The organism is Salinithrix halophila (genome assembly GCF_042650125.1).
Lineage (GTDB): Bacteria > Bacillota > Bacilli > Thermoactinomycetales > DSM-45169 > Salinithrix > Salinithrix halophila.
The window spans coordinates 57,672-172,619 of sequence record NZ_JBHSAP010000015.1 but is presented as its reverse complement, the minus strand read 5'-3'; the positions used below and the strand labels follow the sequence as shown (position 1 = coordinate 172,619).

General features: G+C 52.7%; 112 protein-coding genes (1 of these 112 cut by a window edge). 29 read left to right on the top strand and 83 right to left on the bottom strand.

Annotation, left to right across the window (positions count from 1 at the left end):
• Positions 1-328: 328 nt before the first annotated feature.
• The 7 genes from upp to ACFOUO_RS11035 all read right to left on the bottom strand — a co-directional run bounded on the left by upp (position 329) and on the right by ACFOUO_RS11035 (position 5,738).
• A complete protein-coding gene (upp, locus tag ACFOUO_RS11065; protein ID WP_380705178.1) occupies positions 329-958 on the bottom strand; it encodes a uracil phosphoribosyltransferase in 630 nt (209 codons plus the stop codon).
• Positions 959-1,121: 163 nt separating this feature from the next.
• On the bottom strand, positions 1,122-2,369 hold the full coding sequence (locus tag ACFOUO_RS11060) for a serine hydroxymethyltransferase (RefSeq protein ID WP_380705177.1): 1,248 nt from the start codon (positions 2,367-2,369) through the stop codon (positions 1,122-1,124).
• 193 nt (positions 2,370-2,562) lie between these two features.
• Positions 2,563-3,123: a TIGR01440 family protein gene (locus ACFOUO_RS11055; RefSeq protein WP_380705176.1), complete on the bottom strand. Its 561-nt coding sequence runs from the start codon at positions 3,121-3,123 to the stop codon at positions 2,563-2,565.
• Positions 3,120-3,569 (bottom strand): ribose 5-phosphate isomerase B, encoded by a 450-nt coding sequence (rpiB, locus tag ACFOUO_RS11050; RefSeq protein WP_380705174.1) that lies wholly within the window; start codon positions 3,567-3,569, stop codon positions 3,120-3,122. The genes ACFOUO_RS11055 and rpiB overlap by 4 nt, the downstream gene beginning before the upstream one ends.
• A gap of 75 nt (positions 3,570-3,644) precedes the next feature.
• The gene (locus ACFOUO_RS11045) at positions 3,645-4,283 is read right to left on the bottom strand and encodes a low molecular weight protein arginine phosphatase (protein WP_380705172.1); all 639 of its coding nucleotides are present in this window, start codon (positions 4,281-4,283) and stop codon (positions 3,645-3,647) included.
• Between the two features lie 155 nt (positions 4,284-4,438).
• Positions 4,439-5,164: a ZIP family metal transporter gene (locus ACFOUO_RS11040; protein WP_380705170.1), complete on the bottom strand. Its 726-nt coding sequence runs from the start codon at positions 5,162-5,164 to the stop codon at positions 4,439-4,441.
• Positions 5,165-5,174: 10 nt separating this feature from the next.
• Positions 5,175-5,738, bottom strand: a complete 564-nt coding sequence (locus tag ACFOUO_RS11035; protein ID WP_380705168.1) for a manganese efflux pump MntP — start codon at positions 5,736-5,738, stop codon at positions 5,175-5,177.
• Between the two features lie 281 nt (positions 5,739-6,019).
• On the opposite strand from ACFOUO_RS11035, the gene ACFOUO_RS11030 reads away from it, so the two are divergent.
• The 3 genes from ACFOUO_RS11030 (at position 6,020) to ACFOUO_RS11020 (ending at position 8,522) form a co-directional block, all read left to right on the top strand.
• Positions 6,020-6,514: a GNAT family N-acetyltransferase gene (locus ACFOUO_RS11030; RefSeq protein ID WP_380705166.1), complete on the top strand. Its 495-nt coding sequence runs from the start codon at positions 6,020-6,022 to the stop codon at positions 6,512-6,514.
• Positions 6,515-7,079: 565 nt separating this feature from the next.
• Positions 7,080-7,835: a 2OG-Fe dioxygenase family protein gene (locus ACFOUO_RS11025; protein WP_380705164.1), complete on the top strand. Its 756-nt coding sequence runs from the start codon at positions 7,080-7,082 to the stop codon at positions 7,833-7,835.
• 69 nt (positions 7,836-7,904) lie between these two features.
• The gene (locus ACFOUO_RS11020) at positions 7,905-8,522 is read left to right on the top strand and encodes a LysE family translocator (protein ID WP_380705162.1); all 618 of its coding nucleotides are present in this window, start codon (positions 7,905-7,907) and stop codon (positions 8,520-8,522) included.
• A gap of 820 nt (positions 8,523-9,342) precedes the next feature.
• Here the strand turns inward: ACFOUO_RS11020 and ACFOUO_RS11015 are convergent.
• The 5 genes from ACFOUO_RS11015 to ACFOUO_RS10995 all read right to left on the bottom strand — a co-directional run bounded on the left by ACFOUO_RS11015 (position 9,343) and on the right by ACFOUO_RS10995 (position 13,716).
• On the bottom strand, positions 9,343-10,764 hold the full coding sequence (locus ACFOUO_RS11015) for a hypothetical protein (RefSeq protein WP_380705160.1): 1,422 nt from the start codon (positions 10,762-10,764) through the stop codon (positions 9,343-9,345).
• A gap of 605 nt (positions 10,765-11,369) precedes the next feature.
• Positions 11,370-12,098 carry an ABC transporter ATP-binding protein gene (locus ACFOUO_RS11010; RefSeq protein WP_380705158.1) on the bottom strand — a complete coding sequence of 243 codons (729 nt, stop codon included), beginning with the start codon at positions 12,096-12,098 and terminating at the stop codon, positions 11,370-11,372.
• A gap of 155 nt (positions 12,099-12,253) precedes the next feature.
• Positions 12,254-12,400 carry a hypothetical protein gene (locus ACFOUO_RS11005; protein ID WP_380705156.1) on the bottom strand — a complete coding sequence of 49 codons (147 nt, stop codon included), beginning with the start codon at positions 12,398-12,400 and terminating at the stop codon, positions 12,254-12,256.
• Between the two features lie 547 nt (positions 12,401-12,947).
• Entirely contained in the window at positions 12,948-13,445 is a 498-nt protein-coding gene (locus ACFOUO_RS11000) for a stage II sporulation protein M (protein ID WP_380705556.1), read from the bottom strand.
• Positions 13,435-13,716, bottom strand: a complete 282-nt coding sequence (locus tag ACFOUO_RS10995; RefSeq protein WP_380705154.1) for a class IIc cyclic bacteriocin — start codon at positions 13,714-13,716, stop codon at positions 13,435-13,437. Before ACFOUO_RS10995 ends, ACFOUO_RS11000 begins: the two co-directional genes overlap by 11 nt.
• 385 nt (positions 13,717-14,101) lie before the next feature.
• Here ACFOUO_RS10995 and ACFOUO_RS10990 point away from each other — a divergent pair, with 385 nt between their 5' ends.
• The 5 genes from ACFOUO_RS10990 to ACFOUO_RS10970 are packed head-to-tail and all read left to right on the top strand — an operon-like array spanning position 14,102 to position 18,064.
• A complete protein-coding gene (locus ACFOUO_RS10990) occupies positions 14,102-14,779 on the top strand; it encodes a YIP1 family protein (RefSeq protein ID WP_380705152.1) in 678 nt (225 codons plus the stop codon).
• A 19-nt stretch (positions 14,780-14,798) separates the two neighbouring features.
• On the top strand, positions 14,799-15,914 hold the full coding sequence (locus ACFOUO_RS10985) for an efflux RND transporter periplasmic adaptor subunit (RefSeq protein ID WP_380705150.1): 1,116 nt from the start codon (positions 14,799-14,801) through the stop codon (positions 15,912-15,914).
• On the top strand, positions 15,911-16,600 hold the full coding sequence (locus ACFOUO_RS10980; protein WP_380705148.1) for an ABC transporter ATP-binding protein: 690 nt from the start codon (positions 15,911-15,913) through the stop codon (positions 16,598-16,600). Before ACFOUO_RS10985 ends, ACFOUO_RS10980 begins: the two co-directional genes overlap by 4 nt.
• Positions 16,597-17,793 carry an ABC transporter permease gene (locus ACFOUO_RS10975; protein ID WP_380705146.1) on the top strand — a complete coding sequence of 399 codons (1,197 nt, stop codon included), beginning with the start codon at positions 16,597-16,599 and terminating at the stop codon, positions 17,791-17,793. The genes ACFOUO_RS10980 and ACFOUO_RS10975 overlap by 4 nt, the downstream gene beginning before the upstream one ends.
• Positions 17,794-17,800: 7 nt before the next feature.
• Positions 17,801-18,064, top strand: a complete 264-nt coding sequence (locus ACFOUO_RS10970; protein WP_380705143.1) for a response regulator transcription factor — start codon at positions 17,801-17,803, stop codon at positions 18,062-18,064.
• Positions 18,065-18,123: 59 nt separating this feature from the next.
• Here the strand turns inward: ACFOUO_RS10970 and ACFOUO_RS10965 are convergent, their stop codons facing one another.
• Positions 18,124-19,185, bottom strand: coding sequence for an L-threonylcarbamoyladenylate synthase (locus ACFOUO_RS10965; protein WP_380705141.1), 1,062 nt, complete (start codon positions 19,183-19,185; stop codon positions 18,124-18,126).
• 120 nt (positions 19,186-19,305) lie between these two features.
• Positions 19,306-19,767: a GNAT family N-acetyltransferase gene (locus tag ACFOUO_RS10960; RefSeq protein ID WP_380705139.1), complete on the bottom strand. Its 462-nt coding sequence runs from the start codon at positions 19,765-19,767 to the stop codon at positions 19,306-19,308.
• Between the two features lie 169 nt (positions 19,768-19,936).
• Here ACFOUO_RS10960 and ACFOUO_RS10955 point away from each other — a divergent pair, with 169 nt between their 5' ends.
• Complete coding sequence (locus ACFOUO_RS10955; RefSeq protein WP_380705137.1) at positions 19,937-20,443, top strand: hypothetical protein; 507 nt, start codon at positions 19,937-19,939, stop codon at positions 20,441-20,443.
• A 111-nt stretch (positions 20,444-20,554) separates the two neighbouring features.
• Positions 20,555-20,830 carry a YrhK family protein gene (locus tag ACFOUO_RS10950; RefSeq protein WP_380705135.1) on the top strand — a complete coding sequence of 92 codons (276 nt, stop codon included), beginning with the start codon at positions 20,555-20,557 and terminating at the stop codon, positions 20,828-20,830.
• A 30-nt stretch (positions 20,831-20,860) separates the two neighbouring features.
• Here the strand turns inward: ACFOUO_RS10950 and spoIIR are convergent, their stop codons facing one another.
• The 3 genes from spoIIR to prfA form a co-directional block, all read right to left on the bottom strand.
• Entirely contained in the window at positions 20,861-21,565 is a 705-nt protein-coding gene (spoIIR, locus tag ACFOUO_RS10945) for a stage II sporulation protein R (protein ID WP_380705133.1), read from the bottom strand.
• Positions 21,566-21,803: 238 nt separating this feature from the next.
• Positions 21,804-22,688: a peptide chain release factor N(5)-glutamine methyltransferase gene (gene prmC, locus ACFOUO_RS10940; protein WP_380705131.1), complete on the bottom strand. Its 885-nt coding sequence runs from the start codon at positions 22,686-22,688 to the stop codon at positions 21,804-21,806.
• Between the two features lie 90 nt (positions 22,689-22,778).
• A complete protein-coding gene (gene prfA, locus ACFOUO_RS10935) occupies positions 22,779-23,846 on the bottom strand; it encodes a peptide chain release factor 1 (RefSeq protein ID WP_380705129.1) in 1,068 nt (355 codons plus the stop codon).
• Between the two features lie 279 nt (positions 23,847-24,125).
• Between prfA and ACFOUO_RS10930 the strand changes: the two genes are divergently transcribed.
• Positions 24,126-25,160 carry a CPBP family glutamic-type intramembrane protease gene (locus ACFOUO_RS10930; protein ID WP_380705127.1) on the top strand — a complete coding sequence of 345 codons (1,035 nt, stop codon included), beginning with the start codon at positions 24,126-24,128 and terminating at the stop codon, positions 25,158-25,160.
• A gap of 49 nt (positions 25,161-25,209) precedes the next feature.
• Here ACFOUO_RS10930 and ACFOUO_RS10925 read toward each other — a convergent pair whose 3' ends face one another.
• The 25 genes from ACFOUO_RS10925 to ACFOUO_RS10805 form a co-directional block, all read right to left on the bottom strand.
• Positions 25,210-25,701 carry a hypothetical protein gene (locus ACFOUO_RS10925; protein ID WP_380705125.1) on the bottom strand — a complete coding sequence of 164 codons (492 nt, stop codon included), beginning with the start codon at positions 25,699-25,701 and terminating at the stop codon, positions 25,210-25,212.
• A 30-nt stretch (positions 25,702-25,731) separates the two neighbouring features.
• A complete protein-coding gene (locus ACFOUO_RS10920; RefSeq protein WP_380705123.1) occupies positions 25,732-26,340 on the bottom strand; it encodes a thymidine kinase in 609 nt (202 codons plus the stop codon).
• Between the two features lie 87 nt (positions 26,341-26,427).
• Entirely contained in the window at positions 26,428-26,625 is a 198-nt protein-coding gene (gene rpmE, locus ACFOUO_RS10915) for a 50S ribosomal protein L31 (protein WP_091736469.1), read from the bottom strand.
• 163 nt (positions 26,626-26,788) lie between these two features.
• Positions 26,789-27,790, bottom strand: a complete 1,002-nt coding sequence (locus ACFOUO_RS10910) for a peptidoglycan DD-metalloendopeptidase family protein (RefSeq protein ID WP_380705121.1) — start codon at positions 27,788-27,790, stop codon at positions 26,789-26,791.
• Positions 27,791-27,884: 94 nt separating this feature from the next.
• Positions 27,885-29,135 (bottom strand): transcription termination factor Rho, encoded by a 1,251-nt coding sequence (rho, locus tag ACFOUO_RS10905; RefSeq protein ID WP_380705555.1) that lies wholly within the window; start codon positions 29,133-29,135, stop codon positions 27,885-27,887.
• Positions 29,136-29,221: 86 nt separating this feature from the next.
• The gene (gene glpX, locus ACFOUO_RS10900; RefSeq protein WP_380705119.1) at positions 29,222-30,184 is read right to left on the bottom strand and encodes a class II fructose-bisphosphatase; all 963 of its coding nucleotides are present in this window, start codon (positions 30,182-30,184) and stop codon (positions 29,222-29,224) included.
• A gap of 149 nt (positions 30,185-30,333) precedes the next feature.
• Entirely contained in the window at positions 30,334-31,581 is a 1,248-nt protein-coding gene (locus tag ACFOUO_RS10895) for a UDP-N-acetylglucosamine 1-carboxyvinyltransferase (protein WP_380705117.1), read from the bottom strand.
• A 165-nt stretch (positions 31,582-31,746) separates the two neighbouring features.
• Entirely contained in the window at positions 31,747-32,400 is a 654-nt protein-coding gene (gene fsa, locus ACFOUO_RS10890; RefSeq protein ID WP_380705115.1) for a fructose-6-phosphate aldolase, read from the bottom strand.
• Positions 32,401-32,429: 29 nt separating this feature from the next.
• Positions 32,430-33,284: a class II fructose-1,6-bisphosphate aldolase gene (gene fba / locus ACFOUO_RS10885; RefSeq protein ID WP_380705113.1), complete on the bottom strand. Its 855-nt coding sequence runs from the start codon at positions 33,282-33,284 to the stop codon at positions 32,430-32,432.
• 395 nt (positions 33,285-33,679) lie between these two features.
• Positions 33,680-34,534: a 3-keto-5-aminohexanoate cleavage enzyme gene (kce, locus tag ACFOUO_RS10880; protein ID WP_380705111.1), complete on the bottom strand. Its 855-nt coding sequence runs from the start codon at positions 34,532-34,534 to the stop codon at positions 33,680-33,682.
• A gap of 94 nt (positions 34,535-34,628) precedes the next feature.
• Complete coding sequence (kal, locus tag ACFOUO_RS10875) at positions 34,629-35,024, bottom strand: 3-aminobutyryl-CoA ammonia lyase (protein WP_380705109.1); 396 nt, start codon at positions 35,022-35,024, stop codon at positions 34,629-34,631.
• A gap of 19 nt (positions 35,025-35,043) precedes the next feature.
• Positions 35,044-35,418 (bottom strand): response regulator, encoded by a 375-nt coding sequence (locus tag ACFOUO_RS10870; RefSeq protein ID WP_380705107.1) that lies wholly within the window; start codon positions 35,416-35,418, stop codon positions 35,044-35,046.
• 358 nt (positions 35,419-35,776) lie between these two features.
• Positions 35,777-37,393, bottom strand: a complete 1,617-nt coding sequence (locus ACFOUO_RS10865) for a CTP synthase (protein WP_380705105.1) — start codon at positions 37,391-37,393, stop codon at positions 35,777-35,779.
• Between the two features lie 240 nt (positions 37,394-37,633).
• Positions 37,634-38,110 carry a DNA-directed RNA polymerase subunit delta gene (gene rpoE / locus ACFOUO_RS10860; protein WP_380705103.1) on the bottom strand — a complete coding sequence of 159 codons (477 nt, stop codon included), beginning with the start codon at positions 38,108-38,110 and terminating at the stop codon, positions 37,634-37,636.
• A 151-nt stretch (positions 38,111-38,261) separates the two neighbouring features.
• Complete coding sequence (gene icmF / locus ACFOUO_RS10855) at positions 38,262-41,522, bottom strand: fused isobutyryl-CoA mutase/GTPase IcmF (RefSeq protein WP_380705101.1); 3,261 nt, start codon at positions 41,520-41,522, stop codon at positions 38,262-38,264.
• Position 41,523: 1 nt separating this feature from the next.
• The gene (locus ACFOUO_RS10850) at positions 41,524-42,168 is read right to left on the bottom strand and encodes a TetR/AcrR family transcriptional regulator (protein WP_380705099.1); all 645 of its coding nucleotides are present in this window, start codon (positions 42,166-42,168) and stop codon (positions 41,524-41,526) included.
• Positions 42,155-43,123, bottom strand: a complete 969-nt coding sequence (gene meaB, locus ACFOUO_RS10845; protein WP_380705097.1) for a methylmalonyl Co-A mutase-associated GTPase MeaB — start codon at positions 43,121-43,123, stop codon at positions 42,155-42,157. Before meaB ends, ACFOUO_RS10850 begins: the two co-directional genes overlap by 14 nt.
• A gap of 32 nt (positions 43,124-43,155) precedes the next feature.
• Complete coding sequence (locus ACFOUO_RS10840) at positions 43,156-44,298, bottom strand: acyl-CoA dehydrogenase (protein ID WP_380705095.1); 1,143 nt, start codon at positions 44,296-44,298, stop codon at positions 43,156-43,158.
• A gap of 56 nt (positions 44,299-44,354) precedes the next feature.
• Positions 44,355-45,497 (bottom strand): acyl-CoA dehydrogenase, encoded by a 1,143-nt coding sequence (locus ACFOUO_RS10835; RefSeq protein WP_380705093.1) that lies wholly within the window; start codon positions 45,495-45,497, stop codon positions 44,355-44,357.
• A 51-nt stretch (positions 45,498-45,548) separates the two neighbouring features.
• A complete protein-coding gene (locus tag ACFOUO_RS10830; protein WP_380705091.1) occupies positions 45,549-46,406 on the bottom strand; it encodes a 3-hydroxybutyryl-CoA dehydrogenase in 858 nt (285 codons plus the stop codon).
• A gap of 55 nt (positions 46,407-46,461) precedes the next feature.
• Entirely contained in the window at positions 46,462-47,640 is a 1,179-nt protein-coding gene (locus ACFOUO_RS10825; protein ID WP_380705089.1) for an acetyl-CoA C-acetyltransferase, read from the bottom strand.
• Between the two features lie 472 nt (positions 47,641-48,112).
• Entirely contained in the window at positions 48,113-48,667 is a 555-nt protein-coding gene (locus ACFOUO_RS10820) for a GNAT family N-acetyltransferase (RefSeq protein WP_380705087.1), read from the bottom strand.
• A 698-nt stretch (positions 48,668-49,365) separates the two neighbouring features.
• A complete protein-coding gene (locus tag ACFOUO_RS10815) occupies positions 49,366-50,001 on the bottom strand; it encodes an LPXTG cell wall anchor domain-containing protein (RefSeq protein ID WP_380705085.1) in 636 nt (211 codons plus the stop codon).
• 249 nt (positions 50,002-50,250) lie between these two features.
• Positions 50,251-51,993 carry a VanW family protein gene (locus ACFOUO_RS10810; RefSeq protein ID WP_380705083.1) on the bottom strand — a complete coding sequence of 581 codons (1,743 nt, stop codon included), beginning with the start codon at positions 51,991-51,993 and terminating at the stop codon, positions 50,251-50,253.
• 246 nt (positions 51,994-52,239) lie between these two features.
• On the bottom strand, positions 52,240-54,345 hold the full coding sequence (locus ACFOUO_RS10805; RefSeq protein WP_380705081.1) for a heterodisulfide reductase-related iron-sulfur binding cluster: 2,106 nt from the start codon (positions 54,343-54,345) through the stop codon (positions 52,240-52,242).
• Positions 54,346-54,773: 428 nt separating this feature from the next.
• Here ACFOUO_RS10805 and ACFOUO_RS10800 point away from each other — a divergent pair, with 428 nt between their 5' ends.
• Both ACFOUO_RS10800 and ACFOUO_RS10795 read left to right on the top strand, forming a co-directional pair.
• A complete protein-coding gene (locus tag ACFOUO_RS10800) occupies positions 54,774-55,289 on the top strand; it encodes a matrixin family metalloprotease (RefSeq protein WP_380705079.1) in 516 nt (171 codons plus the stop codon).
• Between the two features lie 22 nt (positions 55,290-55,311).
• On the top strand, positions 55,312-55,866 hold the full coding sequence (locus tag ACFOUO_RS10795; RefSeq protein WP_380705077.1) for a hypothetical protein: 555 nt from the start codon (positions 55,312-55,314) through the stop codon (positions 55,864-55,866).
• A gap of 603 nt (positions 55,867-56,469) precedes the next feature.
• On the opposite strand, the gene ACFOUO_RS10790 is transcribed toward ACFOUO_RS10795, so the two are convergent.
• From ACFOUO_RS10790 to ACFOUO_RS10730, 13 genes are all read right to left on the bottom strand, one after another.
• Complete coding sequence (locus ACFOUO_RS10790) at positions 56,470-57,768, bottom strand: YncE family protein (RefSeq protein WP_380705075.1); 1,299 nt, start codon at positions 57,766-57,768, stop codon at positions 56,470-56,472.
• A 308-nt stretch (positions 57,769-58,076) separates the two neighbouring features.
• Positions 58,077-58,283, bottom strand: coding sequence for a helix-turn-helix transcriptional regulator (locus ACFOUO_RS10785; protein ID WP_380705073.1), 207 nt, complete (start codon positions 58,281-58,283; stop codon positions 58,077-58,079).
• A 3-nt stretch (positions 58,284-58,286) separates the two neighbouring features.
• Positions 58,287-58,646 carry a hypothetical protein gene (locus tag ACFOUO_RS10780; RefSeq protein ID WP_380705072.1) on the bottom strand — a complete coding sequence of 120 codons (360 nt, stop codon included), beginning with the start codon at positions 58,644-58,646 and terminating at the stop codon, positions 58,287-58,289.
• Between the two features lie 207 nt (positions 58,647-58,853).
• Positions 58,854-59,477 carry a class I SAM-dependent methyltransferase gene (locus ACFOUO_RS10775; protein WP_380705070.1) on the bottom strand — a complete coding sequence of 208 codons (624 nt, stop codon included), beginning with the start codon at positions 59,475-59,477 and terminating at the stop codon, positions 58,854-58,856.
• Positions 59,478-59,531: 54 nt separating this feature from the next.
• Positions 59,532-59,978 (bottom strand): hypothetical protein, encoded by a 447-nt coding sequence (locus ACFOUO_RS10770; RefSeq protein ID WP_380705068.1) that lies wholly within the window; start codon positions 59,976-59,978, stop codon positions 59,532-59,534.
• A gap of 17 nt (positions 59,979-59,995) precedes the next feature.
• Positions 59,996-61,366: a VWA domain-containing protein gene (locus ACFOUO_RS10765; protein WP_380705066.1), complete on the bottom strand. Its 1,371-nt coding sequence runs from the start codon at positions 61,364-61,366 to the stop codon at positions 59,996-59,998.
• A gap of 905 nt (positions 61,367-62,271) precedes the next feature.
• Positions 62,272-63,036, bottom strand: a complete 765-nt coding sequence (gene kamE, locus ACFOUO_RS10760) for a lysine 5,6-aminomutase subunit beta (RefSeq protein WP_380705064.1) — start codon at positions 63,034-63,036, stop codon at positions 62,272-62,274.
• A complete protein-coding gene (gene kamD / locus ACFOUO_RS10755) occupies positions 63,002-64,618 on the bottom strand; it encodes a lysine 5,6-aminomutase subunit alpha (RefSeq protein ID WP_380705062.1) in 1,617 nt (538 codons plus the stop codon). Before kamD ends, kamE begins: the two co-directional genes overlap by 35 nt.
• Positions 64,619-64,633: 15 nt before the next feature.
• Positions 64,634-66,271 carry a lysine 5,6-aminomutase reactivase ATPase KamC gene (gene kamC, locus ACFOUO_RS10750; protein ID WP_380705060.1) on the bottom strand — a complete coding sequence of 546 codons (1,638 nt, stop codon included), beginning with the start codon at positions 66,269-66,271 and terminating at the stop codon, positions 64,634-64,636.
• A 20-nt stretch (positions 66,272-66,291) separates the two neighbouring features.
• On the bottom strand, positions 66,292-67,329 hold the full coding sequence (gene kamB / locus ACFOUO_RS10745) for a lysine 5,6-aminomutase reactivase subunit KamB (RefSeq protein ID WP_380705058.1): 1,038 nt from the start codon (positions 67,327-67,329) through the stop codon (positions 66,292-66,294).
• A gap of 1 nt (position 67,330) precedes the next feature.
• Positions 67,331-68,653, bottom strand: a complete 1,323-nt coding sequence (kamA, locus tag ACFOUO_RS10740; RefSeq protein WP_380705056.1) for a lysine 2,3-aminomutase — start codon at positions 68,651-68,653, stop codon at positions 67,331-67,333.
• A gap of 70 nt (positions 68,654-68,723) precedes the next feature.
• On the bottom strand, positions 68,724-69,788 hold the full coding sequence (gene kdd, locus ACFOUO_RS10735; RefSeq protein ID WP_380705054.1) for an L-erythro-3,5-diaminohexanoate dehydrogenase: 1,065 nt from the start codon (positions 69,786-69,788) through the stop codon (positions 68,724-68,726).
• A gap of 336 nt (positions 69,789-70,124) precedes the next feature.
• On the bottom strand, positions 70,125-71,516 hold the full coding sequence (locus ACFOUO_RS10730; RefSeq protein ID WP_380705554.1) for a sigma-54 interaction domain-containing protein: 1,392 nt from the start codon (positions 71,514-71,516) through the stop codon (positions 70,125-70,127).
• 573 nt (positions 71,517-72,089) lie between these two features.
• On the opposite strand from ACFOUO_RS10730, the gene ACFOUO_RS10725 reads away from it, so the two are divergent.
• The 3 genes from ACFOUO_RS10725 to ACFOUO_RS10715 all read left to right on the top strand — a co-directional run bounded on the left by ACFOUO_RS10725 (position 72,090) and on the right by ACFOUO_RS10715 (position 73,213).
• Positions 72,090-72,218, top strand: coding sequence for a hypothetical protein (locus ACFOUO_RS10725; RefSeq protein ID WP_380705052.1), 129 nt, complete (start codon positions 72,090-72,092; stop codon positions 72,216-72,218).
• A gap of 395 nt (positions 72,219-72,613) precedes the next feature.
• Complete coding sequence (locus ACFOUO_RS10720) at positions 72,614-72,889, top strand: hypothetical protein (protein ID WP_380705050.1); 276 nt, start codon at positions 72,614-72,616, stop codon at positions 72,887-72,889.
• 105 nt (positions 72,890-72,994) lie between these two features.
• Positions 72,995-73,213: a hypothetical protein gene (locus ACFOUO_RS10715; protein WP_380705048.1), complete on the top strand. Its 219-nt coding sequence runs from the start codon at positions 72,995-72,997 to the stop codon at positions 73,211-73,213.
• 97 nt (positions 73,214-73,310) lie between these two features.
• On the opposite strand, the gene ACFOUO_RS10710 is transcribed toward ACFOUO_RS10715, so the two are convergent.
• Entirely contained in the window at positions 73,311-73,613 is a 303-nt protein-coding gene (locus tag ACFOUO_RS10710) for an MTH1187 family thiamine-binding protein (protein WP_380705046.1), read from the bottom strand.
• A 95-nt stretch (positions 73,614-73,708) separates the two neighbouring features.
• Complete coding sequence (locus tag ACFOUO_RS10705) at positions 73,709-74,992, bottom strand: M14 family metallopeptidase (protein ID WP_380705044.1); 1,284 nt, start codon at positions 74,990-74,992, stop codon at positions 73,709-73,711.
• Between the two features lie 273 nt (positions 74,993-75,265).
• Between ACFOUO_RS10705 and ACFOUO_RS10700 the strand changes: the two genes are divergently transcribed.
• Positions 75,266-77,005 (top strand): hypothetical protein, encoded by a 1,740-nt coding sequence (locus tag ACFOUO_RS10700; protein ID WP_380705042.1) that lies wholly within the window; start codon positions 75,266-75,268, stop codon positions 77,003-77,005.
• A 477-nt stretch (positions 77,006-77,482) separates the two neighbouring features.
• On the opposite strand, the gene ACFOUO_RS10695 is transcribed toward ACFOUO_RS10700, so the two are convergent.
• The 5 genes from ACFOUO_RS10695 to speE all read right to left on the bottom strand — a co-directional run bounded on the left by ACFOUO_RS10695 (position 77,483) and on the right by speE (position 81,672).
• Complete coding sequence (locus ACFOUO_RS10695; protein ID WP_380705040.1) at positions 77,483-77,680, bottom strand: XapX domain-containing protein; 198 nt, start codon at positions 77,678-77,680, stop codon at positions 77,483-77,485.
• Positions 77,681-77,743: 63 nt separating this feature from the next.
• Positions 77,744-79,414: an arginine--tRNA ligase gene (gene argS, locus ACFOUO_RS10690; RefSeq protein ID WP_380705038.1), complete on the bottom strand. Its 1,671-nt coding sequence runs from the start codon at positions 79,412-79,414 to the stop codon at positions 77,744-77,746.
• A gap of 1 nt (position 79,415) precedes the next feature.
• Positions 79,416-79,844: a DUF1934 domain-containing protein gene (locus ACFOUO_RS10685; protein ID WP_380705035.1), complete on the bottom strand. Its 429-nt coding sequence runs from the start codon at positions 79,842-79,844 to the stop codon at positions 79,416-79,418.
• A gap of 113 nt (positions 79,845-79,957) precedes the next feature.
• Positions 79,958-80,830 carry an agmatinase gene (gene speB / locus ACFOUO_RS10680; protein ID WP_380705033.1) on the bottom strand — a complete coding sequence of 291 codons (873 nt, stop codon included), beginning with the start codon at positions 80,828-80,830 and terminating at the stop codon, positions 79,958-79,960.
• Positions 80,831-80,835: 5 nt separating this feature from the next.
• On the bottom strand, positions 80,836-81,672 hold the full coding sequence (speE, locus tag ACFOUO_RS10675; RefSeq protein ID WP_380705553.1) for a polyamine aminopropyltransferase: 837 nt from the start codon (positions 81,670-81,672) through the stop codon (positions 80,836-80,838).
• Positions 81,673-81,959: 287 nt separating this feature from the next.
• On the opposite strand from speE, the gene ACFOUO_RS10670 reads away from it, so the two are divergent.
• Positions 81,960-84,008, top strand: coding sequence for a transglycosylase domain-containing protein (locus ACFOUO_RS10670; protein ID WP_380705031.1), 2,049 nt, complete (start codon positions 81,960-81,962; stop codon positions 84,006-84,008).
• Between the two features lie 94 nt (positions 84,009-84,102).
• Here ACFOUO_RS10670 and ACFOUO_RS10665 read toward each other — a convergent pair whose 3' ends face one another.
• The 5 genes from ACFOUO_RS10665 to ACFOUO_RS10645 all read right to left on the bottom strand — a co-directional run bounded on the left by ACFOUO_RS10665 (position 84,103) and on the right by ACFOUO_RS10645 (position 89,874).
• Positions 84,103-84,690, bottom strand: coding sequence for a PepSY domain-containing protein (locus ACFOUO_RS10665; protein ID WP_380705030.1), 588 nt, complete (start codon positions 84,688-84,690; stop codon positions 84,103-84,105).
• A gap of 114 nt (positions 84,691-84,804) precedes the next feature.
• Positions 84,805-86,160, bottom strand: coding sequence for a sensor histidine kinase (locus ACFOUO_RS10660; protein WP_380705028.1), 1,356 nt, complete (start codon positions 86,158-86,160; stop codon positions 84,805-84,807).
• Positions 86,157-86,867: a response regulator transcription factor gene (locus ACFOUO_RS10655; RefSeq protein ID WP_380705026.1), complete on the bottom strand. Its 711-nt coding sequence runs from the start codon at positions 86,865-86,867 to the stop codon at positions 86,157-86,159. The genes ACFOUO_RS10660 and ACFOUO_RS10655 overlap by 4 nt, the downstream gene beginning before the upstream one ends.
• Positions 86,868-87,521: 654 nt before the next feature.
• Positions 87,522-88,034, bottom strand: a complete 513-nt coding sequence (locus ACFOUO_RS10650) for a YwhD family protein (protein ID WP_380705552.1) — start codon at positions 88,032-88,034, stop codon at positions 87,522-87,524.
• Positions 88,035-88,101: 67 nt separating this feature from the next.
• The gene (locus ACFOUO_RS10645) at positions 88,102-89,874 is read right to left on the bottom strand and encodes an ATP-binding protein (protein ID WP_380705024.1); all 1,773 of its coding nucleotides are present in this window, start codon (positions 89,872-89,874) and stop codon (positions 88,102-88,104) included.
• 348 nt (positions 89,875-90,222) lie between these two features.
• Here ACFOUO_RS10645 and ACFOUO_RS10640 point away from each other — a divergent pair, with 348 nt between their 5' ends.
• Together ACFOUO_RS10640 and murQ are read left to right on the top strand one after the other, a co-directional pair.
• Positions 90,223-91,611, top strand: coding sequence for a PTS transporter subunit EIIC (locus tag ACFOUO_RS10640; protein ID WP_380705022.1), 1,389 nt, complete (start codon positions 90,223-90,225; stop codon positions 91,609-91,611).
• A 68-nt stretch (positions 91,612-91,679) separates the two neighbouring features.
• Complete coding sequence (gene murQ, locus ACFOUO_RS10635; protein WP_380705020.1) at positions 91,680-92,579, top strand: N-acetylmuramic acid 6-phosphate etherase; 900 nt, start codon at positions 91,680-91,682, stop codon at positions 92,577-92,579.
• Between the two features lie 151 nt (positions 92,580-92,730).
• Here murQ and ACFOUO_RS10630 read toward each other — a convergent pair whose 3' ends face one another.
• Both ACFOUO_RS10630 and ACFOUO_RS10625 read right to left on the bottom strand, forming a co-directional pair.
• Positions 92,731-93,429 (bottom strand): hypothetical protein, encoded by a 699-nt coding sequence (locus ACFOUO_RS10630; protein ID WP_380705018.1) that lies wholly within the window; start codon positions 93,427-93,429, stop codon positions 92,731-92,733.
• A 212-nt stretch (positions 93,430-93,641) separates the two neighbouring features.
• The gene (locus ACFOUO_RS10625) at positions 93,642-94,382 is read right to left on the bottom strand and encodes a YheC/YheD family protein (RefSeq protein WP_380705016.1); all 741 of its coding nucleotides are present in this window, start codon (positions 94,380-94,382) and stop codon (positions 93,642-93,644) included.
• Positions 94,383-94,580: 198 nt separating this feature from the next.
• Between ACFOUO_RS10625 and ACFOUO_RS10620 the strand changes: the two genes are divergently transcribed.
• From ACFOUO_RS10620 to ACFOUO_RS10595, 6 genes are read left to right on the top strand one after another with little or no spacing between them, the layout of a single operon-like run.
• Positions 94,581-95,456, top strand: coding sequence for a peptidase MA family metallohydrolase (locus ACFOUO_RS10620; RefSeq protein ID WP_380705014.1), 876 nt, complete (start codon positions 94,581-94,583; stop codon positions 95,454-95,456).
• A gap of 28 nt (positions 95,457-95,484) precedes the next feature.
• Positions 95,485-96,192 carry a response regulator YycF gene (yycF, locus tag ACFOUO_RS10615; RefSeq protein WP_380705013.1) on the top strand — a complete coding sequence of 236 codons (708 nt, stop codon included), beginning with the start codon at positions 95,485-95,487 and terminating at the stop codon, positions 96,190-96,192.
• 5 nt (positions 96,193-96,197) lie between these two features.
• Positions 96,198-98,021, top strand: coding sequence for an ATP-binding protein (locus ACFOUO_RS10610; RefSeq protein ID WP_380705011.1), 1,824 nt, complete (start codon positions 96,198-96,200; stop codon positions 98,019-98,021).
• Positions 98,018-99,409, top strand: a complete 1,392-nt coding sequence (locus ACFOUO_RS10605; protein WP_380705009.1) for a YycH family regulatory protein — start codon at positions 98,018-98,020, stop codon at positions 99,407-99,409. Before ACFOUO_RS10610 ends, ACFOUO_RS10605 begins: the two co-directional genes overlap by 4 nt.
• Positions 99,379-100,131 carry a two-component system regulatory protein YycI gene (gene yycI / locus ACFOUO_RS10600; RefSeq protein WP_380705007.1) on the top strand — a complete coding sequence of 251 codons (753 nt, stop codon included), beginning with the start codon at positions 99,379-99,381 and terminating at the stop codon, positions 100,129-100,131. The genes ACFOUO_RS10605 and yycI overlap by 31 nt, the downstream gene beginning before the upstream one ends.
• An 18-nt stretch (positions 100,132-100,149) precedes the next feature.
• Entirely contained in the window at positions 100,150-100,953 is an 804-nt protein-coding gene (locus ACFOUO_RS10595; RefSeq protein ID WP_380705005.1) for an MBL fold metallo-hydrolase, read from the top strand.
• Positions 100,954-101,198: 245 nt separating this feature from the next.
• On the opposite strand, the gene ACFOUO_RS10590 is transcribed toward ACFOUO_RS10595, so the two are convergent.
• Positions 101,199-101,426 carry a hypothetical protein gene (locus ACFOUO_RS10590; protein ID WP_380705003.1) on the bottom strand — a complete coding sequence of 76 codons (228 nt, stop codon included), beginning with the start codon at positions 101,424-101,426 and terminating at the stop codon, positions 101,199-101,201.
• Positions 101,427-101,728: 302 nt separating this feature from the next.
• Between ACFOUO_RS10590 and ACFOUO_RS10585 the strand changes: the two genes are divergently transcribed.
• From ACFOUO_RS10585 to rlmH, 3 genes are all read left to right on the top strand, one after another.
• On the top strand, positions 101,729-102,910 hold the full coding sequence (locus ACFOUO_RS10585) for a S1C family serine protease (protein WP_380705001.1): 1,182 nt from the start codon (positions 101,729-101,731) through the stop codon (positions 102,908-102,910).
• A gap of 118 nt (positions 102,911-103,028) precedes the next feature.
• Positions 103,029-103,217: a CxxH/CxxC protein gene (locus ACFOUO_RS10580; RefSeq protein WP_380704999.1), complete on the top strand. Its 189-nt coding sequence runs from the start codon at positions 103,029-103,031 to the stop codon at positions 103,215-103,217.
• Between the two features lie 21 nt (positions 103,218-103,238).
• Positions 103,239-103,718 (top strand): 23S rRNA (pseudouridine(1915)-N(3))-methyltransferase RlmH, encoded by a 480-nt coding sequence (rlmH, locus tag ACFOUO_RS10575; protein ID WP_380704997.1) that lies wholly within the window; start codon positions 103,239-103,241, stop codon positions 103,716-103,718.
• Between the two features lie 56 nt (positions 103,719-103,774).
• On the opposite strand, the gene ACFOUO_RS10570 is transcribed toward rlmH, so the two are convergent.
• From ACFOUO_RS10570 to ACFOUO_RS10510, 13 genes are all read right to left on the bottom strand, one after another.
• Positions 103,775-105,061: an adenylosuccinate synthase gene (locus ACFOUO_RS10570; RefSeq protein ID WP_380704995.1), complete on the bottom strand. Its 1,287-nt coding sequence runs from the start codon at positions 105,059-105,061 to the stop codon at positions 103,775-103,777.
• A gap of 298 nt (positions 105,062-105,359) precedes the next feature.
• On the bottom strand, positions 105,360-106,712 hold the full coding sequence (dnaB, locus tag ACFOUO_RS10565) for a replicative DNA helicase (RefSeq protein ID WP_380704993.1): 1,353 nt from the start codon (positions 106,710-106,712) through the stop codon (positions 105,360-105,362).
• A 73-nt stretch (positions 106,713-106,785) separates the two neighbouring features.
• Positions 106,786-107,235 carry a 50S ribosomal protein L9 gene (rplI, locus tag ACFOUO_RS10560; protein WP_380704991.1) on the bottom strand — a complete coding sequence of 150 codons (450 nt, stop codon included), beginning with the start codon at positions 107,233-107,235 and terminating at the stop codon, positions 106,786-106,788.
• On the bottom strand, positions 107,232-109,190 hold the full coding sequence (locus ACFOUO_RS10555; protein ID WP_380704989.1) for a DHH family phosphoesterase: 1,959 nt from the start codon (positions 109,188-109,190) through the stop codon (positions 107,232-107,234). The genes rplI and ACFOUO_RS10555 overlap by 4 nt, the downstream gene beginning before the upstream one ends.
• A gap of 98 nt (positions 109,191-109,288) precedes the next feature.
• Positions 109,289-110,200: a DUF2232 domain-containing protein gene (locus ACFOUO_RS10550; protein WP_380704987.1), complete on the bottom strand. Its 912-nt coding sequence runs from the start codon at positions 110,198-110,200 to the stop codon at positions 109,289-109,291.
• Positions 110,201-110,207: 7 nt separating this feature from the next.
• Entirely contained in the window at positions 110,208-110,519 is a 312-nt protein-coding gene (locus tag ACFOUO_RS10545) for a MazG-like family protein (protein WP_380704985.1), read from the bottom strand.
• Between the two features lie 141 nt (positions 110,520-110,660).
• Complete coding sequence (rpsR, locus tag ACFOUO_RS10540) at positions 110,661-110,888, bottom strand: 30S ribosomal protein S18 (RefSeq protein WP_380704983.1); 228 nt, start codon at positions 110,886-110,888, stop codon at positions 110,661-110,663.
• Positions 110,889-110,926: 38 nt separating this feature from the next.
• Positions 110,927-111,391 carry a single-stranded DNA-binding protein gene (ssb, locus tag ACFOUO_RS10535; RefSeq protein ID WP_380704981.1) on the bottom strand — a complete coding sequence of 155 codons (465 nt, stop codon included), beginning with the start codon at positions 111,389-111,391 and terminating at the stop codon, positions 110,927-110,929.
• A gap of 226 nt (positions 111,392-111,617) precedes the next feature.
• The gene (gene rpsF / locus ACFOUO_RS10530; protein WP_380704979.1) at positions 111,618-111,911 is read right to left on the bottom strand and encodes a 30S ribosomal protein S6; all 294 of its coding nucleotides are present in this window, start codon (positions 111,909-111,911) and stop codon (positions 111,618-111,620) included.
• Positions 111,912-112,074: 163 nt separating this feature from the next.
• A complete protein-coding gene (gene ychF / locus ACFOUO_RS10525) occupies positions 112,075-113,178 on the bottom strand; it encodes a redox-regulated ATPase YchF (RefSeq protein ID WP_380704977.1) in 1,104 nt (367 codons plus the stop codon).
• A 163-nt stretch (positions 113,179-113,341) separates the two neighbouring features.
• Entirely contained in the window at positions 113,342-113,551 is a 210-nt protein-coding gene (locus ACFOUO_RS10520) for a DUF951 domain-containing protein (protein WP_380704974.1), read from the bottom strand.
• A gap of 55 nt (positions 113,552-113,606) precedes the next feature.
• Complete coding sequence (locus ACFOUO_RS10515) at positions 113,607-114,224, bottom strand: lysophospholipid acyltransferase family protein (protein ID WP_380704972.1); 618 nt, start codon at positions 114,222-114,224, stop codon at positions 113,607-113,609.
• Positions 114,225-114,310: 86 nt separating this feature from the next.
• Positions 114,311-114,948: the 3' portion of a YkvI family membrane protein gene (locus ACFOUO_RS10510; protein WP_380704970.1), read on the bottom strand. 412 nt of this gene lie beyond the right edge of the window; the window shows 638 of its 1,050 coding nt (coding positions 413-1,050); its start codon lies beyond the right edge, outside the window; its stop codon occupies positions 114,311-114,313.

The window sequence follows — 114,948 nt, the reverse complement described above, 5'->3', positions numbered from 1 at the left end:
TGAAACCGGCTGAAATTCATGGAACAATTGGCGCAAAACGGCTTTACACCCTGTTTTTTTAATCCTTATCTAATCTTCCCCGTCTATACTACCGAAGCCCGATATTGCTTGTCAACGCATACGAAAAAGCGGATGTGAACAGTTATTCACAATTTTAAAGGGCGGGTGAACAGTTGGTTCCGGATCTCTATGGATGAGTTGAACACCGGCTCAATATTCCGAAAACGAAAGAGACCGAGGGGGAACAAATTAACCTTGGTACAGAATACGTTCTCTATTCCCCCGTTTTCTCCATGTCTGTGAACGACCGGTGACGAACCGGACCCGGTTACCGGGTGCCGAAGAGACGGTCCCCTGCATCCCCCAGTCCGGGGATGATGTAGCCTTTGTCATTCAGCTTCTCGTCGACAGCAGCGACATAGATGTCTACATCAGGATGATCCTTTTGTACCCGTTCAATCCCTTCCGGAGCGGCGATCAGACACATCATGCGAATACTCCGCGCTCCCATCTCTTTGATCATCCGAATCGCTTCCGAAGCGGAGCTTCCAGTTGCCAGCATCGGGTCGATGACAATCAACTCCCGCTCTCCGATATCCGAAGGCATCTTTGAATAGTATTGAACCGCTTCCAGGGTGTCCGGATCCCGGTAGAGGCCGATATGGCCCACTTTAGCGGCGGGAATCAGGCGCAGGATCCCGTCCACCATGCCGAGACCGGCTCGCAGGATGGGGACGAGCCCCAGCTTTTTCCCAGAAAGGATTTTGCAGCTGGCCTCGGTAACCGGCGTTTCTACCGACACGTCTTGTAGCGGCATATCCCGGGTGATCTCATAAGCCATCAGAGCGGCCACTTCATCCACCAGTTCGCGGAATTCTTTGGTCCCAGTATGCTTGTCCCGGATATACGTCAGTTTATGTTGAATCAGCGGATGATCAAAAACGTATACGTTCCCCATGATTTCGTCACACTCCCTTCAAGTTCCCTGTACATTGTAATGTTCTTTTTATCCCCTGTCTATGTATCGATCTATCCTCCGCAACACAAAAAAGACACCCCCGTGAGGGGTGTCCCTGGCTGGAGTAATGACGCCCGGCAACGCAGACGCCCTTCAGCCACATTCAGATTTCCATATCCGCGTACAACGGAAACTTGCCCGTGAGGGAGGCAACACGTTGGCGGGCTTCCTGCTGGGATTGGTCGTCTTCCGGATTCTTCAGCACCTGGGCCATGATATCGGCAATTTCCTCCATCGCCTCGCCATCCATATGACGAGAAGTGACGGCGGCGGTGCCGATCCGCAGGCCGCTAGTGACAAAGGGGCTTTCCGGGTCGAAGGGAATCGCGTTTTTGTTGCCGGTGATCCCCGCTTCATCGAGGAGATGTTCCGCTTTCTTACCCGTAAGACCCAGATTACGGACATCGATTAGGACGAGATGGTTGTCCGTACCGCCGGAGATGAGATTGAAGCCGCGTTCGGTAAGGGATTCCGCCAACTTCTTGGCGTTTTTCACAACCTGTTCGGAGTAGCTTTTGAAGTTATCGCCGAGGGCTTCCTTCAAGGCGACGGCTTTAGCGGCGATCACATGCATAAGGGGGCCGCCTTGAATTCCAGGGAAGATCGACTTATCAATCTGCTTGGCATACGGTTCTTTACAGAGAATCATGCCGCCCCGGGGACCGCGCAGGGTCTTATGCGTGGTGGTAGTGACGAAATCCGCATAGGGCACAGGGTTGGGGTGGTGACCCGTCGCTACCAGTCCGGCGATATGAGCCATATCCACCATCAACGGACAGCCCGCTTCATCGGCGATCTCTTTCAGCTTAGCGAAGTCAATGGTGCGCGGATAGGCACTGGCACCGGCCACCAGAAGCTTCGGCTTGTGCTCCAGAGCCAATTTACGAACCTCTTCATAGTCGATGCGATGAGTCTTTTCATCCACCCCGTAAGCGACAAAGTTATACAGGTTGCCGGAGAAGTTGACCGGACTTCCGTGGGTGAGGTGACCGCCATGGGCCAGGTTCATTCCCAAAACTGTATCCCCCGGATTCAACACAGAGAAATAAACGGCCATGTTGGCCTGGGCACCGGAGTGGGGCTGCACATTGGCATGTTCGGCGCCAAAGAGTTTCTTGGCGCGATCACGTGCCAGATCCTCCACGATGTCTACATACTCACAGCCCCCGTAATAGCGTTTGCCGGGATACCCTTCCGCATATTTGTTGGTCAACACGGTACCGAGCGCTTCCAGCACCCCACGGCTGACGAAGTTTTCCGACGCGATAAGTTCAATTTTCCCCTGTTGCCGACCCAGTTCCTGACTGATCGCCGATGCGACTTCCGGATCAAACTGCCGTACGTGTTCCAACGAATGATTCCTCCTCTTTTACCTCTTTGCAATATACCCCATTGTAACAGATTGAAGCCCCTTATCCCATGGGAATTCGGGGAAAAGAAAGGCTCCGCTCCCCGAGTTCCGCCTGCTTATAAAGCCCGAACGAATAAGAAGATTTTCTTTCTATCATTCGCTTTCTTCCGAATTACCCACACGGGATGGACAGTTAATCCGGCTTGTCCCCCTCCAGCACATAGACAGCCCGTGCCCCGCCGATCAGTTTTGGGCGCGTTTTCGCCATGGTGACGAAAGCCTCTCCCACCTGCTTCTGTGTCGGTCGGACAGGAACGGCGACAGGTTTCAGGTGCATACCGATCAGCGTGCTACCAATATCGATCCCAGCATCGGCCTGGACCGACTCCACCAGGACCGCCTCGGGCAGGCGACGAAAAACAGAAGAAGCCATCGCCCCGCCCGCTCTGGGAACGGGAATCGCGTTTACCTCCGTCAGGCCGAAAGCCTCCACCGTCATCCGTTTAACAACCAGAGCCCGATTTAGATGCTCACAACATTGGAAGGCGAGGTGATAGCTATGCCGGGACTGGACAGCTAGAGCCCCTTCCAGAACAGCGGCAGCTGCCTCATCACTCCCGAAAGTACCGATTCGCCTTCCGACAATTTCACTGGTACTCACTCCCATGACCAGTAAGTGCCGAGAGGTGAGGGGCATGGCCTCCAGCAGTTCTTCCGTCACGCCCACGACCTGGTCCCGGATCTCCCGGTTCACGTGTCTTCCCTTCTCTCCAGTGCCTCGATTTTATCCACCCGTTGTCGATGGCGACCACCGGCAAATTCCGTTTCCAGCCAGGCACGCAGGATCTTTGCAGCCAACCCCGGCCCCACTACCCGTTCTCCCAGGGCGAGGATGTTGGCATTGTTGTGCTCCCGGCTCATCTGGGCGGAAAATTCATCGCTCACGACAGCGCAACGGACCCCTTTCACTTTGTTAGCAGCGATGGACATGCCGATCCCTGTCCCGCACACCAGTACGCCCCGGTCAAATTCGCCCTTTGCTACACGTTCCGCCACAGGCAAAGCGTAATCAGGATAATCGACCGAGTCGACACAATCACATCCGACATCTTCTACCTCTGCCCCGTATTCTTCCAATATGGGCTTTAAGGCTTTCTTCAGCTGAAGCCCGCCATGATCCGAACCGATCACCACACGCATTGAAATGAAACCCCCTCGCGTCCTTTTCGCCAAGTATAACGCTTCTCCCACCCCAGGTAAAAGGGGCTTTTCCTTTTATCTTCCGGTCTTTTCGACCCATTTCCCCACGATGCGGCGAAGAGCTTCCTCCATCTCCCCGGCACATCGCCGGTACTCCGCTTCATCCCCTCCGAAAGGATCCATCACGTCACCAAATGCCTGTTTTTCGACTTCTTGCCGCAAGGAACGGTATTCCATCTCAAGCCGGTCCATTTCCGCCTTCAAAGGCTTTCTCCCCTCCTCATCCCTTTCTTTTTCGGTCTTCTTCAAGATCGCCCGATTCATCTCCAATTCCGCACCCATCCGGTCCAGCTCTGCCAACCGTTCCCCCAGTTCCTCCTGGGCCAGCCCTTTCAGGGTATAGGCTTTGTCGACAGCTTCGGGAAAAGCCCTCGCCAGGCTGTACTGATGGGCGGCAGTCATCGTAATAATCACGTCTGCCCACTCCACCAGCTCTTTGGTGACCTGTTGGGAGCGGTGACTGCTGTGATCAATCTCCCGGTCCCGCATCACCCGTACAGCATGGTCCGACGCTGATACTCCTGGCAGGGCAGATACACCGGCAGAGCGAACCTCCACACCCAGGCCGGCCTCCTGGGCGATTTTTCGAAACATGGCCTCCGCCATCGGACTGCGGCAGGTATTTCCGGTACAAACAAATAAGACCCTTTTCATTTCCCCCACCTCTGAAAAAACCTCCTCCAGCAAACTCAGACTATGGCCATAGTCACTACGCACAATGGTTTATCCAAATGATACCGCTATTTGGCAAAAAGTAAACGGCCTTTCAGCCGTAAGGGAAAGGAAGAGGATATTCGGAAAATTTACCCTTACCCATGAAATAGGTGAATTCCCCAAGCGAGTACTCCCCCTAAGACCAGCCCGATCCATGCCGATCTTCGTTGAATTTCCAGCGCTCGGGGCATGACTTCCATCGTTACCACCCAAATCATGGTGGTCGACGCGAAGAAAAGACCCGCGGCCACTGCGTCCGGGGAGTGCAGCAGGAAGCGGAGGCCGAACCATGTTCCGAAAGGAAGGGCCCCGCCAGCTAAGAGACTGATCCCTAACACGGAGATGACGGATCGTCCGGAAGCCAACAGAGGGGCCGCCATTCCTACTCCCTCGGGGATATTGTGAATAGCCATCGCCATCGCGAGGGTAAGGCCCAGCTCCCTCTCCGTCCCGTATCCAATTCCGATCGCCATCCCCTCCGGGACATTGTGGGCAATGATCGCCACCGCCAAGTACCATCCCAACCGGCCAAAGCGGGCAGCATCCGTATCCGGGGAGTCAGCGCGTTCCAGCAGGTAGTGGATACTCAGCATCACCAACAGGGCTGCCGCCATCCCCAGCCCCACGTGGACAAATGAGGCACGCACTCGGACAGCGGTCGGGAGCAGATCGAATAGAGCGACAAGGAGCATCACCGTCGCCGATAGGCTGAGTGCAGCGGCTATTAAACGGTTGGAAAGGCGGGGGAAAAACAGCACTGCTGCCACCCCGAGAAAGGAAGACAGACCGGAGAGGGCACTTAACCACAGGGCTTCCTTCATCGCAGATCCCTCACATCAGAAAGCGGAGGCCAAGGAAAAACAAAATCACTCCGCCAACCGCTTCCCCGTAGTCACCGATCCATCCACCCACGGATTGCCCAAGAAAAAAACCCGCCCCTGCCATCAAGCCCCCCGCTAACCCAAACAGGACCACCGTCAACCATACATCCGCCTCGAATAAACCCAGAGAGAGACCCGCTGATAAAGAATCCAGACTGACGCTGACCGAAAAAAGGAGGACCCCCAACGTCCTCCCCGTGTCGAAGATGGTGGCCTCCCGACTGTCGCGAAAGGCCTGCCATACCATGTTGATTCCCAGAAAGCAGAGGAGCCCCCCTCCCACCATGACGGCTATGTTCTCCACAAAGGTTCCCAGATAACGGCCGATCATGATCCCGGTTAGAGGCATCAATATATGAAACAGGCCGATAGTACCACTGATGGTGACGATCTGTCGGTGTAAAACCCCCTTCATCCCCATGCCGATCCCGAGAGAGAAAGCATCCATCCCCAAGGCAATCGCTACCATCGACAGGGTAAAAAGCTGCCCCCACTGAGGCAAGGAGAGTTCCATGAGTCACGCCTCCCCATCCGAGCTTGTCTTTGACAAGATATGCTGGGGGTTGGCCAAAAAGAACGGAGGTTATGGGGAGGACTCTCATTTCTAGGACTAAGAGGGAGTATCCTTTTCCGGAGCAGCGTATATACTACCATACCTTTTTAACGTGAAACGCTCCCGTGGGATTCGGGAGCGTTTTTTTGTGTATTCCGTTTAACATAATCCGATGATACAATAATTTTCCAACATCAATTTATCTAATTATTATAAATCATGGGCTCAAAGGAGGTGGTAGTATGCAGATTCGTCCAGTTAGGGAAAGTGATTTATCGGAGATACAGAAGGTAGCACGGAAAGCTTGGCTTCACACCTATCGTGGAATCTTGCCGAAGGAATCCATTTTAAAATTCATATCACATGCGTATTCCTTAGACAATTTGAGAAAAGCTTGGAAGAAAGATTGCAACAAGCCACAACGTCAGTTTTATGTTGCTACAGAAAACAACCGCATTGTCGGTTATGGGGAGATGGTAGAAAGGGAGCCTGGTAAGTATGAATTAACGCGCATTTACATTCTTCCAGAGTTTCAAGGACGCGGGATAGGTAAACGCCTTTTGAATCAATTGATGGAGACCGCTGATCCTCTCCAATGTATGTTTGCCTGGGTAGAAAAGGAGAACATCAGCGGACGTTCCTTTTATCAATCGATGGATTTTCACGCGGAAGAGGAGGTGGAGGATAACTTTTTTGGTACGGTGACGAAATTGTTAAAATACGTTCGGAATTGGTAAGAAAAATAGGCGTGGAAAAAAATCAATAAGACAGCCCGTCTTCTAGGGGTCACAGGACCGAAAAAAACTGTACCGATTTGTCCTTGGCCTTGGTTCCGGTGTGCAAGTGGGTGAAGTGACGGTTGAACCGGGTTCAGCCGTCCACCTCCACCAATAGATCGGTCAGCCTGATCCGGGGCAAAAGGTCATAGGCTCGCCGGGGCAAATTCTCCACCCCGTAAGGGACAACCTTTTTCAAAGGGAAATCCGTAGTTCCCCATTGGTTAGGGTGACGTCCGGCAACTGATCTTTCCGGATCAACTCACTGACCTTCAGCGCTTCCTCCTCTATCTTTCGGGACCGTTCCTCCAAATAAACGGCATCGTGCAGAGATTCGGAAGTTCTTTGGATTTCGTAAACATACAGCAGAAGACCTTCAGGTGATTTCCCAGTGGCTAGCAGATAAAGTGTTTGAATTAAAACCGGCTTCTTGGGGATAAATCATTTAATACTGCTTGCTATATACTATATATTTTGTTATTGTTATTTTGTCCTAAACATCATGAATCGAGAGGGGAAGTTTTTGATGAACAATTTTAGCAAAGTGGAAAACGAAAAGGGATTAAATATAGACGACTTATGTAAACGTGTCATGCGCAATGATTACCATTTTATACCATCCAGTGTTTTCAAAGATTTTTTACATAGAGAGTATGCCTATGACACTGATGATTTTATTAATTTTAAGAACAGTTGGGATAATTTAAAAAGGGACGATTACATGGCAGACGGCGGATCCTATCGTTTTCGACGTCACGCTACGCTAAGCGCTCTCCCGTCTGGCAAAACTTTCCACGAAGAACCACATCAACCTCATTACCAGAGTATATCTTACAACAACCTAAATGGTGGCATTGCAAGACACTATGAACCTGTTGAAACTCAAGTCATGCAAGGAAAGACAATGACCAGCATATTATCCTTCTGTTGCAATATCTTTGGACGTCTTTATCCCTATGCACATTGGCATATCGAGGTTCATCAATTTCGGATTGTGGCCGATAAAGCTAAAGAGGGTAAACCAACACCTGAAGGTATTCACAATGATGGTGTCAGTTTTGTTATGATGATGATGGTTAACCGCGAAAATATCACAAATGGTAATACAACCATTTATGATAACGAAAAACAACATTTGGATGAATTTACACTTACTGATTCTTTTGATGCAGCAATTGTTAATGACGATCACGTTATGCACGGGGTAACACCGATTGTTCCACTTGATCCTGACCAGCCAGCTTTTAGAGATGTGCTGGTTGTGACATTCCGTAAAAAATGAGACTGGATACAAACTTCGTAGTGACCACTTTATGCCTGTAATCATCAAAAATGTTTGGAGACGTATAACATGGGGGAGCTTTTTGCTGTTGCTTTGATTACAACCCTGGCTACGATCAGTCCAGGACCAGATTTTGCGATCGTCACACGAAATAGCTATCTGTATGGCAGGCATTCTGGAGTATTGGTTGCTATAGGGATCGCACTGGGTGTCCAGTTGCATGTTTTTTACACCATCTTCGGAATCGGACTGATTATTTCACAGTCTGTCACACTGTTTACATTGATTAAACTGATAGGGGCAATATACCTCGTCTATATCGGCTGGAAGACCTTTTTTAACAAAGCGCAGCTAACCATCGATCTGCAGGGTGACCAATCTATCTCCCCATTTTCCTCCTTGAAAACGGGATTTTTGACAAACGCGCTGAATCCAAAAACCACCTTATTTGTGGTCAGCACCTATACACAAGTCGTTCATCCCGATACACTGTTCGTCACTCAATTTGCATACGGACTATTGATGTCGGGTGCGCATCTCATATGGTTCGGATTGGTTGCCCTGTTTTTTTCCCAGGAACGCTTCCGTGCTAAACTGATACGACATCAGCCTATCATCGACAAACTGATCGGAGCCGTTTTAATGGGTCTAGGTATCGGCCTTTCATTTGCAAATATTCCCCGCTAAACAAAAAATGACTTGAGGACTTATCCCTGACAAATAGGGGTCACCGACCGAAGAAAGAAAATTGTACGCTAAGACAATATCTCCGTAACAAAAACCCGGCTCCCTGTACACTAAGGGGGCCGGGATGCTTTTTGAGGAGAGAATCACAAGTTAAGCTTGATGAACACGTCATCCATATCGTCCTTGGTAATTCCGATGTATCGATTAGCAAATAAATCACTCTACTGACTCAGGAAAATACCCCTCGATCACACCTTGAGAAGTCTCTTGATTCTTCGCATGATATACCTTGCATATACCTCAACACCAGTGACTAGGGTTGTTGGACCTCCTGATTACAGATTTGACAAGCCCCGAAGCAGGGGCGCCAAGCTGGATTCCCGAAGGGCACCACTCCCCTTTGCAAGCTATATGAAAGTCGCTGAAAAACTGTTAAACTGTAACCAAAAATAAGAAAAGATGTGGTTCTTTGAAGGTGGTCAAGTATGGATTCGTCGTGCTATTGTCCCTGTTTGTTCTATACACCTTCTATTCCGCTTTCTTTCTTGGTGACCAGGATCTGCGGTTCATCACAACGGGATCGACGATTATTCTAATCATCACCTTGTTGTATCCAGCAATAAAAAAAACTCGAAGGAAAAGCATAGTGGCCACAAAGCGGTTGGAACCTCCGGATACTCCGCTGGGTGGTCGGTCCAACAGGCGCTTCGCCGGAAACCGGCCACCCTTTGGGGTGGGAAAGGACTTTGTCATTAACCTCGCTCGATCATTAACGATCGAGCTTTTTTGCTTCTCTATCTTTCCGGTGAGATCCGAAACTTCATGAAATAATATCACTCCGGTCAATCATTTTCGTCACCTTTCTTTTCGCATAATGCGTGATGGTATAGAAAACGACCAGAACTATCCCGAGCCATGCGATCGAAGCGGCCACATAAATGGGTACACGGATCCCTTCCAAAGCTATCGAAACCAAAATAGGGGCTAGGCACAGATAAGTGAGCCAATCCCTCCCCTTTTCAAACACTCCCTCATCCAACCATGCTTGCTCTTGATATTCCTCCCCTTCGGTATAATGCTGTCGTTTAAAGTGAGGGCTGATATAGGAAGGCATCGTTGCCAAATGGGGCGTTAAGATGAAATGGAGTACAACGATCCCCCCAGCTAGAAGAAGAAAGAACAGGTTCCCTTTTAATATCCACGTAACCAAAATGACTCCCGCTACAGCGATGTGGATGCCCAGTAACCGTTGCGTCCAGATTTTCGCCTCATAAAGCTGGGAATAGGATTGGCCGGATAGACGAAACAAGCGGGAAGCCTTCCCATCGGCATCGAACTTCAACTTTCCCGGAAAAGAATCGATGCTATAAAAAGCATCACGCGCCATTCCATTGACTAAGAAATGAAACACCAGAATCATGGCCCAATCGGGCATCGCAACCGTTGTGGCGCCCATCGCAAACCCGACAAACATCCAAACACCGAAATCCAAATAAAAAAAGGAATAGTCGGAGGAAAGCTGCTCCGAGTCTCGTACCAGATTTCGCAATTGAACCCGTACGAGCCCGTTCTTCGTCCATCTCTCGAGCAATCTTCCGTACCAAACAATCCAACCCCGTTCTGCTGTGGCATAGGAAGAAGGAAGCTTTCGATACCAACGGCCTGCCAACCCATACGAAATCAACAGCGCTGTAAACAATAGGAGGATTTGTAAGACAAACAGGAAACTGTCCGTCTCCTCGGGTCTTTGAAAGAGAAAGCGGGTCGCGATCCCATTGAACAGCCAAAACCCGTATTGCTCCACCAAGCGATGGGCGTCTGCCAAGACGTGAATCAATAAGTCGCCCATCGCTGGAAAATGATTAGGAGCCCCCTCCCCATTGCGAATCCCATCGATCAGCATATCCATGGAGGGGAAAAACCATTGCAAAGCAAACTTAGAAGCGAATAGGCAAACCACCAACATAATGGCCCCGCTCATGGATGAAGTCAACCACGCATCCCAGCCAAATCCCTTTTGCATTCTCCTTGTTTTCAACGCGAGAGCCACGCACTGGATGATATAAGCCACTACAGCCGACAAGAGCCATAGTCCAAGCGTGATCAAAAAGAAGGGAATCTTTTGATCTGGAGGAAGGGAGAAGCTGATCCCAAGACCGAGAAGAAGGACGTAAAGGTCATCTTTATTACGAATGAGATGCTGGGTCGTCCATAAAACCGTAAAGATTTGGCGATTGGTCATCGGAGCTTTAAATAACCATTGTCGATCAACGGGGTTCAGCAAACGATGACTATTGTTGAAGCCTGCGATTATACCAGAAACCAAGAAAATATCTAGATAGTAATAGAAAACCAAGGATTCGATTGAAAAGTATTGCGTAAGAAAGCTGGTCAAGAAAGTAGACAAAATTACAGCAAGCAACATTTCTATACATAAAAACAATCCTAGAACCACAAGGATATATTTTTTTAAGTCGATTCCCCATTTTCGGCTCCATTTCGCTAAAGTCCGTCTTTCTAAACCCTCAACACGCCTCATCACTATATACTTCAATTTATGTCTTATGTATACGTTCAATATATTAAACATAAGGACCCCTTCAAGGAGATAGTGTATTGCGATGAAATGCCACGGCTATTTTTCTGTTTTTTTAAATCTATTGAACACGATGGATACGGCCAAATATAAGAAAGTAAATATTAACGTCTTCTTTAAATCCTTATTTATCAACCAAAAAACCAATACAGCAAGAAAAAAGGTGACATCCAAACTCTTCACAATCCTGTTTCCAATCATCAAAGCCTTGTTTTTCATTATTGCTTCTTCCCCCATTCATCCATTGATTTTCAGCCATATTGGCTTTCTTGCGTAATAAGGGCCGTTCGCTTGTGATACCACTCCTGGAGGTATGGCACATCTACCCTATCATCCAGTTGCAGCTCGTCCACCATGGTACCCTCGTTTAAAAGGAGAACACGATTCGCCAAAGGAAGGATGGTCTCCGGTAAGTGACTGGTAAACAAAATCCCCCGCCCTTGTTGGAGCAAGGAGTGCAGCAGTGATTGAAACCGCCTCGTAGCCCCAAGGTCTAATGCGTTAAACGGCTCATCCAACATCAACAATTGGGGTTGATGAATCACCCCAGAGGCAAAGGTCAATTTCTGCTTCATCCCAGACGAATAGGTACCGACAGACTTACGCACATCAGCCTCTGAAAGACCAACCTCGTCCAGAACCTCAAGGATGTGAGACCGACTTTTTTTGACTTGATAGAGAGAAAGAAGCATCTCCAAATTCTCCACGGCATTTAAATGATCATAAGCAAAACCGTCTACAGGAATGAACCCGATATGCCGCCTGGCCTTCACATGCTCAAACGGATTAACCCCCTGCACCAAAACTTTTCCTCCATCGGGAACCAGCAACCCTGCGATCACATTGAGCAAGGTGGTTTTTCCCGCCCCATTGGGCCCCATCACCGCAGCAGCCTCTCCAGCTTCTACAGATAGATCTAATGAACGTAAGATATCTTGGTTTCCTAGACCCTTCGTTAAACCTTGTACTTGGAGTAACATATTCACTTCCACCTTTACATCAATGGGCGTATTCGATTACCATTCATGGGATCAAAAGCCTACAGAGAACCTTGCAAAAAAAGCGCCTGGAACATGTTCACGGGTTCCAGGACGCTTTTTTCTTTTTTGCGTTTGTCTTCTAGACTGATGTCTTCTTACTGCTTCAACTTGCCTCTCTTCTTTAAAACAAAAATGGCCATGACTACGGCAACCAGGTTTATGACAGCTCCTAATTTATTACCTGCTGTAAGCAACCCCGTCCCCGCCAGCAAGAGAACAAGTATGAGCGTGTTCATCCACATAACTTTTCATCTCCTATGTATAAGATATGACATAAATAAGGTTAACAGAATTGATTATAAAAAGGCTAGGAAATGAGACAAGGTTTAACACTTTTCGGCGATGCATGTATAGGGCTAAAGTTATGGTTGAAAGGATAATGACGGATGCATTGGAAATCTTGAATATTTGGTTGAATTCACTAAGGCTGATGGTTGATTGAAACAGCAGTACAAGGAGGAGAAACACAAAGTGAACCAAGTAATAGATTAAATTGATAATATAGTAGTCTAGTTTATTAACATCAGGGTAATCGTTAATAATTTTGCTTTTTCTAAGTGTAATCCCGACGGTTGTAGCAAACCAACTTAGATTCACAATGATTAACAAAGCAAATAGGTTGATCAAAAACCCGATGATATTAACGAATACAATAGGTATACCCAACTGAGCGAAGTCATCCCTGATTGTATTGGTTGCCACAATATTATACAAGCTGTAGATCAGTATGTATAGGGATAATACTAAAATAAACCAAGTTTTACGATTCATTCTTTCTCTTCCTCACTATCAACTCCCAAAAATAGCGCTCACCACTTCTGGGGTAATATATGCTTCAATAACCGCACCCAGTATCAATAAGAACACCGAGCCTAAAATTCCTTTTAAGGTGGTTAGGTTAAACGAGTTGGCATGATCGGCTTTCAGTAAGATATATCCCAAATACAAAAATGCAGGGATTTCCACCAAGCCATGAGGAAGGATCATGATAACGTAGCTAATCGACTGAAATTTCGAGATGGTTAAGCCAATGACTAAACCATTTACCATGTAAAAAACCTTGATAAAGATCGTCCCTATAAAAATGGTAATGACTAGCGTCCCAACACAGGTGATATTTCTAACCAAAATCGAATAAAGGGCCTGTATTTTGTCGATAGTCTTTATTTCCGCTTCAACCGGTTCAAGAAATATCCAACCGTAAAACAACCCTGCGAATAAGGAGAAAAAAAACGGAACAAAAATGTTTTGAGACATTTTTATTCCGTTTTTTACATTAAGCAGCATAAATTCCAAAGGCAGCTGCTGCTGAGGCAAGCCAAGCAGGTACCGTAATACCAGCAATTACGGCAAACCCAGTGGCAAGTGAACCACCTGCTGCAACATAGTCCGTGATTTTACGCCACTCTGGACCCGTAATGGTCACGCCTAATTGATCACAGATAAAATTAATGTTCATCGTTGCAGATAAAAGTACAGAAGCTCCTACACCAATGACTAATACGGCTGTTTCCCAAGAAAGCAAGTTAAGATGTTGACGCAAAAAGTTTGTTTGCACAATCTCATCCCCCTTGATGATATCAGTCACGCGCTGTAAAAAACACCGCGTGTATCTGTATTTATTAGTTTAATTATCCTCTAACTTTTTGTAAACTTCCTTAAAAGGAAATTTTCCTTAATCATATATTCCCCACTATTTTGCCTCTTTACCATTTATAAATTGACACTATCCGTTTTTGTGCAAGTAAAAAATGCAGGACAAACTGGGAAAGGACGTTTTATTTTTTATTAGGGTAAGAACTCAATACCTTATACCTATTGATATACCTATGTTTAGGTGTTAGAATTTCATTGTTTACCAATTTTTCCGGAAGGAGAGCTAAGCTACTTTTAACTAACCTAAATCCCATATAAGCTTATCCACATTCATGGAGGGAAAAGAAATGCAAGATTCGCAAGAAACGCACCCACCTGAAACAACGGTCACCGCTGTTCCAAAACCTTCGTTGCTGGGGGTGTTAACGGATCCCACTACCCAATTCCAGCGAATCGCGAAGCGACCCGTCTTCGGGAAGGCCCTCTTTATCATTCTCGTGCTGTCGATGATTTTTTCCGGCATCAGTATATATATTACTGTCCCGAATCCAATCGGGGTCCTCGCAGTGATCCCCGGGGTTCTTATTGGGTTTCCGCTTACCCTTTTGCTGACCGCTCTGCTCCAATGGCTCTTTCTCCTGCTTCTGGCGGGAGAAGCTTCCTATCGACAGGTTTTCTCCTTCAATGTATACCTATCTGTCGTCGCCCTTTTGGCTGCGGCGGTACAGGCGGTTGCCTTGATCATCATGGGAGCGCCCACCGATCCGGAGGCTCCGGCTCGTGTGACGAGCTTGGTCTCCCTCTTCCCGACGGAGAGCCAAGCGATGAGAGCGCTGCTAGGGAAATTCGAAGTCTTTTCCATTTGGCAATGGATCCTGACAGGTATGGGCCTGTCCATCGTCGGGAACGTGAGCCGGGCTAAAGGATGGGCTGTGGCAATTGTCTTGTTTGTGTTGGGAGTCGCCTATGCCGCCGGTATGGGGGCCCTGGGAGATAGCTTGAAAGGTATCGTCCCCGCCCAATAATGGAAGGAAAGGTGAGGAAATGAAACACAAGAAGATATGGATCGGAACCGGTATCGGGTTGCTGGTATGCGGGTTAGTCACTGCCTCTATCTTGCAGGCCCAACCCGGGGAGAAACCCTTCAAAACCGTCACCCTCGAGGAGAAAGAATTTAATGAGTCGGTTCTGACATCCGGTCATCTGGAATCGGAAGAACAGCAAAATGTCTATATGCAGCCCGGCGGCGGGGAAGTAGAACGGATTTTCGTCAAACCCGGTGAAAAGGTGAAAAAGGGTGCTCCGCTGGTCAAGTTCAAATCTTCCGGTGAAGTGGACATCGACCAGGTCAAGCTGGAAGTGGAACGGGCGCGGGTGAACCTGAACCAGCTGAACGATCAACTCCGGGAAATGCAGAAAGGCGGCTCCCCAGCCGCTTCGCCGCCAGCTCAGAATGCAGAGGCCGGCGACGGGAATCCGCCTCCCTCCTCGGAAAAAGAACTTCGTAACCAGATCCATCTGGCCAACTTGGAGTACAAACAGGCGCAAGAAAAACTGAACCAAGCGCAATCCCAATTGGCGGATCTCACCGTGCGCAGTGAGCAAGTGGGAACGGTCATTCGTGTCAACTCCTCCCAGAAAACAGAAGAAGGAGCAGGCCCCCTTATCACCGTGGCTAACTTGAAGGAGTTAAAAGTGAGCGCTGAAATCTCCGAATACGATGCCCTAAAGATCAAGGAGGACCAGCGGGCGACTGTTCGTTCCGACGCCCTCCCCGATAAGGAATGGTCGGCACAAGTAACAGATGTAGGGCTGTTGCCGAAGGAAGGAAAGGCGGGGGAAGGATCCCAGCAGGTGATGTATCCGGTTGAAATCAGCCTGAATGAAAAGGCCCCTCTCAAATTGGGCTCCCGTCTGATGGCGGAAATCATTCTGTCCGCAGAAAAAGCCCCCTCCCTCCCGTCTAAGGCGGTTATCAAGGGCGGGAAAAAGGATCATGTCTTTGTCGTCAAAGGCAAGAAAGCGTACAAACAGTCGGTGAAAACCGGCAAAAGCGGTAACGGCCACATCGAAATCGTCTCCGGACTGAAACCAGGTGTAAAGGTGATCGCCAACCCCTCTGCTGACTTGAAAAATGGCACGGAAGTGACTGTTCAGTGATCCGCATCCACGATCTGGACAAGTCGTATGGCACCGGAAAGTTAACAGTGGAGGTCCTGCGAAACATCAACCTAACGGTGTCCGAAGGGGAATACGTCGCGATCATGGGGCCTTCCGGCTCAGGGAAATCCACCCTGATGAATATCCTAGGATGCCTCGACCGGCCGACCCGGGGAACCTACTACCTGAGTGGGCGGGATATTTCTAAAGCCGAAGAGCCGGAGTTGGCCCGCATCCGCAACCAATCCATCGGTTTCATCTTTCAGCAATTCCAACTGCTGTCGCGGATGACCGCACAGAAAAACGTGGAGCTTCCCTTAACCTATGCCGGAATTAAGGGGAGTCGCCGCCGGAGAATGGCCGCCTCCTCCCTGGAACGAGTCGGACTCGCAGATCGCCGGCATCACCTTCCTTCTGAACTATCCGGGGGGCAACAACAACGTGTCGCGATCGCTCGAGCCCTCGTCAACCATCCTGACTTGTTGTTGGCAGACGAACCTACCGGAGCGCTGGACACCGAATCCGGCATGAGGGTACTCGATCTCTTTGCCGAACTTCACCGGGAAGGGAAAACCATCGTCATGATCACTCATGATCCCGAAGTGGCGGCCTGTGCGGACCGCCGGATCGACATCCGGGACGGACAGATCCTGGAAAAACGTCGTTCAGGGGGACATGCCTTATGAGTGTTTGGGAAAACATCAAAATGGCCCTGGACGCCATTCTCGCCCATAAAATGCGTTCGATCCTAACCATGTTGGGGATTGTAATTGGTGTCTCCTCCGTGATCGTGATTGTCTCCATCGGACAAGGAGGGGAAGCGAAGCTATCGGAATCCTTCACTGGGGCTGGCAACACGGTAACCATCACCCCTAGTGCCAAAGTGTATGAAAGGACGGAGGGAGAACTCCCCCCCGGATTTTTCACCCAGGAAGACATTCGCCGGATTGAACAGATCGATGGCGTGGATGCCGTCGTTACCAACAACATGCAATCCGGGGACCTCTTTTATCGGGATAAGGATCTGAAAGGGGCTACCATCAATGGCATCAACAACAATGAACCCCTTCACGCTGAAAATCGTCAGGTGGACAAAGGCCGTCCTCTTGAAGATTCCGACTTTCAGGGAGGAAGCGCAGTCGCCTTAATCACCCCCGACGTCCAAGAAAAGCTTTTCAAAAAAAAGAGCGGAATTGGCGAGATTATCCGCGTGGGAGATCAACCGATTCAAGTCATCGGAGTCTTGAAGGAAGCGGATGGCCTCTTCGGAATGATGGGTGAGGAGAGTATTTACCTTCCTGATAAGACCTGGATTCGCATCTTTGGACAAAGTGAACTGAGTGGAATCACCGTGAAAGTAGATGACCCGAAATCAATCCAACCGGTCGGCAAAGAAGCCGTTCGAGTGTTGAATGACAACCACGACACCAAAGGGGACTACGAGGTACAAAACCTGGAGGAGATCCAAAAGGGCCTCAGCAAAGTGACCAACATCATGACCGCCGTAATCGGCAGTATCGCCGGAATTTCCCTGTTGGTCGGAGGGATTGGAGTCATGAACATCATGCTTGTGTCCGTGACCGAACGGACCAAGGAGATCGGTATCCGTCAATCCCTAGGCGCCACCCGGTCCAACATCTTGGTACAATTCCTAACGGAATCGGTCACCCTATCCCTGATCGGCGGATTGATCGGCTTATTGTTAGGAGCGGCTACAGCGGGTTTGATCAACCTCTTTAGCCCATTGCCCACCCTGATCTCTTTCCCAGTCGCCGCGGGCGCTGTCTTGTTCTCCATGGTTTTCGGCGTCGTATTCGGGATCTTGCCTGCTAACAAGGCCTCCAGATTAAACCCGATCGAGTGTTTAAGGAGGGATTAAGCCTCTAATGGAAGAGCACCAAGTAGACCTGACCCCCATGGAAAGAAAAGTGGCTATACAAATTGCCAAAGGTAAAACCAATGCAGAGATTGCCGATCATTTATTTATCAGTCAGCGCCGGGTCGGTCAATTGATATCTTCTATTAAGCGTAAGTGGCAAGTCCATTCCCGCGTTCTCATCGGCATGATGGCTCTCCATCTGGGCTGGGCCACCTTGGCGATTCATCCGAGAACCGTAGAGGTTCTTGAAAAGAAGGTTCACGTTCGATAGATCCATAAGTTCCAAAAAAGGAAGCCCCCGGAATCCGACGTCCCGGAGGGCTTCCTTTTCTATTCCGCAGGGATGACACGTCCCTCTGCGGCTTTTAACAGCCGGTTCATCACGGAGTGATAGACGCCCTCCATGGGAAAGGCCTCCGCGTAGATCACATCCAAACGCGCATCGTCACAGGTACGCAGAGCCGCGTAGAGGTTTCGAGCCACGGAGGCGGGGTCCTTCCGGCTCCCGAGGGATAGCACCTTGTCTGCCTGGTAAACGCTCTGATTCTCTTCCGTGGTAAGAATGCCAACGCGATTACCTGCTTGAGAAGCCTGTCTCGCTAACTCCGCCATCCTTCGGCGCAGGGCCTCCCCCTCGCCCATCACCAACCACATCTCTCCCTGGGGAGCGTAATGGCGATACTTCATGCCAGGGGAACGTGGGGCTTCCCCTTCCTGTTCTAAACCCGGATCCACATCCACTCGTCCTGCAACTTTCCGGAGCCTGTCCAGCGTTACACCGCCGGGACGGAGTAGGATCGGTACTTCCCCTGTTACATCAACGACGGTAGACTCCACCCCGACCCCCGTGGGCCCCCCGTCCAAAAGTCCGTCAATGCGCCCGGCCAGATCGTCCCAAACATGGTCCGCCTCGGTGGGACTGGGTTTTCCCGACTGGTTCGCACTCGGTGCCGCTACCGGTACCCCTGCTGCCCGCAACAGGGCCAGGGACACCGGGTGGGCGGGCATCCTCACACCCACCGTGGAAAGGCCTGCCGTCACCTGGGAAGCGAGTCCCCTCCGATACCGCAAAACCAGCGTCAGGGGCCCCGGCCAAAAACGACGGATCAAGGCCTGTCCCAGAGGAGGCACCTTCCCTACCCATTCTTTCAATTGGTTGAGATCAGCGATATGGACGATCAGGGGATTATCCGACGGCCTCCCCTTGGCCCGGTAAATGGCAGAGACCGCCTCCTCCGAGCGGGCATCGGCTCCTAGTCCGTATACTGTTTCCGTCGGAAAGGCCACCAGCCGCCCTTCTCGCAAGAGGGCGGCGGCTTCCCGAATACCGGGATCATTTATCAGGATTCCTTCGTCTAGTTCTTCGTCCACTGTCCATCGTGTCGTCTCCATACCATCCGAACCTTTCCATACGAACGCAAGTTTCACCCTTTATCATACCACATCGAAGCGAACACAATGGAAGGAACGGTCCCTAGTCGGCCTTTTCACCGATCCGATCATCTACAAGGATTAGGATTCCGCAACGTTCGCCCTCCGGTAAACCATCGGCTGGCCCCCTTCCGTTTTCGACTGATGGACATGTTCCGACTGTCGGACATCAAGAGGGAGGTCCTCCCAAGCAAGAGGCCGGAAACCGAAGTATTCGAAAATGTTACTGGAAATACCCGCAAGCAAATATATTTCGGAAAGCCCGCTCTTTCGGGCAAATTGAAGGACTAATTCAATCAGTTCCATACCTGTTCGTGCGTTCCACGACTGATTATCCATCACAAAAGAGCGCAATAAACCGCGATCCCCGTAAACTTCCAGCCCTACCGTTCCCACCATACGCTTGGGTGTCACCGATGGATCCTCCACCACGAGAAAACGCTCCACATGCTTGTCCACACCTTTCTCATTCACCCCGGCATTCCGAAGGATGCCCGTAATTCGTTCCACATCCTCCGAAACTGCTCTCCGTACTGTAAACATCTTTTCGCCTCCTTCAACCTGGACAGAATCCTTTCTTCTTTCACCCTATGCACCGACAACACCTCTCAGAACTTGCACTCTGCGCTGTCCCTGTTGGTTGCAGAAATTACCGTGTCTAAGGGGGGCGCACCCTTCGAAGACTATGCCTAATTACTGGGAGGTGAAAGGTTTGCCGGGACCGGATGATTTCGGGAGGGGTTCGGAACGCTGGTTTTTGCGAGGAAACGGATTTCAAAAACAGACTCTGTCACCAGTTTACATCGTCTTATCCGTAGAAATGAGAGTGGCAGAACGGGAATCCATCGCTTCCTCTTCCCTTGGCAGAAGCGGGAAGATCGCCCACTACCATTGGGAGCATCAGGCTCACCGATTGACTTACGATGTAAGGGTCACCCCTTCAGGCGGACCTCTACTTCCCTCCGTATGGCCCTGTGAAGTACGTACAGGTTCGGTTCATTTGAAAACCTGGATCTGGGTAAGTTTCCTTATGGACGAACAGGTCCAAGTCCGAGGTACGGTTTCGCTTCAGGCCAGGAAAACGATCTCCGAGCACAGGGAGTTTTCCTTCCTTATACAGGCGGAGAAGTTGCGCACCGAAGTGATCCCCGTGGGAAAGATCAACGAAGACCGAGGCGAAGTGCGGATTCACGCCCGTATCACGGAGAAAAGGAACTAAACCCACCAAAAAAGATGCTCCAAAGGCGTCCCTAATCGGCGAATCGTTTTACTTAATAAACCAACGGGTATTATTTTAAAAAACCGACGGAAAACAGATAAGGAGGATTGGATGGGCAATCTGAGCCGTCAGAATGATATCGATTGGGTCTTCGGCAAGCACGAATTGATCATCCACCGCCGTTACGAATTTTTCTATAACCTGAATGACGTTCTGATCGCCCTTTGGTTTTTAGTGGGCAGTATCCTTTTCTTTTGGAAAGGGACGCAAGAAGCTGGGACTTGGTTGTTTGTCGTGGGAAGTATCCAACTGTTGGTACGGCCCACCATCCGGATCATCCGGAAGGTTCATCTGCACCGCCTCCAAATGGAGCTCCAAGAAAAATAGGACGCCTCGAAGGCGTCCCTTTTTTTGAGATTACCAATCAAACAGGCCGGAGAAGAAGTCTTCCAGGGAATCGAGGAAAAAGAACCGGATTTCCAAGCGGTCTTCTTGCGGCAACTGTTTCTTTTCAACGGGTGCGGCCAAAACCTGATTGGCAGCCACCGCTTGGGCGGTGAAGGTATTCTCCTCCTTTTCCTCCTCGGGAACAGCGTCACCGTTGCTCATGTCAACAAAGCAGAGAGGCGGAAACAGAACACACCACCAGTTGTCTCCTTTTCCTTCACCAATCGTAATCAAAAGCGCCTCATACTCACCCGCAGGATAAACTTGATCTCCGTACAATTTTGTCGGGAAGGGCACCTGGCCGAAATCCAGCCGTACCGGGTAGGAGAATCCGTGCTTTTTCACCGTCTGCTGAGCAATCCGTTCCAGCTTCGGCAAATCAGCTTGCAACATGGAACGGGCTTCCTCCAGACTCTTCGGCTTCTCCGCCCAGGTCCCCATTTCCTTTAGGATCGAATCCCGCACCTGCCGTTTGAGCCATTGGTCCCGGGCATTATCACTGTTAGCCAAAATTCGGAGGCGAATGGCCTGCTCAGGAATGCTTGCTTTCTCACTATCAGCAGAAACTGGGACAGCACCATTACCGGTCAAAAATCCGTCCGTATCAGCAGACTGAACAAATAGATACGTGGCCGCAGAACAAAGGATGAGAACAATAATAGTCCGAACCTTCAAGATAAACCCTCCTCAACCGATCTATTCACCAGTATGGACAGGCCGGTTGAGGTTTAGTCATCCACAAGCAAAAACTATGAAGAGACTGCTGACAATGCCCTTCCATACCACAAAGGGGCTGGTTTCCAACGGAGGCCTGTGGCATAGCATCCAGCGAGGTGGACTCTTCTACGGGGGTAACACTTGGCACGAAGTGGGAAATCCGGATCCACGCCCCGTGCCGGCGTTTATCCATAACTCAACGGTTTACCCTCATGACAACCACGCGGTCACGCCCTGCCAGATCAGTCAGAACAGTGGATTCAGCAGCTCCCGGCAGAGAGCTGCCCATTTGGGTTACAGCGGAGCCCTGATCCCAACCGATCTCAAAGGCAACAACCCCCGGTTTATTTAGCACCGATGGAGCCTGTTTCAGGATCTCACGATAAGGAGTTAAACCGTCAACACCTCCGTCTAAGGCGATTCGAGGCTCATGTTCCCGTACTTCCCGATCCAACCTTTCCACTTCAGGGGTTGGGATGTACGGCGGGTTGGAAATGATTAGGTCCGCATGAATCCCCTCCCGGATCAAAGGTAAAAGCCAGTCCCCTTCCTGGAAGGCGATATGGGATGAGACGCCGTGGCGTTCGGCGTTACGTTTGGCCATAGCCAACGCCGAGGGAGAGCGGTCGACGGCAATCAGCGACCAATCAGGGCGTTCCGCTGCCAGAGTGACTGCGAGAATGCCGCTTCCTGTGCCAATATCCGCCACAGTTATCGGTTGCTCCCCCCAAATAGCTTGTGCTTTCTGCAAAACGGCTTCCACCAATGTTTCGGTATCGGGCCGGGGAATGAGTACTTGCGGGCCGACACAAAAAGAGCGCCCGTAAAACTCCTGTTCCCCGGTCAGATATTGCAGGGGAACCCCTAGTTTCCGTTTTTCTACCCAATCTTTTAAGGTATGTAGGGTTTCTTCATCCAACGGCCGATCCATCTCCATAAAGAAACGAGTTCGCTCCCACCCGAGTATGGACCGAAGCATAACCTCCACTTCAAACGAGCCGTTCTCCACCCCCGCGTTGACCAACCGGTGTGCCTCTTCACGCCAGGCTTTCAACACGGTTGTTTCTTGTCTTTTTTTCATTGAGTCACCCCTGTCCCCCTTATTTTCCCCATGTGGATCCCCAGCAACCGATCAAATCATAACAAAACCAGGCAAAAGCCTGGCCGATTTTCATTCCGCTTTTTTCAGGATTTCCGACTGTTCTTCAAGGACCAGTGCATTGATGATTTCATCCAAGTCCCCGTCAAGCACCAGATCCAGTTTGTGAAGGGTAAGCCCGATCCGATGGTCAGTCACCCGGCTTTGGGGGTAGTTGTAGGTGCGGATTCGCTCGCTACGATCCCCGGTTCCCACCTGGGTCTTGCGGGCGTCGGCCATGCGTGCGGCTTCTTCCCGCTGTTTCTGGTCAAGCAGACGGGCACGGAGTACCCGCATAGCCTTTTCGCGGTTTTTTATCTGGGACTTCTCATCTTGACAAGAAACGACGACCCCTGTGGGCAAATGAGTGATCCGTACCGCTGATTTTGTCGTATTAACGCTTTGCCCCCCAGGTCCGCTGGAGCAAAAAGTATCAATACGCAACTCTTTCTCCTGTACTTCCACATCAACTTCTTCCGCCTCGGGCAATACAGCGACAGTGGCAGTAGAGGTATGGATCCGACCACCGGATTCCGTGGCGGGAACCCGTTGTACCCGATGGGCCCCGCTTTCATATTTCAACCGGCTATAAGCACCCTGGCCCTGCACGGAAAAGACCACTTCCTTAAATCCGCCCATACCCGTCGTACTGGCCTCCAGAATCTCAGATTTCCACCCCTGGCGTTCCCCGTAGCGGGTGTACATCCGATACAAGTTGGCGGCAAAAAGGGCTGCTTCTTCACCACCTGCCGCTCCCCGGATTTCCACGATCACGTTTTTATCGTCGTTGGGGTCTCGAGGAAGGAGAAGCAAACGGATCTCTTCTTCAAGGGCCGTTTTCCGGTGGGAAAGCTCTTCCAATTCCCCTTTCACCATTTCCAACATATCCGGATCCGTTTCTTCCTCCAGCATTGATTTGGCATCGGCATGCTGGGCGGCAATCTCTTTGTAATTGCAATATGCCTGGTATTTCGGCTCCAAATCCGACTGCTCTTTGGAGTATTTGCGAAGTTTTTCCGAGTTGGCGATCACTTCTGGATCACTCAACAAGCGGTTCAGTTCCTCGTACCGGCTTCGGATGGATTCTAAACGCTCCAACACACCGCTTCACTCCCAAACATTCTGATGGGGTTTTTCAACTGCATCCCCCGCTTTTCCAATGGATAACATATTTATTATAGGGGATCCGATTCAGAGCGTCAAAAATGCTTCCTTCCTCTTTGTTTTCATTTCCCGGGAAATGAAAACAAGCCGACATTCATTGGGAGAACGGACACATTTCTTTTTCTGTGTTATCATAAGCCTCAGATACGGGGGCCGCGGCCTCTTTCCCATTATACGGTCTCGCCGGCGAAGCGTCCGGCGGCAAGGAGATGGATTATGGCAGAAGTGTTTTGGACCGCAATTCAATTTATCCCGTTCATTCTGATCTTGTGGTTGGTCAACCAAGCTGAAAGCCGTCGGCTTTCTCAAGAAGGCCATGGCGGTAAAGGGTGGACCATCACGGTATACGGACTTCTCTCCCTCGGATTTTTCTTGCTATTTTTGGCCGGACTTCTATTCATCCTGGGCGGTATACTAGTAAAAACTATGCCAGGAACACCCATTTCAGAAATGGAAGCTGGTCTAGCGGCAGATAAGGTGCTCCTGCTCGGCTTGAGCCTTCTCATCCCCGCCGTTTTCGGACCGCTTCTGCTGATTCCCGCCATCAGGCGAGGGGTCTCTCGTTTTCTTCCGATCGATCCGGACAGCAGGGTTCATGCAGTCAGCCTTGCCTTGTCCATGGTGGTCTGGGCTTATGTGTTGTTTCTTCTCTCCCTGGGGTTGGAGAACCTTGCCAAACTAACCGAGAGTCAGAGGACCACAAACCCGATGCCCTCTTTGTGGGCTCAACAGATCACCTTTTTCCTTATAGCTCTCATCGGTGTCGGTTGGCTTTCCCGGCGCAGTCTGAAGGCAGCACTTCATCGACTGGGTTTGGTTAAACCGACAACACGGCAGGTTTGGATTGGGATCTTGGCCGGGTTTGGCTTGGTGGCGATGGCAACCCTCCTGCAGTATCTGCTCGGACTAGTAGGCGTCACCACTGATCCCAATGTGGAGAAGATGACCGAAGGATTAATGGGGCCCCTTTACGGCTCGGTATGGGGAATCCTGACGCTGGGTCTATCTGCAGCCCTCGGGGAGGAAGCTATATTCCGCGGTGCTCTCCAGCCCCGACTCGGCCTGTTTCTGACAACGCTTCTCTTCGCAGTCGTTCACAGCAATTACGGCCTCAGTCTCTCCACGACAATCGTCTTTATGGTAGGGCTTACCCTTGGCTGGCTACGCATGAAGCACAATACATCGACGACGATGATCGTACACGCCACCTACAATATGACCCTGGGAATCCTGGCGGCCTGGGCCTCCTAAAGGAAACAACCCGGACGAAAAAGCCTGAGCGTTGGCCGCTCAGGCTTTTTCATCGATTCCTTCCGGGAAGATACTGCATCGGATCCCATCTGCTCCTACCGACCCGTACCCGGATTTCATAACGGGGCATCTCGAAGCTGATGCGCCGTAAAACATGTTCCTGCAAGGCTTCATAATCCTTCCTGGGCACATTCCGTTCCGGGGTAACCAGGATCGCGACGTGCCCGCCCAGAATGCTGACTCTAGCGTCCTTCACGCCATGGATACGACGGACCGATTTCCGAATCCGGGTTTTATCATCGGTGTCCGTTGGCCTCGACCAGTCACTGGTCTCCAGGTTGGGGCTGGCATTCCGGATACCAAAACGCCCGTCATCATGCATGAAGTCGTAATTGTTGGTGTTGTACCGCCGTCCGATATGGCGGTCCACCTTAGCCCGTTCCATGGTGCGACCGGGTTTTTCCGAGCCGATATTGGATGCACAGGCAACGGAAGTGAAGAGGAGGAAAACGGCGAAGATGAAAAACCAACGACGAGCCATAAAAAAGCACCTCCCTGACAGTAGTGTGCGTCAGGAAGGTGAAAAACTCTTCGGAAATGATTCCCTCCGATTTGTCTTGTGACAATGACGGCACCGAGCTTCGTACTGTTCCGCTGCCCCCACCTGGATCACCGGCTCATCCTCTCCAGCCGGCCTTCCGTCGATCAAACGCTGGGTACGACCTGCCGCAGCCCCGCACTGGATACAGATCGCCTGCAACTTGGTCACGTATTCAGCGATAGCCAGCAGGGTGGGTGTCGGGCCGAATGGGCGGCCACGAAAGTCTTGGTCCAGCCCGGCGCAGATGACGCGCATTCCCTGGTAAGCGAGGGCCTGAGCTACCTCTACTACCGTTTCATCGAAAAACTGCACCTCATCAAGGGCGACTACATCAATCCCTGTCGTCAAATGCTGTAAGATATCTGTCGCCTGGGTCACCGTGATCGCTTCGGTATAAACACCGCTATGGGAAGCAATGGCGTCAGCACGATATCGGTCGTCAATAGCGGGTTTAAACACGGCTACATTCTGCCTGGCGATGCGGGCCCGCCGTATGCGGCGGATCAGTTCTTCACTCTTCCCCGAGAACATTCCCCCACAAATGACCTCGATCCACCCGTCCCTGGCAATCGGGTTCATGCCAGTCCCTCCCCTATATGTATCCAAAAGGGGATCAGGCAAGCGGTTGCCGCTTGCCTGATCCTCCTTAAACGTGATCTATGGTGATTACATGTTGTATTTCTTTTTGAACCGATCCACGCGTCCGCCCGCGCTGGCCCGCTTCTGTTTGCCAGTATAGAAGGGATGGCATGCGGAGCAGATATCCACGCGCAGGTTTTCTTTCGTGGAACCCGTTTCAAAGGTGTTGCCGCAGGCGCAGGTGACCGTCGTTTTTTTGTATTCAGGATGAATCGCTGCTTTCATCGATTCTCACCTCTTTTCCGGGATCCAGACTTTTGCACGTTCAATGCAAACACTCGATAAGTATAGCATGTTATAAAAAATGGTGCAAGGGGAAAGGAGGGACGTTTCCAGCTCTATTGTCCTGTCCTTGATTCGATAAATGAGGAAAAGGCCTTGATGCCGACTACGGCAAAACGGTGAGCGGATGGAGCGGTCGATCGTGGCGCCGTACCTCAAAGTGAAGGTGGACCCCGGTGGAGTTGCCGGTTGTCCCCATGTTGCCGAGGGCCCCGCCCCGGTTCACATTTTGCCCTTTAGCAACGCTGATTCGGCTCAGATGAGCATAATAGGTGGACCAGCCGTCACCATGGTCGATCACGACTAGGTTCCCGTAACTACCTGAATAACCGGCCTTGACCACTGTTCCTCCCAGGGATGCCTTGATAACGTTCTGCTCGCGACGATTGTTCCAAATGTCGATTCCCGTATGCATTTTCCCATTGCGCCAACCATAGTTGCTGGTAATCTGACCCCTGGCTGGCCAGCGGAAGGAGGAGCTTCGCACTTCCGTTTTGGTTCCACGAGAAGAGGAAGCAAGGCGAATTCCCCCCTTCCCCGGATTTCCCTGTCGCGAAGGCCCTGTTTCCGGATGGGAAGCCTCAGGCTCAAAGGAGCGTGGAACAATCAACACTTGACCGACATAGAGAGCACCGGTCAACTGTAGGTCAGGATTGACCTGTTTGAGAGAGGCCACCGTTACTTTGTGTTTCCGGGCAATGGAATAAAGGGTCTGTCTCTCCTTCACCCGGATTCGCTTTAACTCGACAGGGATTTTTAGTTTCTGACCGATAGGAAGAAAAGCGGGATTTTGAATCCGATTGTACTTTGCGATGGTAGATCCTTTCACTCCATATCTCCGACCGATCCCGTACAGGGTGTCTCCTTTTTTCACCTCATATAAAAGAGGCTTTTTTTTCGTTTTAACAGCCAGATTCCCTTGGGTAACAGAGGAGATAGGGTTGAGGTATTGAACAAATCCTTCCCGGGCTACCTGTTCTTTTTCCCAATCCGGAGTTTTTGTCTGGTTCCATTCGCCGGTATAGGCGGCCTGCGCCTCTCCTCCCATGAATAGCGAAGCTGTACACAGGGAGAGGGATGAGGCGACCACCGTCCTCTTCTTCGGCATCACACCACCTCACGGAACAGATTCGGGCCGAAAATATCCGGCATCCAACTCCATCCTATGCAAGGCTATCGGGAATTATGAAAGAAAGGAAGGATCAAGCGGTAGACGTTCGGCGGGGTTGATTAGAAGCCTCCAGCGTGGCGAGGAACTCCTCATTGGTTCGGGTCTGGGCGAGTTTGCGTAAAATTCCTTCCGTGTGTTCTTGTCCGTCGGACATCGCTTTGCGGAGGGTCCATAATTTATCCAGCTCTTCTTGAGTGAGAAGAAGCTCCTCCCGTCGCGTGCCGGAACGTCTGATGTCGATGGCAGGAAAGATGCGCCGTTCGGAGAGACGCCGATCCAAATGCAACTCCAGATTGCCAGTCCCTTTGAATTCCTCATAAATGACATCATCCATACGAGAACCCGTATCTACTAGAGCCGTCGCCAGAATGGTGAGACTGCCACCTTCTTCGATGTTGCGGGCGGCGCCGAAAAAGCGTTTCGGCCGGTGAAAAGCTGCGGGGTCGATCCCTCCGGACAGCGTGCGCCCGGATGGAGGAATCACCAGGTTGTATGCCCGTGCAAGCCGGGTGATCGAATCCATGAGAATCACGACATCCCGTTTATGTTCGACCAGCCGTTGGGCTCGTTCCAGAACGAGTTCCGCCACTTTAATGTGGTTTTCCGGCATCTCGTCAAAGGTGGAGCTTACCACTTCCCCTTTGACGGAGCGTTGCATGTCTGTCACTTCTTCGGGTCGCTCGTCGATAAGAAGGACAAACAGGTCGATATCCGGGTGGTTGGCGGTAATGCTATTGGCGATCTCTTTAAGAAGCATCGTCTTACCCGCCTTGGGCTGTGCGACAATCAACCCCCGCTGGCCAAGACCCACCGGGGCGATTAAATCCATGATCCGGGTCGATAACCGATTCGGTTCTGTCTCCAGGGAAAGCTTTTTCTGAGGATAAAGAGGAGTTAAAGCGGGGAAATGTAACCGCTCCGCAGCGGCATTGGGATCTTCTCCGTTAACTGCTTCCACGTGGAGAAGCCCAAAATACCGCTCGTTTTCCTTGGGGGGGCGAACTTTTCCGGAAACCAGATCTCCAGAACGAAGGTCAAAGCGGCGAATTTGTGAAGCGGAGATGTAGATATCCTCTGAAGACGGAAGGTAGTTGATCGGTCGCAAAAAACCGTAGCCTTCAGGCAAGATATCAAGGACTCCCTCCATGAACAAAAGACCTGCTTTCTCCGCCTTCGCCTTCAAAATGGCGAAAATCAATTCCCGCTTTTTCATTTGACCGTAATAAGGAATCTGATACGCTTTTGCCAATTTGTACAAGTCCGTTAACCGTTGATGTTCCATGTCTTGCAAAGTAATCTCCACGGGTTTTTTTCACCACACTCTTCTTTCCAATTGTTCGTTACCGCCACCCCGGAAGCCCGCCGCCCTTACAGCACAAGATTGGGCTTCTTCTCCAGTCGGTGCTTGCCGTCAATAAAACGGACGGTACCGGTCTTGGCTCGCATCACCACAGAATGGGTGGACACCTGGGTACCTTTGTAGCGGACGCCTTTCAACAGTTCCCCGTCCGTTACTCCGGTAGCAGCGAAGATGGCATCATCCCCTTTGACCAGGTCTTGCATATGAAGCACCTGTTTCGGATCCGAAATACCCATCTTTTGGCAGCGCATATATTGTCCCTCATCTTCCGGGAGCAGCCTCCCCTGTATCTCACCGCCGAGGCACTTCAGTGCCACCGCCGCCAAAACCCCTTCGGGAGCGCCACCGGAGCCGAGGAGGATGTCAACGCCGGTGTCGCGGAAAGCCGTATTAATAGCGGCTGCCACATCGCCGTCGGAGATCAATTTAATTCGTGCCCCTGTGCTGCGAACATCTTCAATCAGCTGAGCATGACGCGAGCGATCCAGAATGACGGCGACCAGATCGTTCATATCCTTTCCCAGGGCTTTAGCGACGGATTTCAGATTGTCGGCCACCGGAGCGTCGATATCGATATGACCGACGGCTTCGGGGCCGACGGCAATCTTGTCCATGTACATATCCGGTGCATGCAACAAATGACCTCGGTTGGCAACAGCGACGACAGAAAGGGCATTCCAAAGTCCATTTGCCACGATGTTGGTTCCCTCCAAGGGGTCGACAGCCACATCGACCTCAGGGAGGTACCCAAGGCCCAGCCGCTCGCCGATATAGAGCATTGGGGCTTCATCCATTTCCCCTTCCCCGATGACGACGGTTCCTCTCATCGGGATCGTATCAAATACCTTACGCATCGCCGAAGTGGCCGCTTCGTCAGCTTCCTCTTTTTTCCCGAAGCCCATCCACCGTCCGGAAGCCACCGCTGCGGCTTCCGTCACACGCACCAATTCCATGGTCAGACTTCTTTCCATAACCGGATCCCCTCTTTTCTGTTATCCCTTGCGGTTCAAATACGGCCCGCAGGCTTAATGGGTCATTAATTGGAATGAATTCTACCCATATAAGGTAACACATTTCTCCTATGTGTTACACCGATTTTTCGCACAAGAGGAAAACAGCCTTACTCCCGCCATAGTTCCGCGCCAAGCATTTTCAGTTTTTCTTCCAGTTTTTCGTACCCACGATCAATATGATCCACACCGGTAATCTCCGTCACGTCTTGGGCGATCAGCCCCGCTACGACCAAGGCGGCACCGGCACGCAGGTCGGCGGCACGCACAGCCGCACCCTGAAGCGGCGTCCTTCCCTCAATCATGGCGGTCCTCCCCTCAACGCGGACATTGGCCCCCATACGGCATAACTCGTCCACATGCCTAAACCGGGAAGCGTAGATATTATCCGTTACCAGACTCGTTCCTTCGGCACGGGTCAGAAGCGTGGTCAGGGGCTGCTGGAGGTCCGTCGGGAATCCCGGATAGGGAAGGGTCTTGACATCGATGCCTTTGTAGTGTCCCTCTCCCCGCACCCGCAACGCTTCGTCGGACTCATCCACGGTAATGCCCATTTCCCTTAACTTGGCAGTAACCGGTTCCATATGTTTGGGGATCACGTTAGAGACGGTCACCTCTCCGTCCGTTGCGGCGGCGGCAATCATATACGTCCCCGCCTCAATCCGGTCAGGGATAATCGAATGACGGCAGCCGGACAAATTCCGCTTGCCCCTGATGCGAATCACATCGGTCCCTGCCCCTTTGATCTGAGCACCCATCGCTGCCAATAAGGTGGCCACATCGATGATCTCTGGCTCTTTTGCCGCATTTTCGATCACAGTTAGCCCCTCGGCGCGGGCCGCGGCCAACATGATGTTGATCGTGGCCCCGACACTGACCACATCCAGATAGATCCGGGCTCCCTTCAGACGGCGGGCAGATAGGTGGATAGCCCCGTCGCGATGAGTGACCTGGGCTCCGAGGGCTTCAAATCCCTTGATATGTTGATCAATGGGGCGAGGGCCCAAATTACATCCCCCAGGCAGGCCGATGGAGGCTTCCCCGAACCGACCCAACAGGGCCCCCATCAGGTAATAGGAGGCCCGGAGTTTTTTGACGTTGCCATTGGGCATGGGCAGGTTGGTCAGGTGGGTGGCATCGACGGTAATACGATCTCCGTTTTTCTCCACCTCTGCACCCAGATCCCTGAGGATTTCTTCATAGATTTCCACATCACGGATTGCGGGGAGGTTTTCGATCATCGTGCGCGCTTCCGCCAGCAATGTCGCGGGAATAAGGGCAACAGCACTATTTTTCGCCCCACTGATCTGTACCTCCCCGTGAAGAGGACGCCCTCCTTTGATCATCAGCTTTTCCATCCAAACCCTTCCTTTCCGCACACGACTGCCCCCAGGTGGACGGACTGTCCCCAGCCGTGCTGATGAAGTGGAACGTGGAAAACTTTCATAATCAAAAAAAGGGGAAACCGGCGAGGACTGGGCCGCCCCGCCGGAAACCCTCTGATGTTCCCATCTATGTTCGACTCAACCGTTATTCGCTTGTTCCCAGTCTTGCTTGAACTTCTCAATACCCTGATCCGTGAGGGGATGCTTAACCAGTTGACCAAGCACCTTATAAGGTAATGTGGCGATGTGAGCGCCGCTCTCTGCCGCCTGGATGACATGAAGAGGATGCCGGACGCTTGCTGCGATGATTTCCGTGTCGATGGCGTGGAGGTCAAAAATCCGGGAAATCTGCCCGATCAATTCAACGCCATCATGACTGATATCGTCCAACCGACCGAGAAAGGGGCTGACGTAGCTGGCTCCCGCCCGAGCCGCCATCAAAGCCTGATTGGCGGAAAAGATGAGGGTAACATTGGTGCGGATTCCCTGCTTGGCGAAACCGTGGACCGCCTTCAATCCTTCTGTCGTCATCGGGACTTTAACAGTGATTTTATCCGAAATGTTTACGAGGGGTTCTGCTTCCTTCAACATCCCCTCCGCATCGTCGGATAACACTTCCGCACTGACGGATTCGACTCCTTCTGCAATATCGCAGATCTCTTTCAGTACATCCGTAAATTCCCGGCCAGATTTAGCCACTAGACTGGGGTTGGTCGTTACACCGGAGAGAACTCCCCATGAATGGACGGTGCGGATTTCATCCACGTTCGCCGTATCGATGAAAAATTTCATCGCGGCTCACCTCCTGTTGGATGTCAGGGTCAGGCTTTGCCAGAGCTTCCGAAGAGGCGCATTTTTCCTTTGACAGTCTCTTTGATGGCGTCACGACCGGGGCCAAGGTATTTACGGGGGTCGATCATGTCAGGTTTTTCTCCAAGAAGGTCTCGGATAACCTGGGTGCAAGCAACTTGGCTTTCGGTATTGACGTTAATTTTGCCGACCCCGAGTTTGATCGATTCCTGAATGGCCGCATCGGGTACACCAGAGCCGCCATGGAGTACGATTGGAGCGTCAATTTTTTTGGCGACCTCATCAATGATTTCGAAGTGGATTTTCGGTTCACCTTTGTACATTCCGTGAGCGGTTCCGACTGCGATCGCCATGGCATCCACCTTGGTTTCTTCCCAGAAACGGATCGCTTCTTCCGGGTTGGCGAGAGCTGCGTCCTCTTCATCCACTTGAACGTCGTCCTCCACACCACCAATCGTGCCCAACTCACCTTCAACGGAAACCCCGACGGCATGAGCCGCTTTCACGACTTCTTTGGTAAGACGGATGTTTTCTTCAAACGAATAATGGGAGCCGTCGAACATCACGGAGGAGAAACCGGCTTGAATACATTGCATTACTACGTCGAAGCTGCTACCGTGATCCAGATGAAGAGCTACAGGCACGCCGGATTCCCGGGCGGCGATTTCCGCCATAGCGACAACATAGTCAATGCCCATGTAGCGCATAGCTCCTTCAGAAACACCGTAGATGAAGGGAGATTGTTCCTCCTTCGCAGCCGCAGCAATCCCCTGAACGAATTCCAAGTTGTTCATGTTAAACTGGCCGACAGCAAAGCCTTCCTTTTTGGCACGGGGCAAGAAATCGGTCATCGGTACCAAAGGCATAAAAAATCCTCCTGACATGGAATAATCTGGTCCCGTCATCCCGAACCCGGCGGCATTCGATCCCGTCTAAACGCACCTTCTTTGTACAGAGGCGATGTATGTACGGGGTCTTCCCCCGGTTCATAGGAGAAAAATGAACCACTCATTTTGACATTATAACACTCGCTGTTCGAATCCGATAGCCATCCACCAATTGGAAGCGGATTCATTTGGATCGCTATTTCCGGAACATTTTTCCTCCTCTTAGATTCCACTCCTTCGCGAGTTCCTTTCTTCCGCTCTTTTTCCCTCTTTGGCTTCAGAATATGAGGCGGGCCAAGCGGGACATAGAGAAGGAGCCTTCAGGGAAATCATCCCCAAAAAGCTCCTAGAAAACCGGCATTCCCCGGGAAATCTTATTTTGGTATCGTATGGATCGGTTCACAGGGGCCCTCCTCTTTATTCGGCAGTGCCAAAATGCGCCGAGCCTCATCAGGGGTGGCCACGGGTCGTTCCAACTCCGCCGCAAGCCGTTTTACCCGAGCGACCAGCTGCGAATTGGTTGCCAGTTCACCCTTCCGGTAATAGAGGTTGTCCTCCAAACCGACACGGACATGCCCTCCCAAGGTGACCCCGAGAGCGGCCATCGGCAATTGGTTGCGACCGATTCCCGCCACGGTCCAGGTAGCGCCTGCCGGCAACTGATCGACCAAGAGAAGGAGATGCTTCGCATCGGCGGGAATTCCACCTGGCATACCCATGACAAAATCAAAATGGAGATGGCCTGTTACCAACCCTTCTTTTACCAAGGCGATGGCGGTAGAAATCATTCCCGTATCGAAGATCTCGAACTCCGGGCGTACCCCGTGTTGTTGCATGGAGTCGGCAAACTGCCGGATTTCACCGGGCGGATTGTGAAAAACTCCGTTCCCGAAATTGACGGTCCCTGTAGTCAATGTAGCCATCTCCGGGGAAAGGGTGACCGGTTGTAACCGGTCCTCCGGGGTCATCCCCACGGCGCCTCCCGTGGATACCTGGATGATCATCCCGCATCGCTTTTGGATCGCCTCGATTGTTTCACGATACAACTCCCGACTCTGGCTCGGTCGCCCTTCCTTGTCCCTGACATGGATATGGGCGATGGACGCTCCCGCCTCACAGGCTTCCGCCGCCTGTTCGGCAATCTCCTCTGGGGTAACAGGAAGGTGAGGGGTGTCTTCCCGTGTCACTTCCGCCCCCACCAGGGCGGCGGTAATGATCAATTTGTCCATGACGACCGCTCCTTTCGGGCCATGAAAAAAGCTCCCGCCCACACCCTCGAGGGGAATGCGCGAAAGCGGGGGCTTCCGTCTACCGTTGCCCCGGTCACCTTTTTAGTCGCTTCTGTTTTTCCTTAGGAACCACACAAGTACCTGATGCTCGAGCCACTTCCAGCGGTTCTTCCAATACCTGTGCAGCTGATGGAACGGATGGATCGATATGGGCTTCGATTACCTTGACTGCTGTAAAGGACATTGCACGGGAGGTATTGCCCACCCGGGTGATCCGCCCGGTAGCTTCGATGAAATCCCCCGCGTAAACCGGGACGAGGAACTCCACGGAATCGTAAGCGACGAATAGACCTTCATCCCCGTCGTGACGGATGAGGAGTTCCGTCGCCAGATCGCCGAACAAGGCTGTCATCCGTGCTCCATCCACCAGGTCGCCTCCGTAATGGGCATCCGCTTGACTCATACGCAAGCGGATTTTGGCTTCCAGCATCCTTTTCCCTCCCCAAAAATCAGGATTCATCCAATTGGCGCAGAACTTCAGAGCGAAGCTCCTCGATGTCGAAAGGTTTGGTGAAGTGAGCTAACGCTCCTAATTTAGAAGCCTCCTCCACCATATCTAGCTCCCCATAGGCAGTCATCATGATCACCCGGGGGGTGAGGCCCTCCTGGCGAAGGTGCCGGAGGAGTTCCAGGCCGTCCATGCCGGGCATTTTCATGTCCAGCAGGATCAGGTCGGGGTCCTCCGTTTGGATGATATCCAGGGCCACTTTGCCGTTGGCCGCTTGAAAGACCCGGAATCCCTCCCGACTGAACACCTCTTTTAAGAGGACCCGAATCCCGAATTGGTCGTCCACGATTAACACCTTTTTCCCGGAGAGTGACATCTGTGTCCCCCCTTCCCGTAAATCCGCGCGGCCCGCCCCGATGGGAATCCCTCCTCCTCTGGCCGGCCCCTATGGGTGAAACAGGGTACCGGTGTTCCATTTATCACGTCCGTACATTCCAACCTGCGGCCTTCCTATTATTAATTCGTATATGCCCACCATCTTTCCTGCACTATTCGGTTAAAATCCATGAAGAAGGGGCTGAAAGAGCGAGGGAATCGGCCTTATGCATGGAATTCTGCACCAAAGGAAGGGATTATATGGATAATCTACTTTTCTCAAACACCGCAAAAAACCTCCGCACGGTTGTACGGAGGCTAAGATGAATACCAGCATCGGTACGGGGAATCGATTTCCGTCAGACCCGTTCCGCCTTTAAGCTGGCTTGGAGTGCTGCTGCGACAAAGTCGCGAAAAAGAGGTTGTGGCCTGTTGGGCCGGGAGGTGAACTCAGGGTGAAACTGACAGCTGACAAACCAGGGATGGTCCTTTAATTCCACGATTTCTACCAGTCGACCGTCAGGGGATGTTCCGGCAAAGACATATCCTGCCTCGGCCATTTGTTCCCGATATTCGTTATTAAACTCGTAGCGGTGGCGGTGACGCTCGTATACCAGACCATTTCCATAGGCTTCTTGAGCGCGGGTACCCGGAATAAGTTTACAGGGATACAAGCCAAGGCGCATCGTTCCGCCCAGATCTTCGATCTCCTTTTGTTCGGGCAGCAGGTCGATGACGGGGTTGGCGGTCTCGGGATCGATCTCCGAACTGTTGGCCCCGTCCAAGCCAAGGAGGTTACGTGCTCCCTCGATACAGGCGACCTGCATTCCTAGGCAGATACCTAGCATAGGGATCCGTTGTTCCCGGGCAAAGCGAACGGCGGCGATTTTCCCCTCGATTCCCCGGTCGCCGAATCCGCCGGGCACAAGGATGCCGTCGGCTTCACCCAGCAATTGGGCAGCATTCTCATCCGTTACCTCTTCGGCGTTGACCCAAAGAATCTCCACCTCGGTATCATTGGAGAAACCTGCGTGGTTGAGGGATTCGACGACACTCATGTAGGCATCGTGAAGGGCGACATATTTGCCGACGACGGCAATTTTGGTTCGATGAGTCAGGTTCTTCACCTTGTCGACTAGGGCAATCCATTCTGTCATGTCCGCTTCTCCGCCGTCCAGGCCCAAGTGCTTCACCGTGATTTCATCCAGACCCTCGTCTTGTAGCATCAAAGGTACTTCATAAAGGGTCTCTGCATCACGGCATTCAATTACCGCCTGATAATCGATATCGCAGAAGAGAGCCAGTTTCCGTTTCATGTCTTCAGACAGAGGCTGACCTGTCCGGCAGACGATGACATTAGGTTGGATACCGATGCCCCTGAGCTCCTTGACACTATGTTGCGTCGGCTTCGTCTTCAATTCACCGGTGGCGGATAGTTCCGGAATCAAAGTGCAGTGGATGTATAGGACATGGTCACGCCCCACTTCACTCTTGATCTGACGGATCGCCTCCAGAAAAGGTAGGCTCTCAATGTCACCCACTGTTCCGCCGATCTCGGTGATCACCACGTCCGGGTGGGTCTCCCTCGCAGCCCGGAAGACCCGATCCTTGATCTCATTCGTGATGTGGGGAATGACCTGAACTGTACCCCCGAGGTAGTCTCCCCGGCGTTCCTTGTTGATGACAGCAGAGTAGACTTTCCCCGTGGTGACGTTGGAGTTCTTGGAAAGGTTGATGTCGATGAACCGTTCATAATGACCTAGATCCAGGTCTGTTTCTGCCCCATCGTCCGTTACAAACACCTCGCCGTGCTGATAAGGGCTCATCGTACCCGGATCCACATTGATATAGGGGTCGAATTTTTGAATGGTCACCGTCAAACCCCGGTTTTTCAACAACCGGCCCAGGGATGCCGCCGTAATTCCCTTGCCAAGGGACGAGACGACACCGCCGGTCACAAAGATAAACTTGGTCATGGATCGGCCCTCCTTCGGTTATGGTTCCCAAAAATTGTTTCACAATGAGAAAAAGCGCCACCCTGAACGGGGGCGCTCTTGCGTGTAAGGGTACCGCCACCGCGGAAATCACCCGCGGTTCGGAACGTGCTTATAAAACGTACTTCATTAGCCCATCGCTTAGTTTAACCTCGCAGACAGGCTTTGTCAAGCGGCGGGAGGGAGGGGTGAGGAGGGCTAATCGTCCAATTCATAGACTGGTTAGGATTCTTCGTCCTCGGTTTCCTCTTCATCGCCTTCATCCTCGAAGCCGTTTTCGCTTTCTTCCTCGTAATCTTCGTCGTAATCACCGTCGTCATCGGTGGACGTCTCATCAAAGGGGGAATCTTCCTCACCGAAGAGATCCTCTTCATTTAGGTCCTCGTCACTGTAATCATCTTTCACATTTTGCGCGACGGCGGAGTCGGTGGCCTGCTCCGTCGGATACCAGCGTCGCAGACCCCACAGGCTCTTCCCTACACAGATAAAACGGCCGTCGATGTTGATCTCCGTGTAGAGCTGCGCGATGTAATGCTTTATTTCACCCGTGGAAAAACCTTTCAATTGGGAAACCTCGTTCATCAGATCCCTATACAAAACGGGTTCTCCCTTTTTTTTCAATATATTATATGCCAGGTCGACCATCGCGGTCTCCCGAATCTCCTCCGTGGACAGTTTTTCTGCCAGGTTGTCGGGCATGAGGGCACATCCTTCCTTTCCAAAGTGGGCGGAAGTTCCGCACGTGAAGCAGTTGTATCCAGTCGTATGTCTATTTTAACCAAAACGGGTTCGAAGTCAACCAACAAGAAGGGATTCAAAGAAAAACCCGCCCGAGGCGGGTTATACAGGGTTACATATTTCGCCGATACTGGCCACCCACTTCGAAGAGAGCTTCCGTAATCTGCCCCAAGCTGGCGACACGGACGGTCTCCATCAGCTCAGCGAAGAGATTGCCGTCTTTGCGGGCCGTTTCTTGCAAACGGGCGAGGGCCCCGAGTGTTTCTTCCCGGTGTCTCTCCTGGAAGGAACGCAGGTTCTGAATCTGAGCTTCCTTTTCCTCGGGGGCGGCACGGGTCAGCTCGTATTCCGGTTCTGCTTCCTCCCCCTCTTTCAGAAACGTGTTCACTCCGATAATCGGCAGATCGCCGGAGTGTTTTTTCGTTTCGTAATAGAGGGATTCCTCTTGGATCTTCCCCCGTTGGTATTGGGTCTCCATCGCTCCGAGGACGCCCCCCCGATCGGAAATACGTTCGAACTCCCGCAGTACGGCCTCCTCTACCAAATCGGTCAATTCTTCGATGATAAAAGAGCCCTGAAGGGAATTTTCATTTTTAGAAAGGCCCAGCTCTTTCGTAATGATTAACTGGATGGCCATCGCCCGCCGGACGGAATCTTCCGTGGGAGTGGTGATCGCTTCATCGTAAGCGTTGGTATGGAGGGAATTACACTGATCGTTAAGAGCCATTAAGGCCTGAAGAGTGGTTCGGATATCGTTGAAGTTGACCTCCTGGGCGTGAAGAGATCGGCCCGAAGTCTGAATATGATACTTCAGTTTCTGGCTCCTCTCGTTGGCCCCGTATAGACGCTTCATAACTACGGCCCAAATGCGGCGGGCCACTCGGCCAATGACCGAATACTCCGCGTCGAGACCGTTGGAGAAAAAGAAAGAGAGGTTAGGAGCAAACTGATCGATCTTCATCCCCCGGGAAAGATAATACTCCACATAGGTGAAAGCATTAGCCAGGGTAAAGGCCAGCTGAGAAATCGGGTTGGCTCCCGCCTCAGCGATATGATAGCCGCTGATACTGACGGAGTAGTAATTCCGGACTCCGTGATCGATGAAATACTGTTGGATATCGCCCATCATTTTAAGGGCAAACTCCGTGGAGAAGATGCAAGTGTTCTGCCCCTGATCCTCTTTCAGGATATCCGCCTGCACCGTTCCACGCACAGTGGCCAGGGCCCGGGATCGAATGGCCTGCCGCTCTTCCTCCGTAGGTTCCCGCCCTTCCTTCTCCCGAAAGCGGTCGATCTGCTGATCAATCGCCGTATTAAGGAACATGGCCAGTATGATGGGAGCCGGACCGTTAATGGTCATCGAAACGCTGGTAGAAGGAGCGCACAGGTCGAAGCCGGCGTAGAGCTTCTTCATGTCTTCCAACGTGCAGATACTCACCCCAGACTCCCCGATCTTCCCATAAATGTCCGGCCGTTCATCGGGATCCCTGCCATACAGGGTAACACTGTCAAAAGCGGTGGAGAGGCGCTTTGCGGGTTCCCCTTCGGAGAGATAATGAAAGCGGCGGTTGGTCCGTTCCGGTGTCCCCTCCCCGGCAAACATTCGCTTCGGATCCTCATCCCCCCGCTTAAAGGGAAAGACACCAGCGGTATAGGGGAAGCGGCCGGGGACGTTTTCCTTCATCGCCCAACGAAGGACCTCTCCCCAATCCTCAAACCGGGGGAGAGCCACCTTAGGAATCCGACTTCCGGACAGTGTTTCGGTAAACAAGGGAGTGCGGATCTCTTTATCCCTCACCTTGACCACGAATTCTTCCTGCCGGTAAGCTTCTTTCAAGCGCGGCCATTCTTCCAGGGTACGCCTGGACTCGGGGGCAAGGCGTTCCTTGATCGACTCGGCGGCTTCCTCCAGCGGTACGAGCGGTCCTTCCCTTTCATCGGTGCCGTCATGGAGCCTTTCCTTAAAAATTTCCCTGGCACCGTTCACCTGGAACCACTTGCGGGCGAGGTCGGCCTGTTCCTCGGTATATTCCCGGTATTTACGAACGGTAGAAGCGATCTCTCGCAAGTAATGCATCCGCTCGGGCAGAATGATGGGACGTGCTTCCGTGTTGTGCTCCACATTTAGGTCCGACTCCCAGCCGAGGGAAAGCTTTTTTGACACGCCTGTAATGAGAGCTTTGTAGAAAAGGTGAGTACCGGCATCGTTGAATCGGTGGGCCATAGTCCCGTAGACCGGAATATCCCGGTCATCGGCGTCAAAGAGGTGATGGTTACGCCTGTATTGCTTTTTCACGTCCCTTAGGGCATCCTCGGAACCTTTACGGTCAAACTTATTGATGGCGATCAGGTCCGCGTAGTCCAGCATTTCGATCTTTTCCAGTTGGGAAGGGGCACCGAACTCCGATGTCATCACGTAGACGGAGAAATCACTCACTTCGATAATATCAGCATTCCCCTGGCCGATTCCGCTTGTTTCCACCAGGACGAGGTCGAAACCCGACTGCTTCAGGATACCAATCGCTTCTTTGGTGGCAGCGGACAGCTCGGAACGGTTCTTCCGGGTGGCAAGGCTCCGCATGTAAACCCGTGGATGATGGACCGCATTCATGCGGATGCGGTCCCCGAGGAGAGCGCCGCCGGTTTTCTGCTTGGAAGGGTCAATGGAGAGGATCGCTATCTTTTTCTCCGGGAAGTCTCCCAAAAAACGGCGAACCAATTCATCAGTGAGAGAGCTCTTCCCCGCGCCACCGGTCCCGGTCAGGCCCACCACCGGCACCGTCTTTTTCTTGGCAGCCTCTTCCGCTGGAACAGAGAGGGCGGCAGCTGCAACGGCCTCCTCTCCCTCATTCTGCTCGACAGACGTAATCAAACGGGCGATGGCCGCTACATCCCCGCGGGCCGCCGCTTCCGGTTCCCCGGTAATCCGCTCCACAGGAGGAAAATCGCAGGCCCGAACCATCTGGTTGATGATTCCTTGCAAGCCCATGGACCGCCCATCCTCCGGCGAAAAGACTTTAACCACCCCGTAGGCTTCCAATTCCCGAATTTCCCGAGGGACAATGACGCCGCCCCCACCGGCGAAAACCTTGATATGGTCTGCCTTCTTCTCCTTTAGCCGGTCCACCATGTATTTGAAGAACTCCATGTGCCCCCCCTGGTAGGAGGAGACCGCAATCCCCTGTACATCTTCCTGAACCGCCGCATCGACGATCAGGTCGACAGACCGGTCGTGGCCCAGGTGAATCACCTCAACGCCACTTGCTTGCAACAGCCGCCGAAACAGGTTGATCGAGGCATCGTGGCCGTCAAAAAGACTGGCTGCCGTCACGAACCGCACTGGGTGTTTCGGTCTGTATACCTCCCTGGTCATCCTACTCGCCTCCCGCATCTTCTTGGGTACATTCACTCAACAGGAGGGCCGTCTGGCGGCGGGTATACTCCTCCAGCGAGTAATGCCCGCCAAGGGCCCACCGACGAAAAGTCCACATCTGCCCCAGCACCATGATATTGTGAGCCATCAGCTTGACCGAAGAGGCGTCCAGCTTCAGAGTCCCATCTCGGATTCCCCGGTGCAGTACCTCTTCGAAAAGAGCGGTAATCTCCTCTTCTTTCTGTAAAATCCGCTTTTTGGCTTCCCGGGGAAGCGACTTGGTCTCCTGATAAATCAGGAGGACGTAATCACTCATCTCTCCCATCAGCCGAAAATGTTGGGAAACGGCCCGCATCAGCCCTTCCTTCCCTGTCCGGATTCCTTCGAGGGCTTCCCGAAGGCGCCGCTCCAGCTCGGCATGGATGTAGTCGCATACCAGGTAGAGAACATCTTCCTTGGTCTGGATATATTCATACATCGTTCCGATGGAAAGGCCGCATTCTCGGGCGATCTCCCGGGTGGTCGTCTTATGAAAGCCCTTCCGGACAAACAGGTTGAAAGCCCCATGGATGATCTGACTGCGGCGCTGTTCGACCAGACGGCGGTTTTTTACCAACGAAGGGATCCCTTTTTCATCCCCGGTCATAGTTAGCGCCTCCCGATGTATCCATGAGGCGAGCCAACCACTTCCGAGCCACCTCATGGGGAGCTTTTTCCCTGGATTGGACCCGGTCCAAATCCTGTTGGAAGGCAGGATCCCGAATGCGATCCGCCAGCTGGTTCCGAAGTTCTTCTTCCATGATCTCCTGTACCTCCCGCCGGAGGCGCTGCAGACGATGCCCCTCCCAGTTTCCGCTTTCCAGGAGATAGAGGCGGTGGGATTCCATCTTTCCCCACAGCAAGTCCAAGCCTCGTCCTTCCTTACTCTCCGTTTGGACAATCGGGGGCATCCAGGGAGCATCCCCTTTCACAAGGGAAAGCATCTCTTCAATATCCCGGACCAGCTTTTCCGCCCCCTCTCCATCCGCTTTATTCACTACGAATAAGTCGGCGGTCTCCATGATTCCCGCCTTGAATACCTGAACCGCATCCCCGCTCCCAGGGGTGAGGACCAGAGCGACGGTATCCGCCAGATGCATAATGTCGATTTCCGACTGGCCGACTCCAACCGTTTCAATAAAGATTACGTCATAGCCGGCGGCGTCAAGCACCCGGGCCGCCTCTTTTGCAGGACGGGCCAGGCCACCCAAGCTTCCCCGCGTTCCCATACTGCGGATGAAGACCCCTTTGTCCAAGGCATGGCGAGCCATCCGAACCCGGTCTCCCAGGAGAGCCCCGCCAGTAAAGGGACTGGTCGGATCGACAGCAATCACGGCCGCCTTTTTTCCTTGCTTGCGGATCTCGAAGAGGAGTCCGTCGACAAGCGTGCTCTTCCCTGCCCCTGGTGATCCGGTTACACCAATGAGGAAAGCGCCTCCGGTATGGGGATAAAGAGCTTCCATCAGCGCCTCCCGGCGGATATCCCCATTCTCAATCCAGCTGATCGCCCGGGCGATTTTGCGCCGGTCACCCTCTTTGACTGCGTTCACCCATTCGTCCATGGACTCCTCCTCCTTTCCGTTGGAGGGCCTTCTCATTCCTTCAACAGATGTCCGGCAATCACGAGGCGTTGAATTTCGTTGGTCCCCTCGTAAATCTGCGTAATCTTGGCATCTCGCATAAACCGCTCAACCGGATACTCCCGGGTATACCCATAACCGCCGAAAACTTGAACGGCCTCCGTCGTGACGCTCATGGCGATATCCCCCGCGTACAGTTTCGCCATCGCCGAAGCTTTCCCATAGGGAAGTCCCCTGGACTCCAGCCATGCCGCCTGGTAGGTGAGCAGGCGGGCCGCTTCGATCTGGGTCGCCATATCTGCCAATTTAAACTGGATCGCTTGCAACTTGCCGATCGGTTTGCCGAACTGCTTCCGATCCTTGGCATAAGCCAAAGCGGCATCAAGGGCTCCCTGGGCGATTCCGACAGCCTGGGCTGCGATTCCGTTTCGCCCTCCGTCCAGTGTCATCATGGCGATCCGAAAGCCTTCCCCCTCCTTGCCGAGGCGGTTGGCAACAGGAATGCGGCAATCTTCGAAGACAATTTCTGTCGTCGGCGAGGAGCGGATGCCCAGTTTGGATTCCTTTTTGCCGATGGAAAAGCCCCGGGTTCCCTTTTCTACAATAAAGGCTGTAACACCGTGGTGCTTTTGCTCCGCATCAGTAACGGCAAAGACCAGATAGATCTCCGCCTCCCCCCCGTTGGTGATGAAAATCTTGTTTCCGTTTAGGGTGTACTCGTCTCCTTCCCGGCGAGCGGTTGTCCTCATGTTGGCCGCATCAGAACCAGAACCGGGTTCGGTCAGGCCGTAGGCCCCTAACTTTTTCCCTTCGGCGAGGGGCTTCAGGAAATGCTTTTTCTGCTCTTCTGTCCCGAATTTCCACAATGGCCAGCTGGCCAAGGAAAGATGGGCGGACAAGGTAACACCCGTGGACCCACACACACGGGAAAGCTCCTCAACAGCGATGACATAGCTCAAAAAATCGGAACCCGCCCCGCCCCACTTCTCCTCCCAGGGAATGCCCGTTAAGCCCAATTCCCCCATCTTGTCATAGATGGAGCGGTCAAAGGATTCCTTTTCATCCCTTTCTGCCGCGGTGGGGGCCACCTCTTTGACGGCAAAATCCCGCACCATCTTGCGCATCATCTCATGTTCCTCGCTCAATCGAAATTGCATCCTTGACACTCCTTTTACGCTCCCGCGACAAACGGGGTTTCTCCTCCAAAGCACGTTCAATCCTGCAATAGGTCTTCCCCGATGACCATCCGCTGGATCTCATTGGTTCCTTCGTAAATCTGAGTTACCTTGGCATCGCGGAAAAGGCGTTCCACCGGATATTCCCGGGTGTATCCATAACCACCGAAAACCTGGATCGCCTCGGTGGTCGCATCCATAGCGACATCGGATGCAAACATTTTGGCCATGGCAGCCTCACGGCGGCAAGGATGCCCGCCGTCCCGAAGGACTGCCGCACGGTAGACAAGGAGCCGGGCCGCTTCGATCCGCGTCGCCATATCCGCCAACTTGAATCCGATCCCTTGCAACTTCCCAATCGGTTTGCCAAACTGCCGGCGTTCTCCGGCGTAAACACGGGCCGCTTCTAATGCAGCTTGGGCCAGCCCCAATGCCTGGGCCCCAATCCCGATTCGACCGCCTGCCAAGTTGGAAAGAGCAATTTCATAACCCTGTCCTTCTTCACCGAGTCGATTTTCCGCCGGTACTTCCGCCTCCTCGAAGATCACTTCGCAGGTGCTGGAACCACCCAGGCCCATTTTTTTCTCCTTCTTACCGATGACCAGACCGGGGGCGTCTTTTTCCAGAACAAAGGCGGTGATCCCTTTCGCTCCCTTCTCCGGATCCGTGACGGCAAAGGTCGTGTAGGTGTCCGCCTCCCCCGCGTTGGTGATAAATACCTTACTCCCGCTGAGAAGATAAGTATCCCCGCACCTTACCGCCCGAGTCCGGAGTGCAGAAGCGTCAGAACCCGCTTGAGGCTCGGTCAACGCGAATGCGCCGAGGAATTCCCCGCTGGCCAGTCTCCGGACATATCGCTCCTTTTGTGCCTCCGTCCCGTATTTTAAGATCGGATTGGTTCCGACGGAGGTGTGTACCGCCAGGATAACCCCTACGGTGGCGCTGACGCGGGACAGCTCTTCCAGGGTCAGGATGTAAGAAAGAAAATCGGCCCCCGCACCACTCCACTCTTCCGGTACGGGAATCCCCATCAAACCCATCTCTCCCAGTTTGGTCACTACCTCCCGGGGAAAGCGGTCCTCCCGGTCCATCGATGGAATCCAGGGTGTGATTTCCTTGCGCGCGAATTCGCGCACCATTTTACGCATCATGTGTTGTTCTTCCGTCAACCGGAGTTCCATGGTGATCTCTCCCACTCTACTCCTATTTATGGGGTGAGCCCCTTGTCAGGATCAGCTCTCATAGATGTAAAAACCGCGCCCTGCCTTCCGCCCTGTCCAACCTGCCTTCACATATTTCCGGAGGAGAGGGCAGGGTCGATATTTGGAATCCCCAAAACCCTCGTGCAGGGTCTCCATGATATACAGACAGGTGTCCAATCCGATAAAGTCGGCCAGCGTAAGGGGACCCATGGGATGATTCATCCCTAATTTCATCACTTGATCGATGGCCTCTGGTTCGGCAACACCCTCATAGACAGCATAGATCGCCTCGTTGATCATGGGCATCAGGACCCGATTGGAGATGAATCCGGGAAAATCCTTTACTTCCACCGGCGTCTTACCCAGTTCTTTCGCCAGGGATTCCACGGTATGATACACTTCGTCGCTGGTAGCCAGACCCCGGATCACTTCCACCAGCTTCATCACCGGCACCGGATTCATGAAATGCATCCCGATCACCTTCTCCGGCCGGTTCGTCGATGCCGCGATCTCCGTGATTGGAAGGGATGAAGTATTGCTGGCCAAAATGGTACGACTAGGACAAGCTTCGTCCAATTGACGGAACAGCTCCGTCTTTACCCCCATGTTTTCCACCACGGCTTCGATCACGATGTCGGTCTCCTCGACCGCTTTTTCGAGGGAGGCGAACTTGTGAATTCGGTCAAGGATCGACAACTTCTCTTTCTCATCCAGACGCCCTTTCTCTACCTGTCGAGCCAGATTTTTTTCAATCCTGCCAACTCCTTTCTCCAGGAATCCCTCCTGCAAATCGTAAAGGTTCACTTGACAACCGGCCTCGGCTGCCACCTGGGCAATGCCGCTCCCCATCTGACCGGCTCCGATCACCGTGACATGCTGGATCTTCATCGGCTTTTTCCTCCTTTTTCAAGCTGGCATCCCATGCTCTCTGTTTCTGGGTGAATCAATCCACCCGAATGAGGACGGCATCTCCCTGAGCAGCACCGCTGCAGATACCCGCCACTCCCAGGCCTCCTCCGCGGCGACGGAGTTCATGAATCAAGGTAAGGATAATACGCGCACCGCTGGCCCCGATCGGATGCCCCAGTGCAACCGCCCCGCCATTGATGTTCACCTTCTCTTCATCCCAACCCAGAATCTTTCCATTGGCGAGAGCAACAGCAGCAAAGGCTTCGTTTACCTCAAAGCAATCGATCTGGTCTGGGGTGAGGCCATGCTTTTTTAAGAGCTTCTGGATGGCATATGCCGGAGTGATCGGGAAATCCTTCGCCTCCATCGCTACTGCGGCATGTCCCAGCATTTTGGCAACGGGCTTCACCCCCAATGCTTCCACTTTGGAATCGGAGGCGAGAACCAACGCACAAGCTCCGTCGTTGACGCCGGGAGCGTTCCCCGCTGTCACCGTTCCATCCTTAAGAAAGACCGGCTTTAAGGATGCGAGCTTGTCAACGGTCGTGTCCCGACGGGGTGCCTCATCGGTGTCGACCACGGTTTCTCCTTTGCGCCCTTTCACGGTCACCGGTACAATTTCCTCCGCCAGCTTGCCTTCATCGATGGCAACCACCGCCCGTTGATGGCTGCGTTGGGCCCAACGATCCTGTTCTTCCCGGGTTACCCCATACTCGGCGGCTATGTTGCTTCCGTGTACGATCATATGCACCCCATCAAAGGCGCACCAAAGACCGTCATGGATCATCAGGTCCGTCATCTGCCCGTCGCCCATGCGTTGGCCCCACCGGGCGCCCTTCAGAACATAGGGAGCGTTGGACATGCTCTCCATACCACCGGCTACGATTAGGTCGGCATCCCCTGCTCGGATGACCTGATCCGCCAGGGTAGCACTCCGCATCCCGGAAGCACATACCTTATTGATCGTCTCCGTCCCTACTTCCCAGGGGAGTCCCGCCTTACGTGCCGCCTGCCTTGAGGGAATCTGGCCCGCTCCCCCCTGGAGAACCATTCCCATGATCACTTCCTCCACCTGTTCCCCCGGCACGCCAGCCCGGTCCAACGCCCCCCGGATTGCCGCTCCTCCCAAATCCACCGCTTGCAAATCTTTCAGTCCGCCCCCAAATTTCCCGAATGGGGTGCGGGCTCCTCCCAGAATGACTGTTTCCGCCAATGTCAGCACCTCCGCTTAAAATGTAAAAATCCCTGACCAACCGAGCGCTCGTTCAGTTCCGGCGCAAAAATAAAACGCTTTCAATATCAAGATTACTCTGTTTTTTGTGGATTGGCAATCATTTTTCCGTATTCAAGAAACAAGCGCCTTTTCCATGAGAAGAAAAGACACTGTGAGGTTATGGACAAATCCCGGAAAGAGGTGCGGAGCCGGATTGCCGACTCCGCGCCCGATGTTCCTCCCGCAGATGCGGGGTCTGTCCACTAGGTGCCCTCCGCTGGGTTGCCGGTACCAATGATTCCTTGTAGGCTTGCAACACGATTGCTTTTCCCCGAAAAGCGGAACTCACCCCTGAATCTTTCGTGTTTCGAAACTACCTGACAAAAAATTATCCGGGTCGCCACACCCGGATTTCCTCCAATACCGCGTCAGTCCCTGTCAAGGAAGCAGTCCGCCTGCCTACACAAAGGACTTAGACAAAGAGCCCCATATACAATTCATCCACATATTCCCCTTCGATCACCGCCTGTTTGAGGCGGCGGCCCTCCACTTGGAAACCGTACTTTTCATACAGTTGGATGGCCCGGTCGTTATTGTCCCAGACATCCAAATTGATCTTTTCCACCCCATGGGTCCGGGCCCATTCGATGGTATACTCCAAAAGCTGGGTACCCAGGCCGAGACCTCGGTAACCGGGAACCAGCCAGGTGCGGAATTTAGCCGTATGGTCGCTTGTTCCCTCCAAACCACGGCGGAGAAGGGCTACACCGGCAATTTCACCATCTACTTCGACCACTGTGTACATTCCACCGCCTTCACGAATGTCTTCAATCTCCTCCCGTTTTTCCTCCCGATCCGGAAGGGAATCCGGTGTTTCGTTGAGATAGACGCCCTCTTCAACCACCCGGGTAAGGCGCCGATGAATTTCCTGTGCATCATGGGGCTCCGCCGGGCGGATAACGAGAGAATGACCCTCTTGCTCCCAATGGCGTTTGTATTGAAAATGTCGGATGTCCGTTGCCTCCATATCGCTGTCTCCTTTCTTCCAAACCCTCCTGTGTCACTCCAGCACCAGGTCAGGAACGGTAAAGCATCGTCCCTCTCAGTATCCCCCGGGTGAAACCCCATATCCCGTCGCAACGGTGATTGTTTTTGTTTAACTAAGCCGAGCATCTCGCAATAAGTATCGCGATCATTTCTCATCCCCATTATGTTTAGATCCCCAGAGAAAGAAAAAACCGTCTCATCGAGACGACTCTTCTGCCTCCAACCTTATCCTCACAGAGTGATCATCCAAGCCGCTAAAGCCAACTGCGACGCTAGGAAGACGCCTCCTACGATGTAGAGAATCGTTGCTATACGTACGTTATTTACCTCCCTTCGACATTCTTTGTTTGATTTCGATTCGTAAAGCAACAACCAGAAGGATAGGAAGCGAGAGAATACCGGCCCAAAAAACGTACATCCACGCCCAAGGTACATACTCGGCAAGAAACCCAAGAAAAATACCCGTTAGCATGAGAAGGGTTAGAAAACGCATCCAAGAGATAAACAATCCAATCCCCCCGGATTTCCAATTCATTCCTCCCTGATTATATCTTTTAGCGCTGCCATAAGGAACCCTGATTTCGGAAATTTCAGTTTTGGGAGCCAAAACCTTGAGGAGTGACCCATAACAAAAATCCCCTCCCAGTTAAACAGGAAGGGGATTTTCACCAGGTTTTTTCAGTTTCCGTTATGGGCGGAGTGGCGCTTAAAAAATAGAAGGCCAACACCAGTTAAAAGCAACACTGCTCCTGCTAAAAGAGCTAAGGGTTGATCCGTAGCGGTTTTGGGCATCTTACCGCCCTGCTGTGGATCGCCGTTTCCAGCCTTCATTTGTTTCGTGGTGGTTTCTTCGGTGTTCTCGGGGGGCTTTTTCGCCGTTGGATGGTTCTCGGTTTGCTCTGAGTCGCTGGGTTCCTTGGAGGAATCACCTGTCACGGTGACACAAAATTTCTCTAGGAAGGGGTATGTTGCCGTACTGCCGTCCAGCTTGCCCTCGTATTTGAGGTTGAAGCAGTACTCGCCAGGTGCGAGATTCGAGTATTGATGGGTGAAAGCAAGAGCCTCGCTCTTTAATTCTTTAACAGGCAGACCGGCTTTACCACCCGACCCCTTACCCGTCGGAATTAGCTTCCAATGACCCTTCTCAGCGGACTCCGCACCATCGATCTCTCCATGGATCGTCAGGGTATCACCCTTCACAACGGTTTCATGTTGCAAGGCGTACTTCTCTGATTTTGCAGCAAACGCAGCAGAGGGCATCAACATCGCGAATAATAAGGCCGCTACAAACAAAGTTTTGACAAAACGAGGCATTCTGTTCATCCTTCCTTGGTTCTTATTTCCGACTTCAGCAGTCAATGGAGAGGGTCAAACACATACAAGTCTCGGCGAAGGGTAACGGAGGGGGTTGTCATGCTCGGTGTCTCAAAAAATTAGCAATAGGATGACTTTCAAATAAATCCTATCACGCCAGTTAAAAAGGACAAATAGGCCATAGGAAATAAGTTATGGAAAAAAACGGCTCCTGTGATTCAGGAGCCGTTCCATTTACCCGATTTAAACCTATGCCTCACCCCCGGTGCTGTCGGAACTAGCAGCACCGTCAGGATCATCGGCTTGAGGAGGGTCCGGCGTGGTGTCTTGGCCTGTGTCCTGACCTGTATCCTGGCCCGTCTCCTCTCCCGAATCGCCACCATCACTGGTTGTGTCTCCACCGGAGGTGGAACTGGTCTCCTCTTCCCCCGTACCCGTTCCGTCTCCGGCATCGGTCCCGGTCGGGGCAGTATCATCGCTCCCGTCCCCGTCGGCACTTCCGGTGTCCTCACTCCCGCCGGAAGTGTTTTCTCCGTCACCGATTGAGTCGCCTCCCGCAATTCCGGGCGGTGGGCTCCCGGTATCCCCGCCAGAGGAACTCGCAGCGGAAGACTCATGATCTCCTCTTACTTCTTCTGTATCCTCCGTGTCTTCTATCGCGTTCACGATCTCTTTCGGATCCAATTCATCCGATGACTCTTCTGGATCCGTTTTTACCTCATCAGGCAGGGTGTGAGGCTCTGGTGCCGGGGGCACTTTTTTCAGTTGAGCGTTCGCCTCCGGGGTGGAGTAAATATCCACCTTCAACGACTGGCTGTCCACTCGGCAACGAAGGAGGATGGGAGCTTTCAGATTGTTCCGGAATTGGAAGTCCGGGGTTTTCCAGGAAACCGTCGCATCGCGGCCTGCTTGCACATAGGTGACATCTCGGCTGAAAGAAAACCGATAAACCACTTCCAGCCCGGCGGCGTCCACACTGTTAAAAAGAGTGGATGCCGTTTGGGAGACGCCTCCTCCCACCCCTTCGCTAAATTCTCCCTTTACTCTCATGGGAACCGGTCGGTATCCCCTTTCTTTGGTGCGTCGACCCACCGTCTGATTAAAGGAAAACAATTCCCCCGGATTCAGGATACGATTGTGAATCGCCTGGGCGGACAAGCGGATATTGCGGGTACGATCCTGATTCCCGCTATTGAAATAAGTAGTATAAGTACTGAGTCGCTTGTTGTCCACCTGAGCCAAATCCTCACTCGATACCAGAGGAACATCAGGGATCATGGGGACCGGCTGCGGTTTGTTGATTAAACGGTCCACATGGGGAAGCCATTGCTCACGCACCTTCTTTACATCCATCACCCGACCGGTTTTCTCAGGCCGTACCGGCTCCCCTAGCCGTTCAGCCTTAGCATTACGAGCCGGTTTGTCCACCCTTCGTCCAACCTTGTTCAGCCAACGATTGACAGCCTTTCGATCCAAAGTGGCGGGATCTTTTCCGTCATAACCCACCTGGTTCAAATCCAGCTTCCATTCTTGACCCTCATGAGTCAAAACCAGATAGCGGGGTTCGGCGAACAGATCCTGGATCCCGCCGAAAACCGCCCATGCTCCCACCAGTGAAATCAGCACCATACTCCATACGGCTACTTTCCACCTCCGTCGTCGGGGTGCGCTTCGACTGTCTGGAGCAAAATCTTTGCGGACATCGGTTTCCACTTCCTCGGGAAGATCCTCTTTCTCGGCTTCGTGCTCTTCCATCGTTTCGGCATCGATGTGGGCATCACCGCCATCGGTCCCCTCCAGGGGGATCGGCTCCGGCTCCGAGCGGCTTAACGCCTCGTAAGCCTCCCTTACTTCCCGGAAACGCTCCCTCGCTTCCTCAGAGGCATTCACATCTGGATGGTACTGCCGAACCAGTCGCCGGTAGGCTCGTTTGATCTCCTCCTTCGGGGCATCACGGCTCACCCCTAATACGGAGCAATAATAATCCTTCATGTATTACCCTCTTCCACTGCTGGATTCAACCCCCTAATCCGATTAAAGCGGATCTTGGTTTCGTCGGGAGATGATTTCCCCGAATACCGAAACCCGCCCTCTTTCGCTCCCCAGGGCAAAATCCCGGGAAACGTTTCTATCTTTCTTCACAGTAGCACAAGCATTTTAACAGCCGCAATAAAAAGACAGGATCAACCGGACAACAAAACTCCCCCCATGGATTCATCCCTGGGGGGAGTCTCTGGATCAGTGAACGCCTGGGGCAACCTCTGCCGGTTTGTCGCTAAAGTCGACAGAGAGAGCCAGCACTTCGGCCACATCCATCGTCTTCACCTGGTCTTCCACTTCTTTGGCTTTTGTGCCGTCACTCATCATCGTCAGGCAGTAGGGGCAGGCGCTTCCGATCAGGCTCGGCTTTGTCTCTAATGCCTGTTCGGTACGAGCGGTGTTCACCCGGACACCCGACTGCTCCTCCAGCCACATCATGCCGCCTCCGGCCCCGCAACACATCCCGTTTTCCCGATTGCGCCCCATTTCCACCAACTCGATTCCGGGTATGGAGCGGAAAATAAACCTGGGATCATCGTATTCCTCGTTGTAGCGCCCCAGATAACAGGAGTCGTGGTAGGTGACGCGCTCCTTCACTTCCTTGGTGGGCTTCAGGCGCCCCTCCCGGATTAGCCGCGCTAGGAGTTGGGTGTGGTGGACAACTTCCACTCCTTCCAGCCCGAAATCCGGGTACTCGTTTTTAAACACATTGTAGGCATGGGGATCAGCGGTAACGATCTTCTTCACCTGATGCTTCTGAAAAAGGGCGATGTTGTCCGCAGCCAGTTGCTGAAACAGGAATTCATTTCCCATTCGGCGGGCGGTGTCCCCGGAATTTTTCTCCTTGTTCCCGAGGACGGCGAACTTCACGCCGGCATGGTTGAGGAGCTTCACCAGGGAACGGGTGATCTTTTGACTCCGGTTGTCAAAAGAACCCATCGAACCGACGAAAAAGAGGTATTCAAAATCCTTCTCTTCCTTGACGGTCGGAACCCGGACATCTTCCTCCAGCCCCTCTTTCCACTTATCCCGCTCTTTGCGGCTGATTCCCCAAGGGTTGCCCTGACGCTCGATATTATTAAAGGTGCGGGTAGCTTCCCCATGCATCTTGCCCTGGGTCAAGACCAAATGCCGACGCATATCGATGATCTTGTCCACATGCTCATTGGAGACAGGGCAAGCATCCTCGCAATTGCGGCAGGTAGTACAGGCCCATAGTTCTTCCTCGGTAATCACATCGCCGATCAGTTGGACGGGGTAATCATAGCTCCCGTCCTCTTCCTTGGAAGCCGCTACTTCAGTCGCCGCGTTGGGACCGGCAAAAGCATAGGCGGGCATCCAGGGGGTCTTGGATGTGATTGCCGCGCCTTTCTCCGTCAGATGATCCCTCATCTTGACCAGCAGATCCATCGGAGAGAGCATCTTGCCTGTCGTTGCAGCAGGACAGACGTTGGTACATCGGCCGCACTCCACGCAAGCGTAGAGATCGATCAACTGTTTCTGGTCGAAATTCTCGATCTTGTCAATTCCGTATTCCGTGAGTGATTCATCTTCAAAATCAATCGCCTTCAGCTTGGCTGGCGGTCCCTGTCGCTTTAAAAACACATTGATCGGCGCCACCAACAGATGAAAATGTTTGGATTGGGGCACATAGACCATGAAAGCCAACAAGTCGAGGGCATGGATCCACCAGAAGGCGTAAAAAGCCCCAGCAGCCGCCTGTGGACTCATCCAGGAGAAAAGGGCCGCAATCGCTGAAGAGATGGGAGTCGCCCATGCCGGCATATCCGGTTGCAACCACAGGTGTTCGAAGGCAGCCGAGAAGAGAATCGAGGTCATTAACACACTGAGGAAGATAACCACGAGTCCCGCCTTAAAGCCCCGTTTCAAGCGAGCAAGCTTTTCCACGAATCGGCGGTAAAAGGCGTACAAGGTCGCCAGAAGAACAGCAAAGACCGTGATCTCCTGGATCAGGGTGAAGACGGGATAAGCCGGGAAGGGCAGATGACTTCCCGGGGACAGACCCTTAATGAACAGGTCAATCGCCCCAAACTGGATAATGATGAACCCGTAAAACATCACAGCATGCATAATCCCGCTCTTTTTGTCCTTCAACAGTTTCTTCTGCCCGAAGACATTGACCCACACCTGGTTGAGTTGCTGGTTCAGATCCCGGGAAAAATCGGCCGGTTTGCCCAATTGAATATAGGTATAACGGGTATAGACGACCCGGGCGAAGAGGTAAAATCCGTACCCGGCAGCCGCGAGAAACAGGATCAGGTTGATCACTTGCCATACCGACACAGCTTCCCACTCCCTTGTTATCAAGTATCATCATGCAGATCGGGAAGAATCGACCCATTTGAAAAGATTCAAAAAACCGGCCTCATACGGACTCTTTCTATCTGATATGGAATTCTAACAACGGTTTCACCTTTTACCTCGTTGAAGGTCCGGCTCCTTTGTGAACCATTGTAGCATAAAATGAGTGGGTATTCATTCATTAATTTCCGAACGACCCTTCGGCTTCTGTATCCGCTTTCATATCCATCCTAACCTGCTTGTCCTACCTTGTCGAGTCTTTGCCCCCTCTCACCCCATGAGAGGGGCAGACCAAAGGAGCTGTCAATATTTGAAAAGGCGGAAAATTCACTTTTTCGGAGGTGATCAGAAAATTAAGTAGAATGATAACATTGCAACAAAAAATAAAAACATTTAGAGGAGGCATGACAATGAAGAAATGGATGGTCGCACTTGGTCTCGCCCTCATGGTCTTCGGAGCATGGAGCCCTGTATTCGCGTTTGTTCACACAGGGCAACACTGGGCAGACAGCAGAATCAGCTACGAATGTGACATGCAAGGCGACTACACAGTGCAATGTGAAAATGCAGTTCGAGAGTGGAATAATTTAAGTGAAGCCGACTTCTACGATGGAGGTGCTAACGCCGAGATCACCACCACCGTCGCCAACTATGGCAATGTTGACTGGAGCGGTTACTGTGATTGGTATTTTGATCGAGCAGATAACATCACAACAAGTTCAAACATTAGGATTAACACCCACTTTACCGCTGGGTACGACTCCAACACCATAAAAGGGGTGATCGTTCACGAATTTGGACATGCCCTGGGGCTGGCTCATGAAGACAGTCTGGGAAGAGGCGGAGCCGTGATGTACAGCAACGACGAACGTACTGTTTACACACCAACCCAGGACGACATCAACGGTGTCAATGCACTCTATTAAGGAAAAGAGAGGAGAAAGCGCGATGTTAAGAGCCCTTCAATCGAAAGCCTATGCCTTGTTGATCGCCGCTCTCGGAGTTCTCCTGATCGCGGGGGTATACGTCTCATTCTTTGCCCCACACGAGATCAACGTAGGGGTCTCCGTTCCTAAAGCCTACTCCAGTGTCGATGCAATGAAAAAAGATACCGACTTAATTGTGGAAGGAAGCACCCTGTCCAACCAGAAAGCTTTTACTTACAAAGGAGTACTCTTTACCACCAGCTCCTTTCAAGTGAAGAAGGTGCTTAAAGGGAAAGCCGATCTGAGTCGGATCACCATCCTGGAAACAGGGGGATATGACGGTCGCAACCATCTTACCGTAGAAGATAACCGGGTGATGAAACCAAAAAAAGGCTATATCCTTTTCCTGAAAAAGTATGAAGGTCCGGTCACCGACAAGGAAGCCTATGTAATCGCCGGAGCTTACCAAGGTAAGTTTCAAGTGAAAGGAGACCAGGTTAAGCCGGCAAAGGAAGTTAACCGCGGTCTGGCCCGTATCGAGAATAAAACAACCCTGCTCAAAGGAATCCAGAAATAGACGGATCTAGGAGCACGAAAGCACCTATGTCCATCAAACAAAAATAGGGCGTCCCGTCGGCGAGAGAACACCTCACCGATAGGAACGCCTTTTCCGTAAGGCAAGGGAGAATATTGGTTTTTCAAGGTGCATCGGTTGCCTTATGTTCCCTCTCGTGTAACGCATCTTGAATTACTTTGTGCCATTATGGACCACTACTAATTCACCCCAGTACCATCTGATCGTCACCATCACTGCATAAAACCCATGAATTTTATACGCGAGAGGAGAGAGCAGTTGAACCTGTCTGTCACCTCTTGAAACCGCCGAAAACCCTTGTTACCCCTGGATTTTAGGCGGTTTTGCATAAAAAATGAATATGAAAAACAAAACACCGCTCTCCCTAACCCTTGGTATAACAAGGTTTTCAGGATACACCACGTAACAATCGTCACGGTTATGTAACCTTATACATATTTCACATACTTCATCCGCTGTATACCCTATACAGTGGCAACACTGGTACTTCACCTTGTTTATGGTTATATTGTTGGATGGTTAATTGGTCGCAAGAAAGTGGAGTCTTAAATGACATAATTCCAAATCATCCTGATTGCCTGGGATTCACCGGCTTCCCATCTCCACAATTTTCCCGAAATGGTCCGGTGACCCCTCTACCCCTACATAGTCGCGGTGAATGACCCCCATACGCATCCGCTGCGGATGGTCCCCGACGGGAATTCGGGCAACCTCCCGTTCGTTACGGTAGTCGAGGACGACGACCTGATCATCCCCGCTGGCTGAAACGAAACAATACTTCCCATCGGCGCTGTTAGTCGCCCAATACGGCTTGTCGACATCCGGAAAGAGCTTATACTCAAATGTTTTGCGATCCACAATCGCGGCATAGTTGGACATCGTCCCGGCGACACAGAGCTTGGTTCCCCGGGGGTTCATCGCCAGTCCGTGGTGTGCCGAATCAAGAAGATACTGCTCTCGGGGTGTGTTTTTTGCCTTCTCACTGAGCGGGAGATGCGCAATTCGCAATGGTTTTTCGTTTTCCAGATCAAATTCAACAAAACCATGGAGAAATGACAACTGCAGATAAACGGTCTTTTCGTCGGGAGAAAGAGCCATGGGCCTTACTGCTGAACTGTAGTTTTCATAGCCATGATCCTCGAGGATTTCCCCAATATTCAACCGCTTGATCACCTGATAGGTTTCGGCATCAACGATCTGAAACCAGCGGTCTCCCTTCATGGAATCAAAAATCGGCCGATCGGTCGGACTCCAAACATGTCCGATGCTGGCGTGAAAGATCCGGGTACCGTCGGATGAGTACTGGCTTTCGTGAGGGGAATCCCCCGACTCGAATTCAGCCACTTTGCGGCCTTCGGATGGATCGATCACGTGAACCTTCCGAGCCGTGGAATCTGACACCAACAAACGCGTGCCGTCGGGCGACATTGCCATGTGATCCGCTCGGTAACCTTCCATCGGCACACGCCAGACGATTTCCCGTGTCCGCAGATCGATCCCGACCACATCCGCCAGGCTGGGTCTTGAGACGTAAAGGTAACGACCGTTGCGAGATGTGAACATGTCATCCACGTACTGGTCATGGCCTTCCCCGACCAAATAGCGAATGGCCAAATAATACCCAGCCCGAACGGGATCCGTCAGTATCTCCCGCTGGCGTTCCTTCAGGTCCGGAATGACTTGGATTTGCCCGAGCCGGGTAAAGCTCTTGGGATCGATGATGTCTACTGTGCCCTCCCAATTGTTCCCGACAAAAAGAACCGATCGCGTTTCCGGTCTTTCCGGCAAAGCCTGATATGCACCTGCCGGGTCCGTTGTCGGGATGAATGTCAGGGCAGTAGCCACGGCCAAGCCCAAGAGCGTTTTCCATCTCCCCATCTTCATCGACAGACCCCCCGTCGGTCCCATACGTCCAGTTGTTTGAATACCCGATTCCATTGGTCCATGATTCCACCTCTTGGAGCCGTTTTGTTTAAAATTGTATATTTATTAGGAAGGTTTTGCAATCAATAAGCCTCTCCTCCTTTATAGGCAAGTGAATGGACGTTATCACTTTCACTATCGGCGTCGGCATCCTGTTTTTTCCGGTTCTCCAGATGCTTTCCCTTGAAACCCACACACCTGAAACATGAAGCTATCTCCAATCGGGCCCCTAAGATCCTTAAAAAGGAGATGCCCCCCCCCAAAAAAAATCAATCCAAATCTCCCTCTTCAAAGATAAACAATTCATCGATGGATGCTTGAAGTTCACGAGCAACCTTTACTGCAAGTTTTAACGAAGGGTTGTATTCCCCTTTCTCCAAAAAAACAATGGTTTCTCTTCTTACTCCTACTTTTTTCGCTAGTAAAGCTTGTGTTAGATTGCACCGAGCCCTGTATTCTTTTATGCGTGTTTTCACTTCTTACTCCAAACCCTTCTTTTTATTTAGAATCACCCAGTTGACTCCAAAAGAAAGGGCCATCCCCAATAGACCCATTAATAAAATGTCATCACGGTCGAGATACCGATGAAAGGCTAGGAGAGCAATCCAGATAAACAGCGAGTAAAAGTAAGCTCGACCAGCAGCATAGGCTCGAACTTTTTTTGACCGTTCATCGTCAGTGGGGAAGCCTTGTTTAACATCTGAAAAAAGCTTTTTCAAAAGCACGGAAGTAATCGCAATAAAGCTGATGGTTCCTACCATTAAAAAAACGGCCGGAACTGTGTTCCCTCTTTGGTACAAGAGTACCATTTGCAAAGACATGCCAATAACCCCGATCAACGATAAACCCCCTAAAAGGGTCACTTTCCATTTCGAGATCATGAAAAAAGCCTCCCTGATATGTTAGATTTAATTAACCTTTTGTTAGAAGAATATAACACAACTCCTTGATTGTCAATAGGGTAAAACCTATCTCAGCAGGTGTAATCACCTGGGAATCCGGATCCTTAACTCCCGAAAAATAAAAAAAGCCGACAGGGGATCATGTCATCCCTGCGGCTTTTTGCGTAAGCAGATGATTTGATAACTTCCTCTGAGCCAAGCTGATTCCACGTACTTCTCTTCAACGGGAAGGCCCTCTATCCACGGTTCCCAGGACCGCTCAATATCCGTTCCCAACCGGGTGGTCCAAAGGTTCAGAAACCGCCGAAGCTTTGAGGGGCGTTGATGAACGGGGGTAAATTTGTCCAGAATCAAGCATCGCCCTTCGGGCCGAAGAACCCGGATGGCTTCGGATAGGGCTTGTTGTGGTTGTTCTACCACACTGAGGATCAGATGCAGGAAGGCCACATCAAAAGACCCATCCGGAAATGCCAAGGTTTCCGCATTCATCTTCAATAACCGAAGCGACGGATGTTTTCCTCCTCGAAGGTGAGCCCGTTCCAACATGGATGAAGATAAGTCCACGCCCGTCACCTCTAAATCAACGGATAGCAACGGAAGGTCCAGCCCGGTTCCCACTCCCACGAAGAGGACTCGCTCACCTGGGTGCAGATGGGCAAGAGAAATCGACCGGCGGCGAGCCCGATTTAATCCTGACCACCGACCGATCACCTGATCATAAAAGGGTGCCCACCGCCGATAAATGAGCCGATTCTGCTCGTTCTTCATCTTTCCCTCCCGCTGTATATGAGACATCGAGGGTGTGACTCAAAGATTGGGTCTTCAGTCGATAATCTCTAGATCCCCTTCAGCCAGCAGCTCTTTACCGCGAAGGATCTGGATGGTGTATTCACCGGGATCATAGAACCCAGGAAAATCCGAGGAATCGGTAAATTCCCACATAAAACTATCCCATGTTGGGTCCACATCCGTCTCAAATTCATACTGCAGTTTGTTCCCCGGCTGTTTTAACACTTTTACCTTCACCAGAGAAGAGTCAAAGGTTTCCTTACTCGGCAGATCGAACTCCAAAGCGATATCCTCATCCTTACCGAAATGGCCTCGGGGTTTAATCAGCTCTTTTCGGCCTTCGTCCTGTGGATAATCCCCGAAGGTGATTTTGGCCACCTTCGCTTCTTTCTCCGCCTTCTCGCCATCGGCGGTACCACAGCCGGCCCCCGTAACCACCATTGCCGCGAGAAGAACAGCTAGTGCCCATTTTTTCAGCATATGAATTTCCCCTTTCATCAATCGTTTCGTGCGTCGTTAATTTCCTCTTGTTCTGCATCTCGTTTATCGATCACGCCAGACTGAATCTCATCCCGATTATCGATCACTTCGGACTGGAGGCGGTCACGCGTCTCATAAACATAGTCTTCGATCGCCTTCTCCCGGTCGAAAATTTTCCCCTCGACATCACTGACCGTATCGTAAGGAAACTTTCTTCTCTCTTCCAAGTAGGAAATAGCTTCGTTCAGGTGCACCTTTTCTTTTTCAGCCAATTCATCCAGAGCCTCTCCTCGCTTTTGCAAGTCATCGTATTTGATGCTCCCGATCACTTGGGCACGGTCGTAATGGTCACTCGCCCAGTCTTGCCACTGGTCGTAGAGGCGGCTGTATTCTCCTTCGAAGTATTCCTTCAGTCCCACTTTCGAACCGACGGTCTTGTATGTACCGCCTCCCGCGTCCGCCACGTCCTGGAGAGCTTTTTGTCCTTTATCGTCCACATCAAAACCGATGATGTTGACCTTCGTCTGTATCTGGGAGGTATGTAGAGCCTCTGCTTGTTTAACAGGATCGCCCCCACAGGTTTCCACGCCGTCACTAACCACATAGATCGTGTTTTGTACCCCGTCACCGGTACGGGACTTCAATTGGCCCCGGGCTTTTTCCATCGCTGCACCCAATGGAGTCCAACCCGCCGGTTTAAAACTCTCCAGGGATTTGTTGAACGCTTTTGCCCGGTATTCACCGAGGGGGTAAACCTCCTCGACAGAGGAACAGGAACGTTTTTTATCCTTTTTAGCGTTGCTCCCTTTATGTCCGTATACTTGAAGGGAAACATTGGCGCCCTGAGGCATATTGGCAACGAATTCCCGGATCGCCTGTTTGGCGAGATCCATCTTGGTGCCGTCTTTCACCTTCCCGGCCATGCTGCCGCTGGCATCCAACAGGATCACCATGTTAATCTCCTCGTCTTCGGGCACTTCGAGATTGCGGATCGTACCCGGTCCTCCCTTTACCTCGATAATACTCGTATCATAATTCTCCATTTTCTTGACATGAGTGCTGTAATCTTCAGCTACCAATTGGAGGAGACGGTCATACACCGCTTCAGGTGATGTTCCTTTCGGCAGCTTGTCCAACGCAGGACGAATTCGATTCAAGTCATACTGATCCCCTGCATAACGGCCCGCTTTTTCGTTGGCACGCACTTCTCTGAGCGATTCCGGGAATTTCGTCCACCTCAGTACCGGCTTGGATGAGGCTGATTTTTCAGCCGACGATTTCCCCTTGCCTTTATCCGTTTCCTCCGCCTGCTGAAGCAACACGGAACAGCCGCTTGCGAGAAACAGCAAGCAGGCTAGGATGCCGGCTCCGATTGTTTTCCTTGCCATATTCAACCTCCTTGGGACGGAATCACATGTTCTAGTGTAACGAAATTGTTTACTGAATCCCAGATATATTTTCCACTTTTTTTGCCTCGGGCAAAAAACAAAGGAGCCCTTTTTTTGATGGGTCACCTATACCGACCGTTTCTGGGGACGATCATCGGTGATCAGGTACACTCAAACACATTCACGAGGACAAATTACCGATATCGTTTCCTATCAACCGAAAGACGGACGATCGTTTGTTGTTTCCTATCTTTGGGTATGCTATGATTAACATGAGCATAAACTACAAATGGCCCCAGGTGCTGGAACACTCGGAGCCATTGTAGACGCGCTTCATCGACAGGACGGGATCGCCGTCCTAGAGAGACATGGAGCTACAGAAACCCCAATCCACCTAGCGGGACCGCCAAATCCGTGTGCTAGGGGCATGGGGTTTTCTTCGTCTTCTGGGTTGTTTCGTCTTCATCTGCTTGATTTCCAGCCGAATCTTAATGATTCGGAGGGTACCCCATATGATCGTCAATATCAGCGATATGACTGATAGCACAGTGATGAGCAACGCCAATCACCTCCTTTGACAGAAGTGACGGCGACCCAGCCCCTAGCCTCTACGCGCTCTTTCATTCTACCATATTTACCAGTGTCACAGGGATATATTTACCATAATAATACCCCAACGGTGGGGATCTAAGGACATCGTGTCCGTTGTTGCAATCACAGGGTATAAAAAATAAGCAGGGTGGTTGTCAATCCCTTTACCGGGAACGCAAGAAGTCCGATACCCGCGGCACCGGGAACCGGACTTCGGAAGTAATCATCCATCTGTTTCCGTGAATTCGAACATGGTCCATAGCCTTTCAATGGTGTGGAAACGTTTCATCTTCCACCAGCAATCATATTTTCGATCAAGGCCGCGCCCTCGTCATCCGCCTCTCCAACTCATGGACGATGAAAGAGGCGACATCGGGGGCTAGTGTTCCGGGGCCAAACCCGGCGTCAAATCCCAGTTCCAGGGCCATTTCGTGGTTGATGCGGGGCCCGCCGCAAATCAGGATCAGTTTCTCTCTCAGCCCTTCCGCTTCCGCCAGTTCGACGAGTTCGGTGAGGTTCTTGATATGAACCCCTTTCTGGGTCACTACCTGGGAGACGAGGAGAGCGTCCGCCCCAAGCTCCATCGCCCGGGCCAACATCTCCTCGTTGGGAACCTGACTCCCAAAGTTATAGGCATCGATCTCCGGATACCTTTCCAGTCCGTATTCCCCGTTATACCCTTTCATGTTCATGATCGCATCGATCCCCACGGTGTGGGCGTCGGTTCCTGTGCAGGCACCGATCACCACAACCTTGCGCCCGATCCGATCTCGGATGAACTGGTTAACCCCGTAATAGTCCAGTCGGTCCGTGTCCACCTTGGGAACCCGGATGGCGGTGAAATCGACACTGTGGGCACACCGCCCATAGACGATAAAAAAGGTGTAGCCTTCACCCAAATCCGCCATGTGGTAGACTTGGGGTTCCTCCAGCCCCATTCGGGCAACCAGTTGCCGTGCCGCCTCCCGGGCTTCTTCTCCATGAGGAACCGGGAGGGAAAAGCTGAGTTGGACCGCCCCGTCATTCATCGTGTCACCGTAGGGCTTAATTCGCTTGAAATCCACGCTCTCCACGCTCATGGAGACTGCCCTCCTCCCGCTGGGGAAGCCCGGTTCGCTCCCGTAGCTCCATCTCGAAGGGATTAAAATAATCCGCACCCCTTTCAAGCACCCCAGAAAGCCCCTTTCCCCCGGTCATGCTCCGTTTTACATCCGCCAACATCCCCCGTTCCAAAGCCTTGAAGAGACCGATGTCCTCTACTTCCTTCAGCATGGCAATAGCTTTATCCAGCACCTCTTGGGCTCGCTTCTCTATACGGCCTCCAGGCCGGAAGAGGACTTCATCCCCCAGATGACGCAGGTTATTGAAGATGTATTGGGCATTTTCGATCGCCAGTTTCCGATCGTGGATGTGAGGAGTGTGCATGGCCTCCGTCATCATCCCGAGAAGTTGCACGCCCTGGTTGGTCCAGATGCTGACCAGGTTAAACAGGGCGTCCTGGATATGCCCTTTGAAAATGTCGCCCGTCATATGCTTCGTGGGGGGCATATATTTCAAGGGGGCATCCGGGAAAATCTGACGGGCCATCTGGGCCTGGGCGAGCTCCAACAAGAATCCATCTTCCAGATCCGGGCTCATTTCGAAAGCGTGGCCCAACCCCATCTGTTCCGGAGGCAGACCGGCAAGAAGGGCAAACCGCTCATTGATAAATTGGGAAGCCAACACCGTATGAGCAGCTTCCACCGCATCGGCGGTAGTCAGGTAATTGTCTTCCCCAGTATTGATCATGATACCGGCATAACCGTTGATCATACGGGAAAAAGTTTGGTCGATCAGCGTGCGCTGCATATTAATATCCCGGAACAGGATGCCGTATAGGGCGTCATTGAGCATCACATCCAGCCGTTCCAAAGCACCCATAGCGGCGATCTCCGGCATACAAAGCCCCGAGCAGTAATTGCATAGCCGGATGTAACGGCCCACTTCCTCCCCAACTTCATCCAGAGCCTGGCGCATCAGACGGAAGTTTTCCTGAGTGGCGTAGGTTCCTCCAAAGCCCTCCCGGGTGGCTCCGTATGGAACAAAATCAATCAGGCTCTGTCCGGTGCTTCGGATAACGGCAACAATATCCGCCCCCTGCCGGGCGGCTGATTTCCCTTGGATCACGTCTTCGTAGATGTCCCCGGTCGCCACGATGACATATAGGTAAGGTTTTCTTCCTTCTCCCAGACGGGCGATTCGCTTTTCACGTTCCCGACGGTTGGCCAAGATCCGGTCTAGACCGATTTGGGCCAGTTCCCTTCCTTTGGAGGTCACAGTTTCTGTGTCGGAACGGGGAATCGCAGCAAGATCCAAGGATCCCGTGGCCACCCGCTCCGCCACTTGTTGGGGGGTGATTCCCAATTGGATGGCTGCATTCAGCACCGGGGCGGCAACGCCGTCGGCAAGGAGACCCCGCTCCAACAAATGATCCGTCACCACATTGGGAAGCGGGACCCCCTCAGCGTCCACCCCATCCACTCCCATCAGACGCAGAACGGTCCGTTCCACCGCCACAGTGGTCCGACTCCCGATAAAACGGTCCACATCGGCGGCGATGTTTCCTGCTGCTTTCCGAGCGCGTGCAATCTTTTCCGGATCGAGCCGCAGTTTATTCTCCATCGCCCTTCCTCCTTGTCAGGGGTTGTCATGTTCCGCGAGCTCCGTACATCGCGGCTCTCGATCATCGATACGGGCCTTCGCCTCCCGAATCACCTTTTTTGGCAACCCAAGGGCAGCGGCGATCGCAAGCGCTTCCCTTGGAAATCCGTCTGACGGCTGCCAGGGGTAAAGACGAAAATCCATCCGATCGTGTAGGCTTCCTTGATCTTCTCCTCCCACAGGCGGAGATTCCGCGTTCCGGAGGCCTCCCGTCCGGTAAGCCCGGATTCCGGAAACGTCCAACACCTCCCGATAATGGGTCGCGTGAACCGACCACCCCTCCCCGGTCGCCAAGTAACGAGTGACTGCCGCCGATAGGGCCGCCCCCTCCACTGGATTGGTCCCCCGACCGATCTCATCCAGTAACAGCAGCCCCGCTTCCGGTTCCCGAAGCCAATGGGCAAGGTGGGCCGCCTCAGCCCCAAAAGTGGATAACCCCGCTTCCGGGTTCTGAGCGTCCCCGATAATCGCCGTAATCCAGGGAAAAAGCGGCATCGAGCAAGCCCGTGTCGGCACAAGAAAACCATATTGACCGAGAGCGGCCACGACACCCAGTGTGCGGAGAGCTACTGTCTTCCCCCCCATATTGGGCCCGATCAGTACGGTCATCCCTTGATCTAAACGCAGACAGACAGGCGTGAAAACTTTTTCTTCCCTCTGCAACCGATCCTGGAGTACCGGATGCACACCATCTTCCAGGGAGAAAACCATGGAAGGGCGGGGACGCACCCCTCGCCACTCCATGGCAGCACGTACCTTTGCCCATGCCAAGTCAAAGTGGGTCACTTCTTCCAGGGCCTTTGTCAAGAATGGCCCAAACGGTCGTACTGAAACAGCCAGTATCTCCAGCACGTCCTGTACCAACTCTTCCCTTTCCTTCTCCAAAGAGGCGGCTTCCTCGGCCAATGCTTCCTCTTCCGGTGAAGAGAGGGGCCGAAACACGGTTTCGAAAGGGGTTTCCCGCACCCGATCCAGACGGGGGTCTTGCCGCATCCGGTTAAGGATAGGAAGCGTCCGATCTACCGCCCATTCCCCTTCCCGTCCGCGACGAATTCCGTAATCACGTTCGATTTCCGAAGCCCGTGCATCCACTACCAGCCTTCGTCGTTGGTCCAAGTCGTCCAGCCTCTTTGCGAGGGCGGTCAGGTGAGGGTCGTACCCCTGATCCAGGGAGAAGCCAGGCTCTTCCCTCTGGCTCGGATTGAGGAGGCGAAAGGTTTGTGTCCACTCCGACGGATTGGCGGAAAGCCAACCGGTCAGCCCCTTCTCATTCAACAAGGCCCCCAAGCCGCGTACATGCCAAAGAAATTGCTTGAGCCGGAACCAGTCCGTAATCCCAGGGGCGCCCCCCCGTTCCAGATGGAGGAGGACCATTCCCGGATCCGGCAGTTTCCTGAGCCTTCCTTCCACCCTTTCCGCCCAATCCGGATCATCGTTGATGGTACCGGACAAGGTTTCTTGCCTTGCTAGGGACGCCTGCCATGCCGCCTCTTCCCCCGGTAGAAAAGGGGGCAGCGACCTTTTGGCCTGCTGCCCCATCGGGGTGAGAGGACGGAAACGATCCCACACCTCCGCCCATAGGAGCGCCTGTTTTGTCCCGTCATCCATCCACATGCCTCACCCCTCCTTACCCTTTATTCGGAGAGTGGCCGGGGATCTGCCTCCCGGCGAACATCCAGAACCGGCACCGACCCGCAAACTTCCCGGATCCGCTCTTTCATTTCCTCCGGATCGAAGGACCAGCCGTCGGGGGAGACAGGATTAACCGCTACCGCTTTTAGGGAGAGAGCCCGGAGGCAGAAGATCTGTCCTCCTGCCCGGGTAAACCGACGGAGAGAACGCAAAGAAGCAAAACAGCGCGTCGGATCTCGAAGGCAGAGAACTAGTGGGAGACCCGACTCGGATAGGTGTTCCAGTGCCCGGTCAGTGAGGGCCCCTGGAAAAGCCAGCCCGCTCCAGCCACCTGAAGACAAGTGCTCCCGCAACCGATCCGGTCTGGAAAGCAAAGAAGGAAAGGGAAGCTCCTCCACCCGCCCGCCGCGGACTCCGACGAGACACCCTGTTGCCCGTGCCGTCTCTCCCGCGCGGATCAGGACAGGATCCTCGGCACCTGGGAGGGTGAGTACTCGTACGGCTTCCTCCGTCCGGTGCACCACCTCACCCAAGGTGCGGCCCATCACCGCCCCTGCCACACAGATAGCCCCATGAGTCACCCAAGGACTGGCTGCCGCTTTTCGGTCGTAAGCCCCATCCACCAGCATGAGCCGTACTCCTTGTTCAAGAAAGAGGGTTTCCGTCTCCCGGATCTGCTCCGCCGTGATGATCCCCGCCAGCTTCACCTTCGTTTCCCGAAGGGCCCTGGCGATAGCAATGGGACCCAACGAGGAATGGAACGAGGTGATGGCCGTGATTTCCCAGTCCCCAGGGCGGTCCTCCAACAAAGGAGCCGCTGTTGCTGCCAAGCCCCCGGAGGGAACGAAAACCGGTGGCTTCTCCCGTCCGCTCCATACATCCCTCTCCTCACCGTCCACCCCGACACTGGCCAGCCCGATCGATGTCCCTGACCTCGCGGCTTCCCAGGCAAGGGCATTTAGAACGGTGGTCTTGCCCGCATTTTTCGCAAGACCGATCACAGCCAGGGAACCGCCGCCGATGACCAGTCGCCGGAGCATTTTAGTTGGCTTCCGTCGGTTCCGGCACCGGATTACCTTTCGGTTCCCGGATCCTTCTCTTACGCCGTTCGAACTCTCCCCGCCGGTCTTCCCGGCTGAGTACCTTCGGTTCCAGGTTAATCCGTTCATCCGCCATCAGGGAAGCGACGCCGACACTTTTGCCCGCAGCAGCCTGACAGAATTCACAATCCTCCGTGTTGTGCTCATGGTAATTCTGAGGCTCCGGATAAGACGTGATCACCCCTTCGAAATTGCGAAGCACCGTCTTCTTGGAGCTCTGGGAAATCACATAGTTGGGTGCCACCGGGATCTTGCCGCCCCCTCCCGGAGCGTCCACAACAAAGGTGGGAACAGAGTAGCCGGAAGTGTGGCCGCGGAGGTACTCCATGATCTCCAACCCTTTGGAAACCGGAGCACGGAAGTGGCCGATTCCTTCGGACAGGTCACACTGGTAAATATAGTAGGGTCTGACGCGGATTTTCACTAACTCGTAGTTCAGCTTTTTCATGACGTGAGGACAGTCGTTGATCCCAGCTAGGATGACAGCCTGGTTTCCGAGGGGAACGCCTGCATCAGCCAGCATTTCACAAGACCGCTTCGCTTCCGGGGTCAGCTCTTTCGGGTGATTAAAATGTGTGTTAAGCCAGACAGGATGATATTTTTTCAGGATGTTACACAAGTTTTCAGTAATCCGCTGGGGAAAGACCACCGGTGCCCTCGTTCCGATGCGGATAATCTCCACGTGGGGAATTTCTCGCAAGTTTTTCAGGACATACTCCAGGATCCGGTCGTTCACCAGCAGACCGTCTCCCCCGGAAAGAAGGACGTCCCGTACTTCTGGGGTGTTGCGGATGTAATCGATACAGGCATCCATCTGCGGACGGGCGACTCCCATCCCGATCTGCCCGGAAAAACGACGCCGGGTGCAGTAGCGGCAGTACATCGAACATTGGTTAGTAATCAGGAACAGGACGCGATCCGGATAGCGATGAGTCAGACCCGGAACCGGGGAATCCGTGTCTTCCAACAACGGATCTTCCATGTCGTAACGGGTTTGTTCCATTTCCGTGGAGATCGGCACCGACTGCATCCGGATCGGGTCTTTCGGATCGTCCACATCCATTTGCAAGGCGTAGTAGGGGGTGATATTGAGAGGAATCGTCCGATGGGAAATGCCGACGCCCCCCACTTCATCAGGGTGAAGGTTAATCACCTTCTCCAAATCCTCCACCTTCCGAATCGTATGGGTCAACTGCCACAGCCAATCATTCCACTGTTCCTCCGTCACGTCTTTCCACAGTTCCACCTCACGCCAGTCGCGCATGGTATCCCACCTTTCCGATATTGAGAGCGGACGTGCCCGCTACGTAATTAATCGATAATCAAAGGATTTGTCAGGGCTGTGCCGGAGCGGTATAACGCCTTTCAAACAGCTCCCGCAGAGCCGTAGATTCCCGCACGGTATCGAGTGCCAGCTGAGCATGGCCCGGAGCATACCCGTTGCCGATCACCATCTGGACATCCTTCCCCACTCCCTCTGCCCCGAGGGCGGCGGCAGTAAAGCGCACCGCCGTGCTGAAGAAGTAGACGGTTCCCCCATCCCGCGTGGCCAGGATGGCGGATAACTCTGTGTCCGGCACATTGACACAATTGACAGTGAGGTCCGCCATTTGCCCCCCGGTGAAAGTATCCACCGCCTCCATCACTGCCACCGGATTTCGAGCATCCACCTGTACTACTTCGTCGGCCCATCCCAGTGAACGGATTTCTTCACAAGCTTCTTCCTTTGCCTCCATGGCGATCACTCGGCCCGTCAGCCCCGCTTTTTTCCGCGCCCGGTAAAGGGAGAGGAGGCCCGATTTCCCCCCTGCACCCAGGATGGCCACACGGCTACCCTCCGTTACGAGCCGTTCAATTTGCGCCGGAGCACCACAAACATCCAACACAGCCAGGGACAAGGTATCCGGGAGATCATCCGGCAACACCGCAAAGGGGCCGCTGGCGAAAAGAATCGCTTTTCCCCTCCCCTTTACCTGACCCGTCCGCATGTCGATCTCGTCGATCGTATCGAGACGGAGGGGGGTCAAGGTAAGGGAGACCAAGGTGGCGATGCGATCCCCCTTTCTTAGACCCTTCGCTGGAAACCGGGGACCGACCTCCGCCATATGGCCGATTAGCATCCCCCCGGAGCCGGTATCGGGATTGTGCATTTTCCCCCGATCACGGATGATTGCCATGATCCTCTCTTTCACCCGGTCAGGGTCCCGACCGGATGCTTCCTTCAATTGATTAAAAGAAGCAGAATCGATGTTCAGGCAGGTTACGTCAATGAGAAGTTCGTTGTCCAGGCAGGTCGGGTCGGCATCCAGCCTCCAAGCCGGTTGCGGAAGAAATCCTTTCGGTTCTAACACCCGATGCAACCCGAACCGATGCCCTGTTTTTCTGTCGGTTTGATCCATCTCGTCACCCCCCCTTCTCGAGAACATAAATAATTGCAAAATTCATGCCAAATGAATGACCCTGATCAGACAAAGGAAAAAAGAACTCTCCAAATAAAATAGTGCCGAATAATCGGCACTTCAGCTTTGTGAACAAAGTCCTTACACCATTTGAAAGGGGGACACCGACAACCCAGCGGAGTGTCCGGGGGCTCCAACCGTTTTGCGGCCACATGTGCTTTTCCTTTGGCCGCTGGTCGGAACCGGAGGACACTGGCGAACAGGCCCGCAATGGCGGGAGAAACATCGAGCGCGAAATCGAAAATCAGGCTCTGCGCCCCCGCGTGCCCCAAGTCCTCACCGATCCTCCTGGCCGCCTTTTAGCACCTCTTTGCGTTTGCGAAGCTTGTACTGCAGGGTCTGGCGCGGAATGCCGAGGCGGATCGCGGCCTGGCGCACATTTCCACGGCAAGCCGCCATCGCACGCCGGATCCATTCCCCCTCCACCTGGTCCAACAGCTCTGGAAGTGAAAGCTCCTCTTCCGGCATCCAACCGGAAAGACCCCCTTCCAGCGGTTCCATATGAGCCGGCAGATGTTCCGATTTGATCCGGCCTTCTTGCTCCATCAGGTTCATGGCTCCCTCGATGGCGTGTTCCAGCTCCCGTACATTTCCCGGCCAATCGTAGGCGGTAAACCGCTCCTCTACTTCCGGTGAGAGACCGGTCACTTCCATCCCAAATTGCCGATTGTACTTATCGATAAAATGGCGCGTGAGGAGGGGAAGATCTCCCTTGCGCTCCCGTAGCGGGGGAAGCTGGATTCGGACGACATGAAGCCGGTAGTAAAGGTCTTTACGGAGCTTCCCTTCTTTGATGCTCATCTCTGGGAACTCATTGGAGGCGGCAAAAATGCGGACATCCACCGGTCGCGTCCGAACATCACCAACCCGGCGCACGGCTTGATCTTCCAATACCCTCAACAATTTGGCCTGGAGATCGACGGGCATGGCGTTGAGCTCATCCAGAAACAACGTTCCTCCCGCCGCCAACTCAAAGAGGCCCGGTCGGTCCTCCGCCCCCGTGAACGCGCCCCGGGTGGTACCAAAGAGGATTCCTTCCAACAACGAAGAGGGGATCGCCGCACAATTCTGAGCAATAAACGGATGGTTACTGCGCGGAGAGGCGGAATGCATCGACTGGACGAAGAGTTCCTTTCCCGTCCCTGTTTCGCCGATCACCAGTACCGGTGAACGAGTCCCCGCAGCCTTTCGGGCCCGTTCAACCTCTTGCAACATCCTTGGGTCGCCGGTGACAATCTGTTCAAACCGAAACAAACCGGCCTGCCGTGTCCTCTTATTCGCCGGTTTCCCCATCTGGCTCTGCAGATCGACCACTTTTTCCGACAATTCCTGGATTCGTGTAACATCCTTAGCCACTTCCAGGGCTCCGACCCGTTCTCCATCGACAGTGAGGGGAAGCGTGGTATTCACCGTCACCACCCGTTTCCCTCGCCGATTGGTATAGGTTTGTCTTTGGTTATAGAGGGGTTCGCCGGTCTTCAGCACTTTCATGAGCGTACTCGTCTTGGGAGTAAGGGAGGGGAAAGCCTCCAATACATGCGTCCCCATCACTTCCCCTTCGGGCAATCCATCCAAAACAGCCGCTACATGGTTATAATAGACAGTGATTCCCTCGGCATCTACCACATGGATGCCTTCATCGATACAACGGAGTACTTCCCGTAACATACGCTCGGATAAGGTAGATCGGCCCAAAGCGGATTCCCCCTTTTGGACGGGCTGCCGAAAAATGGTCAGCCAATGCCGAATTTTCGTCACTTTGATTGTAGGCGAAAAATTCGTTATAGTCTATACGAAGGGTTTCAAGGAAAAAGGGCGAACATCCGGCTAGATCCGTCGCCCGCTAGGAGGGATCCATCATCGCCTGGACGGAGGAAGAGAGGAAAGGAGTCAGAGAGGAGCTCTGGCCCTTAGTTCGGGATACCACGCAAGCTCCTCGAACACGTCTAGAAGCGGCACTTGGAATCATTGAAGCCTATTGGAACGGAAGCTACGAGCATTTTTACAACCAGGACTGGAAAGAGAGCCATCCTACTTACAAACAGTACGGAGCCGGTTTCATCGCCCGCCATCCCATCTTTCCAGAAGACCTGATGCCAGACCTGACAAGCTATTTCGGACTCGATCCGGACCTGCTCCCTTCCGGAAAGACCATCTGGTCTCCCCTAGGAAGCCCGGAACGGAAAGCAACAGACAGCCCGTAAAAAAGGAAGCGTCAACCTTTTGAAAAGAGGGGTTTGCATGGTGAAATTGTGCCTGGAGTGCGAATGGACCCTGTCGGAAAATATCGATGTCTGCCCCTACTGCGGTGAATATCTGGATGATGAGATGGATGGGGATGTACAGGAATATCAAATGGGCGATGAGTAACACGAAAAGAATCCCGCACGGTGCGGGATTCTTTTTTGATGGATCAACCAGCCCATGTTCCTATTTGGTTGGGCACTAGACTTTCTTTTAATAACCGCCGAAGCAAACCAAGGCAAAGATTGTCGCGATCACCAACAGGAAAATCAGCAACCGGCGCAATCCGAAACCATAACCGTAACCATAGCCACTCATCGATAAACCTCCTCCTTCCGAATCTCTAACAGCATATGCTGTCCATGAGCCTGTGATAGGGACACTTGCCTTAAAAAAGAAAAATAGGGCTTACGAGGATGAAAGTGAGAACCGAATCGTCGATAATTCCTCCTTTCTCCGAGTTTACAAGTTTCTTGTGATCCCCTACAATTTAAAAAGAAGTGGAAGGAAGGGGTTTTCCAATGGAATTCAACCAAAGTGAATGTGAAAGCTTAGTGTCCAGCTTACAGGCTCGAGAGGAAAAAATCCTCTTTGTGATGCAACAACTGTTTGAGGCCATTCCCGAGGAAACAAAAAAATCCCGGGTGGAAAAGCACTTAAACGAAATTTACGATGGATGGACCGCTCTACAAGAGACCCGGCTGTTGAAGAAGCGAATCCAACGAACGATCGGAAAAGGGAAACCAGAAGGAAAAGCCGAATCCCCCAATGTGCGAACCTTGAATCAACCGGGATAATTTATGAACACGGGAACGAAGCTCGTTGATCTGCGAGCTTCGTTCTTTGTTCCCGTTTCAACGATCGAGGAAGTGGTAATGAACATAGTAAGGAGGGATTTCACTATGTTGAAAAAAACCGTGACAAAAGCCGCTCTCGCCACTGCTGCCACCACCTTCCTCGATAAGATGCTTTCGGATCCGGAGGAAAAGAAGAAAGCGAAAAAAGCCGCAATCGCCACTAGTTCTGCCATGTTCCTGAAAAAACACGGCAAGAAGGCTGCCGCTGCCACCGGGGTTACCCTGTTATCAGGACTCGCCTGGCGGATATACCGTGCCCGCTGAACAACGGCTAGCCTCAACCCAACCTACCGGCTCCAAAGTGGAGTCGGTGTTTTTTTGCAAAAAAAAGACCCCGTGGGGGTCTGTCTGGATTCGATCTCTAGGAGCCTCCACCGTTCTTCACCTTGGATACCTGGGCGTCCAGCTCCATCCTTTCCTGTTTCCGGTCATCGAGAACCAGATGGGTGACGACTCGCTCCACGCCATCTCGGAAGGATTGACGATGGATGTCTCCCGCAATTTGCAGGAGGGGGTCTACTTCCCCTTCGATCACGGTAGCCGTTGGCGTCATCTGATACTTCAGTCCCGCTTCTTCCACCGACTGGCAGATTTCTTGGACAACATCACGAAAGCTTCCGCTTTCCCGGCCTACAGGTACGACACTGATTTCCATCAACGGCATGTGGATCACTCCCCTTTCAACCTCTCTTTTCCCGATGAGCCGTAAGAGAAAAACGGAAATTCACGCAGAGGATCCTCGAACCATTCAGCCTTCCTCTACCGGGTTCCGCAATACTGCCCTTCTTTTCCGATCGTTTTATAAGGGCAGGCAGCTTGTTCGGCGATATAGAGGACGGCTTCCTTGTTGCGTGCAGTCTCCCGGCCGATCACTTCATCTGGTGGATAAAAGCCCGGATTGGAGTTTTTCGGGTACATTTCAAAGGTATAAGCAAAGATCTTGTGCTCTCCATAAGCCCAGTCCGTCATGTCTCCATCCGTGATATAGAGGTCGCTGGACTGTTGAGGCGTATATCCGTTGGTTCCCGCCATAACGTTCCCCATCGTCCGGAAAACATTGGCGTCATCAGCACTCATGTCCGCGGGGACATCCTGATAGGTGTAGCCGTATGGCCACAGGATCAATTCACTGTACGTATGGAACGTAATCGCAGTCCGGATCTGTTGTTTACCGTCTACCACCCGACTGTTGATGAAATCCCGCAGGCGGGCCGTTTCCGGAGCAGAAAAGGCGGAGGCCCCCCGGTATATCTCGCTATAGGGGCTACTGCTCGAGCCGCCGCAACATCCCCACTTATAACCGAAATTGCGGTTCAGGTCGGTTCCGACGGAGAAAGACCACCGATTGGGCTGCCGGTTTTTCCGCCAGTAACTGTAACTGCCGTTCCGGACATCGTACTCGCTCCCGTCAGGGTTGAGACTGAAGACGAGGTAGATTTCCCGGTTGTTGACCAGTTGGGTAATCCGGGAGTTGGAACCGTAATTGTCAGTGAACAGTTTCAAGGTGTAGAGAGTCATCTCCACGGTGAGATGCTCGCGAGCATGGTGCTGGCCAACATAAAGCACTTCCGGCTCCTTTTCGTCACGATTCACATTGTCACTAATCTTAGCCGCCCACATGTCACGGCCTTCATAGGACTTTCCGATACTGAACATCTTGACGATCCCAGGATGGTCAGCAGCGGCCTGGCGGATTTCTGCCGTCATTTCATCATAATTGTGGTAATCAGCGTCATAACCGGGGAAATCCAGGCCCCCCGCCTGTTTCTTAGTACGAAACCCGAGGCGTTTCAGTTGTTGGACCTCTTTGGAATCGACGTATACGACCACGTAATTCTTTCCTACCTCCTCAATGCCGAACCCCGACCGAATTAATCGCGTCCGTTCCTCTCGTGTATCCACCCCATCCAGCCGATACGGCTTTTTCCCTACTTCCTTGGCGGCAGAGGCTTGAGGACCCGTTTCCCCCCCCACTCCCGTAACCATAACCGTCGTCACCAACAGGACTGTTGCCAACAAGGTTGACAAACGCGACCCCTTCATTACCCTTCACCCCACCCTTTCCCTTGCGGCCCAAGCCGCTACGGTTTCCATCCGCTCCATCCAATCAAGGGTTGACTTTTTCTTAGGAAGCGAATTGATAAAATATTCAATATTCATATGCCCCCTCGATTCCGGGTGTTCTAGGTCATGGTGAAAACGCTTTCCTATATAGGAGCAGGAAATTAAATGGCTTGTGCGGAAACCGCATAGGAAGTCCGGCTCCACAAACCAGGTGGGGACCGCCGGACAGCTTCTCAAATAGGAGGAACTCATATGGATACATCCATGCGGACAACCCCAGAAAAAACGGGTTTCCCTAAGCAAAAAGAGGGGGTGGGAACGGCTTTCAGCCCCTTATCCAAGGTCTGGTTCACCCTTTCTCAAGGGGCCGTATCGGAAATCTATCATCCCAACCTATCCACCCCCGTCCAGAGCCGCTTAGAACTCTCTGTATCCGACGGACAAGGCCGTTGTTATCGGGAATCCTTGGACATGACCCACCGGTTGGAACACCCAGACGAACACGCACTCACCTACCGACAGGTCAACGGAGACCCTGCCGGATGTTTCCGTCTAAGCAAGATTTCTTTCACCGATCCTTCGCGCCAGTGTTTCATTCTCCATGGACGATTGGAAACGCAGCAGGGCTCCCCAACGGATTACCGCCTCAACTTTCGTTGGGAACCCTGGACCGGTGGGAAGCATCGACACCATATTCGGTTGCTGGAAGAGGGGGGGGATCGCTTCCTCTGTGCGGAAAACGGGGAAAAAGCCGCCGTTTTAGCCGCTTCCTGCGGAATGGAGCAACCTGTTCTTCTCCTCGATGACGGAAAACAACAGCCGGTCACTTCTACAGTCGTGGAAGGATCCGTCCTATCGGGATCCCTGCCGATTCCGGCCGATGGAGGCTTCCAGATGGTCATCGGTTTCGGGAGTACCGCCGAAGAGGCGGAAAAGGAAGTCCGTGAATCCCTCGAACGTCCATGGGAGGAGATTTACGAAAACTACCGAAAAGAATGGCAATCATACTGCAAACGGCTGAACAGCTTGGAAGGATGGGCCCCATCCCTTTACTATGCGAGCCTGATGATGCTAAAAGCCATGGAGGACAAAGAAAAACCCGGTGCCTTCGCTCCGGGTCTCTCCCACCCCCTCCGGTTTTCCGCAGAATCCCTCTGCCAATTCGCCACGGCCTTCTGGGGAGCTGGGGAACACCGAAGTCCTAAACAGGCTTTCCGTCTTCTCAAGGGAATCCAGCGGAAGGACGGGGGGATTCCTCGATCCTTCTCCTTGGAGGAGGGGTCTTCAAGCCCTTCCTGCCCCACCCAGACCGCCTACACTCTCCTTTTGGCCTGGCAGCTAGAAGAGGTCCGTTCTTTTCGGCGCATGATCGTACCCGCCGCCGAATTCCTGAAGGCAAACGGAAACCCCAGGACAATCGCCCCTCAGGAAGCAGCTGTCCGCATCGCCGCCCTGATTTGCGCTGCTGACCTAGCGGGGACTGCCGGGGAGGCGGCCCACTCGACAGCCTGGCAGGAGACTGCCGACCGCTGGAAGGAAGAGAATCTCCCTTCCTCCACGGCGGGAACAAGCGATTGGTTGACCTGGGTTCGACTCGGCCTGTCCGCCGCCACTCATCCTCAGATCTTGACTGCTGCCGCCCTCTTTGATCGGGACCGGCGACAAGAGACTGCCTACGGGCCATTCTGGACAGCTTCTCCGCTAAATGAAAGCGGGAAAAATCCACTCCTTTCCGTCCGGTCCGTCGCTGAAAGGGGGCATTACGAACTTCAGTCCGGCCGAGACCCCTCATCCTATCTAACTGCTCTGGAACAAGCCGCAGGAGGAGAACAGATGCTTTCCACCTTCCTCACGGCGACAGGGGAAAAGGCTGGACAATCACCAGACCCTCTCTCCCATGCTGAATACGTCCGCCTCCTCGTATCCCAAACCTGGGGGAGCCCCTGTGATCTCCCCCTTCCTGCGGCCAAGCGATACAGCAACTCAGGCTGATCGTCCCCCTTCACCCAATATTCAAACCTGCTTTATATCCCCTTCAAATCCCGTCGTTAAGATAGGAACGGCAGACGGGTCAAAGTCCGGTGACGGTTGGCATCCTTCCGTTTCCGGGCTGTCCCTCTGTCACCAAATCGACAAAAAACACCTTGTTCCCTTGTCGGCCGGATGTTATCATCCGTAATTGTGGTATGAAGGAAACACCCGCGATAAACAATCCATCTATGGGATTTGAGTCTCCACGAACGGTTTTGGGTAATTAAGGAAGAGAAGGTGAGAGAGAGATGTTGAGTAACAACCAGGTGATTGCATTGATTTATTCCTTCGCAGTGGCCGGAGCGTTTTTGGGTTGCGGCCTGCTGGCCATCAGTGTCTAACGAAGGAAAAAACCGGAGGGGGAAACCCCTTCGGTTTTTTGTATAGGAAACCTTCGTATCAAAACCCGGACCGGCATATTAGCCAGCCCGGGTTTTTTTAAGAAAAAAGCCGAGTGAACCATTCAAAAACCTTGTCCGCTCCTCCTGCCCACTCGACAACCTTGTATCCAAGGTAAATCCCGAAGATGCCGAGAATCCCCGACAAGGCAGGGGGTGCTGGGATCGGCAGGCGCAGGAGGGCGAAGAACAGCCCGACCATTCCCCCCGTAAGTAGGGACAACAGATATATTTTCATCCTGTTCGGTCTCCCGTATGGCGGGTTCCCTCTCCTCCTTCATCGTAATGGATAGCGCCTGCCTTACATCTGCTCGGGGGCGTTAACACCGATCATGTTGAGACCGTTCTTCAGTACTTGCCCCGTGCCCAACAGGAGGGAAAGTCGGGCTCGTGTCAGACGTTCGTCCTCCTGAATCACGCGGGAGGCGTTGTAGTAACTGTGGAACAAGGTCGCCAAATCAAACAGATACCGGGCAATGCGGTTGGGTGCCATCTGTTCGGCAGCAACGGCTACTTCTCCAGGGAATTCACCCAGCTTTTGTAGGAGGTCGTACTCCTGCTCTTCCGTCAAGGCGTCGAGGCTTTCTTCGTCTATTTGGACAGGGATCCCCCGCTCCCCTGCCTGACGGAACACACTGTTGATCCGTGCATGGGCGTACTGGACGTAAAAGACCGGATTCTCATTGGATTGGGAGACAGCCAGATCCATATCAAAATCCAAATGAGAATCGGGGCCCCGAGAGGCGAAAATGTAGCGGGTGGCGTCAACACCTACTTCCTCCATGAGGTCAACCAGGGTAATCGCCTTGCCGGTCCGTTTCGACATCTTCACCAGCTGGCCGCCTTGATAGAGTTTCACCATCTGGGTGATAAGGAAAGTCATCTTTTTCGGATCGAAACCGAGGGCGGTCATCGCAGCTTTCATCCGGGGAACATACCCATGATGGTCAGCACCAAAAATGTTGACAATCCGGTCAAACCCCCGGTTGTACTTGTCTCGGTGATAAGCGATATCCGGGGTGATATAGGTATAAGAACCGTCCTGCTTGACGAGAACCCGATCCTTATCATCCCCGTACTCACTCGATTGAAGCCAGAGGGCCCCATCTTTTTCATAAGTCTGGCCGAGGCGCGTCAGTTCCTCCACCGCTTTCTCCACAGAGCCGGATTCGTGGAGGGAAGACTCGGAGAACCAACTGTCAAAACGGACCCGGTAGTCGGCGAGGTCCTCCTTAATCTTGTTCAACAGATGTTCCAGGCCGTACTGACGCAGAATCGCGTAACGCTCCTCCTTGTCCAGGTGGATCAGTTCGTCGCCCTTTTCTTCTGCCAGCATCTTGGCCATATCGATGATATCTTGCCCCCGGTAGCCATCTTCGGGGAAATCCGCTTCCATGTTAAGGGCTTCTCTGTACCGAGCCTCCAAGGAAAGAGTCATGTTATGAATCTGATTACCAGCATCATTGATATAGTATTCACGCGTTACATCAAATCCAGCCGCTTCCATTACATTGCAGAGGACGTCACCGATCGCGGCGCCCCGAGCATGGCCCAGGTGAAGACTGCCTGTCGGGTTGGCACTGACGAACTCCACCAATACCTTTTCCCCTTTTCCCGTATCGGAACGACCATAGTCGCTGCTCGCTTTCGTCAGTTCAGGTAAAACCTGTGTCAGGTAAGAACGATCGATAAAAAAATTAATAAAACCGGGGCCAGCCACCTCGATCTCCCGGATATTCGCTTTCTTCCGATCCAACCCCGCCACGATTTCTTCTGCGATCTGGCGGGGATTTTTTTTGGCAATCCGCGTCAGCTGCATCGCGATATTCGTGGCCAAGTCTCCATGGGCCTTCTCCCGAGGGACTTCCAGCAGTACCTCCGGTACCACCTCTTCTGAGGCCAGATCGGCACGGATCACTGCTTGCTTGATCTCCTGTTTTAAGGTTTCCTGCATCCGTTCCAAGGCGTTCATTCTATACGGACACCTCCGTCCACTGGATAGTCAATTCATAGCGGCCCATCGCTTCTCCACCCATAGTCAGCTGGAAAGAGAAACCGATGGAGCCTCCTTTGTCATGGTGGTTTCTTCGGTAATCCAGGGTATGGACTTCCATCTCGGAGACGCCACCCGGTGTCTCGATTCGGCTATATGTTGTCTGATTCGGTCGGTATCTCTGCCGGTAGGAGACCATTCCTTGCCGGATAACAGTCACTTCCTCCGAACCAGCTTTTACTGTGGTTAGCACTTCGTCAGGGGTCCCTGGGCTTTCCCGATATTTTAAAACCCAGTGGGCATTCCTCTCTTCGAAGAACCCATCCAAATGCTGCTCAATGGATTCTTCCTTTCCCCCCGCTTCCGAAGGGTGGACGCCGGAACGGATATCCAATCGAATCGGTTTCACTTCAGGCGGTGTCTCCTTTCTTATTGGTTCGAATTGTATCATGGGGAACTTTGGAATGCCAATCAACGGCAAATTCCCCTCCTTGGGAGGAAGGGAGTCGAGAATCCTAACCATCACTTGGAGAAGCCGAGGAGCATCTCCCGGATCACCTTGGCCGCCGTAACCGGGGTTTGTTCTGTAGGATCATAGGCCGGAGCCACTTCCACTAAATCGGCGCCCACTACCTTGACACCCGATCGGGAGATGGCGTGGATGGCTTCTAACAGTTCGCTGGAACTGATCCCTCCGGGCTCCGGAGTACCTGTGCCTGGAGCGAAGGCGGGATCCAGGACATCGATGTCCACCGTAACATAGACAGGGCGACCTTCCAGTTCCGGCAACGATTTCTTCAGGGGTTCAAGCACGTCAAAGGGGTGGAAATGGATCTTTTCCCCTTCGGCGTATTGGAATTCTTCCCGCGTACCAGAACGGATGCCGAATTGATAAACGTTTTCCGGGCCGATGAGCTGGGCAATCTTTCGAAGGGGCGTAGCATGGGAGTAAATCTCCCCCTCGTAATCTGTCCTGAGATCGGCATGGGCGTCCAAGTGGATCACCGCCAACTTGTTGTAGTACTTGCTGACTTCCCGCACAACCGGCCAGGTAACTAGATGCTCACCTCCGATTCCCAGTGGCATCTTCTTCTGTTCCAACACTTTGGCAACGAAGTTTCCGATCTGGTGAACACTCTTCTCCGGATTACCGAAAGCCAACGGGATGTCCCCGGCATCGTAATATTTCACTTCGGACAGATCCCTGCGGAGATAAGGACTGTATTCTTCCAGCACCAGGGATACTTCCCGCACCCGTTTGGGGCCGAACCGGGAACCCGGACGGAAGCTGACGGTCCAGTCCATGGGCATTCCGTAGATGATGGTATCCGCCTCTTCCACCTCAGGCGTTGCACCGATAAAGACATTGCCTGAGTAGGCTTCTTCAAAACGCATCCCGATCATTCCCCTCCCTTTGTCAGATCTTCGACGAACCGAGGAAGCCGGAATAACGAATGAAACAGCTCGGGTTGGAAGTAGCGGGTATTCCGATCCGCCAGGAGCGTCTCCTCCACCGCTAAAGGATCCCGGCCCTTGGAACCCAAAGTAAAACTCCACAGACCGCTCGGATAGGTGGGTATACTGGCGGTATAAAGACGGGTGACGGGGAAAATCCCGGAAATATCCTGAAATACACGAGCGATTAAATCCCGGTTAAACCAAGGGGATTCTGTCTGGGCCACCATGATCCCTTCGGGTTTGAGAGCATCAAAGATACCCTGATAGAAAGGTTTTTGAAACAGACCGACAGCGGGACCGACAGGCTCGGTGGAATCTACCAAAATCACATCGTATTCGCCTTTATGGGCTTCAATGTGTTGAATCCCGTCCTCAACGCGGATCTCCACCCGCTGATCGGAGAGAGCCCCGGCGATGGCGGGGAAATATTCTTTCGATACTTCGATCACACGACCATCGATTTCACACAGGACTGCTTTTTCCACACTTGGGTGTTTCAACACTTCCCGGATGACACCCCCGTCACCTCCACCAATGACCAGTACCTTTTTCGGGTTCGGGTGGGTAAACATCCCCACATGCGTCAACATTTCATGATAGACAAATTCATCTTGATCCGTAGTCATCACCATGCCATCCAGAACCAACATCCGACCGAACTGCCGGGTTTCGATGACATCCATCGTCTGGTAATCGGTCTTCTCATGGTGAAGAGTCCGAAGGATTTTGCTCGTGATACCGTGGTTCGGTGTTTGTTTTTCCGTATACCATAAATCCATATCCATGCTCTTCTTTTCTCCTTCCAAGTGAGGGCAATTCTTTGGTGGACGTTCCAAAAAGAACCTTCCTATAGAATAAAGCAATCAACCACCAGAGACAATCATGTTTCCAAAGGCCGATAAGTCTTCCACGCTGGCGGTCGATTCATCCGATGTTGTATCGTGTGCGCGATTTGTCTCCTCCCCCGTATAACTCCAAAAAGCAATCCCATACTAGTAAGGATTGCCAAGGGGACTCCCCCTCGAAACCTTCATGAACCGACGACATCACGGAAGGGGAACATCCGATGGGAGACGATATGGACCGGTCGCTACCGCCGGCCGGATGGGAACAAGTTCCTTTCGCCAAGTGGTGGGACCGAGGACGACGCATCTTGCGATGGTTTAGCTTCTGCCTGCTCACCGGATTCGGACTGGCCCTGTTTACCCTCCTCTATCTAAAATCCAAACCCCTCCCGCCTCCCCCGATTGGAATGACCACCCAGCTTATGGACATCCGGGGGAAGGTGATCGATCAGTTGGACGCTGGCGAACACCGGGACCCCGTCCGGCTGAGGAAGATTCCTCAATCACTCATCGATGCCACGCTGGCCGCCGAGGATCAGCGCTTCTTCGATCATTGGGGGTTTTCCACCAAGGGCATCCTTCGGGCAGCCTGGATCAATCTAAAAAGCAGGAGGGTAGCCCAGGGAGCCAGCACTATCACCCAACAGTTGGCCCGTAACCTGTACCTCACCCACGACCGCACTTGGACCCGTAAATTACGGGAGGCGGCGCTCACTACTCAGCTGGAACTCCACTTTTCCAAAAGGGAAATCCTAGAGATGTATCTGAACAAAATCTACTACGGTCATGGCGCCTATGGTGTGGAACGGGCGGCTCACATCTATTTCCACAAACCGGCCCGGTCCCTCAACTTGGCGGAGTGTGCCATGTTGGCGGGTATCCCCCGCGGCCCGGGATATTACTCGCCATTGGCGGATCCACGCCGGGCTAAGAGGCGGCAAGAGTTAATCCTAACCCGAATGGCAAAAGCGGGATTTATCACCCGGCGATCCGCGGAGGAGGCAAAGCGGGTCCCCCTCCATTATGGACGGCCTCCCCGTCCCATCCCGGCTCGGGCCCCCTGGTTCAGGGACTATGTCATCCAATCCGCCGTCTCCCGGTTTGGGCTGACCGAGTCCCAGGTTCGGAGCGGAGGGTTAAAAATCTACACCACCTTGGACCCTGCCCGACAAGAAGCAGCCGAAAAAGCAGTGGCCCGCTACTTAAACACCCAGGACCAGCTGGAGGGGGCGCTTGTCAGCGTCGACCCTCGAACCGGAGCGATCCAGGCCATGGTGGGAGGTAGGGATTATAGCCGCTCCCAGTACAACCGGGTTTTCGCCCGGCGGCAACCCGGCTCCACATTTAAGCCCATCCTTTACCTGGCTGCCTTGGAACAGGGGCTAACCCCCGTCACCCGGTTTGACAGCAAGCCCACCACGTTTCTATTCAGCGACGGAAAGTACGCCCCGACCAACTATCACGGTCGCTACGCCAACCGACCGATTACCATGGGGGAAGCCATCGCCACCTCCGACAACGTCTACGCCGTCCGCACCCTTCTAGAGATCGGACGGGAACAAGCTGTCCGGATGGGGAAAAAGCTCGGGATCGACAGCTCCCTTACCCCTGTTCCTTCTCTCGCCCTGGGTTCCAGTGCGGTCCGTCCTTTCGAGATGATCCAAGTTTACTCCACCCTGGCCAACGGAGGAGTGAAGCATTCGCCCTTCGCCATCCGACGAATTGAGGATACGGACGGACAAGTAATTGCACGTGCCCAACCCCAACCGACCTCGGTCATCCCCCGACCAGAGACTTTCGTCATCACGAAGATGTTGGAAAAAGTTTTTGCCTCTGGCGGAACGGCTCATCGGGTCAAGCAGATCCTTCCCCGGCCCGTCGCTGGCAAAACGGGAAGTACCGAGTGGGATTCCTGGCTTTCCGGGTATACCCCGGACCTGGCCACAACGGTCTGGTTAGGATATGATCGCGGAAAACGCCTTCCCCCAGGGACTTCCCGTCTCACCCACAACATCTGGGGAACCTACATGCGTGAGGCCCTCGCAACGGTTCCCCCCCGGCCATTTCCTACCCCGGAGGGGGTAACAGAGGTAACCGTCGACCCCGACACCGGGTATCGGGCCACATCAGCCTGTCCTCGCCGGGAGAAGATCTGGTTCCTGAATGGAACGGAACCGGAGAAAACCTGTCCTGCCCATCGCGAGCCTTCACCAGTACCAAAAACCTTGGACTCCCTTTGGGAGCGTATAAAAAAATGGTGGGACGGCTAAGCCGTCCCACCATTCATCTTACGTGGCCATTTAGAGCCTCGCCGGTAAAAAACCGGGGGGTTTTTTTTGCGCATTGGGGACGTCCAATCGGTTTTTAATCGTTATCCCCGCTATCATGATTTTCCACAGACAGGAACAATACCTTGCCCGTGTAGGCGTCTATTTCCAAATCGGCTTCCTGACGGCCATTTTTCACTCCGACATCATAAATCCAGCGACCGTCGTCCTGGTCCAGTTCAATCTCCGAAACCTTACCGTCGAATTTGCCCAGAGCGATTTTTTCGGCCTGTTCATATCCGATCTTTTCTTTGGACTGATTTTGTTCCCGATGATCGCCGCGGTCGACAGTGTCATCTGATCCCTTTGTGTCATCGTCGTTGTTGGTGAACGCCACATTTTGGTCTTGCTGAACCTTCAACATTTTCCCGGTGCGGGCGTCCATTTTGATGTCATACTCTCCGTTGGAGCCTTCCAGCTCGATCTCATAAACGGCGCGGGCCCCCCGGCCATCCCTCTCAATTTCTTTAACCTTCCCTGGATACCGTTCCTCCACTTTTTTGACGGCTTCTTGCGTGGTCATAAAAGAATCTTTCTCATCGGCGAAAATCTTGTTCGCTCCAAACCCCGCGCCTGCGATGATAACGGCTCCGGCCAACACGCCCAACCATGTTTTTTTCAACATCTCTCTATCACTCCTTGCCGTTGTTTTCAATGACCAGGATAAAGAGTTAGACTGATAAACCTTGGTGAGTCCGATGAGAAGTTGGTGAGAAGTTCATGATCGTCTCATGAGCATTCATTCAGAGGGAGGAAGCTGGACCGTCACCACTGTGCCTTTCCCCTCGGTGCTCGTAAGCGTCAACTCCCCGTGGTGGGCAGAGACGATCCGTTTGGCGATCGCCAATCCCAAGCCGCTTCCGCCAGTTTCCCGGCTGCGGTCTTTGTCTACCCGGTAGAAACGTTCAAAGATGCGTTCCCGGTCTTGTTTAGGAATGCCGATCCCTCGATCCTTCACTTGGATCCTGGGACCCCGCTCCGTATCCTCCACATAGATGTCGACCGCCTCTTCACTGTATTTCAGCGCATTGTCCACCAGGATAAACAACAATTGTTTCAACTTCTCCACATCACCGACCGCCATCACTTTTCCGTCAGCATGTACCCGGATGATCCGGCCAGTGGCTCGAGACAGGGATCGAACGGCTTCTCGGCTTAAATCACCCAGCTCTATCGATTCCAACTGGAGGAGCTCATGGATGTCATCCCGGGCCAAATCAAGCATCTGATGGGTGAGAGCTTTCATCCGTTTGGCTTCGGAATGGATCGCTTCCACAGCCTCGTCTCTCACTTCCGGCTTCTCCCGGCCCCATCGTTTCAACAGGTTGGCGTAACTTTCGATCACCGTGAGCGGTGTTTTCAATTCATGGGATGCATCTGCGACAAACTGTTGTTGTTTGCGGTAGTTTTCTTCCATCCAGTTCATCATGCGGTTGTAGGTAGCTGCCATCTGATTCAGTTCGTCGTTGGATCGTTTGTTGAGATTCAATCGTTGAAAGGTTCCCTGGCTGCGGTTCTTTTCCATGGTCGCAATCAGATAAAGAATGGGTCGAAGGATCAATCCGCTTAATATCCGGCCCGCTACCATGGTGGGTATGAGGACTGCCAAGGTGGCCAACAGCAACACCCATCGCAAGAGGCGAAGGTTTTCCTGCGCCAGGTCGAGGTTTTCGGTCACCTCCAATGAGGCAACCCGCCCATCTTTCCATATGATGGGGTAAAAAACGGTCAAATACTCTCGGTCCCCCTTGCTAAAAAAGGTATGGTCTTGTCGGTCCCGAAATTGCGGCTTGATGTCTTCCATCAAAGAGGGTTCTTCCGTGACGGTGAGCAAGGCCCTTTGACGGGAATCAACTACGCGGATCATGTTGCCATCGTCCAGGTAAGCGCGCAGAAGTTGCGCGGCGGAACGCCGGTCGCTCCCTTCCCCGGCGTTAACCGCCTTCACGATGCTTTCCGCCTTGCTCTGCATTTGCTCCACTTCCGCATGGTTCGTCCGATACTGGAACAGCGAGTAGATTCCAGCGTTGGCCCCGACCAACAGCACCAATATGATCGCCGTAGTGAAGAGCTGGATCTTGGTCGATATTTTCATCCGCTTTTCTCCCGCAGGGTGTAGCCCACTCCCCGGACCGTGTGTATCAAGGGAACGGAAGCGTGCTTGTCGATTTTTTGGCGCAGATAACGAATGTAGACGTCGACAACATTCGTGTCCCCTATATAATCGAATCCCCAGACTTCCTGGATGATCTGTTCCCGTTCCAATACCTGCCCGGGATGGCGCATCAGATAGCTGAGCAGTTCAAATTCCCTCGGTGTGAGGTGAATTTCCTTTTCTCCGCGGTACACTTCCCGGGTTTTCGGGTTCATGGTGAGAGCGCCGACGGTAAAGATTTCCCCCTCCGCTTCATTTATCGCGTTTCTTCCTCCAGCCAGACGAAGGTTGGCGCGAACCCGGGCCAGCACTTCTTCGATCTCAAAGGGCTTGGTTATGTAATCATTGGCCCCTTGATCCAATCCCATCACCTTGTCCGGAACTGTGTCGCGAGCGGTCAACAGTAACACCGGCGTCCATTGATCCTTCCGGCGGAATCGCCGCAACACCTCGATTCCGTTCAACCGGGGGATCATGATGTCCAACAGGATTAGATCCCATCCACCGGCCTCTGCCCGTGCCAACCCGTCCACGCCGTTATGAGCCACTTCGGCCTGATACCCTTCGTGTTCCAGCTCCAGTTGCAGTAAACGGGCGATTTTGAGTTCATCTTCCACGATCAAAATCCTCTTCAAAGTTTCCCCCATAAGAACGATCACCCGCTTTTTTCATTTCCACCATTATAATGCCGTTAGATGAGAAATTGCTGAGAATACTCCATCCTTCACGATGAATCAGCTTGTTCTCCGACGGCCAAAAAGTTGCTGAGGTCCAGCACCCTAAACAAAAAATGCCCAGTGGATAAACCCTCTGGACATTTGTGGGAAGACTAAGCCATCACACCATTTTTTTCTTCATGCCGACCCTAGTCAGCATTCACTGCTGCCGCCAATCCGACCTTCCCCGTCCGACAGCACTCCATCATTGTGGAGCGTGATCAGACCTGCTTCTGAGAGAGATTTCAACACGTTGTAAAAGCTCTCCTTGTCCTCTGTCGGCAAATGGTTGACAAACCGGTTGATCTCCTCCGGCGGGACGTTGGGAGAAAAGTGAACACCGCCATGGCGGGCGTAGTGTTGCTCCCCATTTCCTTGCCCTATGTGAACCGCCTCCTTTCCCTCCTAGGTTGCACAGGATAGAGGCCCTTTATCGCCTGTATGAAAAAAAGAAACGGACACCAAAACAGCGGGCGATCGCCCGCTGTTTTGGTGTCCTAGCAAATCGGTTCCGTAACCTGGATTCAAGTGTACACCCCCAGATCTGCCACCGGCAAGAAGGGGGATTATTTGTTCACACAGCGTTCAATTTTCTCCTGTGGAGAGAGCTTCCTTCAGTTCAGCGGTGGAATTCTCCCACCATTCTTTATTGTTCTCGACCAAGAGTTTTTTCAGGGCTTTTCTTTCTCTCTCTTCCAGGTGGGACAGCTTGATCCGACGTTTTAGGACATCATCCATACGATTGACGTGTTCAGCTAAGTTTTTCCACCCTCGCCGGGCCTCCCGGTTGATTTTCATCGGACAGGCAGCTGCTCCGGCATAGTAGGGACCCTGTTCGTTACGACCGATAGCCACCCAGACGACCTGGTATTCCTTCAGGTTATCGTCATTGGGAACTTCGTCGGGATTGCTGAGGAATTTAATTCCCCGCTCCACCTTGCTTTTGGCATGGATCAATGCTAGATCGATCTGTGCCTCATCCCCGTCGATTAGGACGGAAGAGAGGTTGGACAAGTTGAGCGTCCCGGTATGATACCCACCATGGGTAGTGGAATCTTCCCGGAGGATATTAAAACCCGAATTCTTCTTCTTCACGATGGTCGCCCCCTTTTCACACCTGGACTCATTGTATCGCAGAAGCTGAAAACCATGCAAAAGGAGCGTTTTACGACGAAAATGTATTGAGCATATTTAGGCGATCCACCACCTCACTGCGGTTCACCTGGTTCCGTTTCGGCGGGGGGAAACCCGGCTCCGACTTCTCATCCTTTTCCCGTTTGTTTCCTTGCCGGATGGGAAGATGAATATTAAAAGTCGTCCCCCGTCCCGGTTGACTGGTGACATGGATCTGACCGCCGTGCTCGGAGATAATTCGGTGGCAGATGGAGAGCCCCATCCCTGTCCCGTCACCCTTGGTGGTGAAAAAGGGGTCGAAAATGCGGGACATATACTCTGGAGGAATCCCGCTTCCATTATCCTGTATACGGATACTGATGCGGTCCCGCATCTCCTTCCAGCGGATAAACACGACTCCCTTATCCGTAAAGGATTCCAGTCCGTTCTGTACCAGATTGATCATTACCTGTTTCAACTGCTCCGCATCCGCTTCAATAATTACCGGCGATTCAGGGGGCTGTGGGGTCAATTCGTGTCCCATCAGAATCGATTTCGGATGGAGCAACTGGAGAACATCGTCGATTAATCGATCCAGGTTAAACAGAGTATGCCGGGCCGGACGCGACTCACTGAGATGGAGAAACTGTTTCAACAGATCGTTGATCCGGTCAATTTCAGGCAAGATAATCGACTCCCACTTCTTCACCTCTTCGGATTCCGAGGCGGAAATCTGAATAAATCCCCGAATGGAGGTGAGCGGATTGCGAATTTCATGGGCGAGCCCCGCCGCCAATTGGCCGACGGCTGAAAGTTTCTCCAGATGGCGTCGCCGCTCTTCTTCTTGGTGGCGAATCCGCCTCTGTTCTATAGAAAGACGATGTTCAGCAAGGCGGATCAATTCTGAAGCGTTCTGTGCTTCTCCTGGGTAAGAAGCCGTTCCGATACAGTAATTAACCAGGGACCGTTCCGCCCGCAAGCCTGCGATTACGCCTTCCACAGTCTCCAAACTAAGACGCATCGCCGTGTCGTCCCCTGTCAGCCCGACGGCAAACTGATCACCATCATAGCGGGCTACCTGGGCATAAGGGGGGAGTTTCTTCTTCAACTGACGGGCGATCTCAACCAGCAATTGATCCCCAGCATCAATCCCCTCCCGCATGTTTACTTGTTGGAAATCGACAAGATCAACACAGACAATATGATAGTATTGGCCTGCAGCCACACAGCGGGCAAGGCTTTTAGTCACCTGCTCCTGGAACCCGCCAAAATTATAGAGGCCCGTCAGGTAATCTCGCCGTGATGTCTCTTCCAATTCGTCGATGTATTCATGAAGCCTTGAATGGGCCTCGTTGACTTTTTCCAGGAGGTTCCGATTTTCTTGCTGGATCTCATCGGCACGCTTCTTTGAATGATGCAACCAGCCGCTCATCCAACCGAAAAAAGCAAATAGAACACCTTCCGACATGATTTCTATCCCATGGGGGACAAGGTCGGTCCCATATTTCATCCCGGTGTGAACGGTGAAAAAAGCCAGCGTGGACTGAACGGTCTTCGTTTCTGAAAGGCGGTGATGGAAAATGCCCAACACCACCAGATAAGCCCACATAATGGAAAAATCCCCCGTCAAATAGTCCAACGCAGCGAGGCATGCGAGTACAGAAAGAGGATAGAGATAAAAAGGAACAGCGGCTGCCCATCGGCCATTCACTCTTAATAACATCCATAGCGCGGCGAGGTCCGTTCCGATGCCCGCCCATCGCGCCGCCGGGTGGTTGAATATCGGTTCCACTTTATCGCTTAGGGCGATCACCCATTCGGTCAACTGTTTTAACCCCCCAATTTACCCTCCGTCGAACCTGTTCTCCTTGGCGGCAGTCCTGCAAAAAAAGAAAGAATGATCGGGAATTCTTTGTCGTTTTATCATTTAAAAATACGGTAATGATTCCATCCGAAATTTCAAATTTCCTCCTTGAAAACTCCTTTTCGACAAAAGCTGTCAAAATGCGAGACGCCTTTCTTCTCTCATAACTGTTTCAACTGTCCCTTCGTATACACGGTTTCATGTTGTGGTCAAATAAACGCTTTTCGACAGAAGTCCCTTGTCATGTTTATCCTTTGCCACTCGTACGCTGTATCAAGCCAGTCTTATTTTCAAAAGGGGGAAACCGGCTTGGAGAAGGAAAAGGCACTCAGCCACTCCATCCTGGAGTTGCTGGGAGGAACGGATAACTTGGCTTCGCTGTCTCACTGTATGACCCGCCTTCGAGTAACACCGAAAAACCCCGATCAGGTCCAGGTGGAAGAATTAAAAACCCTCGCTGGGGTGATGGGAGTGGTCTGGTTAGCAGACCAGCTCCAAATCATCCTGGGACCGGGCACGGTCACGAAGGTGGCACGACACATGGAGGAAGACACAGGACTCAAATCCGGGGAAATACAGGACCGAAAAGCAGAAGTCCAGGACTTGAACCGAACCCCTTTCAAACAGTTCCTGCGGCGTCTAGCCAGCATCTTTGTACCCCTGATCCCCGCCATCGTCGCCGGTGGGATCATCATGGGGATTACCAATGTGATCATCCACTCTTTCGATGTCAGTGAAAAAAACCAGTGGGTCATTCTCCTGTCTTCGATCAGTAAGATCATCTTCGCCTATCTGGCTATCTTCGTAGGGATCAACACCGCCCGGGAGTTTGGTGGCACCCCAGCTTTAGGGGGCGTCGCGGGGGGATTGATTATCTTCCCCGACATCGCCAATGTGACTCTTTTTGGCGAGGCCCTGGTTCCTAATCGGGGGGGATTGATCGGGGTGTTACTAGCCGCCTGGTTTATTACAGTCATCGAGCGCCGTCTCCGTCGGTTCATCCCGTCAGTAATCGACATCATCGTCACACCGACCCTGGCCGTGCTGGTGACTGGATTTGCCACCTACATTATTTTGCAGCCACTCGGCGGCTTTATCGCTGACGGTATCACTGGTGGACTCAAAGGGCTGATGGAAGCCGGCGGAGCCGCCGGAGCCGCGATCTCCGGGGCGGTGTTGGCCGGCACCTTCCTGCCTCTAGTGATGACCGGACTTCATCAGGGTTTGATTCCTATCCACATGGAGCTTCTGAACAAGACGGGCCTGGATCCGCTCTGGACCATTCTAGGAATGGCAGGAGCCGGTCAGGTGGGGGCTGCCTTCGCCATTTATCTAAAGAGCCGAAACCAAATGCTGAAAAATGTGATTAAAGGTGGGCTCCCCGTCGGTATCCTCGGGATCGGTGAACCTCTAATCTATGGCGTTACACTGCCCCTGGGCCGCCCATTCCTGACGGCTTGTCTCGGCGCTGCCGTCGGGGGAGCCGTTCAAGGAGCTTTCGGCACGGCCACAGTGGCCATCGGCGTCTCCGGGCTACCGGCAGCTCTCCTGCTGGCTCCCGGGCAGTTACACTTGTTCCTGCTCGGTGTGCTGGCAGCCTACGGTGCCGGTTTCCTGTTCACTTGGCTGTTTGGATTCAACCGAGGAATGGATCAGACCTTCGGCGGTGAACCCTCTGCAACTTCCAAGTTCCCATAAAAGCTGAGGCTGCCAACCGAAAACCCCGCCGGTAGCCGGCGGGATTCTTTTTTGAGGAGGAGAGGGAAATGGAGAAGAACCCGTTCGATCTGACTACAGAACAAATCAATGAAGCTACACGGAGCCTCGATCACATGGATTCCCTCGAAATCGTAACGGTCATGAACCGGGAGGACCACAGGGTACCCCAAGCGGTGGAGGCGGTTCTCCCCCGGATAGCCGAAGCTGTCGACGAGATGGTGGAAACCGTTAGACAAGGCGGACGTATTTTCTACATCGGCGCCGGTACCAGTGGCCGGCTTGGCGTACTGGATGCCTCCGAATGCCCGCCGACGTTTTCCAGCGACCCAGAACTGGTCCAGGGAATCATCGCTGGCGGAGATCGTGCCCTCCGTTTTGCTGTCGAAGGGGCTGAAGACTCCACAGAACAAGGCGCAGAGGATCTGAAATCCCGTCTGTTCTCTGAGAAGGACTTCCTGGTCGGCATCGCCGCCAGCGGCCAGACCCCTTATGTATTGGGAGCCCTAGCCCATGCCCGGCAGACAGGGGCAAAAACCGTCGCTGTCACCTGCAACCCCGGGTCCGAAGCGGGTCACCTCGCCCATCTCGCCATTGAAATCGATACCGGACCGGAAATCCTGACGGGCTCCACTCGTCTCAAAGCCGGGACAGCCCAGAAATTGGTCCTCAATATGCTGAGCACGGCGATGATGGTCCGCCTCGGCAAAACTTACGGAAACCTGATGGTCGACCTAAAACCGACCAACCGAAAGTTGAAGGAACGAGCCCGTCGCATCATCCGCCTTGCCACGGGGGCTTCCTGCGAAGAGGTGGAAAAGGCTTACCAAGCCGCTGGAGGAGAGACCAAAACTGCCATTGTTATGCTGCTTTCCGGTATGGATGCAGAGCTGGCCCGAAGTCGTCTCAAATGTGCCGGTGGTCGTATCGGCGGGGCATTGAGAGACTGAAGGCGATCCTTTCAAATCACAGAAGCTCATCTTCGAAACATTCATCTTTTCCGATCCGTAAAAAAGGCAGCGATGGCCGCTGCCCTTTTTTGTGCCAGGCTGCACCCTTCTCTTCTTGTTTCCCATGCAAAGCCTGTCATCCAGGTAAGCCTTATCCCAGCCGGTTAACCCAACGGGCCAACCCCTCTTGCGCTTCGTCCTTCGCTCTCGTATTTTCGCCCCCGTTTTTCGGTGCCAATCCTTCATCGACTCCGTAGAGTTCCTCAATCCGAATCGGATCCTGCTTCAGCGACGGGCGCGGCTCGAGAGCGGGAGCGTAGGCAGACACTTCTTCGACAGCAGAAGAATGATCTTCCAATGCTGCTGCTCCTTCGCGCTCTTGCCAGACCGCTTCATACACCGGCTGTTCCGCTTGTTCCCGCCCCTTCCGGTTTACTCCCGCCTTCTCCTGCCAATATCCACCAAACTTGTGAGGGTAGTTACGCCGGGCAAGTGGGGTGCGTTCCTGCTCCTCCAAGAGGGTATGTATGATGGTCTCCTTCAGAATGCTCTTAATCTCCTCACTCCGATACCCATTGTCTACAGCATCAACCCAATCGAATACCGGACCGTCCTCCTTGGTGAAAGTCACATTTCGTTGAGTGGGGGAGAGCTCCTGTAAAACCCCTATGCGCTCCCGGAAGTTATCCCGGTCACAGATCGTATCCAGAGGGAAGTAGACCCCTTTCAAGTAGGACTGAATACAATATTTCACCAACAACGGAAACTGGCCTCTCGGTAGAATATCATACCAATTGCGAAGGAAACGATCCTTTTTCCCTAAATACACTCCTACGGTGATTGTCATCATCTTGGCCCACCTTTCATTTATGCGGTGCTTGTCCAGCCTTCCTGCGGCATAAGGCCCGGTGACGAAAAAGCAAAGAAGGCAGTGCCGCATTTTTTTCTCTTTGTCCGGGCTCAAATCCTTCTTTTGCCAAATATAGTACCAATGGCAAAGACCTACCGTCAACAGAAGATTTTGTCGAATAAAGACAAGTTCTCCCGTCTCGGAAAATTGGCTTAGACCAGTTTTTTGTGCCGGTGGATAATCCTCCGGTACTGGTCGCGTTCCAGACGACGAAAGAGATGAAAGTTGGGACGGGTATTCACCTCGAAAATCCAGAGACGTCCTTCGGAATCCGGCCCGACATCAAGGCCCAACTCTCGAATCCCCGGGAAACGGGAATCCAACACTTCTGCTGTCAAACGGCCTATTTGGATCAAATCTGACAGAATGGTAGATTTCAGGGGATTCCCTTGTCCGTACGCCCGGTCGAGGGCTTCCTCCACGGGAAGAGGCTTCCCTCCTTTGCAGTGGTTGGTGATAAACAGTCCCTTTGCGGCTACCTTTGCAGCCATCCCTCCAACCATCCACTCACTCTTCGGTTTTTGCATCAAAATCCGGATATCGAAAGGGCGGCCTCCAACCTTCGCCATTTCAATTCCCTGTTGGATGAGGTATCTCTTGTGGGGGTTAAGAAAGTTGTCGAGAACCGTATGGAGAGAACGGGAATCCGTACACCGGCATTCTTTGCGGTAACAAATTTCAATGGAATCCTCCCTCTGTCTCACACGAACAATTCCCGCCCCTCCGCCTCCCTTGTCCGGTTTGATGAAGACAGTGGGGAAGGCTGCCATCATCTTCTCCAAGGCCTTACCGGAATACCAGGAGGTAGCAGGGATAAATTTTCGAAGGCCGGCATTTGTCAACATCACTTGCGTTTTGAGCGCTTTACTTGCTATCTGTCGGTATCTACGCATGGGGAGGCCACTCCTTTACCCGCATTTTAAGGGGGGTTCCTTTCTGCCTCATTCTATTCGATACCGGTGCCTGTAGTGATAAAGCACCGCCTATTTTGGATGGATTCCCTCCATCTCCCGCCTCCCGACCGGATGGGATTGTGTTAAAATGGAAATACGCAAGACACTTTGTTGTTTGTAGCAAAGGATTGTGCGAAAATGAACACCAATCCCCTAGGGATCCGATGGAAAGGTTTTTTCTTTTTTCTGATCACCTTCGTCCTTCTCTTCTCCTTCGGCTTCAGCCGACAGGGGATGAGTATCGCCCAGCCCCTCCTTCACCAGGGAAACTATCTTTTGGAAACTTGGCGCTTCCGGGACGGGAAAACGGTCGAAGGTCCCCGGTCCATCGTATATCACACCTCTTCTCAGGAACGGCAGGCCCTCCTCGTCTCCAAAGAGGCAGAACAGGTCCTCCGCACTTTCGAAAAACGCTATCACTTCCGACCGGAACAGCCGGTTCCCATCTTTCTCTTTTCGGACCGCCGTTCCCTGTCGGATCATTTTTCCTGGAACAAAAGTCAAAACGCCACCGGCATTTATTTCTCAGGGTCGATTTATCTCCTGAGCCCCGAAGCTTGGAATGAGACTTTCCCTTCCGCCGCCCATGCGCCGGGTAAATGGGCCCGCCTGTTCCACGAACGAGGCCCTCTCTATCACGAAATCGCCCACTTATACCTAGACCAGACGACAAGGGGAAATTATCCTGTCTGGTATACCGAGGCCTTCGCCCAGTGGGTAGAGTATCAAGAACTGGGCTATGAATGGGTAATCCCCGCTAACCGGCTGGCCGGACAGCCTCTTTATACCTTTGATGATCTCACCAAACGTTTCAATCAGTTGCCTAATCAGGCCCTCGCCTATCGCCAATCCTTCCTGTTCCTCCGTTCGATGGCTGAGAAGCATAGCGAATCCTCCCTTGACAATCTGCACACCCGATTGTCAGAAGGAGCTCCTTTCAGTAACGCATGGAGACAGGTATTCGGCGAATCTCCCAAGGAATCTTACAAACAATGGCAACACCAGGTAAAATGACATTTCTCATTGTGGGGTGGAAGAATCCATGTGTGCAAAAATCCTCGTTGTGGAAGATGAACGCCCGATCGCCGATATCCTGCAATTCAACCTGTCAAAGGAAGGTTATAACGTGGAATGCGTCTATGACGGAGAGGATGCGATCCGCCGCGTTTCGGAGGAACCTCCGGATCTGATTCTTCTCGACTTGATGCTGCCCGGTGCCGACGGAATCGAAGTTTGTCGGCGGGTTCGCCAGTCCCACCAAATGCCGATTATCATGGTGACAGCCAAGGATTCGGAAGTGGATAAGGTTCTGGGATTAGAAATCGGGGCGGATGACTACGTAACGAAGCCCTTTAGCAACCGGGAATTATTGGCCCGGATCAAAGCCAACCTCCGTCGCACCCGGGATCGCTCCGAACCCAAAAACACCTCCACCAGTACTCTGAAGATCGGATCCCTGTCCATTGACCAGAGCAGTTATATTGTTGCTAAAAAACAGTCCCCCATCGACTTGACCCACCGGGAATTCGAGCTGCTCCTCTACATGGCGAAACACGTCAACCAGGTGCTCACCCGGGAACACCTGCTCCAGTCCGTCTGGGGATATGACTATTTCGGAGATGTACGCACGGTGGACGTTACCATCCGTCGCCTCCGGGAAAAGATCGAGGATGATCCCAGCCAACCCCAATATATCATCACCCGGCGGGGAATCGGTTACACCATGCGAGACCCGCAATCCGAGCGGTGAAGACAATGAAATGGCTCCGCATTTTCCATAGTGTCCAATGGAAACTGGTCATCATTTATATCTCCCTCCTTCTGATCGCCCTACAGCTGATCGGGGTCTATTTTTTCCGAGAGTTGGAGAATTTCTATAAACAGGATTTCGAAAGCAGCTTGCAGAATCAAGCCAATATTCTTTTATCCGGTGGGGTATCGGACGAGATTACCAAATCCCAGGCCGGATTTGTAAACAGACGAAAGCATCTCAACGACTTCCTAGATAATTATTACATCTTAGACCGGGGTGCAGGGCAGATCGTTCAGCTTCTGGATCAAGACGGGTATGTCCTCAGCACCACTCAGACGAACAAAAAAATCATCGGCCAGAAGAATCACAATCCGAGAGTAAACCAGGTGTTGCGGGGGATAGAAAAGGAAGACACGCAATTCCGACGCGGCACTGACACAGAGCGGTTAATGCTCTATTCCAAGGCGATCACGGAGAATGGACAGGTTGTCGGGGCGATCTACATCGAGGCGCCGATGACGAAAACCTATCAGACGATCCGTACCATCAATAATACCTTGCTGAAAATCTCCCTGTTCGCCCTTTTCGGAACTGCCGTTCTTGGAGTGGTCCTCGCTCGGACGATCACCAACCCGGTGAAAGAAATCACCGAGCAGGCATCCATCATGGCCCAGGGGGATTTCGATCGGCAAGTAGCGATTAAAAGCAATGATGAGATCGGCCGGCTGGCCACCGCCTTCAACCACCTCGCCCAACACCTGCGGGATGCCCTCTCTCAAAACGAGGAAGAAAAAGGGAAATTGGAATCGGTGCTGGCCAACATGAGTGACGGGGTGATCGCCACCGACAGCCGGGGACGCGTGATCGTCATCAACCGGCGTGCTACCGTCATCCTCGGCCGTTCCGTGGAGGTGGGTGAGCAGCTCGATCAGGCCCTCCCTCTATCGGAGCCCCTCATCCTTCCTCTAGAAGGGGAGCGACAAACTTACCTGGAACTAAATCGGGAGGATGAAGAAGATCTGACCATCGTGAAACTGACCTTCACTCCAATCCGTCGGTCAGAAGAAACCGTAGGACTGATTACCGTTCTCCAGGATGTGACGGAAGAGGAGAAATTGGATCGACAGCGGAAGGAATTCGTAGCCAACGTCTCCCATGAACTGCGTACCCCTTTAACCACAATTAAAAGCTACCTGGAAGCACTGGACGAAGGAGGCGCTATGGAAGACCCCGAATTGGCTGCCCGTTTCCTACGGGTCACCCGCCAGGAATCCGAGCGCATGACCCGGCTGATCCATGACCTGCTTCAACTCTCCCGCCTCGATTCCCGCAAGATCCGGTTTAACCGGCAACCTCTTGCCGTCGGAGAGGTCCTTTCCGACGCGGCAGATCGTTTTACCGTCCAGTGCGAACAGAAGGAAATCGATCTCCGGTTACACCTATCCGACCCTTTGCCCAGGATTTATGCTGATCGCGATCAATTGGACCAAGTATTGGACAACCTGATGTCCAACGCCGTGAAATATACGCCCGAAGGAAAAAGCATCACAGTCACTGCCAGACGCCGCTTTGATGGGTTCGTGATCATCGCTGTCTCTGATACGGGGATCGGTATTCCCAAAAAAGATCTGGACCGGATCTTCGAACGTTTTTACCGGGTAGACAAAGCACGTTCCCGCAGTATGGGTGGGACCGGTCTCGGTCTCGCCATCGCCAAGGAGATCGTGGAAACTCACGGTGGGAAAATCACCATGGATAGCCGATACGGTTTCGGCACGACGGTCCGCTTCACTCTCCCTCCCTGTGAGCCGGAGGTGGTCCGATGATTGAATCGATAAAATCCGTCCTCCTTACTGTCCTGATCCTGACCAGTTTCGTGCAGTCAGGCATCCTCCTTTACAGCTCTCCTTCCTATGAAGAGCGACTAGATAGCACCTTTACCGATCCGCAAAAGATCGGAAGCCAGGAGTTCGAAAAACAAGGAATCCACCAGCTGGCCGCCCCAGGGCAGATTCTCCTTCATGAGGATGGAGAGCACCGGCAAGTATCGATCGGACCAGAAAACAAAGATTACCGCCGTTTGTTGGAAAAGCTTCACCTCACCCGCTTCAAGGAACTGCAGGAGGTTACCCCTTCTGCGAAAGACTGGGATGAACTTCTAAACGAAAAACGGGGGGTGGAACTCCGCTTTAACCGGAACCTGCCTCCAGATACGATGCAGGCCTTTTTCTCCTCGGATTTAGAGAAACTGAACCTGGATTCCATCAGCCGGGTCTGGTTCTATGATGATCCCAAGTCCAAGCAGCTCTTCGTCCGCTTTATCTCCGATGAAACAGGCGAGACGGTACAGGGCAAAGCGTCATTGAATGCCTTTGATGATTGGATGGGGTTGGCGAAAGGCCAAGACGCCGCTCGCTTGGCAGCGATTCTGCCCGCAAAGGCGAAGGAGGGAAAGAAAGCCCCCGATCCCCTCTACCTGCCAGAAGCCCCCCTTCCGGTTAAAGGGTATACGTATCCCCTGAAAGAGATTCGGATTGACGATCTAAAGCAGGTCTTGTTCCAGGACCCCGATCTAGCCAAGCAAATCCTGGAGCTGGATAACTCCAAAATCTATACCGATTCAAACCGAACCCTGCAACACAATACCAAAGCGGACACCATCGTCTATAATCGACCGGATCCCGCTACTGCCAAAACGAGTACGCTCGCCGAACAACTAGACCTGATTAACACATTTATGAACCGGCACGGAGGTTGGACGGGGAATTTTCTTTTAGATGAGGTCCAAGAAGACCCGGATCAAAAAACCCCCTTCCTCCGCTTCCGCCTCTATACCCGCAACCTGCCTATTTACTGGGAGGGGGGAGAAAAAACCTCCCCAGCGACGATCCGCCTAGCCGCCGTTAACAAAGGTGTAACCAGCTATGAACGCTCCCTCTGGTATTTGGCCCCACAACCGGTCAAGGAACGGACGGTGGAGAAAGAACTACCTGGGAAAGATGACTTCCTAAAGGAACTGAACCGAAGGGGACTCTCTCCGGAAAAGGATGTCCAGACCGTTTATCCAGGCTACCGGGCGGTACCAGGGAAAAAAGTGGTTACGCTGCTCCCCGTCTGGGTGATCCAGTTGAAGGACGGGACGAGGAACTATGTGGAAGCACGGAAAACCGGGAGGGAAACGGCATGGACTGGAGCAAAGCCAAAACCATACTAATCCTGGCCTTCCTCGCACTCAACCTCTTCCTGGTCTATCAGCTTCTCCAAGCCCGGACCGAGCAAAACCGCGACGGTCAAACCAGCAACACACGGGAGGAACTGAACCAGCTGGCCGAGGAGCGGCAGATCATCCTAAAGGCCAAGGTACCTGAAGAGACTTCCCAGCCTCAGGTCAATTACCTACAGGTACGTCCCATTAAATTTCATGAACCCTGGAAACTCAATCCCGATGGAACTTGGACCCGGGCCTTCAACCCACCTGTAACTGCCAGCGGAGACCGAAAAAAAATCCTTTCCCGGTATGTGGATAAAGTGGATCGTTATGTTCTTCAGCCCGATGAGTCCACCCGGGAGCGACAGGTTTACTATCAACAATGGGACAAGCGCCCCCTTTTCGATGGAAGACTGGTTGCGGAATGGAAGGGGCGGGACCGCCTGGCCGCGATCCACCAATCCCGGTTCAAGGTAACCAGTCAAAAGAGCAGTACGGAGAGAGTAGGAGTGACCGCCACTACCGCCTTGATGAGCCTCATTGAAAAAGAGCTGATCAGTAAAGGGGATACTGTCCTGGATATCCGGCTGGGCTATCACGGACAATCCTACGATGGGAATGTACGGGTTTTGTCCCCGGTATGGCGAATTCGAACAAAACACCAAACGTTTTACGTCAATGCCTTCAATGGCGGAATCGAATCTTCTAAAAGCGAAAACCAGCGTTAAAAAAGAGGAGAACACCGGATGAAGTACAGCATTCTTGCCAGCGGGAGCTCGGGGAATGCCCTCTACGTGGAGACGGAACAGACCCGTATCCTCGTTGATACAGGCCTCTCCGGCAAACAGCTGGAACAACGAATGATGGCGATCGGAGTGGATCCCACCGACCTTTCAGCCCTCCTGGTCACCCATGAACATATGGACCACGTTAAGGGACTGGGTGTCTTCGCCCGTCGTTACAAGCTTCCTGTTTATATGAATGAGGCCACTTGGGAAAACCTCCCGTCCACCGTCGGGCAAATCAGTCTCGAACAACAACATGTCTTTAAAACCCAGTCCGTGCTGGAGTTGGAAGACCTGATAGTGGAATCCTTCCCTATTTCCCATGACGCCGCCGAACCGATGAGTTTCTGTTTCCATAGCAGAGGAACCTCCCTAGGCCTGGTAACCGATACCGGATACATTAACCAGGGCATTGTGGAAAAAGTTCGTGAAGCAGACGCGCTGATCTTTGAATCCAATCATGATGTAGAAATGCTCCGCATGGGGGCTTACCCCTGGAACGTCAAACGGCGAATCCTAAGCGATGTGGGGCATCTCTCCAACGAAGACGCTGCTGAAGCGCTCCTTCACATTTTGCGTGGGGAAGGAGAAGACGTCTATCTTGCCCACCTGAGCCAGGACAACAACCTAGCGGAACTGGCCCATCTCACCGCAAAAGGAATCCTGGAAGAGGAAGGGCTGAAAGTGGGAAAGGACATCCACCTCCGCGAAACTTGGCCCGACCGCCCCACCCCCCTCAGGACCATAGAAAAACGGCAGCCGTAAATGCTGCCGTTTTTCTATTTCAGAAAAGCAATCGGATTGTCAGTCATCGTTTAAGAGAATAACTGTCGAGGAATCCATGAATATAGGGTTATCGTCCGCCCTTTTTATGAACAGGCTTCGTTTTTCGTGCCGTTAGTTTCGATAGAGGGTTTCCTACGAGTTCATAGGGACTTTTAATCCAGTTTTCATGAACGGATAACCGGCAAACGATATAATGGAGGTGTTCTTCCGGGGACGAACGATGATCAACCATTCCATTCGACGGGGGATAAGCTTCGGTCCAGCTCCTTCATCATTTCTTCCAGTTCCCCGCCGGAAAGGATCTTTTTATCGATCAGAACCTGTACAAGAGCAGTCAACAGCAAGTCCGTCTGGTATCCCGACTCTTTCAGGTCAGCCAACTGCGCTCCCCAATTCACTTCCTGACCTGGATCTGGGTTTTTCCCGCCCTTCGGCCGTCTGTTCGAGTTCATTCGTCTCACTCCCTTCTCCCTCAGTTTGGACCTGCAACGCCATATCCAAACCTAACGACGGAAGATTGGGACACTTTTTTGAACAAATGGGAATCACCTTTCAGACGTGGTAAAGGAAGAAGTATAATATATACACACCCATCAAATAATGAAGAGGATTAAGACAGCTGATAACTGACAACGTATTTTTGTCACAGGAAATGGGGGCTGATTCAGGCAGAGCAATCGTCCCTGACACCACTTTGTCCATAACCTCAAGGATTCTCCCAGTTTTCATGATTGTTTGAGGAGGCATGATTGCCGTGGGATATTACAAAAACTCGGACCCAACCCGCCGTGGTTTTTCTCTGTTTTTAACGGGATTGATCTCAGCCATTATCGGCGGAATGCTGGTATTGATGTTGTCACCTGTGCTGGTCCGTTCCGAAATCCTCCCCCAGCAGTACTTTACGGGCCAAGGCCCTACTATTTCCGAAGGAGAAGGGCCGGAAGAATCCGTCAGTGTCAACGTAGACAGCAACATTACCAAAGCGGTTCAAAAAGCACGGCCCGCCGTTGTCGGCGTCGTCAACCTTAAAGAATCCGGCGATCCTTTTAACCAACAAACCGTAGAACAGGGAACCGGTTCCGGTGTCATCTTTGAAAAACGGAACGGAAAAGCGCTTGTGGTTACCAACAATCACGTTGTCGCCGGTGCCGATGAAGTCAGTGTTGTGATTCCAGGCCAGGATAATGAAGGGAAGCAGGTTAAGGCCAAAGTACTGGGCAAAGACTCGCCGACTGACCTGGCTGTTCTTGAAATGTCCGACAAATATGTAAAGGCCGTCGCTGAATTTGGTAACTCGGATAACATCAAAGCTGGGGAGCCAGCTATCGCCATCGGGAACCCCCTCGGCCTTGAATTCTCCCAGTCAGTCACCTCCGGGGTGATCAGCTCCCCCCACCGGCAGATTGCCGTTTCCGAAACCATGGCCATGGATGTTATCCAAACCGATGCTGCCATCAACCCGGGGAACTCTGGCGGCGCATTGGTTAACGCTGCCGGACAGGTGATCGGGATCAATAGTCTGAAGATCGCCGAACAGGGTGTCGAAGGCCTTGGATTCGCCATCCCAGTAAACGACGCCAAGCCGATCATCAACGACCTGATCCGTTACGGCGAAGTGAAGCGTCCCTTCCTCGGCATCCAGCTGCGAGATCTGGACACCGTCTCCGAATCCGCCCGGAGCTCCCAGCTCAACCTGCCGGATTCCGTTAACCGCGGAGTTGTCGTCCTCGATGTGACACCAGGCAGCGGTGCTGCCAAATCGGACCTGGATCGGCTGGACGTGATCACCCAACTGGACGGGAAGGACATCAAAAACGGATCCGAACTCCGCTCCTACCTGTGGAAAAAGAAAAAGATCGGGGACACGATGAAAGTAACCTACTACCGTGACGGTAAAAAACGGACAACCACGATCAAACTCGGCCAAGAACCGTAAGTCCATAGGGTACCATTCCGTCCCGCCGGTAGCGGGGCGGCTTTTTCATTCGTTTAGGACGATGCACCACGCCGAAATTCATGCTAAACTGAAAGACACCCTTCCATGGAGGAGAACAATGGACGAACAAACCCGACAGGCATGGTATGCCTGTGAAAATCATATTGAAGTCGTTCTCGATCAACTGGTGGACGAAGAAGGGCTTGCCCCGGACCTCTTTCCCTTTTCCGAGGAAGAAGCTGAAGGGAAAGCTGTTTGCAGATGGTGCGGCGGTCGCCCCGCTTACCGGCTGACCGTAGAGCATTAGATAAGGGATGGGAGGAAATCGATGCGAATCCAGTTGCTGACCGTTGGTAAACTCAAGGAAAAATACCTTCGCATGGGGGTAGAAGAATATATTCAGCGCCTCACCCCCTACGCTAAAGTGGAGGTACAGGAAATCGCAGAAGAAAAGGGTCAGGATCCTCTATCCGACGCAGAGATCGAGCAAATCGTAGCCAAAGAGGGGGAGAGAATCCTCCGCCTCCTTTCCCCAGATACCTACGCAATCGCCCTTGCAATTAATGGGCTTGCCCTTTCCTCGGAAACGTTGGCCAACCACTTGGATCAGTTGGCCACCTATGGACGCAGCAAAGTGGCCTTCCTCATCGGCGGTTCCTACGGCCTTTCCCGGGAAGTATTACAACGGGCTGACTTTACCCTCTCTTTCTCGAAGATGACCTTCCCTCACCAGCTGATGCGACTGATCCTACTGGAACAGCTATACCGATCCTTCAAGATCAACCGTGGAGAGACCTATCATAAGTAAGTCCACCACATAAAAAAAGACGGCGGGACACGTGTCCTGCCGTCTTTTTTAACGGTTCATGCGTAAGCCGGGCGAACCTGGATCGTCTGCTCTCGAGCGGGACCCACAGAGAAAATGGTAAGCGGAATCCCGGTCAGCTGGGTGACACGCTCTACATAATGCTGGGCTGATAAAGGAAGGTCACTCAAGGACCGAGCCTCGGTGATATCCTCGTTCCACCCCGGCAACTCCTCAAAGACTGGTTCGCATTCGCTCAAGATGTCTAGACTAGCCGGGTAATTTTCTAGGACACGACCACGGTAACGGTATGCCGTGCAAATTTTGACGGTTTCGAGGCCAGTCAGCACGTCAAGAGAGTTGAGGGAAAGGCCCGTGATCCCGCTCACCCGACGGGCATGGCGGACAACGACACTGTCAAACCAACCGACACGGCGTGGGCGGCCCGTAGTGGTTCCATATTCTCGTCCCACTTCCCGGATCTGATTCCCTATTTCATCCTTTAACTCCGTTGGAAAGGGACCGTCACCGACACGGGTCGTGTAGGCTTTAGCTACACCAACTACCTGGTTAATCTTGGTCGGTCCGACACCAGAGCCGATGCAGACACCGCCGGCCACTGGATTGGAAGAGGTGACGAAGGGATACGTTCCCTGATCGATGTCGAGCATCACCCCTTGCGCCCCTTCAAAAAGGACGCGACGCCCCTGGTCAATAGCGTCGTTCAACACAACCGATGTGTCAGTCACATAGGGGCGAATCTGTTCCGCCGCCGCCAAATAGGGCTCATAAATTTCCTCGAAAGTAAACCCTTCCGTCTCATACAACTTCTCCAACACACGGTTCTTTTCTTTCAGATTTTGTTGCAACTTTTCTGCGAAGAGGTCCCGATCCAACAAGTCGGAGATACGAATCCCCGTGCGAGCAGCCTTGTCCATATAGGCCGGGCCGATTCCTTTACCGGTGGTTCCGATCTTGCCGGTTCCTTTACGGGATTCCTCCGCTTTATCCAGCTTGATATGGTATGGCATGATCACGTGAGATCGGTCGGAAATGCGTAAGTTCTGAGTGGAGACTCCATGACTCCTCAGGTAAGCCAGCTCTTCCACCAGCGCCTGGGGATGGAGCACCATCCCGTTACCCAATACACAGATCTTCTCCGGGTAAAAAATTCCCGACGGGATCAGGTGCAATTTGTAACGTTTGCCGCCGAAAACAATCGTGTGTCCGGCATTGTTTCCCCCTTGGTAGCGGGAGACGACCTCCGCTTTTTCTGCGAGAAAGTCCGTGATTTTCCCTTTTCCTTCGTCACCCCATTGGGTGCCGACAATGACCACCGTAGACATGGGTTAAGTTCCTCCTTCACGGCGGGTTTCACTCTGATTTTCCGTTCCTTTACTATCAATCCTTCTCCAGTGTACAGAGAAACCAAGGCAGTGTCAACGGAAAATACGAACAATATATGGGTTGTATGGATTTATTATTCGTTTTTAGAACTCCACATCCTCTCCAGATTTCCTTCAAGCGAGAAATTTCCCCATCCACCTCTTATAGTCTTCCCCATCCCCAGTGCCATGAACTCCTGTGCGGTATGCCTGTCGATCCACCAAAAAAAGAACCGTTACCGGTTCTCTCTGGGAGGAATCAACCCCCTGCCCCATGCCCGTGACGAAGATCAAGGCTAAGGAATTTGTTGTAGTTCTTGAGGAAGAGAAGCTCCACTTTACCGACAGGCCCATTCCGGTGTTTAGCCAGGATTACTTCGATAATGTTTTTCTTCTCCGAATCCTCATTGTAATAATCATCCCGATAGAGGAAAGAAACGATATCGGCGTCCTGCTCAATAGACCCGGATTCCCGAAGGTCAGAGAGCATCGGTCGCTTGTCCTGCCGTTGTTCGACAGCACGAGAGAGCTGAGAGAGAGCAATGACAGGGCAATCCAGCTCCCGAGCCAAAAGCTTCAGGGAGCGGGAGATCTCGGAAATCTCCTGTTGGCGGCTGTCCCGGCCCCGGCCCTCAATCAGCTGGAGATAATCGATTAAGACCAGACCGAGTCCGTGTTCCGCCTGAAGTCGACGAAGTTTCGCCCGGATATCAAAGACATTGATCCCCGGGGTGTCATCGATGAAGATCGGGGACTCGGAAAGCGTACTGATCGCCATCGCCATCTTTTCCCATTCTTCCTCTCCAAGCTGTCCCGTGCGGAAAGCCTGGGCGTCGATGTTTCCTTCCGCGGCCAGCATCCGCTGCACCAATTGGGGCGCGGACATTTCCAGGTTGAAGATGGCGACAGGCTTACCGGCCCGGACGGCGACATTCTGGGCCACATTGAGGGCAAATGCGGTTTTCCCCATCGCTGGCCGGGCTGCGAGGATGATCAAATCCGACTTCTGGAATCCGGAAGTCATCCGATCTAAATCGGCGTACCCTGAGGGAACCCCCGTCAATTTCCCCTGATTATAATGGAGGTTTTCAATCCGCTCGAAGGTATCCATCAACACATCCCGGATCGGAATGAAGCCGTCCCGACGTATCCGGCGCTGGGAAATCTCCAGAATCTTCTTTTCCGCCGTGTCGATAACGGACGCTACCTCGTCCCCGCCGGTATAGCCCGAGGTAGCGATCTCCGTCGCCGTACGGATCAAACGCCGTAGGATCGCTTTTTCCTCCACAATACGGCAATAGTAATCTACATTGGCGGCAGTGGGGACAGCCTGGGCCAGCTCCGTCAGATAAGAGACCCCACCCACTTCATCAAGGAGCTTTCGGTCGGACAGCTCCGAGGTAAGAGTCACCAAATCCACCGGTTCTCCCTGCTCCGACAGGTCGATGATCACCTGAAACAAGCGCTGGTGAGCCTGGCGGTAAAAATCCTCGGCCTGCAGACGTTCCGTGACGGTAATCAGCACCGACGGCTCGATCAGGATCGCCCCCAGTACCGCCTGTTCAGCATCTTGATTATGGGGGGGCATGCGATCTGCAAACAGCTCGCTCATCTTCCATCAACCTCCCGCGAAAAGACAACATCAAAAAAGCGCCCCACTCCCCGTGGAGCGCCCCGACTGCCCGTCATTCCCCTTCCAGAACCTGGACAGATAGAGTAGCGGTCACCTTCGGGTGGAGTTTGACAGGAACCTTGGTAACACCGAGGGTGCGAATCGGGTCGTTTAACTGGATCTTCTTTTTGTCAACCTGGATCCCATGCTGCTGCTTGAGGTGTTGCCCAATCTGCTTGGAAGTGATGGAGCCAAACAGCCGGCCTCCGTCCCCCGCTTTGGTCCGCAGCATGACATCCAGATTTTCCAGTTTTCTCGCCAGCTCCTTCGCTTCAGCCAGCTCTTCATTCTTCCGTTCCTCTTCCCGCCGCTTCTGCTCCTTTAAAGCGTTCAGATTTCCTGAAGAAGCTTCAACGGCTAGTTTTCGGGGGAGGAGAAAATTACGGGCGTATCCTTCCGATACTTCCTTCACTTCTCCCATTTTGCCCTGTCCTTTGACATCTTTTTGAAAGATCACTTTCATCCGGTGTCTCCCCCTTCCTCGAATGTCTGCTCCAACACTTGGATGAGCTGCTCTCGGGCCTCCATCGGGGTGAGCTCTTCAAATTGGGCGGCGGCGTTGGTTAGGTGACCACCTCCACCCAGCTCTTCCATCACCAGTTGGACATTGATATCGCCTAGAGAACGGGCGCTGATCGATGCCTTTCCATCGTTCCTCATCCCGATGACGAAAGAAGCACTCACCCCTTTCATGTTGAGCAGGGTGTCCGCTGCCTGGGCAATGACCAATTGGTCGTACTCTTCGTCCTCTTCCCCGACAGCGATCGCTATTTTATCGTATACCACTTCCGTATTTTTGACAATCTCAGCCCTTTTGACGAATCGGTTCAGATCCTCTTTCAAGAGGGACTGGACCATCGCAAGATCCGCTCCGTGACGACGGAGAAAGGAAGCCGCCTCAAAGGTGCGAGACCCGGAGCGGAAAGCGAAACTCTTGGTATCTACCACGATACCGGCAAGGAGCGCAGTCGCTTCCAATGTGTCCATCGTCATCCGTTCATCCTGGTATTGGAGGAGTTCTGTTACCAGTTCGCTGGTAGAAGAGGCGTAAGGTTCCAGATAGACCAGCACCGGATCCCGAACAAATTCCTCTCCCCGTCGATGGTGATCAATCACCACCACCCGAGAGGCTTTCTCCACCAGCTTCGGCTCAATGGTAAGAGAAGGCTTATGCGTATCCACTAGGATCAATAGGGTGGAAGGATCAACGAGTTGTATCGCCCGTTCCGATTGGATCAAAGCGTCTTCCAAGGACTCATCCTCTTCGATGGCCTCCATCAGTCCTTCAATGGAAGGATTGGCCTCATCCAGTACGATATAGCCCGCCCGATCTGCCATACGGACGGCCTTCAACACCCCGATCGCCGCCCCCAGAGCATCCATATCCGGCCGTTCGTGGCCCATGATCAGTACCCGATCACTGTCCTTGATCAGATTAGCCAGGGCATAAGAGATGACCCGAGCCCGCACCCGCGTCCGCTTCTCAACCGCATTGGTCTTGCCGCCGAAAAAGACAACCCGCTCTCCGTCCTGAACGGCGGCCTGGTCCCCTCCACGGGCGAGGGCGATGTCCAATGCGGCCTCAGCGGCGTGGGTCTGTTCCACCATTGATGAATCAGCCGCCGCCACTCCGATGGAAAGGGTGATCGGAATTTTGTTCTGGCGCGTCATATCCCGAACGACGTCCAGAATATCAAATCGATCGTTGATCAATCGATCCAAGGATTCCTGCTGAAAGACCATGAAAAACTTCTCCGAGTCAAACTTTCGCAGACTGATATCATGCTCCTGAGCCCAACGAGTGATGGCAGCGGTCACATTGGTTAGGAGAAGCGTCCGCTCCTGCTCTCCGAGGCCGGCTCCCGCTTCTTCAAAATTGTCCATATGGAGGAATCCGATGACACTCCGTTCCTTATCGTAGCGGCTCTTCAGTTCTTCCAACCTGGAAACGTCCCGGAAAAAGTAGAGGCGCTCATCCGGATAGTGAATCACCTCATAGGTGCTTTCTCCAATCCGCATCCGTTCCGGGATCGGTTCTTTTCCCATCAGGATCGGGAAGATTTCTCCAAGGGGCTGACCGATGAGACCATCCCGCTCCGTCATTTCCCGCACATAAAGGTTATGCCATTCTACCTGATTTTTCCGGTTGTACAAGAGGATTCCCACTGGCATCCGATCAACGGCGGTTTGGTTGGCTCCTTTGACCCGCTGGGAGAGGGTTTGTACATAATCGACGAAATCCCGGCGAAAATCCCGTTCCGCTTGGTAAAGGAGATAGCCCAAAACGAAAAAAACGGCCAGGCCGAAGATCCCATATTGCCAATTATAGATAGCAAGAAGCGCGATGAGAACCAGGCTGAAACACATGACAAAAACCATATGGAAGCCGTGCCAGCGCTTCGTGATAAAGTTCGGCATGATGACATCCCCTCATCCCAGGACCGTGTGAGTTCCATTTATCCGCTCTTTGGTAACTATTTTACCCCAGCCGAATTTGATTTCATAGCGATATTCCATTACCTCTTGCCCTTCAAACGCTTCCGCAGTTTCGTCCCGGTATCCAGGATCCCCACCAGATGAAGGAGAAGCGTGATCAATGGAATGAAGGAAAGAGAAACTACCAAAATCATCCATTTCCCACTCCGCTTGTTTTGATGAAGCAAAAAAGCGGTAAAGGCCCATCCCTGGAATAGGAAAAGGATATATAAAAGAGCCGTTGCATTGCTGAAAACGAGACCTATAGAATCCGTCTCCCCGTTATTTAAAAAGAGAAAACCCAACAGGGACAGAAAGTAAAAATAAAAAAAGGGCCTCGGTAGTCGCCAATCCCGAAAAGGGGGCAGGTATTTCCCGGGGAATCCCTGCCGGATGAGAATTCGCCGACCTAGCGCAAAGTTGAGAAGAGGAAAAGGCAAAAGGAACAGAATCAACATTCCCGGCAACACTCGGGCCACCGAATTTTGGGAGGGAAGGTCGCCAGCAGCCCCAATCGACTCCGCCAGCCGTTGTGTCTCCTTCCACTGCTCATGCCATATCGACTGAAGCTGCCCAAAAAAATCCGTAAAAAGAGCCGTCACCGTTACCAGGAGGAGGAGGCAGATCCATGAGGTCAGGAGACCTCCTAACACGACATCCGTCCCCGTAGATGCAGTTCTTCGATAAATGAGACCCATCACCGCCCCTGTGACGGCGGAAAAGATATACAAGCTGATAAAGAAAGGGTGAGCAGCCGCCAGAAGGATAAAGATCCCGCAAGCAATGATGGGGAACAGGATAGACCGCCCGCCCCGCCGAGCCGTATGAAGGAGGAAGGGTAGGGGGAGAAACCAGCATGTCAGGAGTGACAAGGGGGTCAGTAGCGTTAAGATGAGAAGGGCAAACAGACCAAACGTGATCAGCCCATCTCGAAGGTCGGAGAATCGGGACAAACGCCAGTCACCTCTTACTAATATATTCTTCCAACTGAGAAAGATCACCATACCAGTCTTCCAGTTGATGACGTTCTCTCGTGTGTTCCCTCAACTTCCGGGAAACGGTCTGGTCTACTTCCCGATAGGAAATTCCCACTCGGCGGGCCAATACGTATACCACGATTACCAGGCTGGCCAGGCTGTCGGAAATCAATGACTGGTTGGCCTGGTGTAACCCTTTATATAAATTGGCGATCTGGTCCAGAAGCTCAGTCTTCAACCATTCAATCACTTTAACACTTTTGGCAATGTGTACATTTCGCTCCGGCCGGCTCATAGGCTCCGCACTCCTTTGATCAGGCTATGGGGAAGTATGTTCAACACGGGAAAGCCAGATTCCTCCTTTTCCGGGTTCCCATCCCTATGAGCCGATGCAAAAAAGAAGGGGCGTACCTACACGCCCCTTCTTATCCTGTCTTCAGTCCGTGGTGTACGGCAACAAAGCCATTTGCCGGGCCCGTTTAATCGCCCGGGTCAACTGCCGCTGATACTTGGAAGAAGTACCGGTCACGCGGCGGGGCAAAATTTTACCCCGTTCGCTGATGAATTTGCGCAGCAAATCCACGTCTTTATAATCGATGTACTGAATCTTGTTCACCGTAAAGAAACACACTTTACGGCGCTTATTTCCACGGCGGCGTGCCATCCGAAATCCCTCCTCTCGACCTGAAATGTTCATCCGTATCAAAAGGGCAGGTCGTCATCGGAGATGTCGATCGGCTTTCCGTCATCCGCGAAAGGATCGGTGGAGGGACTGCGACCAGCGTTAAAGCCATCGTTTTTGCCTTGACTCTGGCTGTAATCGGCCCCAGATCCGGAAGCGGCCTGTGACCGTGACTCCAAAAACTGAACGTTTTCGGCGACCACTTCTGCCACCTTGATGCGGCGACCTTCCTGGTTTTCGAAGCTGCGGATCTGAAGGCGTCCTTCGACAGCCACCAACCGCCCCTTCTTCATATAGTTGGCCACCGTCTCCGCCAGCTGGCGCCAGGCGACGATATCAATGAAATCCGCTTCCTTTTCTCCCTGCTGATTGGTAAAACGGCGGTTGACCGCGAGGTTGAAACTAGTCACAGCCACCCCGCCGGGCGTATACCTAAGTTCCGGATCCCTCGTCAGACGGCCGATCAATACGACCCGATTCAACATGGGCAACCCCTCCTTTGGGCGAAAGCCCAAATCAGTAGTCCTGGAAGAGGGCAACCCCTCCTTTGGGCGAGAGCCCTCTAATCAGTGGTCCTGGAAGAGGGCAACCTTTCCTTTGGGGCGGGAGCCCTCTAAATCAGTGGTCCTGGAAGAGGGCAACCCCTCCTTTGGGGCAAGAGCCCTCTAATCAGTGATCCTTTCCCTTAGACGGATCAGACCTTCCATGCCCTTATTTTTTATCGTCAACGTTGATGACCATGTGACGAACCACATTGTCATTCAGCTTGATCTGGCGATCCAGCTCGTTTACCGTATCGTTGCTACCGGAAAACGTGACGACGGTGTACACGCCTTCACGGACGTCGTCGATCAGGTAAGCGAGACGGCGTTTGCCGAAGTGCTCCTGTTCCACGATCTCACCGTTATTCTGCGTGACTGTCCCCTGGATCTTTTCACGAACGGCGTTCAAATTCTCGTCGTCCAGATCAGGGCGCGTGATGTACATCAGCTCATACTTGTGCATTCATTTCCACCTCCTTTTGGACTAAGCGGCCCCTGAACAAAGGGGCAAGGAGTGAATATTCCGAGGCAATCCGCAAAAGTTGCAGAGCCTCAAAGCGGCTATATCCACGATAATATATTCTATCAGAATTGCTGCCCGTTGACAAGATTTGTCGCTCCGCGTTTTAAACGTTAAACCGGAAGTGAACGACGTCCCCATCCTTGACCACATAGTCTTTTCCTTCGGAACGAAGAAGTCCTTTCTCCCGGGCTACAGCCATGGATCCCGCCTCCATCAGATCGTTGTAGCCGACAACTTCTGCCCGAATGAATCCCCGCTCGAAATCGGAGTGGATTACGCCGGCCGCCTGGGGGGCACGGGTTCCTTCCCGAATCGTCCAGGCACGCACTTCCTTTTCCCCGGCTGTAAAGTAGGTAATCAAACCCAACAGACGGTAGGCAGCCTCAACTAAACGGTCAAGCCCCGAAGATGACAAGCCAAGGTCTTCCAAAAATTGTTGCCGCTCTTCTCCTTCCAACTCAACGATCTCAGCCTCCAACTGGGCGCTGATCGTTACGACCTCGGCTCCCTCACTTGCTGCTTGCCGTTTCAGTGCTTTCACATGAGGGTTATCATCCGTATCAGCGACGTCATCCTCGGAGACATTGGCAGCATACAGCATCTTTTTTAAGGTAAGCAGATTGAGAGAGCGATCGATCATCCTCCGTTCATCTTCGTCCAAGTCTAAAGAACGGGCTGGCCTCCCTTCAGCCAGGACTTCCTGCAAGCGGCTGAGAAGGGTATGCTCCTTTATCGCCTGAGCGTCTCCGCTTTTCTTTTGGCGGGTAATCCGCTCCAAGCGGCGCTCTACCGTCTCCAAGTCCGCCAGTACCAATTCTAGATTGATCGTCTCCATGTCGCTCAGAGGATCCACCTGCCCGGAGACATGGGTGATGTTCTCATCTTCAAAGCAGCGAACGACATGGATGATCGCGTCCACTTCCCGGATATGGGCCAGAAATTGGTTGCCCAACCCTTCTCCCTTGCTAGCTCCTTTCACGAGACCAGCGATATCGGTAAATTGAAAGGAGGTGGGTATGACTCGTTGAGGATTCACCATCTCCGCTAGCTCGTCCAACCGCTGATCCTGGACATCCACGACCCCGACGTTGGGGTCGATCGTACAGAAAGGATAGTTGGCCGATTCAGCTCCAGCCCGAGTGATCGCATTAAACAGAGTCGACTTACCGACGTTGGGCAAGCCGACGATACCGGTCGTAAGTGCCATAACATTCATCTCCTCTTCAAGTGATGGTGCCACGGAATTCCCATAGGAAAAAATGCCCACCCATTATAATGGAACCCATGCGTGTTGTCACTGAACTGCTTGCTTCAGACAAAAATAAAAGCACCGTCAGGCGGTGCTCAACGCTCGTGCCAGCCACGGTGCCTTATTCCGTAGCGGAAGGATCCGCTTGCACCAGCACTTTCTTCATCCGCTTTTCAAACCGGGATCGTGGCAACAGGACACTGTGGCCGCATCCCGTACATTTCATCCGAATATCCATTCCCATGCGGATCACCTTCCAGGCGTTGGTACCGCATGGATGAGCCTTTTTCATCTCGACGATATCCCCCAGTTGAAAGGGTTTCCGGTCCATGAGCATTCACCTGCCTCGCTGTACCTTCCCATTATAGAAAGTTGAAATGGGGATTTCAACCGATCCGTTCCCCGCACGAACCACTATGTGACAGCTTACTCAGGGTGTCGAGGATCTTCATACTGAGTTGTTTCTGCCTTTCTTTGCCCTTTCCTTCTGGCGTGATCAACTCCCCGATCCGTATCCGAACCCGAGAGGGACGGGGCCATCTCGTGCCGGGAGGAAGGGCTTCTGCCGTCCCATCGATATAAACCGGTAAAACCGGAGCACCCGTTTTCAGGGAAAGATAGGCAGCGCCCTGTTTCACTTCCTCCATCGCCATCTTCTCCCGGCGGGTCCCTCCTGGAAATATGCCGATCACTTTTCCTTTATCCAGGTGGCCCAAGGCAATTTTGATGGAACGGATAGAAGGTTTCTCACGATTGACCGGGAAAGCTCCAACCCCGCGCAGGAAGCGGCGGAGCAACGGATGGGAAAAGGATTCCTCCTTCGCCATGTAACGGATATCCCGCGGAATGACCGATCCGATATAAAAGGGATCAAGAATACTGACATGATTACCCACCAGCAAAAAAGGGCCCGTTTTCGGGATACGGTTTAATCCCGTTATCTCCCTATGGTGGTAAAAGCGAAGAACGACTCTGATCAATCGTTTCACCAGTACAACAAACACCCTGCGTCACCTCCCTCTCTCCACCTGGCCTACCTATATATTATATGAAAAACCACTCCCGCGGGAAAAAGATGAGAACCCTCCCGTCACCGAGCCTTCTCCCCCCTAGAGGAAAAAGGATAAAGAAGTAGCATGGTCAAGATAAACAGGTTCAACACGCCATATAGGGGGTAAAGAACCGTCACCAATGTAGCGAATCCCCATTTCGTTAGAGGAATAAGCAAGATCATCACGGCTCCACCAACCGCCCAACGAGGAAGACGAAACCGATCAGACAAGCGAAAAGCGAGCCCGTGAATGTTACTGGCAGCCGTGGTATAGATCGCCATCCATAAAATCATGGAGATAGCAAATATCCAGACCGGTGAATAGTCCCGCACCAGTGCGAAGAGAGGAATCTCATACTGAGAAATGAGATCCTTCACTCGCAGAAGTGAATAATTATACATGTAAGCTACCAGGCCCAGACAGAGGGAGCTGATTCCTCCAGCCACCCAGATTTCGGCTGCATGGCGGATCTGTCCGCCCATCGTGGACAGTACAGCCAATAAAGACAGGATATTAAACGCGGCATAGGTCACAGCAGAAGGCCATACAGGCAAGGGGGAAACCTCCGGTTCCGACCAAGAGGCCGTCCAGCCACTGATCTGGAGAAAGTGGAAACAGACAAATAGCAGGACAGAGGTCATCACCGGAATCAAGATCACATTCATTGACATCAACC

What these genes read in the sequence shown, in the direction of transcription:
- upp (WP_380705178.1), bottom strand. Translation starts at nt 958, where the DNA reads ATGGGGAACGTATACGTTTTTGATCATCCGCTGATTCAACATAAACTG.
- rpiB (WP_380705174.1), bottom strand. Translation starts at nt 3,569, where the DNA reads ATGCGTGTGGTGATCGGTTCGGATCATGGCGGGCTTCAGCTGAAGAAA.
- ACFOUO_RS11045 (WP_380705172.1), bottom strand. Translation starts at nt 4,283, where the DNA reads ATGAAAAGGGTCTTATTTGTTTGTACCGGAAATACCTGCCGCAGTCCG.
- ACFOUO_RS11040 (WP_380705170.1), bottom strand. Translation starts at nt 5,164, where the DNA reads ATGAAGGAAGCCCTGTGGTTAAGTGCCCTCTCCGGTCTGTCTTCCTTT.
- ACFOUO_RS11035 (WP_380705168.1), bottom strand. Translation starts at nt 5,738, where the DNA reads ATGGAACTCTCCTTGCCTCAGTGGGGGCAGCTTTTTACCCTGTCGATG.
- ACFOUO_RS11030 (WP_380705166.1), top strand. Translation starts at nt 6,020, where the DNA reads ATGCAGATTCGTCCAGTTAGGGAAAGTGATTTATCGGAGATACAGAAG.
- ACFOUO_RS11025 (WP_380705164.1), top strand. Translation starts at nt 7,080, where the DNA reads ATGAACAATTTTAGCAAAGTGGAAAACGAAAAGGGATTAAATATAGAC.
- ACFOUO_RS11020 (WP_380705162.1), top strand. Translation starts at nt 7,905, where the DNA reads ATGGGGGAGCTTTTTGCTGTTGCTTTGATTACAACCCTGGCTACGATC.
- ACFOUO_RS11015 (WP_380705160.1), bottom strand. Translation starts at nt 10,764, where the DNA reads ATGACCAATCGCCAAATCTTTACGGTTTTATGGACGACCCAGCATCTC.
- ACFOUO_RS11010 (WP_380705158.1), bottom strand. Translation starts at nt 12,098, where the DNA reads ATGTTACTCCAAGTACAAGGTTTAACGAAGGGTCTAGGAAACCAAGAT.
- ACFOUO_RS11005 (WP_380705156.1), bottom strand. Translation starts at nt 12,400, where the DNA reads ATGTGGATGAACACGCTCATACTTGTTCTCTTGCTGGCGGGGACGGGG.
- ACFOUO_RS11000 (WP_380705556.1), bottom strand. Translation starts at nt 13,445, where the DNA reads ATGCTGCTTAATGTAAAAAACGGAATAAAAATGTCTCAAAACATTTTT.
- ACFOUO_RS10990 (WP_380705152.1), top strand. Translation starts at nt 14,102, where the DNA reads ATGCAAGATTCGCAAGAAACGCACCCACCTGAAACAACGGTCACCGCT.
- ACFOUO_RS10985 (WP_380705150.1), top strand. Translation starts at nt 14,799, where the DNA reads ATGAAACACAAGAAGATATGGATCGGAACCGGTATCGGGTTGCTGGTA.
- ACFOUO_RS10975 (WP_380705146.1), top strand. Translation starts at nt 16,597, where the DNA reads ATGAGTGTTTGGGAAAACATCAAAATGGCCCTGGACGCCATTCTCGCC.
- ACFOUO_RS10970 (WP_380705143.1), top strand. Translation starts at nt 17,801, where the DNA reads ATGGAAGAGCACCAAGTAGACCTGACCCCCATGGAAAGAAAAGTGGCT.
- ACFOUO_RS10965 (WP_380705141.1), bottom strand. Translation starts at nt 19,185, where the DNA reads ATGGAGACGACACGATGGACAGTGGACGAAGAACTAGACGAAGGAATC.
- ACFOUO_RS10960 (WP_380705139.1), bottom strand. Translation starts at nt 19,767, where the DNA reads ATGTTTACAGTACGGAGAGCAGTTTCGGAGGATGTGGAACGAATTACG.
- ACFOUO_RS10950 (WP_380705135.1), top strand. Translation starts at nt 20,555, where the DNA reads ATGGGCAATCTGAGCCGTCAGAATGATATCGATTGGGTCTTCGGCAAG.
- prmC (WP_380705131.1), bottom strand. Translation starts at nt 22,688, where the DNA reads ATGAAAAAAAGACAAGAAACAACCGTGTTGAAAGCCTGGCGTGAAGAG.
- ACFOUO_RS10930 (WP_380705127.1), top strand. Translation starts at nt 24,126, where the DNA reads ATGGCAGAAGTGTTTTGGACCGCAATTCAATTTATCCCGTTCATTCTG.
- ACFOUO_RS10925 (WP_380705125.1), bottom strand. Translation starts at nt 25,701, where the DNA reads ATGGCTCGTCGTTGGTTTTTCATCTTCGCCGTTTTCCTCCTCTTCACT.
- ACFOUO_RS10920 (WP_380705123.1), bottom strand. Translation starts at nt 26,340, where the DNA reads ATGAACCCGATTGCCAGGGACGGGTGGATCGAGGTCATTTGTGGGGGA.
- rpmE (WP_091736469.1), bottom strand. Translation starts at nt 26,625, where the DNA reads ATGAAAGCAGCGATTCATCCTGAATACAAAAAAACGACGGTCACCTGC.
- ACFOUO_RS10910 (WP_380705121.1), bottom strand. Translation starts at nt 27,790, where the DNA reads ATGCCGAAGAAGAGGACGGTGGTCGCCTCATCCCTCTCCCTGTGTACA.
- rho (WP_380705555.1), bottom strand. Translation starts at nt 29,135, where the DNA reads ATGGAACATCAACGGTTAACGGACTTGTACAAATTGGCAAAAGCGTAT.
- glpX (WP_380705119.1), bottom strand. Translation starts at nt 30,184, where the DNA reads ATGGAAAGAAGTCTGACCATGGAATTGGTGCGTGTGACGGAAGCCGCA.
- ACFOUO_RS10895 (WP_380705117.1), bottom strand. Translation starts at nt 31,581, where the DNA reads ATGGAAAAGCTGATGATCAAAGGAGGGCGTCCTCTTCACGGGGAGGTA.
- fsa (WP_380705115.1), bottom strand. Translation starts at nt 32,400, where the DNA reads ATGAAATTTTTCATCGATACGGCGAACGTGGATGAAATCCGCACCGTC.
- fba (WP_380705113.1), bottom strand. Translation starts at nt 33,284, where the DNA reads ATGCCTTTGGTACCGATGACCGATTTCTTGCCCCGTGCCAAAAAGGAA.
- kce (WP_380705111.1), bottom strand. Translation starts at nt 34,534, where the DNA reads ATGGACAAATTGATCATTACCGCCGCCCTGGTGGGGGCGGAAGTGACA.
- kal (WP_380705109.1), bottom strand. Translation starts at nt 35,024, where the DNA reads ATGCTGGAAGCCAAAATCCGCTTGCGTATGAGTCAAGCGGATGCCCAT.
- ACFOUO_RS10870 (WP_380705107.1), bottom strand. Translation starts at nt 35,418, where the DNA reads ATGTCACTCTCCGGGAAAAAGGTGTTAATCGTGGACGACCAATTCGGG.
- ACFOUO_RS10865 (WP_380705105.1), bottom strand. Translation starts at nt 37,393, where the DNA reads ATGACCAAGTTTATCTTTGTGACCGGCGGTGTCGTCTCGTCCCTTGGC.
- rpoE (WP_380705103.1), bottom strand. Translation starts at nt 38,110, where the DNA reads ATGCCCGACAACCTGGCAGAAAAACTGTCCACGGAGGAGATTCGGGAG.
- icmF (WP_380705101.1), bottom strand. Translation starts at nt 41,522, where the DNA reads ATGACCAGGGAGGTATACAGACCGAAACACCCAGTGCGGTTCGTGACG.
- ACFOUO_RS10850 (WP_380705099.1), bottom strand. Translation starts at nt 42,168, where the DNA reads ATGACCGGGGATGAAAAAGGGATCCCTTCGTTGGTAAAAAACCGCCGT.
- meaB (WP_380705097.1), bottom strand. Translation starts at nt 43,123, where the DNA reads ATGGACGAATGGGTGAACGCAGTCAAAGAGGGTGACCGGCGCAAAATC.
- ACFOUO_RS10840 (WP_380705095.1), bottom strand. Translation starts at nt 44,298, where the DNA reads ATGCAATTTCGATTGAGCGAGGAACATGAGATGATGCGCAAGATGGTG.
- ACFOUO_RS10835 (WP_380705093.1), bottom strand. Translation starts at nt 45,497, where the DNA reads ATGGAACTCCGGTTGACGGAAGAACAACACATGATGCGTAAAATGGTG.
- ACFOUO_RS10830 (WP_380705091.1), bottom strand. Translation starts at nt 46,406, where the DNA reads ATGAAGATCCAGCATGTCACGGTGATCGGAGCCGGTCAGATGGGGAGC.
- ACFOUO_RS10820 (WP_380705087.1), bottom strand. Translation starts at nt 48,667, where the DNA reads ATGGAGGCAACGGACATCCGACATTTTCAATACAAACGCCATTGGGAG.
- ACFOUO_RS10815 (WP_380705085.1), bottom strand. Translation starts at nt 50,001, where the DNA reads ATGCCTCGTTTTGTCAAAACTTTGTTTGTAGCGGCCTTATTATTCGCG.
- ACFOUO_RS10810 (WP_380705083.1), bottom strand. Translation starts at nt 51,993, where the DNA reads ATGAAGGATTATTATTGCTCCGTATTAGGGGTGAGCCGTGATGCCCCG.
- ACFOUO_RS10800 (WP_380705079.1), top strand. Translation starts at nt 54,774, where the DNA reads ATGAAGAAATGGATGGTCGCACTTGGTCTCGCCCTCATGGTCTTCGGA.
- ACFOUO_RS10795 (WP_380705077.1), top strand. Translation starts at nt 55,312, where the DNA reads ATGTTAAGAGCCCTTCAATCGAAAGCCTATGCCTTGTTGATCGCCGCT.
- ACFOUO_RS10790 (WP_380705075.1), bottom strand. Translation starts at nt 57,768, where the DNA reads ATGAAGATGGGGAGATGGAAAACGCTCTTGGGCTTGGCCGTGGCTACT.
- ACFOUO_RS10775 (WP_380705070.1), bottom strand. Translation starts at nt 59,477, where the DNA reads ATGAAGAACGAGCAGAATCGGCTCATTTATCGGCGGTGGGCACCCTTT.
- ACFOUO_RS10770 (WP_380705068.1), bottom strand. Translation starts at nt 59,978, where the DNA reads ATGCTGAAAAAATGGGCACTAGCTGTTCTTCTCGCGGCAATGGTGGTT.
- ACFOUO_RS10765 (WP_380705066.1), bottom strand. Translation starts at nt 61,366, where the DNA reads ATGGCAAGGAAAACAATCGGAGCCGGCATCCTAGCCTGCTTGCTGTTT.
- kamE (WP_380705064.1), bottom strand. Translation starts at nt 63,036, where the DNA reads ATGAGCGTGGAGAGCGTGGATTTCAAGCGAATTAAGCCCTACGGTGAC.
- kamD (WP_380705062.1), bottom strand. Translation starts at nt 64,618, where the DNA reads ATGGAGAATAAACTGCGGCTCGATCCGGAAAAGATTGCACGCGCTCGG.
- kamC (WP_380705060.1), bottom strand. Translation starts at nt 66,271, where the DNA reads ATGTGGATGGATGACGGGACAAAACAGGCGCTCCTATGGGCGGAGGTG.
- kamB (WP_380705058.1), bottom strand. Translation starts at nt 67,329, where the DNA reads ATGCTCCGGCGACTGGTCATCGGCGGCGGTTCCCTGGCTGTGATCGGT.
- kamA (WP_380705056.1), bottom strand. Translation starts at nt 68,653, where the DNA reads ATGCGCGACTGGCGTGAGGTGGAACTGTGGAAAGACGTGACGGAGGAA.
- kdd (WP_380705054.1), bottom strand. Translation starts at nt 69,788, where the DNA reads ATGGATCAAACCGACAGAAAAACAGGGCATCGGTTCGGGTTGCATCGG.
- ACFOUO_RS10730 (WP_380705554.1), bottom strand. Translation starts at nt 71,516, where the DNA reads ATGTTACGGGAAGTACTCCGTTGTATCGATGAAGGCATCCATGTGGTA.
- ACFOUO_RS10725 (WP_380705052.1), top strand. Translation starts at nt 72,090, where the DNA reads ATGGTGAAATTGTGCCTGGAGTGCGAATGGACCCTGTCGGAAAATATC.
- ACFOUO_RS10720 (WP_380705050.1), top strand. Translation starts at nt 72,614, where the DNA reads ATGGAATTCAACCAAAGTGAATGTGAAAGCTTAGTGTCCAGCTTACAG.
- ACFOUO_RS10715 (WP_380705048.1), top strand. Translation starts at nt 72,995, where the DNA reads ATGTTGAAAAAAACCGTGACAAAAGCCGCTCTCGCCACTGCTGCCACC.
- ACFOUO_RS10710 (WP_380705046.1), bottom strand. Translation starts at nt 73,613, where the DNA reads ATGCCGTTGATGGAAATCAGTGTCGTACCTGTAGGCCGGGAAAGCGGA.
- ACFOUO_RS10705 (WP_380705044.1), bottom strand. Translation starts at nt 74,992, where the DNA reads ATGAAGGGGTCGCGTTTGTCAACCTTGTTGGCAACAGTCCTGTTGGTG.
- ACFOUO_RS10700 (WP_380705042.1), top strand. Translation starts at nt 75,266, where the DNA reads ATGGATACATCCATGCGGACAACCCCAGAAAAAACGGGTTTCCCTAAG.
- ACFOUO_RS10695 (WP_380705040.1), bottom strand. Translation starts at nt 77,680, where the DNA reads ATGAAAATATATCTGTTGTCCCTACTTACGGGGGGAATGGTCGGGCTG.
- argS (WP_380705038.1), bottom strand. Translation starts at nt 79,414, where the DNA reads ATGAACGCCTTGGAACGGATGCAGGAAACCTTAAAACAGGAGATCAAG.
- speB (WP_380705033.1), bottom strand. Translation starts at nt 80,830, where the DNA reads ATGCGTTTTGAAGAAGCCTACTCAGGCAATGTCTTTATCGGTGCAACG.
- speE (WP_380705553.1), bottom strand. Translation starts at nt 81,672, where the DNA reads ATGGATTTATGGTATACGGAAAAACAAACACCGAACCACGGTATCACG.
- ACFOUO_RS10670 (WP_380705031.1), top strand. Translation starts at nt 81,960, where the DNA reads ATGGGAGACGATATGGACCGGTCGCTACCGCCGGCCGGATGGGAACAA.
- ACFOUO_RS10665 (WP_380705030.1), bottom strand. Translation starts at nt 84,690, where the DNA reads ATGTTGAAAAAAACATGGTTGGGCGTGTTGGCCGGAGCCGTTATCATC.
- ACFOUO_RS10660 (WP_380705028.1), bottom strand. Translation starts at nt 86,160, where the DNA reads ATGAAAATATCGACCAAGATCCAGCTCTTCACTACGGCGATCATATTG.
- ACFOUO_RS10655 (WP_380705026.1), bottom strand. Translation starts at nt 86,867, where the DNA reads ATGGGGGAAACTTTGAAGAGGATTTTGATCGTGGAAGATGAACTCAAA.
- murQ (WP_380705020.1), top strand. Translation starts at nt 91,680, where the DNA reads ATGGAGAAGAACCCGTTCGATCTGACTACAGAACAAATCAATGAAGCT.
- ACFOUO_RS10630 (WP_380705018.1), bottom strand. Translation starts at nt 93,429, where the DNA reads ATGATGACAATCACCGTAGGAGTGTATTTAGGGAAAAAGGATCGTTTC.
- ACFOUO_RS10625 (WP_380705016.1), bottom strand. Translation starts at nt 94,382, where the DNA reads ATGCGTAGATACCGACAGATAGCAAGTAAAGCGCTCAAAACGCAAGTG.
- ACFOUO_RS10620 (WP_380705014.1), top strand. Translation starts at nt 94,581, where the DNA reads ATGAACACCAATCCCCTAGGGATCCGATGGAAAGGTTTTTTCTTTTTT.
- yycF (WP_380705013.1), top strand. Translation starts at nt 95,485, where the DNA reads ATGTGTGCAAAAATCCTCGTTGTGGAAGATGAACGCCCGATCGCCGAT.
- ACFOUO_RS10610 (WP_380705011.1), top strand. Translation starts at nt 96,198, where the DNA reads ATGAAATGGCTCCGCATTTTCCATAGTGTCCAATGGAAACTGGTCATC.
- ACFOUO_RS10605 (WP_380705009.1), top strand. Translation starts at nt 98,018, where the DNA reads ATGATTGAATCGATAAAATCCGTCCTCCTTACTGTCCTGATCCTGACC.
- yycI (WP_380705007.1), top strand. Translation starts at nt 99,379, where the DNA reads ATGGACTGGAGCAAAGCCAAAACCATACTAATCCTGGCCTTCCTCGCA.
- ACFOUO_RS10595 (WP_380705005.1), top strand. Translation starts at nt 100,150, where the DNA reads ATGAAGTACAGCATTCTTGCCAGCGGGAGCTCGGGGAATGCCCTCTAC.
- ACFOUO_RS10590 (WP_380705003.1), bottom strand. Translation starts at nt 101,426, where the DNA reads ATGAACTCGAACAGACGGCCGAAGGGCGGGAAAAACCCAGATCCAGGT.
- ACFOUO_RS10580 (WP_380704999.1), top strand. Translation starts at nt 103,029, where the DNA reads ATGGACGAACAAACCCGACAGGCATGGTATGCCTGTGAAAATCATATT.
- rlmH (WP_380704997.1), top strand. Translation starts at nt 103,239, where the DNA reads ATGCGAATCCAGTTGCTGACCGTTGGTAAACTCAAGGAAAAATACCTT.
- ACFOUO_RS10570 (WP_380704995.1), bottom strand. Translation starts at nt 105,061, where the DNA reads ATGTCTACGGTGGTCATTGTCGGCACCCAATGGGGTGACGAAGGAAAA.
- dnaB (WP_380704993.1), bottom strand. Translation starts at nt 106,712, where the DNA reads ATGAGCGAGCTGTTTGCAGATCGCATGCCCCCCCATAATCAAGATGCT.
- rplI (WP_380704991.1), bottom strand. Translation starts at nt 107,235, where the DNA reads ATGAAAGTGATCTTTCAAAAAGATGTCAAAGGACAGGGCAAAATGGGA.
- ACFOUO_RS10555 (WP_380704989.1), bottom strand. Translation starts at nt 109,190, where the DNA reads ATGCCGAACTTTATCACGAAGCGCTGGCACGGCTTCCATATGGTTTTT.
- ACFOUO_RS10545 (WP_380704985.1), bottom strand. Translation starts at nt 110,519, where the DNA reads ATGAGCCGGCCGGAGCGAAATGTACACATTGCCAAAAGTGTTAAAGTG.
- rpsR (WP_380704983.1), bottom strand. Translation starts at nt 110,888, where the DNA reads ATGGCACGCCGCCGTGGAAATAAGCGCCGTAAAGTGTGTTTCTTTACG.
- ssb (WP_380704981.1), bottom strand. Translation starts at nt 111,391, where the DNA reads ATGTTGAATCGGGTCGTATTGATCGGCCGTCTGACGAGGGATCCGGAA.
- rpsF (WP_380704979.1), bottom strand. Translation starts at nt 111,911, where the DNA reads ATGCACAAGTATGAGCTGATGTACATCACGCGCCCTGATCTGGACGAC.
- ychF (WP_380704977.1), bottom strand. Translation starts at nt 113,178, where the DNA reads ATGGCACTTACGACCGGTATCGTCGGCTTGCCCAACGTCGGTAAGTCG.
- ACFOUO_RS10520 (WP_380704974.1), bottom strand. Translation starts at nt 113,551, where the DNA reads ATGGACCGGAAACCCTTTCAACTGGGGGATATCGTCGAGATGAAAAAG.